86 protein-coding genes, 1 tRNA gene and 1 other annotated feature (1 of these 88 running past the window's edge) are annotated in these 95,743 nt (G+C 28.9%); of the genes, 14 read left to right on the plus strand and 73 right to left on the minus strand.

The genetic code is table 11. The annotated features are described in order from the left end of the window. Positions 1-382: the 5' portion of an acetate uptake transporter gene (locus G324_RS0102500; protein ID WP_035357159.1), read on the minus strand. Its footprint begins 167 nt before the window's first position; the window shows 382 of its 549 coding nt (coding positions 1-382); its start codon is at positions 380-382; its stop codon lies off the left edge, out of view. Between the two features lie 179 nt (positions 383-561). On the opposite strand from G324_RS0102500, the gene G324_RS0102505 reads away from it, so the two are divergent. After that, entirely contained in the window at positions 562-1,344 is a 783-nt protein-coding gene (locus G324_RS0102505) for a pseudouridine synthase (RefSeq protein ID WP_162146830.1), read from the plus strand. A 42-nt stretch (positions 1,345-1,386) separates the two neighbouring features. Here the strand turns inward: G324_RS0102505 and G324_RS0102510 are convergent, their stop codons facing one another. From G324_RS0102510 to G324_RS07155, 15 genes are all read right to left on the minus strand, one after another. Continuing rightward, positions 1,387-2,232, minus strand: coding sequence for an RluA family pseudouridine synthase (locus tag G324_RS0102510; RefSeq protein WP_025724829.1), 846 nt, complete (start codon positions 2,230-2,232; stop codon positions 1,387-1,389). Beyond that, the gene (locus tag G324_RS0102515; protein ID WP_025724830.1) at positions 2,210-3,196 is read right to left on the minus strand and encodes an alpha/beta hydrolase; all 987 of its coding nucleotides are present in this window, start codon (positions 3,194-3,196) and stop codon (positions 2,210-2,212) included. The genes G324_RS0102510 and G324_RS0102515 overlap by 23 nt, the downstream gene beginning before the upstream one ends. A gap of 74 nt (positions 3,197-3,270) precedes the next feature. After that, positions 3,271-5,607, minus strand: a complete 2,337-nt coding sequence (locus G324_RS0102520; RefSeq protein ID WP_025724831.1) for an ABC transporter permease — start codon at positions 5,605-5,607, stop codon at positions 3,271-3,273. Then, positions 5,607-6,302: an ABC transporter ATP-binding protein gene (locus tag G324_RS0102525; RefSeq protein ID WP_025724832.1), complete on the minus strand. Its 696-nt coding sequence runs from the start codon at positions 6,300-6,302 to the stop codon at positions 5,607-5,609. The genes G324_RS0102520 and G324_RS0102525 overlap by 1 nt, the downstream gene beginning before the upstream one ends. Before the next feature lies 1 nt (position 6,303). Next, on the minus strand, positions 6,304-6,726 hold the full coding sequence (locus G324_RS0102530; RefSeq protein ID WP_025724833.1) for a MarR family winged helix-turn-helix transcriptional regulator: 423 nt from the start codon (positions 6,724-6,726) through the stop codon (positions 6,304-6,306). Positions 6,727-6,855: 129 nt separating this feature from the next. Beyond that, positions 6,856-8,301, minus strand: coding sequence for a sodium/glutamate symporter family protein (locus G324_RS0102535; protein ID WP_025724834.1), 1,446 nt, complete (start codon positions 8,299-8,301; stop codon positions 6,856-6,858). Beyond that, positions 8,273-9,496, minus strand: coding sequence for a lysophospholipid acyltransferase family protein (locus G324_RS0102540; protein WP_025724835.1), 1,224 nt, complete (start codon positions 9,494-9,496; stop codon positions 8,273-8,275). The genes G324_RS0102535 and G324_RS0102540 overlap by 29 nt, the downstream gene beginning before the upstream one ends. 219 nt (positions 9,497-9,715) lie before the next feature. Then, complete coding sequence (rlmD, locus tag G324_RS0102545; protein WP_025724836.1) at positions 9,716-10,858, minus strand: 23S rRNA (uracil(1939)-C(5))-methyltransferase RlmD; 1,143 nt, start codon at positions 10,856-10,858, stop codon at positions 9,716-9,718. After that, positions 10,855-11,580, minus strand: coding sequence for a rhamnogalacturonan acetylesterase (locus tag G324_RS07145; protein ID WP_162146831.1), 726 nt, complete (start codon positions 11,578-11,580; stop codon positions 10,855-10,857). Before G324_RS07145 ends, rlmD (G324_RS0102545) begins: the two co-directional genes overlap by 4 nt. Continuing rightward, positions 11,577-11,987: a bis(5'-nucleosyl)-tetraphosphatase gene (locus tag G324_RS0102555; protein ID WP_162146832.1), complete on the minus strand. Its 411-nt coding sequence runs from the start codon at positions 11,985-11,987 to the stop codon at positions 11,577-11,579. The genes G324_RS07145 and G324_RS0102555 overlap by 4 nt, the downstream gene beginning before the upstream one ends. Continuing rightward, positions 11,988-12,434, minus strand: coding sequence for a hypothetical protein (locus G324_RS0102560; protein WP_025724839.1), 447 nt, complete (start codon positions 12,432-12,434; stop codon positions 11,988-11,990). A gap of 37 nt (positions 12,435-12,471) precedes the next feature. Continuing rightward, the gene (locus tag G324_RS07150) at positions 12,472-13,086 is read right to left on the minus strand and encodes an alpha/beta hydrolase (RefSeq protein WP_162146833.1); all 615 of its coding nucleotides are present in this window, start codon (positions 13,084-13,086) and stop codon (positions 12,472-12,474) included. Next, a complete protein-coding gene (locus G324_RS0102570; RefSeq protein ID WP_025724841.1) occupies positions 13,087-13,527 on the minus strand; it encodes a MarR family winged helix-turn-helix transcriptional regulator in 441 nt (146 codons plus the stop codon). Between the two features lie 11 nt (positions 13,528-13,538). Further along, positions 13,539-14,525 (minus strand): ring-cleaving dioxygenase, encoded by a 987-nt coding sequence (locus G324_RS0102575; protein WP_025724842.1) that lies wholly within the window; start codon positions 14,523-14,525, stop codon positions 13,539-13,541. Continuing rightward, the gene (locus G324_RS07155; protein ID WP_162146834.1) at positions 14,518-15,714 is read right to left on the minus strand and encodes a DUF896 domain-containing protein; all 1,197 of its coding nucleotides are present in this window, start codon (positions 15,712-15,714) and stop codon (positions 14,518-14,520) included. Before G324_RS07155 ends, G324_RS0102575 begins: the two co-directional genes overlap by 8 nt. A 241-nt stretch (positions 15,715-15,955) precedes the next feature. Between G324_RS07155 and G324_RS07650 the strand changes: the two genes are divergently transcribed. Further along, complete coding sequence (locus tag G324_RS07650) at positions 15,956-16,699, plus strand: carboxylesterase family protein (RefSeq protein ID WP_025724844.1); 744 nt, start codon at positions 15,956-15,958, stop codon at positions 16,697-16,699. Positions 16,700-16,712: 13 nt separating this feature from the next. Here the strand turns inward: G324_RS07650 and recD2 are convergent, their stop codons facing one another. From recD2 to nadD, 4 genes are read right to left on the minus strand one after another with little or no spacing between them, the layout of a single operon-like run. Further along, positions 16,713-18,962, minus strand: a complete 2,250-nt coding sequence (recD2, locus tag G324_RS0102590; RefSeq protein ID WP_025724845.1) for an SF1B family DNA helicase RecD2 — start codon at positions 18,960-18,962, stop codon at positions 16,713-16,715. Then, entirely contained in the window at positions 18,962-20,089 is a 1,128-nt protein-coding gene (mnmA, locus tag G324_RS0102595) for a tRNA 2-thiouridine(34) synthase MnmA (RefSeq protein WP_025724846.1), read from the minus strand. Before mnmA ends, recD2 begins: the two co-directional genes overlap by 1 nt. Before the next feature lie 8 nt (positions 20,090-20,097). Next, entirely contained in the window at positions 20,098-21,945 is a 1,848-nt protein-coding gene (locus G324_RS0102600) for an NAD(+) synthase (RefSeq protein ID WP_025724847.1), read from the minus strand. Continuing rightward, positions 21,946-22,509, minus strand: coding sequence for a nicotinate (nicotinamide) nucleotide adenylyltransferase (gene nadD, locus G324_RS0102605; protein ID WP_025724848.1), 564 nt, complete (start codon positions 22,507-22,509; stop codon positions 21,946-21,948). A gap of 151 nt (positions 22,510-22,660) precedes the next feature. Between nadD and G324_RS0102610 the strand changes: the two genes are divergently transcribed. Continuing rightward, positions 22,661-23,416, plus strand: coding sequence for a lysophospholipid acyltransferase family protein (locus G324_RS0102610; protein ID WP_025724849.1), 756 nt, complete (start codon positions 22,661-22,663; stop codon positions 23,414-23,416). A 7-nt stretch (positions 23,417-23,423) separates the two neighbouring features. Next, the gene (locus tag G324_RS0102615) at positions 23,424-23,843 is read left to right on the plus strand and encodes a transcriptional repressor (RefSeq protein ID WP_025724850.1); all 420 of its coding nucleotides are present in this window, start codon (positions 23,424-23,426) and stop codon (positions 23,841-23,843) included. On the opposite strand, the gene rsmH is transcribed toward G324_RS0102615, so the two are convergent. The 8 genes from rsmH to hrcA all read right to left on the minus strand — a co-directional run bounded on the left by rsmH (position 23,844) and on the right by hrcA (position 31,252). Beyond that, the gene (gene rsmH / locus G324_RS0102620) at positions 23,844-24,746 is read right to left on the minus strand and encodes a 16S rRNA (cytosine(1402)-N(4))-methyltransferase RsmH (RefSeq protein WP_025724851.1); all 903 of its coding nucleotides are present in this window, start codon (positions 24,744-24,746) and stop codon (positions 23,844-23,846) included. 60 nt (positions 24,747-24,806) lie between these two features. After that, positions 24,807-24,998 (minus strand): 50S ribosomal protein L32, encoded by a 192-nt coding sequence (rpmF, locus tag G324_RS0102625; protein WP_025724852.1) that lies wholly within the window; start codon positions 24,996-24,998, stop codon positions 24,807-24,809. Positions 24,999-25,014: 16 nt separating this feature from the next. Further along, a complete protein-coding gene (locus G324_RS07655) occupies positions 25,015-25,449 on the minus strand; it encodes a YceD family protein (RefSeq protein ID WP_025724853.1) in 435 nt (144 codons plus the stop codon). Between the two features lie 187 nt (positions 25,450-25,636). Continuing rightward, positions 25,637-26,629, minus strand: a complete 993-nt coding sequence (lplA, locus tag G324_RS0102635; protein ID WP_025724854.1) for a lipoate--protein ligase — start codon at positions 26,627-26,629, stop codon at positions 25,637-25,639. A gap of 48 nt (positions 26,630-26,677) precedes the next feature. Next, complete coding sequence (gene dnaJ, locus G324_RS0102640; protein ID WP_025724855.1) at positions 26,678-27,790, minus strand: molecular chaperone DnaJ; 1,113 nt, start codon at positions 27,788-27,790, stop codon at positions 26,678-26,680. Between the two features lie 71 nt (positions 27,791-27,861). Continuing rightward, complete coding sequence (gene dnaK / locus G324_RS0102645; protein ID WP_025724856.1) at positions 27,862-29,682, minus strand: molecular chaperone DnaK; 1,821 nt, start codon at positions 29,680-29,682, stop codon at positions 27,862-27,864. Then, positions 29,666-30,223, minus strand: coding sequence for a nucleotide exchange factor GrpE (gene grpE / locus G324_RS07170; RefSeq protein WP_035357164.1), 558 nt, complete (start codon positions 30,221-30,223; stop codon positions 29,666-29,668). Before grpE ends, dnaK begins: the two co-directional genes overlap by 17 nt. A gap of 6 nt (positions 30,224-30,229) precedes the next feature. After that, on the minus strand, positions 30,230-31,252 hold the full coding sequence (gene hrcA / locus G324_RS07175) for a heat-inducible transcriptional repressor HrcA (RefSeq protein WP_035357167.1): 1,023 nt from the start codon (positions 31,250-31,252) through the stop codon (positions 30,230-30,232). 154 nt (positions 31,253-31,406) lie between these two features. Here hrcA and plsY point away from each other — a divergent pair, with 154 nt between their 5' ends. The 4 genes from plsY to G324_RS0102675 all read left to right on the plus strand — a co-directional run bounded on the left by plsY (position 31,407) and on the right by G324_RS0102675 (position 34,978). Continuing rightward, a complete protein-coding gene (gene plsY / locus G324_RS0102660; RefSeq protein ID WP_025724857.1) occupies positions 31,407-32,093 on the plus strand; it encodes a glycerol-3-phosphate 1-O-acyltransferase PlsY in 687 nt (228 codons plus the stop codon). Between the two features lie 105 nt (positions 32,094-32,198). Continuing rightward, positions 32,199-32,534 (plus strand): PadR family transcriptional regulator, encoded by a 336-nt coding sequence (locus tag G324_RS0102665; protein ID WP_162146835.1) that lies wholly within the window; start codon positions 32,199-32,201, stop codon positions 32,532-32,534. Further along, positions 32,531-33,553 (plus strand): hypothetical protein, encoded by a 1,023-nt coding sequence (locus G324_RS0102670; protein ID WP_025724859.1) that lies wholly within the window; start codon positions 32,531-32,533, stop codon positions 33,551-33,553. Before G324_RS0102665 ends, G324_RS0102670 begins: the two co-directional genes overlap by 4 nt. A 180-nt stretch (positions 33,554-33,733) precedes the next feature. Then, positions 33,734-34,978: an MFS transporter gene (locus G324_RS0102675; RefSeq protein WP_084027052.1), complete on the plus strand. Its 1,245-nt coding sequence runs from the start codon at positions 33,734-33,736 to the stop codon at positions 34,976-34,978. 71 nt (positions 34,979-35,049) lie between these two features. Here the strand turns inward: G324_RS0102675 and G324_RS0102680 are convergent, their stop codons facing one another. The 13 genes from G324_RS0102680 to G324_RS07190 all read right to left on the minus strand — a co-directional run bounded on the left by G324_RS0102680 (position 35,050) and on the right by G324_RS07190 (position 51,178). Beyond that, on the minus strand, positions 35,050-35,832 hold the full coding sequence (locus tag G324_RS0102680) for an alpha/beta fold hydrolase (protein ID WP_025724861.1): 783 nt from the start codon (positions 35,830-35,832) through the stop codon (positions 35,050-35,052). 9 nt (positions 35,833-35,841) lie between these two features. After that, positions 35,842-37,077 (minus strand): bifunctional folylpolyglutamate synthase/dihydrofolate synthase, encoded by a 1,236-nt coding sequence (locus G324_RS0102685; protein ID WP_025724862.1) that lies wholly within the window; start codon positions 37,075-37,077, stop codon positions 35,842-35,844. Continuing rightward, the gene (locus tag G324_RS0102690; RefSeq protein ID WP_025724863.1) at positions 37,070-39,658 is read right to left on the minus strand and encodes a valine--tRNA ligase; all 2,589 of its coding nucleotides are present in this window, start codon (positions 39,656-39,658) and stop codon (positions 37,070-37,072) included. The genes G324_RS0102685 and G324_RS0102690 overlap by 8 nt, the downstream gene beginning before the upstream one ends. Continuing rightward, on the minus strand, positions 39,624-40,184 hold the full coding sequence (locus tag G324_RS0102695; RefSeq protein WP_025724864.1) for a GNAT family N-acetyltransferase: 561 nt from the start codon (positions 40,182-40,184) through the stop codon (positions 39,624-39,626). Before G324_RS0102695 ends, G324_RS0102690 begins: the two co-directional genes overlap by 35 nt. Positions 40,185-40,227: 43 nt before the next feature. Then, positions 40,228-40,447: a binding site (T-box leader), on the minus strand. Positions 40,448-40,461: 14 nt separating this feature from the next. Continuing rightward, positions 40,462-41,103 carry an NAD(P)-dependent oxidoreductase gene (locus G324_RS07660; RefSeq protein WP_025724865.1) on the minus strand — a complete coding sequence of 214 codons (642 nt, stop codon included), beginning with the start codon at positions 41,101-41,103 and terminating at the stop codon, positions 40,462-40,464. An 11-nt stretch (positions 41,104-41,114) separates the two neighbouring features. Beyond that, positions 41,115-41,963 carry a DegV family protein gene (locus G324_RS0102705; RefSeq protein ID WP_025724866.1) on the minus strand — a complete coding sequence of 283 codons (849 nt, stop codon included), beginning with the start codon at positions 41,961-41,963 and terminating at the stop codon, positions 41,115-41,117. Further along, a complete protein-coding gene (gene yihA, locus G324_RS07185; RefSeq protein ID WP_210994107.1) occupies positions 41,956-42,528 on the minus strand; it encodes a ribosome biogenesis GTP-binding protein YihA/YsxC in 573 nt (190 codons plus the stop codon). Before yihA ends, G324_RS0102705 begins: the two co-directional genes overlap by 8 nt. Positions 42,529-42,658: 130 nt before the next feature. After that, positions 42,659-44,971 (minus strand): endopeptidase La, encoded by a 2,313-nt coding sequence (lon, locus tag G324_RS0102715; RefSeq protein WP_025724867.1) that lies wholly within the window; start codon positions 44,969-44,971, stop codon positions 42,659-42,661. Between the two features lie 158 nt (positions 44,972-45,129). Continuing rightward, positions 45,130-46,413, minus strand: a complete 1,284-nt coding sequence (gene tig / locus G324_RS0102720) for a trigger factor (RefSeq protein WP_025724868.1) — start codon at positions 46,411-46,413, stop codon at positions 45,130-45,132. Between the two features lie 80 nt (positions 46,414-46,493). Next, entirely contained in the window at positions 46,494-47,291 is a 798-nt protein-coding gene (locus G324_RS0102725) for an aldo/keto reductase family protein (RefSeq protein ID WP_025724869.1), read from the minus strand. Positions 47,292-47,304: 13 nt separating this feature from the next. Next, positions 47,305-48,303 (minus strand): processive diacylglycerol alpha-glucosyltransferase, encoded by a 999-nt coding sequence (gene dgs / locus G324_RS0102730; RefSeq protein ID WP_025724870.1) that lies wholly within the window; start codon positions 48,301-48,303, stop codon positions 47,305-47,307. Between the two features lie 33 nt (positions 48,304-48,336). After that, a complete protein-coding gene (alsK, locus tag G324_RS0102735; protein WP_025724871.1) occupies positions 48,337-49,218 on the minus strand; it encodes an allose kinase in 882 nt (293 codons plus the stop codon). A gap of 4 nt (positions 49,219-49,222) precedes the next feature. Continuing rightward, positions 49,223-51,178 (minus strand): alpha-amylase family glycosyl hydrolase, encoded by a 1,956-nt coding sequence (locus tag G324_RS07190; RefSeq protein WP_162146836.1) that lies wholly within the window; start codon positions 51,176-51,178, stop codon positions 49,223-49,225. 75 nt (positions 51,179-51,253) lie between these two features. Here G324_RS07190 and G324_RS07955 point away from each other — a divergent pair, with 75 nt between their 5' ends. After that, positions 51,254-52,225 (plus strand): LacI family DNA-binding transcriptional regulator, encoded by a 972-nt coding sequence (locus G324_RS07955; RefSeq protein WP_025724873.1) that lies wholly within the window; start codon positions 51,254-51,256, stop codon positions 52,223-52,225. A 6-nt stretch (positions 52,226-52,231) separates the two neighbouring features. On the opposite strand, the gene glgB is transcribed toward G324_RS07955, so the two are convergent. The 8 genes from glgB to G324_RS0102785 form a co-directional block, all read right to left on the minus strand. After that, on the minus strand, positions 52,232-54,085 hold the full coding sequence (glgB, locus tag G324_RS0102750) for a 1,4-alpha-glucan branching protein GlgB (protein ID WP_245587886.1): 1,854 nt from the start codon (positions 54,083-54,085) through the stop codon (positions 52,232-52,234). A gap of 109 nt (positions 54,086-54,194) precedes the next feature. Next, complete coding sequence (locus G324_RS0102755; RefSeq protein ID WP_025724875.1) at positions 54,195-56,570, minus strand: glycogen/starch/alpha-glucan phosphorylase; 2,376 nt, start codon at positions 56,568-56,570, stop codon at positions 54,195-54,197. Positions 56,571-56,699: 129 nt separating this feature from the next. Beyond that, a complete protein-coding gene (locus G324_RS0102760) occupies positions 56,700-57,746 on the minus strand; it encodes an LLM class flavin-dependent oxidoreductase (RefSeq protein ID WP_025724876.1) in 1,047 nt (348 codons plus the stop codon). 1 nt (position 57,747) lies between these two features. Further along, on the minus strand, positions 57,748-58,509 hold the full coding sequence (locus G324_RS0102765) for a hypothetical protein (RefSeq protein WP_025724877.1): 762 nt from the start codon (positions 58,507-58,509) through the stop codon (positions 57,748-57,750). A 12-nt stretch (positions 58,510-58,521) separates the two neighbouring features. Beyond that, on the minus strand, positions 58,522-59,199 hold the full coding sequence (locus G324_RS0102770) for an SOS response-associated peptidase (protein WP_025724878.1): 678 nt from the start codon (positions 59,197-59,199) through the stop codon (positions 58,522-58,524). A 45-nt stretch (positions 59,200-59,244) separates the two neighbouring features. Continuing rightward, positions 59,245-59,838, minus strand: coding sequence for a DUF2188 domain-containing protein (locus G324_RS07665; RefSeq protein ID WP_025724879.1), 594 nt, complete (start codon positions 59,836-59,838; stop codon positions 59,245-59,247). A 121-nt stretch (positions 59,839-59,959) separates the two neighbouring features. Next, positions 59,960-60,241, minus strand: coding sequence for a DUF1294 domain-containing protein (locus G324_RS0102780; protein WP_025724880.1), 282 nt, complete (start codon positions 60,239-60,241; stop codon positions 59,960-59,962). After that, positions 60,238-63,960, minus strand: a complete 3,723-nt coding sequence (locus tag G324_RS0102785; RefSeq protein WP_162146837.1) for an AAA domain-containing protein — start codon at positions 63,958-63,960, stop codon at positions 60,238-60,240. The genes G324_RS0102780 and G324_RS0102785 overlap by 4 nt, the downstream gene beginning before the upstream one ends. A gap of 112 nt (positions 63,961-64,072) precedes the next feature. Between G324_RS0102785 and G324_RS0102790 the strand changes: the two genes are divergently transcribed. Continuing rightward, positions 64,073-64,576, plus strand: coding sequence for a hypothetical protein (locus tag G324_RS0102790; protein WP_025724882.1), 504 nt, complete (start codon positions 64,073-64,075; stop codon positions 64,574-64,576). A gap of 60 nt (positions 64,577-64,636) precedes the next feature. Here the strand turns inward: G324_RS0102790 and G324_RS0102795 are convergent, their stop codons facing one another. Continuing rightward, positions 64,637-65,863, minus strand: a complete 1,227-nt coding sequence (locus tag G324_RS0102795) for a glucose-1-phosphate adenylyltransferase (protein ID WP_025724883.1) — start codon at positions 65,861-65,863, stop codon at positions 64,637-64,639. Positions 65,864-65,865: 2 nt separating this feature from the next. Further along, positions 65,866-67,296: a glycogen synthase gene (locus G324_RS0102800; protein WP_025724884.1), complete on the minus strand. Its 1,431-nt coding sequence runs from the start codon at positions 67,294-67,296 to the stop codon at positions 65,866-65,868. Positions 67,297-67,508: 212 nt separating this feature from the next. On the opposite strand from G324_RS0102800, the gene G324_RS0102805 reads away from it, so the two are divergent. Continuing rightward, positions 67,509-68,678 (plus strand): MFS transporter, encoded by a 1,170-nt coding sequence (locus G324_RS0102805; RefSeq protein WP_162146838.1) that lies wholly within the window; start codon positions 67,509-67,511, stop codon positions 68,676-68,678. Between the two features lie 46 nt (positions 68,679-68,724). On the opposite strand, the gene G324_RS0102810 is transcribed toward G324_RS0102805, so the two are convergent. After that, on the minus strand, positions 68,725-70,089 hold the full coding sequence (locus G324_RS0102810; protein ID WP_025724886.1) for a DEAD/DEAH box helicase: 1,365 nt from the start codon (positions 70,087-70,089) through the stop codon (positions 68,725-68,727). Positions 70,090-70,356: 267 nt separating this feature from the next. On the opposite strand from G324_RS0102810, the gene G324_RS0102815 reads away from it, so the two are divergent. Together G324_RS0102815 and G324_RS0102820 are read left to right on the plus strand one after the other, a co-directional pair. Continuing rightward, a complete protein-coding gene (locus G324_RS0102815) occupies positions 70,357-71,766 on the plus strand; it encodes an MFS transporter (protein ID WP_025724887.1) in 1,410 nt (469 codons plus the stop codon). Position 71,767: 1 nt separating this feature from the next. After that, positions 71,768-72,937: a lysophospholipid acyltransferase family protein gene (locus G324_RS0102820; RefSeq protein WP_025724888.1), complete on the plus strand. Its 1,170-nt coding sequence runs from the start codon at positions 71,768-71,770 to the stop codon at positions 72,935-72,937. Between the two features lie 366 nt (positions 72,938-73,303). Here G324_RS0102820 and rlmD (G324_RS0102825) read toward each other — a convergent pair whose 3' ends face one another. From rlmD (G324_RS0102825) to G324_RS0102880, 12 genes are all read right to left on the minus strand, one after another. Beyond that, entirely contained in the window at positions 73,304-74,659 is a 1,356-nt protein-coding gene (gene rlmD / locus G324_RS0102825; protein ID WP_025724889.1) for a 23S rRNA (uracil(1939)-C(5))-methyltransferase RlmD, read from the minus strand. Between the two features lie 71 nt (positions 74,660-74,730). Next, positions 74,731-75,609: an intracellular short-chain-length polyhydroxyalkanoate depolymerase gene (gene phaZ, locus G324_RS0102830; RefSeq protein ID WP_025724890.1), complete on the minus strand. Its 879-nt coding sequence runs from the start codon at positions 75,607-75,609 to the stop codon at positions 74,731-74,733. A gap of 13 nt (positions 75,610-75,622) precedes the next feature. Then, positions 75,623-76,441: an alpha/beta fold hydrolase gene (locus tag G324_RS0102835; protein WP_025724891.1), complete on the minus strand. Its 819-nt coding sequence runs from the start codon at positions 76,439-76,441 to the stop codon at positions 75,623-75,625. Then, entirely contained in the window at positions 76,438-77,754 is a 1,317-nt protein-coding gene (locus tag G324_RS0102840) for an acetyl-CoA hydrolase/transferase family protein (RefSeq protein WP_162146839.1), read from the minus strand. Before G324_RS0102840 ends, G324_RS0102835 begins: the two co-directional genes overlap by 4 nt. Positions 77,755-77,774: 20 nt before the next feature. After that, positions 77,775-78,809, minus strand: coding sequence for a 3-oxoacyl-ACP synthase (locus tag G324_RS0102845; RefSeq protein ID WP_025724893.1), 1,035 nt, complete (start codon positions 78,807-78,809; stop codon positions 77,775-77,777). Between the two features lie 27 nt (positions 78,810-78,836). Further along, on the minus strand, positions 78,837-79,559 hold the full coding sequence (gene fabG / locus G324_RS0102850; protein ID WP_025724894.1) for a 3-oxoacyl-ACP reductase FabG: 723 nt from the start codon (positions 79,557-79,559) through the stop codon (positions 78,837-78,839). A gap of 12 nt (positions 79,560-79,571) precedes the next feature. Next, positions 79,572-80,780: an acetyl-CoA C-acetyltransferase gene (locus G324_RS0102855; RefSeq protein ID WP_025724895.1), complete on the minus strand. Its 1,209-nt coding sequence runs from the start codon at positions 80,778-80,780 to the stop codon at positions 79,572-79,574. A 189-nt stretch (positions 80,781-80,969) separates the two neighbouring features. Further along, entirely contained in the window at positions 80,970-82,337 is a 1,368-nt protein-coding gene (locus tag G324_RS0102860; protein ID WP_025724896.1) for an ABC transporter substrate-binding protein, read from the minus strand. 107 nt (positions 82,338-82,444) lie between these two features. After that, complete coding sequence (locus G324_RS0102865) at positions 82,445-83,200, minus strand: ABC transporter ATP-binding protein (protein WP_425393914.1); 756 nt, start codon at positions 83,198-83,200, stop codon at positions 82,445-82,447. Continuing rightward, on the minus strand, positions 83,190-84,698 hold the full coding sequence (locus G324_RS0102870) for an ABC transporter ATP-binding protein (protein ID WP_245587887.1): 1,509 nt from the start codon (positions 84,696-84,698) through the stop codon (positions 83,190-83,192). Before G324_RS0102870 ends, G324_RS0102865 begins: the two co-directional genes overlap by 11 nt. Further along, positions 84,682-85,719, minus strand: coding sequence for a branched-chain amino acid ABC transporter permease (locus tag G324_RS0102875; protein WP_025724899.1), 1,038 nt, complete (start codon positions 85,717-85,719; stop codon positions 84,682-84,684). The genes G324_RS0102870 and G324_RS0102875 overlap by 17 nt, the downstream gene beginning before the upstream one ends. A 1-nt stretch (position 85,720) precedes the next feature. Beyond that, positions 85,721-86,662, minus strand: a complete 942-nt coding sequence (locus G324_RS0102880) for a branched-chain amino acid ABC transporter permease (RefSeq protein WP_162146840.1) — start codon at positions 86,660-86,662, stop codon at positions 85,721-85,723. 242 nt (positions 86,663-86,904) lie between these two features. Between G324_RS0102880 and G324_RS0102885 the strand changes: the two genes are divergently transcribed. Then, the gene (locus tag G324_RS0102885; RefSeq protein ID WP_025724901.1) at positions 86,905-87,525 is read left to right on the plus strand and encodes a TetR/AcrR family transcriptional regulator; all 621 of its coding nucleotides are present in this window, start codon (positions 86,905-86,907) and stop codon (positions 87,523-87,525) included. Between the two features lie 35 nt (positions 87,526-87,560). Here the strand turns inward: G324_RS0102885 and G324_RS0102890 are convergent, their stop codons facing one another. From G324_RS0102890 to G324_RS0102925, 9 genes are all read right to left on the minus strand, one after another. Further along, entirely contained in the window at positions 87,561-88,745 is a 1,185-nt protein-coding gene (locus G324_RS0102890; RefSeq protein ID WP_025724902.1) for an acetate/propionate family kinase, read from the minus strand. A gap of 75 nt (positions 88,746-88,820) precedes the next feature. Continuing rightward, positions 88,821-89,495: a PAQR family membrane homeostasis protein TrhA gene (gene trhA, locus G324_RS0102895; RefSeq protein ID WP_025724903.1), complete on the minus strand. Its 675-nt coding sequence runs from the start codon at positions 89,493-89,495 to the stop codon at positions 88,821-88,823. 4 nt (positions 89,496-89,499) lie between these two features. Next, positions 89,500-90,021: a tRNA (cytidine(34)-2'-O)-methyltransferase gene (locus G324_RS0102900; RefSeq protein ID WP_025724904.1), complete on the minus strand. Its 522-nt coding sequence runs from the start codon at positions 90,019-90,021 to the stop codon at positions 89,500-89,502. Continuing rightward, complete coding sequence (locus tag G324_RS0102905; RefSeq protein ID WP_162146841.1) at positions 90,018-91,424, minus strand: MATE family efflux transporter; 1,407 nt, start codon at positions 91,422-91,424, stop codon at positions 90,018-90,020. Before G324_RS0102905 ends, G324_RS0102900 begins: the two co-directional genes overlap by 4 nt. 29 nt (positions 91,425-91,453) lie before the next feature. After that, entirely contained in the window at positions 91,454-92,890 is a 1,437-nt protein-coding gene (locus tag G324_RS0102910; RefSeq protein ID WP_025724906.1) for a nicotinate phosphoribosyltransferase, read from the minus strand. Positions 92,891-92,974: 84 nt separating this feature from the next. Continuing rightward, positions 92,975-94,147, minus strand: coding sequence for a PTS sugar transporter subunit IIC (locus tag G324_RS0102915; RefSeq protein ID WP_025724907.1), 1,173 nt, complete (start codon positions 94,145-94,147; stop codon positions 92,975-92,977). 559 nt (positions 94,148-94,706) lie between these two features. Continuing rightward, entirely contained in the window at positions 94,707-95,159 is a 453-nt protein-coding gene (locus G324_RS0102920; protein ID WP_035357174.1) for a hypothetical protein, read from the minus strand. Between the two features lie 122 nt (positions 95,160-95,281). Next, positions 95,282-95,428, minus strand: coding sequence for an IS3 family transposase (locus tag G324_RS08180; RefSeq protein ID WP_084027074.1), 147 nt, complete (start codon positions 95,426-95,428; stop codon positions 95,282-95,284). A gap of 161 nt (positions 95,429-95,589) precedes the next feature. After that, positions 95,590-95,673 (minus strand) — tRNA-Leu (locus G324_RS0102925). Positions 95,674-95,743: the final 70 nt, after the last annotated feature.

Raw genomic sequence — 95,743 nt, forward strand, 5'->3', positions numbered from 1 at the left:
ACCCAAATACTAATTTAGTAATAGTATTATGAGTGATTGTACCTACTGCCATGAAAGTTGTAAATATAGCCCATAATAATAAGTAAAAACCCATAGATGTTAGATCAGCAGTTAGTGCTGGATATTCAGACGGGTATAACCAAATAATTACTAGTGATAACCAAAAGAAACCATAAGCTGTAAATGCTGTTCCACCAAAGTTATTATTGTTTTTAAATTCTAAAATACCTGCAACAATTTGTGCTAACCCACCTAAAGCAATACCCATAGCAATAATTACTAATGTAAGCTCAGTAATACCTGCATTATGCAAGTTTAATAATATTGTTGTCATACCAAAACCTAGTAAACCTAATGGACCAGGATTCATCTTTTTTGTCATGTTAATCTCCTTTATTTTTTACATTTAGATATATTGTATCTTATTTCATTGGTAAATAAAAGACATAAAAAAACAATTGTTGAATATTTATTCATATATGTGAATAAAGACACCATAATTTAAATTTTTTATGTTTAATTTGGTACAATGGTATTATCTTATAATAAGTAGGTAATCATATGTTTGCAAAACAATATAAAAAATATCATAAGCCAAGTAACGATCTAATTGATCAAGAATTCAAAGAAACATTACGACTTAATCTTTATATTTCTAAAACGGGGGTATCATCTAGACGTGGAGCTGACACTTTAATAGAACATGGTCGTATTAAAGTTAATGGGAAAGTTGCAACCGTAGGTATGCAAATAAATAAAACAGACATTGTCACACTTGATAACAAAGAAATTCGTCCACTTAAAGAAAAAGTATATATTTTACTAAACAAACCAAAAGGTATAGTTTCTACTACAGATACTGCAATCTCAGGTAACATGATTACATACATGAACTACCCTGAAAAAATATTTCCTATTGGACGTTTAGACAAAGACTCTACAGGTTTAATTCTTCTTACAAATGATGGTAGTATTGTAAATAAAATATTACGTGTTGAAAATGGTCATGATAAAGAATATTTAGTTACATTAAATAAGCCTTACGATGAGTATTTCACCAAGGCTTTAGAGTCTGGTGTAACAATTTATAATCCAGTTTTACATAAAAATCAAAAAACATTACCTTCAAAATTAGAAGTTGTTGATGAATATAGTTTTAAATTAACGATTAAACAAGGTTTAAACCGTCAAATTAGAAGAATGGCTGATAGTCTAGGGTACAAAGTGATTGAACTTAAAAGAATTCGAATTATGCATATTTTACTAGATAATTTACCTGAAGGATATTGGCGTTATTTAACTGAAAATGAACTGTTAACTTTAAATGATAAAATATCAAATTAAGCAAAAAAGATACCAAATACTAAATGGTATCTTTTTTATTAATTAAAATGGGGCATTTGATTTAAATGTTTCGATTTTATTTGTTCTAAACATAGGAAATGTAATTTCACTAAAATGTAAAAGTAGTCTTGAACTTTTAACACCATAAATAACATCACCTACAACAGGATGATTGATACTTGCTAATTGTGATCTAATTTGATGTGTTCTTCCTGTTTCAATTTCTACTTCTAATCTTGTTTTAGTAGATTCATATTTAAGAACTTTGTACTTAGTAATTGCAAGTTTACCTTTACTACTTTCAATCATTTTACCTAATTGATTATCCTTAATTAGTTTTGTTTCAATTATACCTGTTTTATTTTTCACTTGATTTTCTACAACACATATATACTTTTTTACAACATTACGTGTCTCGAATAAATTAGATAAATAAGCTAACGAGATAAAGTGTTTTGCAAAGACAACAATACCTGATGTGTCCTTATCAATTCTATGTGCCGGCAATACTTGATGATGATAACCACTTTCTTCATAATATCGGTTAACACGATCGGTTAGTGTATCAGTAGTTTTTCCATCATCATGGATAATTAGGTTTACTGGTTTATTTACAATTAAAATATCTTCATCCTCATAAATGATATCTATTTTAGGTAAGAAATTATCAAAGTTCGCTTCTACCTCGTTTTTCATAAGTTCAATTGTTAATATATCATTTGCTTTAAATCGGTATTCACTGTTTACAGTAATGCCGTTTATACTAAGTAAATGACTTGACGAATATTTATAAATTGTAGCTTTGCCTACATGGTAATTTTGGAGAAAATAACGAATGCTTTCTCCAATATATTTTTTATCTATTTTAAATGTGATCATTTTTGACATGAATTTTGTTTTCCTTAAAATAATTTTTTGTTGCAAATTTGAAATTTTCAAGAAGAAATGTTAAAGCTGATGAACCGATTTTAGTCTTTTCGCCTAATATATCAAAAGCATGGAATCCACCATCAAATATCTTAAACGTAACAAGATTACCTTGAAGTTGTAATCTATTTACATATTCAACTGTTTCATCTCTAAAAGGTTCGATACTACCTACATAAGTAAGACATGGTGGTAGATTTTTTAAATTTAATGCTCTAGCAGGTGCTGCATAATATGGTACATCATCTCTGCCATAAAGTTCACCTAAATATAGCTCCCAAGCAAGTTTATTAGATTTTGAACTCCACACAGGATCATCATTGTTTTGAGATGAAGGTGTAATCATTCGATCATCAATCATTGGATATAAAGGCATTTGAAAACAGACGTTTACCTCATTTTTATCACGAGCCATTAAAGCAAGTGCTGCAGTTAATCCACCACCAGCTGACTCGCCACCAATCATCAGCTGATTTATATTAATCATATAATTCATATGGTGTTTTTTCATCCACATTAGTGCAAGATAACAATCATTGATAGCTTGTGGATAGGGTTTTTCAACTGATAAAGTATAATCAGGTGCAATTATGACACAATCTGTCTCATCTATTAACTTTTTATATAATCTTTCATCCATTTCAGGAATTCCAAGACCATAACCACCACCATGCATCCAAAGAAGTCCTGGTGCATTAAACTTTCTTTTTAAAGGTGCATAAATAGTAAGTCTTAATTGTGTGTTATCTTCTCTTTTTATATATACTTCTTCATAATATAAATTTTGAAAGGTTCTTCCTTTAATTGTACTCATTAGTTTTTTAGCCATCTTTAAAGTTCCTACCTTAAAATTAGGTGTAAAAAACCTTATAAACTTTCCAGTTAAACGTAATTCTTTATCTATTTGTTCATCAAATGACTTCAACTTATAATACCCCTAACCCTTATATAGTTATTATAACCAATAAATGTAATTATATCACCTTGAATGTACATAATTTATTCAAAAGATTTTAATGCTTCAAGCATATCAACCTTATTGATTTTAGGAATAGATAATAAATATACAATAAGTAAGTATAAATAAGACATAAAAGCAGTAATAATATAACTTATGTAGTGAATTTCATTTTTTAGCATCATACCATCCATTATGATTTGAGAAATAATAAAGTAGTGTAACAAACGTCCTAACAATAATCCTAAGATGATTGCAACACTTGAAATGATTATAGTTTCTCTAAATACATAACCGGCCACTTCTTTTTCATGATAACCTAATACTTTTAAGGTTGCCATTTCTTTTTGTCTAGTACCGATTGTAATTAATGTTAGATTATAATTAATTATAATCGCTAAAATACTTGCAAAAATTACTAATAAAATAATAACACTATTCATACTGGATGATGTCTGCTCAAATGTTGACATCATATTTTGCTTACTTTGAACAAGTGATATCGTATCTACGTTATCTAATGAGATTAATAATTCATCATAAATATTAGGATTAGAAATATTAGTTTTAACATAAATTTTATTATATATTAGTTGCGAGTGATTATTGATTAAATCTTTGGCAATATATATATAATCACCAAAATAAAATTCTATAATATCGGTGACTGTAACACTTATTTTTTCATCTAAAATCGTCAGTAAAATTAAATCACCTTTATGAATATTGTGTAGCCTTGCAAAGCTTTCTGTAATAAACACACTCTGATTATCAAAGGTTATTTTATCGTTATTTGTATCTTTAAAATTGATCATGGTATTTGTTAAGTTCTCATCACTAGGAATAATAACATTAATATAATCAAGTTCATTATAATTGGCAGTTAAATCTGCTACTTTTAACTGATTAAAATTATTAAGTAGTTCTATATCTAATGAGCTACTTGTGGTAATTTCTATATCATATTGATACATTTTATTAAATTGATAATCTCCTGAAAAGTCTACAGAATTTTTAATACCAAATCCGGCAAGTAATAACGCAGTTGATCCTGATATACCAATTAACATTAAAAACAGATTCCTTTTTTGTCTAAAAATATTTCTAAATGTTGATTTATATTTAAATTTAAGTTTATTCCATATAAATGGAATATATTCTAATAATATTTTCTTTCCTGGTTTTGGTGATTTTTGCTTTAAAAGTTCACTCGTTCTTTCTTTTAATACAATTTTAATACTAAAAAATGTTACAAGTAAAACAGATAAAATCATAGTAAGGGAAATTAAAGTAATATATAAAACATGATATTCGATTGCGAGTACAGGTAGATTGTAGGTAACAATATAGGCATTATAAACTATTAGTGGAATTGAATAAATCCCCAGTCCAATACCAAGTAATACGCCAATACCAGAGGCTAATAGGACATATAATAAATATTTTGATATTATTTTAAAATTGGAATAACCTAAAGATTTTAAAGTCCCTATTTGTATACGTTGATCATGTATAATTCTAGTCATTGATGACATGGATACTAATATAGTAATTAAAAAGAAAAATAATGGAAAAATAATAGCTATGACTTCAACTATCTTCACATCTGAACTAAATTTAACAAAACTTTGATTCATGTAACGATTTGTAAATATGAAATTTGGGTATTTAAACTTTAAGTTATCTAATTTATTATCAATTAGTTCCTCATACTCTCTAGAAAATGTATTATATTTATCTGCATCTTTGATTGTTACTGCTATTTGTGTATAAACCTCTGTTGGTAAAAATGTTTTGTCTACATAAATCATTGATTCAATAGGTTTTCCAGTTAAATATGATATTTCTTGTACATATGCAAAATACCATGGATGATTTACTATACCTACAACTTTAAAGATATCATCATTAATGAATACTTCATAACCTATAGGAATTTCATATAAAAACTGTTGAGATTCCTCAACCACTACCTCTATATAATTATCATTAACTTCTGGTAATCTACCTTCTACAACTCTTAATTGATTAATATTAATTCCTGATTCAAAATCTAATAACATAATTCTAGACATATGCATGCTACCATCATAAGTAATATTTTCATCAATCATAAAATAAGGCATGATTTCTTCAATATTATTATCGTTTTCAAGAATTTGTATTTCATCTTCACTAAAAGGTGTAGATTTTTGAATGATAATATCAGCCGTGTTTGATTCTTTGTAGAACTTATCTATTGTATAACGCATATTTGGAGCTGTGGTTAATAGCCCTACTAAGAATGCAACACCTAAAGTGACTATAAATACGATAGCTAATAATTTTGTTAATAAGCGTCTTAAATCTTTAATCACCAATTTAGGGTAAGCTTTCATTACCATGTAACCTCTTCTATCAGTTTTGGTTTATTATTTATTTTAACTGATGATACTTTACCATTTTTGACACTTATAACTCTATCTGCAATACTTGCTATTGCTTGATTGTGTGTCACAATAATGACTGTTTTGTTATGTATCTTACATGTATCATAAAGTAATTGTAGAATTTGTTTACCAGTTTCAATATCAAGTGCACCAGTAGGTTCATCGCATAACAATATTTTAGGGTTTTTAGCTATTGCTCTTGCTATTGATACTCTTTGTTGTTCACCGCCTGATAATTGAGATGGGAAATTATTCATTCTATTTTTTAGTCCCACTTGTTCAAGAACTAATTTTGCATCTAATGGATTCTTTCCGATTTCAGATGCAATTTCAACATTATCAAGTGCTGTTAGTTGTGGCATTAGGTTATAAAATTGAAAAACAAAACCTACATCATGACGACGATAGTTGGTAAGTTCTTTTAAATTAAATTTTGATACATTCATATCATCAATAATAACTTCACCACTACTAGGTTTATCCATACCACCTAATATGTTTAAAATAGTTGTTTTACCAGCTCCACTTGGACCTAAAATAACACAAAATTCACCTTGCTTAATTTCAAAGTTTATATCATCATTAGCTAGTATTTCTTGTTCGCCTATACTATATTTTTTACTTACATTCAGTAGTTTTACCATTTTATTTCACCTCAAATGTATGAACTTTTTGAAGAACTTTACTTAGTACTTCAACTAATTGTTTAGAATCATCATATCCAATGTGGTTAAATAATGCTTCAAAGTAATGATCTAAATCCATCAACTTATTGTGTATATAACTGTAACCATTTTCAGTTAGTAAACAATCAAAAGAACGTTTATCTGTTTGTTTTATCAATTTTTCAACATAATTTTTATTAATTAGACTATTTATAATGGCTGTAACACGTCCTTTAGTTATATTTAAATCTTCAGATAATTTTTTAGGATTTAGTTTTTCATTCAAATACAGTTTAAGTAAAAAAGCATCTTCTCCTTGAATAAACGAACTTAAGTTTTGAAGTAATTCCATTTTTGAAAATATAAGTAATATTTCAAAAAAATCATTTTTAATCTTCTGCATTAATGACCTCCATATAAATAGTTTATACTATATACTATAATTATATTACTTTTATCAATCAATTTACAATTAAATTAATTTTTACATAAAAAAACCTAAATCATCAACGATTTAGGTAATTAATAATGATTATTTCCTACTTGGTTTTAACATGAAATAATTAAATATTACAAAGAAAATTATTAATAGAAAGAATGAACCCCATAAATAATACCATCCTGGTAGATATATAATTCCTGTAATGAGTAAAATCGGTGCACCAAACATGACTGCAGATGATGATCCAGTTACTAGATTATCTGCAGCTGGTGTTTCAAAATTTGGATCAATTTCACGAAGCAAAGCAATTCCGTTTGGAGCAGTTCCAGTTAAATTACCATACATGGTTGCAAATGCTTCATGAGGATATTCTGGATAAATGATTTTTGTTGTATAAGAAAGGTAATAGTATGTTATAAATCCAGCAGCAGTTGTCATTAAGATAAGTGTAACTAAAAGACCTGTTTCTGCAAGTGCTTCAATATTAATTGACATTAATGAGGCAACAACCATAAAATCAAATAATACACCTGATATTCTATTTAACATATATTCATTGGTGTATTTTCTTTTCATCCAACCTTTTTTTCTAATAAACTTAATACCTAATTTAAATAAAATAGCAAATAACATAGCAAATATAAAGTTAAATCCCCATATTAAACTTACCATGCTTGTAGTAAAGTTTGATGATGTACCAATTAATGATGTAATAAATTTCATAAATAGATAAGCAACAGCATAAATAACAAAAATAAATATAATTTGAATACTCATCTTATCAATAGCTTCTGATACTGGTATTTCTTCTGATGTTTCTATTTCTACAGAGTTTATAACTTCCTTATTGTCCACATCAATTCGTTTTAATAGACCTTCTTTGGCACGTTTATTAATATAATATACACCAGCAACTGAAGCCCAAATAAATCCAATAGTTGAAATAGCCAGACCAAATGCTTGACCTCCAATAAAGCCATTATTTTCAAATATTGAACCAATATTATTTGCTTGACCAGGACCTTGTCCAAATCCCATTGGTAAGAGTAATCCACTATATGGTGCAACGCTTTTAAATATATAACCTAACCCAATTGTAAAAATCAGACCTAAAATGCCTTGCAATAAGTATGAGTTTACAATCAGTAACCCAGATTTAATTGGTTTACCTTTAAACTTATTAGTTTTAGAATCTTTAGCGGTTTTTAATCCCATCGCAATAAAACCTAAAGCTAGGGAGTGATATGTTATTTGTTGTAAGAATATATTAAAATCAATTACATTTAGCTTGATTGATGATATAAATGAGTTTGAGTATCCATTGAAGAAAAAGTCAATAATTTCCGGTAAATAATAGGCTAGATATTTAAAAGCCAAACCAAGGAACCCAGCGATAATTGCTGTTGGAAATAATAACTTTTTTAAAAAACCAACTTTTCTTCTAATAATATTACCAAATAGCATAGCTAGTGCTAATAATGCAAACCAAATAATTAATGACCACGTACTAAATGCCGAATTGTCTAAACTTGTCATCTGTTATATCCCCTTTTGTTTTAATATGTTGATAAAATTGATAAGTTAACACATATTTATATATACTTGAATATTTATCCAGTTTTATCAGATAAGTCTTATCTAATAAATAAATAATAATTTTGAATTTACCTTGCATAGCAATCGACTGTATACTATCAAATGAAAATATTATACGATCATCTTCTTTTTCTAACACTAAAGAATCTTTATTTAAATTGAGCAAATAATTCTCTTTTTTTGATCGTCTTGTTGGAAAAGATTCACTAAGTTTAACTTTTTCTTGATAAATTAGGTTAGTCTTTAAATCTAGATAGTATTTATAATATGATTTCTTCAATTCATCTTCAAGTTCAATCAAATTTTTAGTAACTCCAGTATCTGATACTAATAATCCATTTTTAGTATAAGTAAGTGAGAAATCACTTATCTTAGATAATAACTTATTATTTTTTGAGTATACCACAAAAGGTTGATTGACCTTCAAATCCATAAATATTAGTTTTTCAAGTCCATGAGCAAGTTTTTTTCCACGATATAAATTACCACTAGTTTCTTGATCATCATAGGCATTTACATATAATAATTCTTTAATCTTCTCATAAAGTTCATCATCCGTATCATTTAAATATTCATCAGGTAATATAATTTTACTAATATAAGATGAACTAGGTCCCCTTTTTTTATAGATGCTCCACCTTGGAAATGATAAATATAAACCTTTTAAATTAAGAATGATAACAGGAATTTTAAGCATTTTGATAAGTTTTACTGTTGATTTTTGAATGGTTGAGGTCTCTCCTGTGTAGGTTGTGTTTCCTTCAGGAAAAATACCGATAGAACCGCCTTCATTAACAATTCTACGTACCTTTCTAATTGTTTCAATATCAGATACAGATTTAGATTTTTTAATGGGATTAACTAAATATTTTAGTACTCTTGATAAAAAAACTAAGTTAAATATTTGCTCAGTTGCTATAAAATATACAGGAAAAGGAAAATGTAGACCCATAATAATTGGATCTAAATTAATTGTATGGTTTCCTAATATAAGAAATGGCCCCTTATTTTTAAGTGCTTTATAATGTTTAAATTTTAATTTATATTTTAATCGAATAAAAAAACTAAGCAAAGGTGATAATAATACCCTAACAGCTTTATGTCTAAATTTAGTTTCTTTTGTAGCTTTTTTCATCATATCTCCCTGGTTGCAATAAACTATTTATCTATATGATAGCAAATTATATTTGTTTTCGAAAGAAATAATGATTTTTTAAAGGAATTATTTATATTAGCTTAGTTAAATTTTATGTATATCACTCATAAATGGGAAAAATGAATCTAAGTCAATATTAAATTAAAAAAGCCATATCATTTTATGATATAGCTTTTAGTTTGATAATGTATTAGTAATCTATTTTAATTCTAACATAATAATGTTTTCTACATGTGGTGTGTAACTAAACATATCAACCGGTTGAATTTTCCTTAAAGTATAATGATTTCTAAGTTGTTTATAATCTCTTTCTTGTGTCATAGGATCACATGACACATAAACAATTTTTTTAGGTTTAATTTTAATTATAGATTGAATAAATGATAAGCTTGCACCGTCTCTTGTTGGATCCATAATAAGTACATCTACATCTTCTTTAAAGTCTGTGATTGATTTTTCAACATCACCTAAAATAAAGTTAACATTAGTAATCTTATTTAGATTTTTATTATCAATTGCATCTTTATGAGATGACGGATTAATTTCTAATCCGTACACTGTTTTTGCATAACTAGAAGCAATTAAACTCATTGTACCAATACCTGAATAACAATCCAGTACAATGTCTTCTTTTTTAATATCTGCAAATTCAAAAACTTTTTCATACAAATTAAACATTTGTACGGGGTTTATTTGATAAAATGCATTAGCAGAGATTTTGAATGTTAAATCACCTATTTTATCAAATATGAATCCATTTTTATATAGTATTCGTTCTTCATCTAGTAATACAAACTTCGTGTCTTTACGATGTATATTTTGAACAATGCTTTCAATTTCTGGATGTAATTCTAATAATTCTCTTATGAAGAGTTTATGATTTGGAAATGTTGAATTTTGAGTAACAATTACAACTTGAAAAGTATTAAAAGCAAATGATTTCCTAATCATTACATGTTTAATAATACCATTACGATAATTTCTTGCATATGCTTTAAACTTATACTTTATTAATAATTTTTCTATCGAAATAAAGATATTATCTATATCTTTATCATGTAAAAAGTGTCCTAATTTAGGTTTGATATGTTTTGTACCTTCTAAGAATAAACCTAATCTAATTTGTTGGTTATTGTTAACATTGATATTTGTTGCTGATAAAACTGCTTTATGTCTATAGCCTCTAGGACGATCGTTTTTAATAATCGGATCGGCTTTTTTCTTAAATAAAGTTTCTATAAAATCTTGTTTACTTTTTAGTTGTTGTTGATAAGGCATTTGATCATATTTAGTTGTTTCATGATTTTCAAATATATGTTGGTCGTTATAATCTCTACTCATTTAAGCATCCTTTTTATATCTATTTTTCTTAAGAATTTTTCCTTTAAGAAGATGTGTTTAATTTCTTTTGTTTGTTTACTCTTATATAAACTTAATGCAACAATTGAAGCAATAATTTTTGCACCATTTGCTTTTAGGTGGGTATTATCGACTAATCCATTAGGGTAATTTTCAAATTCATTCTTATTTAGGTGCATAAACATACGTTTTGATAAACTATCACCTAAATAATTATATAGATCAACAGTTTTTTTATAGATATCTATATGTTTAACTTTAAGATTTTTTGCTAAACTTAGTGCGGCCTTTGGATATTCATTTATTGTGTTTTTTTGCATCTTTTTTTCACTAATAAAAAATCTTCTAGAGATACTACTAAAAATAATGGGTGTTACTCCATGTAAATGGGCTTGAAAAACATAATAGTTAATGTATTCTTGGTATGTTTTGTATGGTAATGTATATTTTTCCGGATCAATTATTTTTGAATCATTATGACCAAATTGTATGATCAAATAATCACCTTTATTAAAGTGTTTGCTTGCATTTAAAAATAGTTGTCGGTCTTTAAATGATTTACTTGATTCACCATTTTTTGCATGATTTAATACTTTGACATCATCAGTAAGAAAATCTTTTAGAAATTCACCCCAACCATGTTCTGGTCTTTTTGTATCCAGTTTATTTGCAGCTGTAGAATCACCAATGATATGTATTGTCATTTAATATCTAACCTTTTAGTAAGTTTTATAAATGACATTTTGTCATTATCATATGTTAAGTATTTTAATACTTGATCATATGTGTACCACCCTGCATGTAAAATCTCAGATTCTTGAAATTTGATAATTTGATTACTTGCTTCTCCAATAAAATAATATACATCTTTATAGATGCCGTTTGGCATTAAATATGTAGTAACCTCTAGTTTATCTGATTTAAATTCAAAATGGATGCCTGTTTCTTCATATACTTCTCTTTTTGCTGTATCCATTATTGATTCATTTTTTTCAATGTGTCCTTTAGGAAATGAGAAATGTTTTCCATTTTTATTTTGGATTAATAAATAAAGAAATTTATCTTCCACTTTTGTATAGACGACTGCGCCAGCTGAAACTTCTTTAACCATTTATTTTATCCTTTCATTTAATATTTTTAAAATGTTATGTTTAGTTCTTTTAGTAAAATACTTTAAATTGATGACATCTTCATCATCACCAAACCATTGAATTCTTAATTGATTTTTGGTTTCATCATAATAGTATGATTTGATGTTAATAAATAGTATCGTGTTTTTTTCAAAATTCATAAAAACTATTTTTAACCACTCATTATTTAATTCTTTTAATCCATAAGAGATACTATCATTTGTGATAATTATATTATCTTTACGAATAATTCTACTTCCAATACTATAAACCAATATTAATGCTAACACAAAAAGTGTAAGAATATTTAATAAGAGTTCATTTTTTTCATTATATGCAATATATATTCCGATTCCTGATAGAACAAAAAATGGTATAAACCAAGATATGAATTTGTAGAGTTGTTTTGTTGGCATAAAAATTTTCATTGTTTTTTACCTCATATCCATTATAAAGCAAAAAGAGTCAAAAAGACTCTTTTTTAGTAAGTTTTGAAAGCCATGTTCTTAAATCATTAAGTACTGTTTCATTAATTTGATGTCCTAGGTGATGTTTATGAACATAAACGTTTGCATTTGCATTTTTAAGTTTTTCTATTAATATGTCATTTTCTTTGTTTTTAACATAAGGATCATTATCTGATGTTGCAATAAATATATTAACACCTTTTAAATCTTTAAAATCAACATTAGGTTGTAATAAGACAGGGCTTAAAAGTACTGCTGTTTTAATTAAGGGACCATCAAGTTGTAGGAGGGATTCTAATATATTAGCTCCATTTGAAAATCCAAGACCGATTATATTATCAATATTTAGCTTATATGATTCTTTTGACGTTACAATAAACTCTTTTAAGTTATTTGTTTCTTCTATAAGATTTGGTATATCGTAATTGCCCATACCATGTCTTTTAAAGAATCTATTTAGTCCATTTTCATTTACATTACCACGAGGTGATAAGATATTATAATTAGGATTTAAGTAGTTTACTAATGGTATGAGATCATTTTCATCTGCACCAGTACCGTGAAGTGTTAAAAAAGTATAATTAGCATTTTTATCTATATATATATGTTTCAATTATAAATCCTCCATATCTATTGCGTGATATCCTAACTTTTTAAGTAATGCATTAAGTGTTTGTTTTTCTTCGTTGGTTAAAATTTCAAATACATTTTCCATTACCTTATAGTGATTTGGAAAAATTTCATCAGCCTTTATATGCCCTTTTTCTGATAAATCTACATAAAATGTTCGTTTATCATCTGCATCTTGAATACGGTTAATGTAACCTTTTTCTTCTAGTTTATCTAGTACATAAGTCATTGAAGAATTTGGAATTAAAACGGCTTGACACATGCTTTGAACAGGCATTTTACCTTTGTGATATAAAACTTCAAGCGCAGCAAACTCATTAACTGTAAGTTGATAATTTCTAACATCTTTTTTGACTAAACTCTCAATAGCTTGATGTGTTCTAAAAAGAATTGTCATTGTTTTAAGATTAGGTTTTTGTTTCATATTATCACCTTCTACAAGTATTCTTTTTCGAATACTTTTGTACTTCTTACTGTATCAAAATGTTTAACAACACTTTCAACATAAGCACGTTGATTGATAAACCTTGGTGGTAATGCAAGTTTTTCACCTAATATTTCATAAGTTTCCTCATGATCAATAAATCCTGGTTCATCTGTTGCAAGTTCAAATAAAATTCCTGGATATAATCTAGTGTATACAGATTCAAAGTAGTAACGGTCAACATAACCTGAGTGTGGAGCACCTAATTTTGATAGGTGGTCTGCCCATTCATCTAAGGATTTTCTATTTTTCGCTCTAAATGCTAGATGGTGTACACCACCATATCCTTGAGTACCTTGAGGAAGTAGGGCACTTTCTTCAACAATTACGGATGCACCATTACCACCTTCACCGGTTTCAAATAAATGAAGTGATCCTTCTTTTTTTACAAATCTAAAATTAAATACTTGAGTTAAAATGTTTTTCATAGATTCATAGCGGTTAACAGTTAAGTAAACTGGTCCAAGCCCGTATATACCAAACTCATTTGGGACGGGTCCTTTAAGCCAAGGTGTACCTGGCTTTACACCTTTATCATGTTCATCTGAAAATAGTGCGTAAGGTTGTTCGTCAAAGTCATAAAAGTATATTACTTTTTTACCAAAGACTTCTCTAATACCTTGGTGTTTTACTTGATATTTATCAAATCTTTTAATCCAATAATTTAGTGCTTCATCACTAGGTACTCTAAATCCACTTCGAGATATTTCATTTGTACCATGTTTTGCTTGAGGTATTCCTTGAAAATCAAAGAAAGTAATATCAGTTCCTGGACTACCTAAATCATCGGCAAAGAATAGGTGATATGTATTAATATCATCTTGATTCACAGTCTTTTTAACTAAGCGTAACCCTAATATATTTGTATAAAAATCATATATTTTTGGTGCACTAGATGTAATTGCTGTAATATGGTGAATACCTAGTAAATCAGTCATTTTTTATACCCTCTTTTTTCTTTAGATTAACGTAATTTCCGTTTTCATCTTCTACAGATAAACTATTTAAATTATTTTCTAGTGTACCTCTTATATTCTTTAAATATTTTTTTCGTAGTATTTCTCTGTCACTTAATTCTTCTTTACTCAACTTTCTTACCTTAGATTCTCTTGCATAATAATTTATTTTTTCAAGTAACTCTTGGTGTGCCTTCCAAATTAAATATTCTTCTTTGTTTTGGTATGGATAGTCTCTTAGTTCTTTAATTGGACGAATAAATAATGGCATCAATTTAGTTTCCACTTCACTTCTTAGGTTTTCAAAATGTGGTGGCATAAATAGTTTTGGTTCTTCTAAATATGGGCTATCTTGTTCAAATCCTGGTGTATTTGTAGCAAGTTCGATAATTGTACCACCTGGTTCTCTAAAGTAGATAGATTTGAAGAATTTTCTATCTTTAACACCTGTTATATGATATCCTTTTTCTTCAAAGTATGTCTTCCATGATTCAATTTCTGTTTCATTTACACCAAAAGCAATATGATGAACAGATCCAGCACCCATTTTAGACTGTCCCATACTTTTTTTATATAAATCTACATATCTTCCAAGCTCTTGATCACTTTCAAAACGTATATATAAGTCATTTTCTTCAACTAATTTTAGTTTTAAATCATCTAATAGGAATGATTTTGTACCTAATACATTACTACTATATAATACAGCTCCAAAAAAACCTTTAATTGCTACATCTTTTGTAACACCATTAAATTCAAAGTTATTCATTGGTCCAAAATCAGTTTCAACTAATTCATTTTTTATTCCATGGGGATCAACAAACTGTAAAAACTTATCATTAAAGCGTGTAATTTCATTATATTTAATACCGAAATTATTAAATCTATCTTTCCAAAAATCCATGGATCCTACTGGAATCATATAACTTGTAACTCCTACCTGACCATCTCCAACCATACCTTCTTTATATGTGTTTGGCCATGGAAAAAAAGTAATTGCACTTCCTGTTTGTGCATCATCATTACCAAAGTATAGATGATAGACTTGATGATCATCAAAATTTAAAGTTTTTTTAATTAATTTTAGTCCAAGTACACCTGCATAAAAATCTATATTTTCTTGTGCATGCCATACGATAGTTGATATATGATGAATTCCTGTTACTTTCATATTATCTAATCTCCTTATTGATATGGTTACATTATATTTCGAATCCGAAATAATTTCCATGAATATGCTTTTTTTGGTAAATTGTGGTATAATAATAAAGAATTCAGTACTTTTTTAAATGTTTTTATCTTAATTAATAAATTGATATTTATAAATTTAGTTAAATTAATCAATTATTATCCTATAAATTTTTAGATTATAAGACTATTAAGTACGAATAAATTATTAAGGAGTGTATTAAATGGAAATCAATTTGACAAGTTATATGACTCTTGAAACTTATGAAAATAGTCTAATAAATGATGAGGTTTTAACATACCGTGTATTTATCCCTAAAGTTAAAAGACGTAAGTATAAAGCTTTTATCTTTTTACATGGTAGTGGACAAAGAGGGGATGACGGTATTAGTCATATACAAAGTAATGCTAAAATACTTAATTACATTATTGAACATCCTATCTACGGTAAAGAGACTATAATCATAGCACCTCAACTTCCTAGTGAACAGTCCTGGGTTGATTTAGATGCACTTAAAAATGGGACTTATGATTTTAAAAGCAATTATTCAAATCCTCAACAATTATTATTTAATGAGTTTTTAGATAAAGAATTAACCAAAAAATTTAAAATAGATCCTCAATTTATTTATATAGGCGGAATTTCAATGGGCGGTGCAGCAACTATAGACTTTATAAGTCGATTCCCATCTAAATTTGCTGCTGCTATATCAATTTGTGGAACACTTGACCTAAATCAAATTAAACTCCTTAGAAGAACGCCTCTTTGGTTATTCCACTCATCTGATGATCCTGTGGTCAACCATTTACCGTTTAAAAAAGGATATGAGTTACTCACCGAACTTGGTGCAGACATAAATTATACCGAGTTTAAAAATACAGGACATGCTGTGTGGGATAAAGCATATGAAGAGCCTGGTTTAATTGATTGGATATTTTCAAAGAAAAAAATAATGCCGAGATTTTAATCGGCATTTTTTTCTACATAAAGTCCCATGGACTAATATTATCTAAATCATCATTATCAACTTCACTATTGTCTTTATTAAGTAAATTACTATTAGATTTAGTTTCATTTAAACGTTGTTTTAGTTTTGTATGTCTTTTCTCAACTAATTGATTAGATGCATATTGTAAAAGTCTCATATCACCTAAAATTAATAGGTGTTGTTTTGCTCTTGTAATTGCCGTATAGATAAGTTCTTTTTTTAACATGTGCATATAACTTTTAATAATAGGTAAGAATACTACTTTGTATTCAGATCCTTGGGATTTATGAATAGATATTACATAAGCTAGATTTAAGTTTTCAAGTTCACTTTGTTCATATGTAACAAGTACACCGTCAAAACTAACTTCCATAATAGATTGATTTTTATCATTTTTGGTAATATTTTTAATGATACCAATATCACCATTCATAACACCTTTATCTTTATCATTTTGAAGCTGAATAACTTTATCATTTTGAAAATATTCTTTGTCTAAATACTTCATAGAGTGACTTTTCTTGTAAAATGGATTAAATCTTGACTGAATTTCTTTATTCATTATATCAATACCTAATTCACCTTTATATTGAGGAATTAATACTTGTATATCTTCAATTAAGTCATATCCTTTTTTTAGTGCTCCAGCAATTTGATTTAAGATAACCCTTTTGATATCTGCCCCATCACCCGAATAAAATGTAACATCATTGTAACTAATCAAATCATCATTTTGTAAATTTTGGTTATTTATACTTGATGCTAATTTTACAATATGAGAATCTTTAGCTTGTCTGTGAATTTCATTTAATCTAATAACGGGTAAGGTATTTGAAGCGATCAAATCTCCTAAAACATAGCCTGGACCAACACTAGGTAGTTGGTCTTCATCACCAACGATAACTATTTTAGTTCCCACTTCAATACTCATTAACAATCTTCTCATTAAAAATATGTCTATCATTGATGCCTCATCTATGATGATTAAATTTTGAACAAGTGGTTCATAATAGTTATCTTTATTACTTGATTCAAAATCAAATCCTAAATGAGAGTGAATTGTTCTTGCATTAAAGTTTAATAGTTCTTGCATTCTTTTTGAAGCTCGTCCTGTTGGAGCCATTAAAGCTATTTCAGCCTTAGCTTCTATCGATTTTAAGTTAATTTTATAGTAATTAGCATAAAGATTTAAAAGTCCATCAATTAAAGTGGTTTTACCTGTACCAGGTCCACCTGTAATGATGGTTATTGGATTTTGCATCGCAGTAATAATCGCATCAATTTGTTTTTCTGTATAGTCAATTGATTTTTGTATCGATATTTGAGATAACATTAATTTTAGTAAATCCGTATCGATTGATTCACTTGGATAATCTTTTAACTCTAAAATACGTTTGGCAATATCGATTTCATAATCATAAATTGGTTTCGTAAAGTAGTTACCATTTTCTTCAATAATTCTTCTTTCATCTATCAATTCTTTTAATGCATGATCAAAACTTACATCAACATCTAAAATTTTTCTTATTTTAAACATTAATTCATCGTAATTTAAATATAAGTCACCATCATTCATTGATGCAACTTGTAATGTATATAAAGCGGCAGCTTTTAATGATCTTATATCAGTTTTTTCAATATTAAATTTTTCTGCAATATCTCTTGATTTTATAAATCCAAAACCATCAATTTCATACATTAAACGGTAGGGGTCAGCCTCTAATTTATCAAGTGTTTGATCACCATAGGTTTTAAATAGTTTAGCGGCTATTTTAGAAGTTAGACCTAAATCTAATAATTTAATAAAAATGGTTTGCTCTGTTTGATGAGCAATCAATTCAGATTTTAATCTCATACGCTTGATTGGATTTAATATTGGTTTTAATACACTATCATCTTTTAGTATTTGATCTATTGCATCAAGTCCAAGTAAATCAACTATCTTTTCAGCAGTTTTAGGTCCTATACCTGAAAAAGTGTCACTGGATAAATAACGAATTAAACCTGTTTTAGTTGCATTTTCTAAGCGTTTGTAATTTATAACTTTTAATTGTTTACCATAACGTGGATGTGTGATAAATTCACCTTCAAAACCATACTCTATTTCTTCACTTAGCAAAGGAAAATAACCAACAATGGTCATATTTTGACCATCCTTGGTTTCAATTTTCGCTATTGTATAACCGTTATCTTCATTTTTATAGACATATGATTTTATAAATCCTGTTATATTTTCTGTCATTAACTATATAGCCTTTTTTCACCTTCATTATAAACAACTGATATAAAACCTGAGCCAACACATTCCTCACCTTGGTAAATAGCACAAACTTGACCAGGTGTTACAGCTCTAATTTTTTGTGGATATTTGACTATAAATGTTTCATCATCAATCCATTTGATTTCTACATCTTGATCTGGTTGACGGTATCTAAATTTTGCAGTGAACTTACCATCTTTTTTCTCACCTCTCCATTTAACTTCAGTAATTAATGCTTCATCTGAATATAAATAAGGGTGATGAAATCCCGGTTCAACTAATAATGTATTTGTAGATAAGTCTTTACCCACAACAAACCAAGCATCGGTAGTTTCTGTTGTACCACCAATACCTAAACCTTTTCTTTGACCTATTGTATAATTCATCAACCCGAAATGTTCTTTTATGTAAGTACCATCTAAGCGTGTCATACGACCTTCTTTAGCAGGCAAATAATTAGATAAAAACTCATTAAAATGACGTTCCCCAATAAAACAAATACCCGTTGAATCTTTTTTCTCTGCAGTTGCCAGTCCAGCTTCTTTTGCTAATCTTCTAACTTCTTTTTTAGGTAAATCGCCAATTGGAAATAAAACTTTTGATAACTGTTCTGTTTTTAATTGTGACAAGAAATAAGTTTGATCTTTATTCTCATCAAAAGCACGTAATAATCTAGGTTCCTTACCTGAATGATCAATTCTTGCATAATGCCCCATAGCAATATAGTCTGGTTTAAATTTAATGCTATAATCAACAAATGCTTTAAATTTTATTTCATTATTACATAAAACATCTGGATTTGGTGTTCTGTTTTTTTCATATTCTTCAATAAAATATGAGAAAACACGATCCCAATACTCATGTATAAAATCTACTCTATGTAACTTAATACCTAATTTATTTGCAACTTTTAGTGCATCTTGGTAATCTTTTTCTTGCTCACATGTTTCATCATAAAGCGTTGGATTACCTTTAAAATCCATGTTTGTGGCAGAATCCCAGTTACGCATAAAAACACCTTCTACATCATAACCCTGTTGTAATAGCAATAATGCTGCAACTGAGGAATCAACGCCTCCTGATAAACCTACTAATACTTTTTTCTTCAAATCAACAACTACTTTCTTTTAATATCGGATGGTATTCGTAAATCACCACGAGGTGATAGACTAATACTTAAAACTTTTGGTCCTTCAGGCATTACTTGGCGTTTAAATTGAGAATTATAAAACCTATTTAAGAATCTATTAGCATATAGATTTGCTTCTTCTTTTGATAAATCAAAGGTTTTTTCTACAAGAAAAGATAGTTTTTCTTCACTTGCGCCACACTCAAGTAAATGATAAATCATGAAATCATTAATTTCATATTTACCTACTGAATCTTCCGTTTTTTGATCTGCTTTTAATTCTGGACTAATTGGCCTATTTAATATACTTTCAAGTATATTTTTAATAAATTTATAATCATTTTTAGAATGATATAAGGTTAACTCTTGAACCCATGTCTTAGTTAAACCAGAATTTACATTATACATACTCATGTGATCACCGTTAAATGTCATCCAGCCCAATGCAATTTCGCTTAAATCACCTGTACCAAGAACAAAACCTTCATACTTGTTAGCAAGATCCATTAAAATTAATGTTCGAATTCTTGCTTGTGCATTTTCATATGTTATATCTGTTTTATCACTATGATTTATACTTTGTAAATGTAGATTTACTTGATCGGAAATAGGAATTTCAAAATATGTAATTCCAAGTTCTTGCATAAGCTTTAATGCATCAGATTTTGAATGATCTGATGTGACTTTCGAAGGCATAGTTACACCAATAATATCTAATGTATTTCTATTAAGTCTTTTTATTGCTTGATGTGCTACTAATAATGCTAATGTAGAATCTAATCCTCCGGAAATACCTATAATAATTTTAGATGTTTTTAGATGTTTTAATTTTTGTATTAAACCTTGAACTTGAATTTCATTTGCTATTTTAAATGCCTCTTTATCTTCCTTTTCTGGAAGTAATGGGGTTTTATTAAATTTATAATCAAATTCATAATCATCTGTTTTTGTAAAACTAACTTCAATTTCTTTTAAATCATCTACTAAAGATTGTTCTTCTCTAAATGTTGAGTCAATTCTTCTTTGGAATCTTATAGCCTCAATATCAATGTCAATTGTAACAAATTCAGTAGCTTGTAGTAAATTATCCTCATAAATGAGTTTACCAAGCGAAGCCACAATCTTATGGGGGGCAAAGACTAAATCAGTAGTTGATTCACTAAATGTCGATGATGTATATAAATACGTACTTAATTGGCGTCTTGATGCATCAATTACTGTTGTTTTTCGAGTATTTGATTTACCTATAATTTCAGGCGATGCTGAAAGATTTAAAATAACGTGTGCACCACTTAATGCTAAATTGTTACCAGGAGATTGTATAGCCCACATATCTTGACAGATTTCAACTCCAAAAGCTATATCTAAATTCTTATCTTTAAAAATCATATCACCAAACGGTACAATTTGATTTAAGATGCTAACATTGTCAAATGCACTTTGATAACCGGATTGAAACCATCTTTTTTCTTGAAATTCTTTTGAGTTTGGTAAATGATATTTGGGTACTACACCTAATATTTTTTGATTTTGGATAATTACAGCCACATTAAATAATGAATCTTTTATTTTTAATGGTAAACCCAAAACATAGATACCTTGATATTTAGTTTCATGAATTATTTTTTCAAGAGCCTCTAATGTTTGTTTTAAAAATATATCTTGAAAAAATAAATCCCCTGCTGTGTAACCAGTAAGTGTTAATTCAGGAAATAAAGTTAATCCAGATTGAGTTTTGTTTAATATATTTAAAATGGGTTCAACATTTAATAATGGATTACCTATTTTAATTTCTGGACTTGCTAAAGTTACTTTTAAGATGCCATGTTTAGTCATTTATTCACCAACTTTATATAATTTATTTTCTATTATGTAATTATAAACATTAGGGTTTAAATCATTTTTGTATAGATTAATATTTGTTCTAATCTTAGTACTGCTTATATTACTCTTAAATGTTAATGTTTCATATTTAATTTTTAATTTATCCAAAAACTCTAAATCTAGTGAGTAATTATTTCTTGTAATTATAATAAATTTAAATTCCTCAATTAGTTTTTGATAATTAATCCATTTATCTAGTGTTTTTATATGATCAGTTCCAACAACAAAATATAAATCATTATATGTTTGACTTAATTTTTTTAAAGTTTCAAAACTACCACTAAATTGGTTTGTATTTTCTATATCAGAAACTTCAACATAATTAAGGTTTCTAGTCATTATTTTAGTCATATTAAAACGGTGATTAAATTTTACTAAATTTGTTTTCCAATCATAAGGATCACCTACTGGAATGATTATGATTTTTTCTGGTTTAAATTTAGCATACAAATCATTGATAATTTTTTCATGTGCAATTGTTGGTGGGTTAAAACTTCCCCCATATACTAAAACCATATAAAACAAACCCCGTTTCTAATAATTATTATATCATGTTTTGAAGTCAAAAATTGGGTGGCGGGTACTGAAATAATTTTAATTAATTATATTATGTGATTTATTATATAAATAATGGTATAATTTTTTATAATTAAGAGGGATAGTAAATATGTCTGACAATAAAAACAAAGTAAAACATGAATACGACATTATTAAAAATGTTAAGAAGGTAGAATTAAAAGATGGATATACTTTTTTTAATCATAATCCGTTTTTTAAATTTGCTTCATTCATACTTATAATTTTAATTAAAATTTTAGCTTTTTATGTTTATGGCATAGTATTTAGGGGACTTCGCATTAAAGGAAAAAAGAACTTAAAACACTTAAAAAACAATCGTTTTATCTTAGTTTCAAACCATGTACATATATTAGATGCTATATGGATAGGTACCTTAATTTTTCCAAGAAAAATATATGTGACAATGTTAAAATCCAATTTAGGACTACCTTATGTTGGTAAAATTTTAAGGCTTGCAGGTGGTATCCCAATTCCTGAAACTAAAGAACATATGGTACACTTTTTAGATGAATTAAAGACTGAATTATCTAAAAAAACACCAGTACTTGTTATGCCTGAGGCTTCGATTAAACCATATCATGTTGGTATACGTAAATTTTTAAGTGGTGCATTTAGATTTGCTGCTGATTCTGATGCTAAAATATTACCTTTTGTATACGTATATAAAAAACCCAATTTTATTCAAAAATTATACATTAGAAAACCAAGAATACATTTGCATGTCTTAGAACCTATAGATGTCGTTTTAGGTCAAAATAAACATGAGACACTACAATTAACCAAAGATAAAGTACATCAAGTAATGAGTGATTATTTTAATGAACATTCTGATATTAAGGAGTAAATAAAAAGTGAAACCCCAAAAACTAATTGAAGATAACAAACGCTTTACGAAGGCACGTAGGGCACTTTTGGAAGTCTTAAAAAATAGACATTTAACTTTTAAAGAGATTTATGAAGAATTATCAAAAAAAGGGTATAAAAATATGTCAACCCTTTATAATAATTTACAGTTTTTCTTGAATAATAATCTAATTATTGAAATTAATTTAGATGGTACGAAATATTATGATTTAGGTACAGATAATCCTTTTCATGATCATGACTCACATCTTCATATTGTATTAAAGAATCATAATGAATCTAGTCCAGTTATTAAAGAAGTCGATTATCCAGAAATATATGATGCAATTAAATCCCATCCTGTTTTTAAACATTATGACATTGATTATATTAGAATATTAGTGTCAGCCACTAAAAATAAGAAGTAATTATTGTTTTTCTGCAATTCTTAATTGTGCGCTATGACTACGTTTGTTTTCATTTAATTCTTCTAAAGAAGGCTTAATAGCCTTTTTTTGTATAATTTTTAAAGGGGGTTGTTGAACAAATCTTACATCAACATGTTTAGGTAAATTAAGCTCACTATTTTGTTTAAAAAACTGTTTTACTATACGATCTTCTAATGATTGAAATGTAATAATTACTAGTCTTCCACCGGGTTTTAATATTCTTATACTTTGTTCTAGTGCACTTTTAAGTACTTCCAGTTCCCTATTGACTTCTATTCTTAGCGCTTGAAACACTCTTTTTGCAGAGTGTCCCTTTTGGTTTTTATTTATACTATCTGTAATAGAAACCAGTTCAAGTGTTGTATTTATTGGTCTTTTTTCTATAATTCGACCTGCCATTACCCATGCATTTTTTTCATCACCATAGTTTCTAAAGATGTCTGTAAGTGCTTGTCTATCATATGTGTTAATGATATCTTTAGCTGTTAATGGTTCTTCTTTGTTCATACGCATATCAAGTTCATTATCTTTTAAATATGAAAAACCACGACTTGCATCATCAATTTGAAATGACGATAATCCTAAATCAAATAATATACCATCAACCTGTGTAATATTTAGTTGATTAAGTTTAGCTTCCATTGATGAAAAGTTAGAATGAATAAGTGTTTTATTGTGATAATTTTTTAAGCGTTCAGATGCTTTTTCATGCGCAAATTTATCTTGATCAAATGCATATAAATGACCATTATTCAGTTTTTTAAGAATCTCTAGTGAATGACCTCCACCACCAAGAGTTGCATCAACATATATACCTTCAGGAACAATGTTTAATGCTTCAATAGATTCATTTAATAAGACACTAATATGTTTCATAATTATGACCTCTTTCATATTATATCAAAGAAAAAAGCACTTTTCGTGCTTTTTCTTTAATAAAGGTTATTTGTCTTCTTTTTGTTTCTTTTGTAAAACTAATTGACCTTTATAATAGCCACTATTTGGAGTGACTCTGTGTGGTAAGGTAAATTCTCCTGTTTGTGGATCAACTACAATTGTTGGAGTCTTTAACTTGTAATGTGAACGACGACGGCGTTTTCTTCCTTTACTCTGTCTTCTAAATGGAACTGCCATGTGTATTCACCTCCTTTTATTTTTTATATGTTTCTTTTAAATCCTTAAAAGCTGGGTGGGTACTAAAATCTTCTTCAAATGCTTCATGATTAGCTGTTTCATGGTAAACTACCACTTCTTTTTCAAGTAATATTTCAGAAAATATTACTTCAGTTAAATCTATAATCTCTGTAGGTACATAGTCATAGGTTTCCAAGTCATTTGAGAAAATTATTTGGGTGTCGAAGTCTAGTTTATAGACCACTGGTTTTAATGTAAGCGCACATTTTTGAACGATGTTTGCAGTAACATGTAAATCTAATGTCACTTCATCATAATGTTTATAGATTTTTCCATTTACATTGCAATCATCAATTGATATTAAATCAACTGCGTTTTCAATGATGTCATGAAAATCTAGTTTTACATTAAGTGAGGTTATGGGTTCTAGTAGTTTTGTTTCTAATTTCATATGATTCACCTCAACCTTGTTAATTATATTAAATAAGTACTTTTAAGTCAATCTATTTTTAGAATTTTTGACATTATTTTAATTAATTTTGTCATTTTTTTGATATATCTTATAGTTTTCAAATGATTGACTTATAAATAACTTATTTTAACTATAGTTTAAATATTATATCACATGTATTTGAGATTTAGTTATTAATAAATGCATTCTCAAATAAGACTAATAAATCCTCATTTTTAGAGTTTAGGATTATATCTTTTAAATCTATTTTTGAAAGTATATTTTTAATGGATTCATAACTCCATTCTTGATTAATAAAAAGTTTTTTTAATTCATCAAGATTTTCAGTTATTTCAAAAAAATCACCTGAAATACTAATATCTTTAATAATCCCTTGTTTAATGTTAAAACGCATATCTAAAACTCCCCAATCAAATCTTTTAGAAAGTTTTTGAGTATACTCAGGTTGGCTACGATATAACCATTCTTCACTACTATAAAGTTTAGCATCCTCCATTAATTGGTTAATTTCAGAATCACTTAAAATGTATATTTGGTTTGTTAGTTCATTTTCAAGATAATCAACTAAAGCGTCATGACTCATGCCATTTAGATAAGGTTTTAAATTGTTTACACGACTTCTAACAGAATCAATACCTTTAGAAATTAGTTTTTCATCAGGCGGATTTAAGGCTCTAACCATTGTTTCAATATCTAAATCATACATTAATGTACCATGCATTAACATGCCATACTTGTTTTGTAAGAATGCATTGCCTGATACTTTTTTACCATCTAATAATATGTCATTTCGACCACTAAATTCTAAATTGACACCTATTTTTTTGAATGCTTCCGTAATTTTTTCTAAGTACTTTTTAAATGAAAAATTTTGATTTCCACGTTTTGTAATAATTGTAAACATGGTGTTGTTTTCATCTGCATAAACAGAACCACCACCTGTTGGACGTCTAAAGAATTTTATTTTATTTTCTTTGACATATGGAAAATTGATTTCATTTTCAATTACTTGATTTTTTCCGGAAACAATTCCTTTAATTCTCCAAGTAAAAAAGTAGGTTTCATCATCTTTTAATAGGTGTTCTAGTACATATTTTTCTAATGCAAAGTAAAAGTATGGTTCTAAATTTCCTTCATTATTATGTTTTACTAATATCATATTATCAATTTCCTTTATTGGTATAGAGCAAAAAGAGGAATAATCCTCTTATGCTGAAAAAAACGATTTAAATTTATCCCAACCAGATTTCTTTCTCTTAGAATCTAGTTTTGATAATTGTTCGAATAATTTCTTCTCTTCAGATGATAGATTTTTTGGAGTTTCAACATTAATTATAACGTGTTGATCTCCAGTTTTACCTGTTCGAGCATCATTCGTACCTTTATTTTTCAATCTTAACTGTGTGCCAGTTTGAATTCCAGCTGGTATATTTAATTCGACATCTCCATGAATTGTTGGAATATCAATTTTATCACCTAATGCTGCTTGTGTAAATGTTATTGGAACATCAAGTATTATATCTGATCCACGACGTTTAAATATCTTATGTGGTTTGACTCTAAATGTAATATACAAGTCACCAGATTCGCCACCTTTTCTACCACCATGACCATAACCTGGTACTCTAAGTGTCATTTCATTATCGACACCTGCAGGTATTTTAACATCAACTGATTTTTTAGATTGAGTACGCCCATTGCCGCTACATACGTGACATTTATTATCGATTGTTTGACCATTACCTTGACAGGTTGGACATACTTGTTGGCTGCGCATTGTACCAAACATAGTACGCTGATCAACATTAACGTAACCTGTACCATGACATCTTGTACATGTGTGAACATCTTTAGAACTTTCTGCACCTGAACCATGGCAATGATGACAATCTTCAGTAATATCAACACTTACTTGTTTAGTAGTTCCTAATACAGCTTCCATAAAGTCAATTGTCATACGAATTTGAATATCTTCTCCAACATTTGATGTACGTTTTTGCTGGCGAGATCCACCACCAAAAAATTGGCTGATAATGTCATCAAAACCACCAAATCCTCCACCAAATCCACCGCCACCGAATCCACCAAAAGGATCACCTTGTGTACCAGCGTGTCCATATCTATCGTACTGAGCTTTTTTGTTTTGATCGTTTAATACATCATAGGCTTCTTGAACCTCTTTAAACTTTGCTTCAGCATCTTTTTCCTTAGAAACGTCTGGATGATATTTCTTAGCTAATGAACGGTAAGCTTTCTTTATTTCATCTGCTGATGCAGTCTTGGGTATGCCAAGTACATCATAATAATCTCTTTTTGCCATTGTATCAATTCCTTTTTGTTAGTCAAATAGGAAAGTTTTTTCACTTTCCTATTTGTTTATATGATTATATATTATTTTTCTGTAAATTCAGCATCTACCGCTTCATTTGAATCTTCAGATTGTGAATCATCTGATTTAGTGTTTGCTTTATTTGCTTTTTCGTATGCTTTAACTGCAATAGATTGTGAAGCTTTCATGAGTGCTTCATTTTTTGATTTAATTAATTCTAAATCATCGCCTTTTAATGCTTCTTCTAATTCTGCAACAGCTGTATTAACTGCTTGTTTTTCTTCATCAGTCGCTTCTTCACCTAAATCTTCTACTGCTTTTTTAGCTTGGAAGATCATGTTATCTGCTTCGTTTCTTGTATCAGCTTCTTCTTTACGTTTATTGTCAGCTTCAGCATTTTCTTCAGCTTGTTTAATCATTGCATCAATTTCTTCTTTAGACAATCCACCATTACCAGTGATTGTTATTTTTTGTTCTTTGTTTGTACCTAAGTCTTTTGCTTTAACAGATACAATACCATTTGCATCTATATCAAATGTTACTTCAATTTGTGGAATACCACGAGGAGCAGGTGGAATATCTGTTAATTGGAAGCGTCCTAAAGTCTTATTATCAGCAGCCATTGGTCTTTCACCTTGTAATACGTGGATATCAACCGCTGGTTGGTTATCTGCCGCTGTACTAAATACTTGAGATTTAGATGTTGGAATTGTTGTGTTTCTTTCAATTAATTTAGTTGAAACACCACCAAGAGTTTCAATACCAAGTGATAATGGTGTAACGTCTAGTAAGAGTACATCTTTTACATCACCGGCTAAAACTGCACCTTGGATTGCAGCTCCCATTGCAACAACCTCATCTGGGTTTACAGATTTGTTTGCTTCTTTATTAAATTCTTTTGTAATTAATTCTTGAACAGCAGGGATTCTTGTTGAACCACCAACTAATAGAATTTGATCGATATCTTTAGTTGTTAACTTAGCATCTGATAGTGCACGACGTACAGAAATTAATGTACGATCTACTAATTCTTTTGTAAGCTCATTGAATTTTGCACGTGTTAAATTATATTCAAAGTGTAATGGTCCTGCATTTCCCATTGTAATAAATGGTAATGAAATAGATGTTGTTGTTACACCTGATAATTCTTTTTTAGCTTTTTCAGCAGCATCACGTAATCTTTGTAGTGCCATTTTATCTTTTAATAAGTCAACACCATGTTCTTTTTTAAATTCGCTTGCTAAGAATTCATAAACTTTATGGTCAAAGTCATCTCCACCTAGTTTATTATCTCCTGCTGTAGATACAACTTCAAATGTTCCATCAGCTAAGTGTAGAATAGATACGTCAAATGTACCACCACCTAAGTCAAAGACTAAAATAGTTTGTTCTTTTTCTGTTTTATCAATTCCGTATGCTAGTGCTGATGCAGTTGGCTCATTGATAATACGTCTAACGTTTAATCCAGCAATTGTACCAGCGTCTTTAGTCGCTTGACGTTGTGCATCGTTAAAATATGCAGGTACTGTAATAACAGCCTCAGTTACAGTAGCACCTAAATAATCTTCTGCTGTTTTCTTTAAGTTTTGTAAGATAAATGCAGAAATTTGTTGAGGTGTATATTCCTTACCTGCAGCTTTTACTTTATATTGTAAATCACCCATGTGACGCTTAATACTATAAATTGTATCTGGATTTGTAATTAATTGGCGTTTTGCTACTTCACCAACTAAAATTTCATCACCTTTAAATGCAACAATACTTGGTGTTGTTCTACCACCTTCTGCATTTGGGATTACTTTTGCTTCATTACCATCCATAACTGATACTACTGAGTTTGTTGTTCCTAAGTCAATTCCTATAATTTTATTTGTCTTCGCCATTTTCTTCACTCCATTCATTAATTTTTACCATGGCAGGTCTTAATATTCTATCTTTAAAATAATAACCATCTTGTAATACTTCTAATATGATTCCATTATCTTTTGTTTTGTCACTATCTTTTTCTACAGCATGATGTACTTTTGCGTCAAATACTTCACCTAACGACTTAATTTTAACAACACCTTCTTTTTCAAGGGCATCTTTAAATTGATCTCTAATCATTTTAAACCCTATCAAAAAGTTATTTAACAATTCATTATCTGATGGAAACTCAACAATCTTTGAAAATTGTTCATACGGTGTTAAAAGTTCTAATGCAAAATTAGTTGCTGCATATTTACGATCATTTATACGTTCTTGAGTAATTCTTTTTTTATAGTTTTCAGTTTCAGCCAAAGTTCTTAAGTATTTGTCATTGAGTTCTTTAACTTCTTGTTCTAAACTTTCAATTTTTAATTGTTGTTTAGTTTTCTTTTCTTTTTTTGTTTCTTTAGTTTCAACTATTTCTTCTGTTATTTGATCTTTTAATTCTTCTGTCATTTATATCTACTCCTTATTGTCTTTATATAGTTTTGCTAAATTTGCTGCGATATACTCTAATAATGGAATTACTTTTTGATAACTCATCCTTGATGGTCCAACAAGTGCGATTGACCCTTTTTCTTCACTAGTTATTTGATAAGGTATCGAAATTACAGTCATCTGATTTAATGCGGTAAGTTCCATATCAGATCCAAAACGTATACTAATACCTTCATCCTTACCGATTAACTTAATAATTTCACGTCTTTCCATCATATCGATAAATTTTTTCATGTGGTTAACGTTTGTAAATTCTGGTTGATCAAATACATTTGTTATACCAGATAGATAAAACGAGTCTGCTGCAAATTTACTAAAAGCTTCAATAAATGAATCTATTATTTGACTTTGATAGCTCATAAATTGATTTAGTTCGGATACTGCATATTCTTCTTTCAATATTTTAATTGCAGTTTCTAAGGTTTTATTTTTTAATAAATCATCGAGTGTATGAATTACCTCTTTAATATCGTTCATATTCATATCTTCAGATATATGTATATGTTGATGTTGAACATGACCTCTATTAGTCACAATTAACATTACAGCATCTTTTAAACCAAGTGGAATCATTTCAATTCTTTTAATTTCAGACTGTAATATATCTGGACCAACTGCAACTGCAGTATAATTTGTAAGATCGGTCAATAACTTTAATGCTTCTTTAATTGTATGCTCTCTACCTAAGTTTTTTTTATTGAAAACCTCATCTATTAGTGGAAATACTTTAGTAATATTCGAATCTCTAGTAACTAAATGTTCTACATAATAACGATAACCCATTTCAGAAGGTATACGTCCTGATGATGTATGCATTTTTTCTAAATAACCAAGTTCTTCAAGTATTGCCATATCATAACGCAAGGTTGCAGATGAATAGTTTAAATAAGGTAATGCCATAAGTGCTTTAGAACCTACCGGTTCAGCTGTTTCTGAATATACATCTATAATAGCCTTTAAGATAAGTTTTTGTCTTGAAGATAACATGTAACCACCCTTTTAGCACTCTAATTGTCATAGTGCCAGTATCATTGTATAATAAAAAAATAGCACTGTCAAGGTTTGTATGCCACTTTTACATTTTTTATAAGTCTAGACATTTTATTTCTTTATGATATAATTTTATCCGAGGTATATAATCATGCAAATTTTATGGATATCAATCGCTTTAATAATTTCATATTTAATAGGTTCAATTCCTTTTGGATATATCATTCCAAAAATATTTAAAAATATAGATATTAGAGAGCACGGCAGTAAAAACGTTGGTTCTACAAACGTTACAAGAGTATTAGGTGCTAAATATGGTGTACCAACCTTTTTATTAGATAGTTTTAAAGGTGCTTTACCAATTATCATTATTCGTTATGTTTTAGGAACGCCAGAACTTAACTTAATAAATGGTATCTATGATATTTCTATATTATATGGTGCTGCAGCAGCAATTGGACATATAAAATCTATTTATATCGGATTTAAAGGTGGTAAAGCAGTCGCTACTGGTGTAGGAGCTGTAATAGCTATCAACCCAGTTATAGGTATTTTAGGTATTATAATATTCTTTATTGTAGCATTTTCAACCAAATATGTTTCAATCGGCTCTGTTATAGCAACATTTTTAGTAGGCGTTATGATGTGGGTAGGTATATTAATTCCCCAAATATGGATACCTACAAACAATTTAACATTAACATATGAATCTCAAATTGTTAATTTAATAGGTATATCTTTAGTAGTTCTGTTAATCATATATATGCATAAAAAGAATTTTACCAGACTATTTAATGGCACAGAAAACAAAATAGGTCAAAAGAAAATTAATAAATAGATCGTTTAATAGCACTTCAATTGAAGTGCTTTTTTTATTTTCTATATTATATAATTGACAATAGTGTATGTCATACAGTATAATAAATTTAGAAAGGGGCCTATCATGGAAACAATATTAAATAATTTAATCATTGAACTCAAACGTGGAACTCAAATTCTATTTGTTCTAAGTGCCTTAAAATCTAGTCAATATGGATACTCACTACTAGAAAAATTACAAAATATCGGTGTTGAAATTGAAGCAGGTACGCTTTATCCATTACTAAGAAGGTTAGACGAACAAGGTTTAATTAATTCTACTTGGGATACAACAGAATCTCGCCCACGAAAGTATTATAAAATTAATGAAAATGGATTACTCATTTTAGAAAAACTAATTAACGAATGGTCAGTTATCGAAAAACGTATGAAACTAATAACAAAGGGAGAAAGTATATGAACAAAATGATTGAAAAGTATATATATTCTGTTACTCGAAGATGTAAACCTGAAGCAAGAGATGAAATAAAGAAAGAATTAGAGTCAAATATTTTAGATATGCTTCAAGATAAACCCAATTATACAGATAAAGATATTGATGATGTACTACATCAATTAGGAAATCCTATTGATGTTGCATATAGTTATCAAGATGAGCCCGTTTACTTGATAAACCCAAAATTTTATCAAGATTACATCACAATCATTAAATTTGGCATAATAACATCAACAATTATTGCAGTAATCACTGGTATTATTGAAAGTGTAATAACATTAAATGCTAATGAGCCATATGAAATAATTGGATTACTACTAAGTAGTATCATTTCAAACATTGCTTCATATTCAATCTTTATTTTTGCATTTATTACACTCATTTTTGCATCTTATAATATACCTAAAATTAAAACCAAAGTAGATGAAAGACTAAAAAATTGGAAAATAAGTGATTTAAGTAATGTACCTAAGGAAATTCCTAACATTGAGTTTAAATCAAGAATTCCAACATTATTCGGTATGATAATTTCAACGATTGTTATGATTACACTAGGTATAGTTTTCTTAGTATATTATGATTCGATTTTTATACTTGTGCTTAACGGTGTTAAAACTCAAGTACTTAATCCAATATATAAACCTGTATTTACTATTTATATTATAGGTATAATTGTATTAAATTTAATTAGTTACATTTATAAATTTTATGTTGGAAAAGAAAACTTTACTAGTCTAATTTTACAAACAATCTCTGAGTTTTTCGGATCAATTTTTATGGCTATAATACTGCTACTCCCAAATTTAGTCTTATTTGAAAATTATGAATCTATTGCATCTTTTTTATCAGTTGATATTGAAACTGTATTAAATATCTCAAATATAATAACATACAGTTTTGTTTCAATTATATTAATAGCAAGTTTTATATCCTATTTTGCTAAATGGTTTAAATACTTAAAAAACACTTTAAGAAGTAAGTAACTAATAGTTTTATAGATTTATAACCTGTTTTAATGATTAAAAGAGCTTGTTTTATATAGTTATATATATGTTCAGTCAAATAATCACGCGTGCGAAACAATAATCCAATTTTGGGATTAAAGCCATACATTATAATCTAAATGCTACCTATGCTATAATTGTTTTTGTGAGTGTGAAATTATGAGAAAAAAACTATTTATATTAATATTTATTTTCCTTATACAAGGAATATCAACAAATATGCATCACCCTTTAATGCCATCTTATGTTAAGCATATCGGTGTACCAAATTACATGTTTGGATTCTTCTTTGCTTTTATGAACTTAGGTACAATGATCGGTGGTCCTTTCTGGGGTAATCTTGGTGATGCAGGTAAAAAGAAGATGGTAGTCATTTTAGGCTTTATCATATATGGTGTAAACCAAGCATTATTTGGTATGGGACATATTTTTGATCAATGGATTCTAAGTATATTTCGTTTAGTCAGTGGTTTTGGGATTGCAGCTGCAATCACAGTAATTTCTGGAGAAATCATAGTTGTATCTGACCAAGGAAAACGTGCAAGAAATATAGCCTACGGTGCAGCTGCACTTGCTTTAGGTGGTTCATTTGGACAATTTTTCGGTGGATTTATCCATACAAATTCATTTTTTATACAATTATTTAGAACAGATTTATTCTTTAACGCATTATTATTCCAATGTTTATTAAATATAGCATTAGCTATATTCGTATTTTTCTTCTTTAAACCAGAACCTGTCAAAAATAGCAGTAATAAAAAACGTGCTCAATTTTGGGAAGGATTTAAGGAAATTAAAAATATAGGACCAGAATTATTATTCTTTTTATTATCACTAACATTTATTACAGTTGCAGCCACAAATGTTGATAAATATTTAGATATTTACTTTGTTGAATTAGGTTATGAGGCTGATCAGTTAGGTAATTTTAAGATGATTGTTGGATTGGTTTCACTATTTGCAGCAATTCTACTTGTACCATTATTTATGAAGATTAAAAAGAAACTATCACTGATTGCAATATTTCAAATACTTAGTTCAATTTTAATATTCATTGTATTCAGATCAAAAGAAACACAGTTTATTATCTATATCTATTCCATATTTATGATTTATATTGGTATTAAAGCAATCTATGCTCCATTAGAACAAGAGCATGTAGCAAGTTTCTCTAATGAAAATAATATCGCTACTACAATGGGGATTAGACAGTCATTTTACTCTATAGGAACTATAGTTGGTCCAATATTCGGTGCTTTCGTTTATGATTATAATCCATTGACATTGTTTGATACTTCAATCATATTCTTCTTACTTTCAGTAGTATTATTGTTAGTTAGTGGCTTATTTAGAAAAAAAAGTTATATCTCAAATCAGTTTAAAACAACAGAATCTTATAAATAAAGTTCACGAAAGTGAACTTTTTTATACAAAAAAAGGCAGTCACTAAAGTGATGCCTTTATAATGTTCTTTATTAACTTACTTGTTCATTTAACCATAAAATAATTTGATTTAATGCCTCTTCAGTAACAGTATCATCATTTAAATTATGATACCCTCCTGAAATCTCAATAAATTTTTTAGAGTTCGTCTTTAAGCTTTCTATAAAATCAATAGATTCTTTAATATTCACTATTTGATCATCGCTTCCGTGAATTGCCAAGACAGGTTTTTTATAATTTGAAATCTGTTTTTGAATATTTTTAATGCCTCTTTTTAGTGTTTGAATAATTAGTCTATATGTAAATGATTTTAATGCATAAGGATCAACATTATCAGTTGGTGGAAAATGTGAGAGTCGTGTATCACTAAAATCCGTTTTTATTCTGAGACCACCAAATATAAATGCAGGAAGCATACCAAATATACCTAATTTTGGTGTTTGATGTGGGCTTGAAACAATTATAGAACCATCAAAATTATCATACAAGGTTGCATATAGTTTAGTAATAATGCCACCCATAGAGTGCCCCAATAAATATATTGGTAAGTTATTGTGTTTTTTTGTTTGCTCAACTAACTCATATAAATCAGAAGTAAATTGAAATACATTTTTAATGTCACCGCGTTTACCTTGTGACTTACCATGACCTCTTACATCATATAAAACAACAGAATAATCTGCTTGATTTAGTAGTTCTGCAATTCTTCTATAATATAGTGAATGTAATGCTATACCATGTGTAACAATTACTATCCCTTTTGGATTCTTTACAAAATGATTTTCTGAATATATTAAAACTTGATTAATTAACATAATATCACCCTATTTAAAGTACGGAATTACTTCCTTTTTTACGTACCCAATAAAGTGCAAACTACCCGTTATTAAAATAACGTCATTTTCTCTTCTGTTTTGTATTAAATTTTCTAATGCTATTTTAGGATTATTTTCAAATTTAAATGGAAGATTTTCTAAAGTTTTATAACGAGGATCCGGAAAAGCAGTCAGAGTAATTGATTTAACAAATGGTTGAATTAAATTCAACATTTTTTCTGGCTCTTTATCAGATAATGCACTAAAAAGTACATTTATATTATACACTTTATTTATTGATTGTAAAGAATAAATGACTCTCTTAATTGCATGAACATTGTGAGCACCATCAATAAACACCCCATCTAAGACCATTTCTAAGCGTCCTGAATGTTTAGTATCAATTAATCCTTGTTTAATTTTGCTAACTTCAATATCCTTATATAAGTGTTTTACTATCTCTATAGCTAGACAAGCATTTAAATTTTGAAAATCTCCTAACAGTGATAGTTTATATGTTTCATATTTATATTCAATAATATGAGGAAATTCAGAGATTACTTTTATATTATTTTTATCAATAAAATTTACTATTGCATTTTTATTAGTTGCATAATCAGTAAATAACTTTTCAAATTTGCTGTCTACAGTTGTATATAATACACCATTTTTCTTTAAGATACCTAATTTATTTAGTGCAATCTGCTCTTCTGTATCACCTAATTGTTTCATATGGTCCATACCAATATTTGTGATGACAGAAACATCATAATTAAGTATGTTTGTGGAGTCTAACAACCCACCTATACCAACTTCCATTATCATCACATCGACTTTTTTATCATGAAAAAACTTAATTGCCATCAATGTCATCAATTCAAAAAACGATAAAGTTTGACCACTTATTTGAGAATAATTTTTATTTAATTGATATATTTCATTAATAATTTTAAGTAAATCTTCATTAGAAATATCTTGTCCATTATATTTAATTCTTTCATTAAAGTTTTCTAAATAAGGCGAAATGAAAGTACCAACATTTTTTCCCGATTTAACTAATATAGATGTTGTCATCATACATACAGAACCCTTACCGTTTGTTCCTGTAACATGAATTTTTTTAATTTTTGATAAGTCTAAATGAAGGATGCTTAATGCATCCTTCATATGATCAAGACTTGTTTTTGGTCTAAATTTAATTTGTTTTTCTATCCATGATATTGCATCATCTAGTTGATTAAACATATTTTTTCAGCATCTCGATGACATCATTATATTGCTTGAGATAATCATCATACTTTCTTTGTTCATTATTCTTTTTTTCTTCTGGTGCTTTAGACATGAATTTCTCATTAGTAAGTAAGCCTTTTGATCGTTCTAGTTCTTTTTCTAGCGTATCTTTTTGCTTTAATAATGAGGCTTTTTCTTGTTCTAAATCTATTAAATCAGATTTTTCTATATAAATGTTTATATTAGCACCAGCTATAAAAATCATATCTGTTGGTATCACTTCTTCTTGATAAGCTAATTGACTAGTGTTTAAAAACTTAACTAAATAACCATCATATAACTTAAGTGAATCTAGAATAAACGTATCCTTAATTTCTAATTTTATATTTATTGGTTTAGAAGGTTTTACATTATAATCATTTCTTAATGTTCTAACTTTTATAATGATTTCTTGTATTTCTTTAACTAAATCTATTTCATTAGTATAATCAAATTTAGCTACTGGCCAATCACTTATCATGATTGATTCTTCATCAAAAATATCAATAAATAATTTTTCTGTAACAAATGGTAGGAATGGATGAAGTAATTTTAATATATCTTTAAGTACATAAACTAATACTGCTTGAGTGTTTTTATTTGCATTTTCATCATTTAAAGATACCTTAGAAAGTTCTAAATACCAGTTTGCAAACTCTTCCCAAATAAAATGAGTTAAAACTTTTGATGCTTCATTAAATTCATACTTTTCATAAAAAGTATCAGCAAGATTAATTGTTTCAGATAAACGACTAAGTATCCATTTATCGAATAAATTTAGTTCATTTTCATTAATAGTAAGCTTTGAATCTGTAATATTAAGTGTAACAAATCTAGTTATATTCCATAGTTTATTAATGAAATTCCAACTTGACTCTATTTTAGTCACATCATAACGTGTATCTTGACCAGGTGCTGAATTTGATACAATAAAAAATCTAAGAGCATCAACACCATATGTATCTATAACATCCATCGGATCAACACCATTACCTAAAGATTTTGACATCTTTTGACCATTTTCATCTCTAATTAAACCATGTAATAATACTGTTTTGAATGGATCTTTACCTGTAAATTCTAAACCTTGGAACATCATTCTAGCTACCCAAAAGAATATAATATCATAACCTGTTACTAAAACATTAGTTGGATAATAACGCTTATAATCATCGCTTTCTATATCTGGCCAACCAAGAGTTGAAAACGGCCATAAAGCACTTGAAAACCATGTATCCAGGACGTCCTCATCTTGCTTCCAATCATCACCAGGAGAGTCTATTTGAACCTTAACTTCATCCCCTTTAAACCAGGCAGGTATTCTATGTCCCCACCAAAGTTGACGTGAAATTGTCCAATCTTGAATATTATTTAACCAATTTTCAAATGTGTTTTTAAATCTTTCTGGTACAAATTGAACCTTATTGTTTTTTAAAGTTTGTTCAGTCAATCCCTTCATATCAACAAACCATTGAAGTGATAGTCTAGGTTCAACCATAACACCTGTTCTTTCTGAGTAACCAACCTGGTGTGTATAATTTTCTATCTTAGGACAAAGCCCTAGTAATTCTAAGTCTTTTGTAACTAATTTACGACATTCAAATCTATCTAGACCTTCATATTTAAGTGCCATTTCATTCATTTTTCCATCTTCATTCATACATAGCGGCATGGATAAGCCATGACGTTTTGCTACTTCATAGTCATTTGGGTCATGTGCAGGTGTTACTTTAACAACACCTGTTCCAAATGTCATGTCAACATAGTCATCAGCAATCACTGGAATTTTAGTGGATGTTCCTGGAATATATACAAATTTTCCAATATGCTTTTGATATCTTTCATCTTTAGGATGAACCATAAGTGCTTGATCAGCAAACATTGTTTCAGGTCTTGTTGTAGCAATTGTTAAATAGCCTTCTTCACCTACAAAAGGATAGTTAAAATGATATAAATGACCTTGAGTTTCCTCATATTCTACTTCAATATTAGATAGTGCAGTTTTTGCTTCACAATCCCAGTTAATAATTCTATAACCTCGATATATCCATCCTTTTTTATATAAAGAAATAAATACATGATTTACAGCATCGTTTAATTTATCATCTAGTGTAAAGCGTTCTTTTGTGTAATCTAAAGAAAGTCCTAAAGCTTTCCATTGTTCTTTAATATGTCCTGCGTATTCTTCTTTCCATTCCCATGCTTTTTCTAAATATTTTTCTCTGCCTAAATCATATCTAGAAATTCCTTGATTTTTTAGTCTTTCATCAATTTTTGCTTGTGTTGCAATTCCTGCATGGTCCATACCAGGAAGGTATAAAGCATCATAGCCTTGCATACGTTTACGACGAATAATAATATCTTGGATTGCTGTATCCCATGCATGGCCCAAATGAAGTTTTCCTGTAACGTTTGGAGGTGGAATAACTATTGTAAATGGTTCTTTTTTAAAATCTTTACCAGATTCAAAAAAACCTTTAGATAACCAATAATCATATCTTCCTTCTTCAACACTTTTAAAATTATATTTCGTCTCTAAATTTATTTTCATGTGCATAAAACTCCTTTTTCGTAATTTCATAATATAAAACATAATGTATCTTAGGATTTTCAATATATTTTTTATGTTTTTTAAACATAAATTTAAACCCTGATTTTTCAATCACCTTTTGACTTGCAATATTAAAATCCGCATGTGCTGCTCGAACATAATCAAATTTTAATGTACTAAAAACATAGTTTAAAACTAAACTTACAGCTTTGGTTACAATTCCTTGATTCCAATAATTATTATCTAGTACAAACCCTATTTCAGCTCCAAGTCCAAAAAATTTATCACTTACTTTATTATGTAAACTGATTGTACCAATCATCAAATCATCATTTTCTAAAGTAATCGCCCAAACATTATTTTCTATAATATGTAGTGCTAAGATTGCTTTTGTTTCATCTAGATTTCGATGAGGAAACCAACCCGCATTTGGACCAATTTCACTTTTCGATGCAAAATAGAAAAATGATACTAAGTCACTATCTTTAGGCATCCTCAATATAATATTATCCATTTTAAGTGTAGGTAGCATATTTATCCCCCTAATAAATAAAAATCCTTAGACCAATAAACGGTCTAAGGACGAAATAATCGCGGTACCACCTTAGTTTACATGTAAAAAACATGTACACTTGATTTCTTCGTAACGTGAAGATAATTTTTACGAGTTTAACTACTTTATTGTTCATTAAACCAGCTCCATGATGACATTCGTTATTTATAATCAAGTTTTGCACCAACCAACTTGTCTCTTTAAACTATAAGATAACTACTCTTTCACTTCATAGCTTTATAATATTATATACTAATTATTTTTGATATGCAATTGTAAAACGAGAATTAATATACTTTGGATTTTCTGCCTCTAGTACAATTGCATAAGCTAAATCTTGCACAGATATTCTAGAACGCTCCAATTTATCATACAATAAATGATCTTTTCCATAGCTAAATTCTTTTGTTAGATCACCATCAAAGACTTCAGCTGCAGGAGATATAAAGGATATTTTAATGGAATGCTCATTTTTATATTTATCATAAACCATGTCAGTACCTGCTAAGGCAGCTATCCAAGGTTTTGGATATACTAATCCGTTTTTAACTAACTCACCATCATATTGAATAAGTGTAGTTGATCCTATTACAGCTATAATATGTTTATTTAATTTTTTTGCTATTTTAAACATTACATCATATCCATCAACGAATCTTTGTGCTTGTGCAACATGATAATAGCCAGGATTATAAGCAGATATTATAACATCTGCATCTTTAATTGTATTTTCGAATATTTCCTCATCAAAAATTGTTAGTTTGTGAAGTTTAAGGTTATTTTGATCTTTAATTTTGTTTCTTCTAAAAATCCCTATAACTTCATGACCTCTACTTAATGCAACATTTACAATATTTTCACCTACAAAACCCGATGCACCAATTACTGCTATTTTCATAATCTATTTACCTACCTTTGAATGTATAATATACCAATTGTACCTTTTCCGCAGTGACTTGAAATGACGCAACCTGCATGTCCTTCTAATATATTTTCTACATTAATTTTACCTTCAAGTTGACTTTTAATGTATTCAAATGAATCATCAGCAAGCGAATGTGTGATAAATACATAACTATTATCTATATTATCTTTAAGTGCTAATAAATCTTCTATCATTACATCAAGTGCTTTGCTCATTTTTCCAACAGTTTTTTTATAGACATCTAACTTTCCATTGGTGACTTTAATTATCGGTTTAATTCTTAACATTGAACCAATTAAAGCAGCTAAACCACTTGCACGGCCACCTTTATGAAGATAATCTAATGTTTTTATTGCAAATTGACTTGATACTTTAGGTACCAATTCTATTATTTTTTCATGAATTGACTTAGCATCCATACCAGATATTGCATAGTCACTCGCTTTTAAAACCAGTAATCCAATACCTGATGATAAATTAAGTGAATCAATTAAATGTACTTTATTTGTTTCTAATAGTTCAATAGCAATTGTTGCAGCTTGATGTGTTGCAGAAATTTTTGAACCAATTGAGACATGTACAATTTCATAACCTTCATCTAAATATTTTTTAAAAAAGGCTTCAAAGTCCCCCGGTGATACAGCTTGAGTTTGAGGAAGAAATCCTAATTCTTCTACTTTATCATATAGTTCAGATGTTGTGATATTTACACCATCTTGATAAGAATCATCGCCAAATCTTACATATAAAGGAATACTTTTAATATTTCTTGCATCAAGTATTTCTTTACTCAAATCTGATGTTGAATCCGTTGTAATTAATACTTTATTCATTCATAAATACCTCATTAATAAGTTTTTCAATTCCATATTTAGTTGCACTGGATGTTATATACATTTTTTGACCATCAAAAAATTTTGATTCGATTATTTTTTGCTGTTTCATACGATACGATGATTTGACTTTATCATACTTTGTTGCAACTATAATAAGTTCAATATCTATTTTTTGAAGTTCTATATATAAGTTTAAATCATCTATTGTAGGGCCAACATTAAAGTCTATAAGAAGAATTATCTTTTTTAAATGACCATTATATTTAATATACTCTTTAATCATTTTTAAAAAAGATAAACTTTGTGTTTTTGATCTTTTTGCATAACCGTATCCGGGTGCGTCAACAAGATAAAGTGATTCATTTAATAAATATAAGTTTAAAGTAATAGTTTTACCAGGTGTTTGTGACACCCTTGCTAAACCTTTTCTGTTAGTAACTGCGTTAATCAATGACGATTTTCCTACATTTGATCTTCCTAAGAGTAAGAAATGGTCAAAATTATCATTAGGTAAATCGGCAACTGAAACGACCGATGTAACAAATTCTGCTTGTTTAATCATAATAATACCTCTTAACTTATTGTATCATATTTTATGACTTGAATTTCTTATAAAGTTTATTTAACTATTTATTTATATTAATTCACTAAAAAAATAAGAGTGCTTAGTTACAAGCACTCTATTATGTGTATTATTTTACAATTGCTTGAGTAAATACATCAGCTACTGTTTCAACTGGAATAATTGTTAATTTCTCTCTAACTTCTTGAGGGATATCATCAATGTCTTTTGTGTTTTGTTTTGGAATTAAAATTGTAGTTAATCCACTTCGTAGTGCAGCAATAGCTTTTTCTTTTAAACCACCAATAGGTAGTACATAGCCTCTTAATGTAATTTCACCTGTCATACCAAGATCTTTTCTTATGTATTGTTGGGTAGCAGCAGACATTATTGCAGTAGCCATAGTTATACCTGCAGATGGACCATCTTTAGGCACAGCTCCTTCAGGTACGTGTACGTGGAAGTCATTTTGCTCAAATATTAACGGATCAATTTTAAATTCAGCAGCATGTGATTTAACGTATGAAAGAGCAGTTATTGCAGATTCTTTCATAACATCACCAAGTTTACCTGTTAATACGAGTTGACCTTTACCTTTGTAATATGTAACTTCTACTGGTAATGTGTCACCACCAAAAGCAGTATAAGCAAGACCAGTAACAACTCCTATTTGTTCTTTTTCATCCATTAGATTATGAACAAATTTAGGTTTACCAATATAACTTTCAACATTATTATTAGTTATATGGACATTTGTTTTTTTATTCATTAAAATTTCTTTTATTGCTTTACGTACTAAAGAACCAATATATCTATTTAATTCACGAACGCCTGCTTCTCTTGTATAGTGTCTTACAATAAAGTAAATTGTTTCTTCATCTATTTGGAATTTATCTTCTTCTAAGCCATGAGCTTTTAATTGCTTTTGAATTAAGTGTTTTTGAGCAATTTGGATTTTTTCATATTCTGTATAACTAAATAATTCAACAATTTCCATTCTATCACGCAATGGTGCTGGAACATTTTCTAAATAGTTTGCAGTTGTAATGAATAAAACTTGACTTAAATCATACGATTCTTCTAAATAATGATCGCTAAATTTTTCATTTTGTTCAGGATCTAGTACTTCTAGCATAGCTGAAGCTGGATCTCCCCTATAATCTGAGGCCATTTTATCGATTTCATCAAGTAGGAACACTGGATTAACTGTCCCTGCATCTTTCATACCTTTTAAGATACGACCAGGCATAGCACCAACATAGGTTCTTCTGTGTCCTCTAATTTCTGATTCATCTTTTACTCCACCTAAAGACTGTTTTACAAATTTGCGTCCTAAAGCTTCAGCAATTGATGTTGCTAATGATGTTTTACCAACCCCTGGAGGTCCTGCCAAACAAAGAATTGTCTGTGGATTTCTACCAGTCATAATTTTAACAGCTAAATATTCAATTATACGTTCTTTTACATTTTCAAGACCATAATGATTTTTATCTAAACTATCTTGTACTTTTGCTAAATCATTTAAATCTTTACTAGATTCATTCCAAGGAAGTGCAACTAGAAAATCTAAGTAAGTTTTGATAATTTGTGATTCTGCCATTGCAGAAGGGGTTGATTGATATCTCGATAGTTCTTGTAATGCTTTTTCTTCGATATGAAGTGGCATTTTTGCCTTTTTAATATCTTCTCTAAGCTTATCAATCTCATCTTCTTTTTTTGCTTTATCGCCCAATTCATTTTGAATTGCGCGCATTTTTTCTCTTAAATAATATTCTTTTTGATTTTCATCGATCGCTTTTTTAACGTCTTCATTAATGCGTTGTTCTAAGTCTGCAATCATTTTTAGACGATTTAAATCTTCTAAAATTAGTTTTAATCTATTATTAATGTTGAGTTCTGCTAAATATTTATACTTATCGGTATCATTAATACGCAAGTTAGAAGCTAAAATATCAGATATCTTATCAGCAGGTAGGCCAGATTGTAATTGATCAGACATTTGTTGACCATTATTAAATAATTGATTGCCACCAGCAATTGCCTCACTTAATATTAATTTAAGTAAAGTGGTTTCTTCTTCAAGGCTGCCATTAACCTGTTCAACCTCTTCATAATCAGCAACAAAATATGGATCTGTTAAAAAATACTCTTTAACTTTTATTCTATTAATAATATTAAACTTAACCTTAAAATTATTATTAGGTAATTGGATTTTCATCGCTACTTTTGCAATTACACCATATTCATGTAAATCTGCAGTTGTTGGATTTTCAATTAATGGATTTTTTTGAACTAAGATTAAAACGTGTGATGAGAATCCCTTTTCTGACTCTTCAATGGCTTTAATAGAGGCTTTTCTGCCTACTTCAATTCTAAAATCATTATGTGGGATAGGTACGATACCACGTACGACTACCGCCGGTAAACTTGTTTGTAATTCCATAAAGTTTAAGCCCCTTTCTCGAGGTATATTTATATTATATATTATAATACAAAATTGTCAATTAGCAATCAATAAGCATGAGTGCCAATTATTTTTCACATGTTTTTTCACAATTGATATAATAAAGCCTCTGATATTTACAGAGGCTTTAATTTGATTTATTTTTGGATTGCGTTTTCTACTAAGAAGTTTACAGCCTTTTCAAATGAAATATCATTAACTACTAATTCATCATTAATATATTTTTTGATTTCAGCTACATCCATCTTATAATGATTCGCTAGTTCTTCATAACGTGCATTTAATTCCTCAGGAGTTGTTTCAAAGTTTTCTTTTTTAGCGATAGCTTCAATAACTAATGATTGGAGTACACGTTTTTCTGATTGCTCTTTAGCTTGAATATTAAATGCTTCTTTTGTTAAACCTGAAAGTTGAATAAATGTATCTAGATCTAATTGATATTGTTTTGCTTGAGCCTCTACATTTTTAGTAAAGTTTTCAATTTCAGTATCAAACATTACCTGAGGTACATCTACCTTAGCATTTTTTACAACTTCAGCAATAACTAAGTCTGTTAATTGTCTTTTTGCTTGTTGTTCTTTATTTAAAGTTAAATCAGCTTTAATTGATTCTTTTAACTCAGCAACAGTAGAAACACCTTCACGATTTAAAGACTGAACCCATTCATCATTAAGTTCTGCTAATTTTTTTGATTTTATTTCATGTAATAGAACTTTAAATACTGCAGGTTTACCAGCTAGATTTTCAGCTTGATATTGTTCTGGGAATGTCACATTAACATCTCTTGACTCACCAGCTTTTAGGCCTAACATACCTTCTTCAAACCCTGGAATGAATTGACCACTACCAATTTCTAATGTAAAGTTTTCAGCTTTTCCACCTTCAAAGGCAACTCCATCTTGGAAACCTTCAAAGTCAAATATAGCAGTGTCTCCATTTTCTAGAGCACCTTCTTTAGGTTCTAAAACTGCATTTTGAGCAAGTAATCCTTCGATATTTTGATCTACTTCTGCATCAGTTACTTCACTATCAACTTTAGCAACTTCTACCCCTTTATATAAACCTAATTCTACTTCAGGTTTAATAGCAACTTCAAAACTGATCTCAAAGTCTTCTGTTCTTGAAATTTTATCAAAATCTAAATCGATGTTCATTGGATCTGATACAATTGTAAAATCCTTAACTAGTAAAGCATCATTATATTTATGACCGATTGCATGGTTTAATGCTTCAGGATATAAAGCAGTTTCTCCAAATTTTTGTTCGTATACTTTTTGAGTTACTTTACCTTTTCTAAAACCTTTAATTTCAACATCATCTTTAATATGTGCAAATGCATGTTCTAAAGCATGTTCAAATTCATGTGGTGTAACTGTAAAAGTAAATTTTACTTGATTCTTATTTATATGTTCAAATTTCATAATTTCCTCCATAATTGTTTCAACTTTTATATTATAACATTTTAAATATATTTTAAAAGAAAATAGACATAAAATATAGATTAAGATTCAATTTCTTTAATATCATCGTCAGATAATGTGAAATCAAAGATATTTATGTTCTCAAATTGTCTAATTTTATTGTGTGATTTGGGTATCACTAAAACCCCTCTACTTATTTGATATTTAAGCAATACTTGTGCCCATGTTTTTTGATACTTATAACCAATTTTTTCAAATACTTCCTTATTTGGTACAGGATCAAGTGGTCCCCAAGCTGTAACTAAAATATTGTTATTTTGACAAAATTTAATTAACTCATTTTGCCAGTTACCAGGATTTGATTCGATTTGATTTATCATTGGTTTAATTTCGGCATGATTCATAAGATATGTTAATTGCTCTTCATTAAAATTAGATACACCAATTGCTTTAATATGATCGTTTTTATAATAATTTTCTAGTTGACGCCATATTTTTAAGTTTAGCTCATTGCTTTGAGTTGGATGATGAATTAAATATATATCAATATATGAGCCTATATTTCTAATAGATTCATTAATGATTCTAATTATCTCCTCATCACTAATATCTGCTAAATTTTTGGATGGAAACTTAGAGGTAATTATAACTTCTTGTCTAATTAAATTTGCATCTATAATTGATTTACCAATAACTGCCTCATTTCTATAAGCGACTGCAGTATCAACAAGCTGATAACCATTTTCATATGCAGTTAAAAGTTCTTTGGTATCCATTGTAATTTCACCTGAATACTCGTTATTAAGTTTTCCAAACGTATTGGTTCCTATTCCTATTTTAGGAATCATTAATCCATTACTTAAAGTGAAATATTCCATATGAATCTCTCCTTTATTTTTTTAGTCTAATAACTTCTTCATAAACTTTTTTTAATTCAATACCAATTTTATCTATAGATCTTGCTTCAACAATTTTATATCCATTTTCAATCATTTTAAATTGATTTTCACTCATAGTTTGTTCAATTAACTGCTGAAATTCAAAATTGTTGTGTCCTTTTAAAACATGTGTTTTATGTTGTAACCAGTCATAGTAAACAGGTATATCTCTAATAACTATCGGTGTTTTACTTGCTAATGCCTCTAAAACAACAATACCTTCTGTTTCTTCATAACTTGGGAAGAATACACAATTTGCACCACTAAATGCTCCTTTAATGACACTTCCATCTACATATCCAGCCATATATACGTTTTTAGGTTTATTTTTAATTGCTTTTTTAATAAAGTGTGTTGTCATTATCCTAGATAGATGTCCAAACCATATAAATTTGACATCTGGCATTGATTTTGCAACTTCAATAAAATCGTGAAGCCCTTTTCTTTCAAATAATAGTCCTACACCAATAACAACTCTATCTAATTTATCTAAATTAAAATATTTTCTAAAAGCATCTACATTATCTTGTTTATATAAATACTGTTCTAAATCAATTCCATTGGATATAGCTCTTACTGGAGCTTTTACCACATGCATTGACTCTATTAGAAATTTAGAATATCTAGTTGGCGTGATAATTAAGTCTGCATGACCGTATATATTTTGTAAATGTTTATAGAAAAATGGTGCAATAAATCTCCAGTATGCAAAACTTCTTCTAAAATCTTGAACAGTTGAATGACCATGAACAATAACCGGGTGTTTTTTCCTAAATTTTTTAATTTTACCAACTTGCGCGATATTGACATGTACTAAATCATAGTTGTCATTAGGATCTGTTGTATATTGAACACCAGCTGATTCAAGTGCACGCTTTTGATGATAAAATGCACGTCCTATCCCTGATTTTTTTAACATTCCTTGTTTTTGTGAGTATAAAAGTACTTTCATTTTGAAAAAACCCCGTTTCATTTCTTTTTATTATTAAATATTTAAATAGTTTCTACCATTAATTACTGCACCTAGTACACCTGAATTAATACTTTTTTGAGCATAATATACTTTGAAGTTTGCTTTTGTATTATCAGCATATAGGTTGTCTTGTATTAATTTTTCCAAATAACTTTTTGGAAATTGATCACTCATGATAACACCTCCACCTAAAATGATGGTGGATATATCTAAAAAAGTGATCATCGTTGTAATATAGATTGCTAAAAGGTGAAGATAATCTTGTATTGGTTCACTTTCTAAGTGGTGTATGAATATTTCTTCAAACGGTGTATCACTAAAGTATTCATTATGGATGTTTTTTAAATTGAATCCTGAAACTACTGATTCTAAATCCTTTTGTTTATGATTATATAAAATACTTCTTAAATATATCGGTACATGCCCTATTTCCCCTGCAGCACCAAAGTCTCCTTGATACATCATGTTATTAATTCTAATTGCACTACCAAAACCAGTTCCTAAATAAAAGCCTAATATCGATTTATTTTCATTTATTCCAAATAATTTTGCATCATACAACATTAAAACATTCACATCATTTCCAATAACAATAGGTATATTTAACTTTTCTTGTAACTCATTTAAATAGGTACCTTCAAATGATTTTTGATTTGGGATATTTAATACATTTAATGTGTTTTGGTCTACCAGACCTGGAAACCCAATTGAAATTAATTTAATTTTGTATTGATTTTTATATTTATTAACAAAGTTTTCTATTAATTTGTCTAAGTTACGGCCAACTTCATCGGATTTATATTTTGATTCAAATAGTATATTTAAATTTTGATCAACTAATCCAATACGAATATTTGTGCCACCACAGTCAATACCAACATAATAGTCATTCATGTTATCATACTTTCCTTTTAATTATATATACACCTGGTTTACTTAAAATATATTGATCTGATTTTTTTGATACCAGTTGTGAACTAAATATCATTTTACCATTATTTGGTATAGAAATTTCTTTAAAATCATTTTTTAGATAATGAGTTAATTCATACGTTTTTGATTTTAACACATATGTGATGTATTCATGTCCTAAAAAAACATCAATATTTTCATTATTGTAAAAATCATATCTATAAACTTTATATGACTTACGTAGTTTCAAGATTTGGTTGAATTTTTCTACACTTTTAGGAATGTCCCATTTTATCTGATTAATATCATCAGGGCTTTTATAGGAGTTTTCAACACCTTTTTTACTTCTATATAATTCTTGACCTGCATGATAAAATGGCACACCTTGTGAGATTGCTATTACATGATTTGCAAAATCTTGATAAATTTGTTTAACTTTTATATCATCATAGTTGAATGCTAATGTATCAAATAATGTTAAGTTATCATGACATTCAACATAGTTTAATGATTTATTAGGTGTATCAAAGATGTGTGGAGAGCCCAGCAAGGCTTGTAATACATCTTTTAAATGTTTTTTACTTCCTGTTGCAAAACCTAGATTTTTAGTATGAAGTTCACCTTTAAAAAGATTTCTATAAAAATCATTAAAATGACCAATGTTTTTCATTAGAGCTTGATTACTCATATTACTTCTTTTTATTTTTGGTAATGCATTATCCATATTCCAGCCTTCACCATAAAGCATAATATTTGGATTAATTTTTCTTAATACCCTTTCAATTTCATTCATCGTATCAACATCCATTAATCCCATTAAATCAAATCTAAAGCCATCGATTTTATAATTTTTGACAAAGTGGATGAGTGAATCGATTATTAATCGTCTTACCATGTAATTTGTAGTTTCAATATCGTTTTCTAAAAAAGCTGAATGTGTTTGTTTATAATGTTTATCGTGTCTATAGAAATATCCTGGAACAAACAGGTCATATGGAAACAATGAACGTTCATAAACGTGATTATAAACCACATCCATATTCACTCCAAGTCCAAGATCATGTGCAGTGTCAACTAAATATCTAAATTCGTTTATACGAGTATAAGGGTTATTTGGATCTTTAGATAACCATCCTTCTAAAGCAAAGTATTGCATTGGATTGTATCCCCAATTATAATACAAATCTTTATTTATATCATCAACACCATAAAAATCATAAACAGGTAAAACTTGAAAGTGTGTCATGCCTAAGTTTTTAATATATGATAAAACACTTTGACCTAACTTGTTAGAATGTTGTGTCACACCTAAAAATGTTCCTTTATCTTCAACATCTAAATCAATTGTTAAATCTCTAATCATACCTTCATAAATTACAGCATCGGTATACTTATTTAATTTTATATGTTCTGTTTTTTGTTTATACAATTTTTCTGGATTAATAATCACAGAATTGTTTAAATCACTTGCAAGGGTATAAGGGTCTTTAGCAAGTACGAATTGATCGACTAAACGAACATTATAAATGTATGTTTTATCCTCTAAATTACCTAAAACTTCCCTAAACCAGGTACCACCTTCTAAATATGTCATAGGATATGCTTTATCATCTACAAGTACAAATACTTCTTTAGCAACAGGACTATACACATAAAACTTTGTTGATTCTTTGGTATAGACCGCTCCTAATGGTCCATCATATCTATATTTTTTTTCAAATGAATTTTTTAGAGTCACAAGACCTATATTTAATGGATACGCGTGATGATTAATATATATAGTATCTGCTATATGCAAATCTATTTCTTTATTCGATTTAAAATACTGATTTTGTTCTTGATTTTTATACCATGATATTTCATATCCATTAATACGAATATCATATATATATTCTATAGATTCAATTCTTATGAGTTGTAAATCATCAATAAATGCTTTCATATATATTTGATTGCCTGCACTTTCGTTTATTTTCTTTTTATGTGTTAAAATATTATTAATATAAGGGGTGTTAAAATGAAACCAACCATTAAAGATGTTGCCAAAAAAGCAAATGTTAGTATTTCGACTGTATCTAGAGTAATCAATAAAAAAGGTTATGTCCATGAAGATACTAAAATACTTATTGAAAAATCAATTGCTGAACTAGGATTTGTTCCAAATCAATTAGCTAGAAGTTTAACTAATAGATCCAGTAAGATTATTGCAGTAATTGTGCCACATATCGGGCCATACTTTTACGGTGAACTTTTAGAATCTATTGAATCTCAAGCTCAAGCCAATGGCTATAAAATAATGTTCTTTAACGTTCAAGATGACCCTGATAGAGAGTTAGAATACATCAAATTCTTTGAACAATACAATATTGAAGGCATTATTGTTGCATCTAATTTCCAAAACACATCGAAGCTTGATGAGATTAAAGTACCAATTATTTCAATTGATCATATTATGGATGAAACAATTCCATCTATAACAGCAGACTCTGTTAAGGCTGGTGAATTAGCAGCCAAAAGACTTATTTCAGGTGGTTCTAAAAACTTAGCTGTATTTAGAGGTCCAAGTTTTTTAATGACAACAATTGAACGTACATTAGGTTTTAATAAAGTACTTAAAAAGCATAAAATGCACGCTGATGTATTTGACTTTGACCTAGTCAATCCAGATGCAAAATTAATCGAACAAGTTTTAAGAGCTAATCCTCATATCGATGGCATTTTCGCCTATTCTGATACAATGGCTCTTGTTATTTCCTCTCTCTTACAAAAACTTGGTAAAAGGATACCAGAGGATGTCCAAATTATTGGTTATGACAATACACCTTTTGTTGAATGGATTAGACCTTCACTTACAACAATTGCTCAGCCAATTAATCTCTTAGGTAAACAAGCATTTATCAATTTAACACGATTAATTCGTGGAATCGATCTTCCTACTCTTCACGAGGTGATGGATGTAGAATTAATTGAAAGAGAATCTACAAGATAAGAATCCTTAGGGGTTCTTTTTTTCATATTTTAATATAATACTTGTTAGTCCAGCAAGTTGAAGTTTAATATGGTATGGTTGATTATTTCTACCATCATTAAATGCATCAAGTAATGCCCCGTTATAGAGATTTGACCCATGATATATATCTTTGTTTGAATTTAGTATTTCATGATAACTGCCATCAAAAGGTACACCTATTTCATATGCATGGTAAAAATTAGGCGTCAAATTATGAACAATTACTAAAACCTCATTTTCTGATTCTCTGGTATAAGCAAAAACTGAGTTATCTTTATGGTCTACAATTAACCACTTAAAGCCACTTGGATCATGATCTTTTTCATACATTGCACTATGATGTCTATAAACTTGAGCTAAATCTTTAAAATATCTGTTCAGGCTATCATGTATTGGAAATTCAAACAAATTCCAATCAAGTGATTTTTTGAAATTCCATTCACTGATTTGTCCAAACTCTTGACCCATAAATAATAGTTTTTTTCCTGGTTGGGTCATAAAATACGTTAATAAAGTCTTATAATGTGAAAACTTTTCATAGTAACTTCCTGGCATTTTTGAAAGTAATGAACCTTTTAGATGGACAACTTCATCGTGACTAAAAGGTAATATAAATTGCTCATTATAAGCATACATTAAACCAAATGTTAACTTATCATGATGAAATTTTCTGTATATTGGATCTTGTTTAAAATAATATAAAGTATCATTCATAAACCCCATATTCCACTTATAATTAAACCCAATACCACCCATATTGGTTGGTTTTGTTACTAAAGGATATGCTGTTGAATCTTCTGCTGAAAATATGAAACGGTCATCTTTACTGAAAACATGTTTAGATATTTCTTTAAGAAAATCAATAGCTTCTTTATTTTCACCTAGATTAGAATCTCCTAAGTAATAAATCAAGTTTGAAACTGCATCTATTCTAAAGCCATCAACATGAAAATAATCAATCCAAAAGTTTAATGCTGACATCATAAAACTTCTAGTAATTCCTTTATTAAAATCAAGATTTGCTGTTCCCCAGTTAATATTTTCTCTTCTTTTTTCATCTTCATATTCATAGAGGTTTGTACCATCAAACTTAAATAATCCAAAATCATCTTTATTTATGTGTCCCAAGACCCAATCTAGTATAATTCCTATACCATTTTGATGACATTTATCAATAAAATACATTAAATCTTTTGGTGTACCATACCTTGATGTGGCTGCAAAAAAACCAGTCCCTTGATACCCCCAAGAATCATCAAGTGGGTGCTCATAAACAGGCATCAGTTCAATATGTGTAAATCCATTTGATTTAACATGTTTTATTAAATCATCAACCACTTCATTATACTTTCTAAATTGTCCGTGATCACGTTTCCAAGAACCTAGATGTACTTCATAGATTAACATTGGTTCCTTATAGACATGTTTTTTATTTTTAAACCATTTTTCATCATTCCACTTATAGCCATCAATATCATAAACCTTTGAACCATTTGCAGGTCTAAGTTCTGCATAATATGCAAATGGGTCAGCCTTGTATAGAATTTGGCCATTAAAAAGATGAATTTCATATTTATAAGTAGACCATTCATAATTTTTAGGTATTGTTATTGACCAAAATCCTTGTGGATGTATTTTAGTTAATACGTGTTTCCAACCCTCATAATTATTAAAATCAGCAATCAATCGTACTTCTTTGGCATTTGGAGCATAAACACTAAATGTGGTAGAAACAATCTCGTTATTTTTATTTTTATTTAATGTAGATCCCAAAAAATCATAAGATAGATAGTTTTTCCCAAGTAAATATAAATCAGCATGTTCATTAGTAAATGGCAATTTAATTTCCTCCCCCATAATTTGATAATTGTAAGTTAATTATATTTTACACTCATTTGATAGAAAAACGGCCTTATTTATTAAATAAGGCTCATTTTTAAAGATTTAATTATATTTTAATTGTATCTAGTTTCCATATATCTTGATTATACTCACTTATTGTTCTATCTGAAGTAAAGAAACCTGCATTCGCAATATTCATAATGACCATTTTCCACCATAAATCTTGATTTTTATATAAATAATTCGCTTTTTCTTGAGCACTTACATAACTATCAAAATCTTTTAATACTAAGAAATAATCTGATGTTAATAGATTTTGTAGTATGAAATCAAAATGTGTTGGATTTGGTGTCAGTTTTCTAATGAATTCAAATACTCGTTGTAATCTCTGATCTTGATCATATATTTTTCTTGGGACATATCCATTATTCTTATAAATATTATTAACTTCTTCGGCAGATAAACCAAAGATAATATTATTTTCTTTACCAGCTTCTTGTACAATTTCAACGTTTGCACCATCCATTGTACCAATAGTAATCGCTCCATTTAGCATAAATTTCATATTACCAGTTCCACTAGCTTCTTTAGATGCAGTTGAAATTTGCTCTGATAAATCAGCAGCTGGAAATAGGAATTCTGCATATGTTACATTATAATTTTCTACAAAAACAACCTTTAATAAGTCATTAGTTTCTACGTCATTATTTATAACGTGTGAAACTTTATTAATTAACTCAATAATACCTTTTGCCATAACATATGATGGCGCTGCTTTAGCTCCAAAAATAAAGTTTTGTGGGTAGAAATTTTTCTTAAATTCATTATCTGATTTTAATCTTAAATACGTATGAATCACATTTAAAATATTCAGTAGTTGTCTTTTATATTCATGAAGACGTTTAATTTGAATATCAAAAATAGCATTTTCGTTTAAAGTAACACCTGTATCTGCTTTTATTTTTTTAATAAGTGCGCGTTTTTTTGCTAATTTCATCTCTTTAATTTGGTTTTGAACTTTTTTATCATCTTTATATTTTTCTAAACCTTTAATTTGTGGTAAATCTGTTTGCCATTTTGTACCCAATAAATTATTTAGAATATCTGTTAGTTCATGGTTGATATGAAGTAACCAACGACGATGTGTTATACCATTAGTTTTATTATTAAATTTTTCGGGATATAAATTATAAAAGTCATTTAATTCTATATTTTTTAATATATCGGTGTGAAGTGCTGCCACACCATTTACAGAAAATGATCCATATATACATATATTAGCCATACGAACATTGTTAGCTCCAATTAGTTGCATCGTATATACTTTTTCTGCTGGCACTTTAGCTTCTTCAAGAACAATTTTAAAACGACGATTCATTTCTTGAATGATTTCAAATGTTCTAGGTAATAGATTTCTAAATATTTTAATATTCCACTTTTCTAAAGCTTCTGATAAAATTGTATGATTTGTATAAGCAACTGTTTTGGTTACTATATCCCAAGATTCATCATAACCTAAATTTTCCTCATCCATTAATATACGCATTAACTCAGGAATTATTAAAGTTGGGTGTGTATCATTGACTTGAAACACATAGTATTTTGGTAAGTCTCTTACATCTCTACCAAGTTTCTTATGATTTAAAATTACATTTTTAATTCCAGCTGCCGAAAATAAGTATTGTTGTTGTAATCTTAATGTTTTACCGGCTTCTGTTGAATCATCTGGATATAATGATTCTGTAATTTTATCTACCATTTTTAGATATTCATCATCGTGATATTTATGCCACTGACTTTTTTCGGCTGACCACAATCTAAGTGTTGTAACTATACCATTGTTTGCACCTACGACTTTAACATCATAAGGAACAGCTTTTATCCATACAGGATCAATTAATTTAGTGTCTTTTACATAGCCAAAATATGGAATTTGAATTGCTTCATCTTCTTTTCTTTCTTCCCAATAAAATGGTTTTTCTAACCAAGGATCCGGATATTCTTTTTGCTGATCATTTTCAAATCGTTGCACAAAGAATCCTTTTTTATATCTAAGTGAATTACCATACAAAGGTAATGAAAGTGATGCAGCAGAATCAAGAAAACAGGCAGCAAGTCGACCAAGCCCACCATTACCTAAACCTGCATCAGTTTCAGCTTGCTCTACTTCATTTAGGTCAATTCCCCAATCATCAAACGCTTCTTTTACAACATCAATATAACCAGAATTCATTAAATTAGAAGTAATTAAACGCCCCATTAAAAATTCCATTGAAAAGTAAATTGTTTTCTTTAGATTGTTTTCTTCTACATATTTTGTTGTTTTTTCATAGTTATCATCCAGTTGCTTATTCAAAAGTGAAGCTAAAGCTGCATATTTTTCATAAGTTGTAGCAGATTCTACCTTCTTATTAAAAAGGTTTTTTAACATTAAAATATATGCACCCTTAAAAATATCCTTGTTTAAAAATACGTTGTCCATGTTATATCCTTTCTTGTAACAGATTTTACACTTTTATTTTAACATAGTTGGTAAAGATAAAAGATGTGCAACCGTTTACATTGATAAATCACACAAGGTTTCACATCTTTTTTAAATATAAATATTAAATTAAGAAGATTTAAGTTTTTCTTTTATACTCGGCACTATTACTTTACCAAATAATTCAATCGTTTTTATCACATCTTCATGAGGCATTAAAGAGCCTGGTGTATGTAATAAAAATCTATTGATTCCCAAACCTTTAATGATTTCATAAATTCTTTTTTCAATATTATCTACATGTCCTACCAATAATGGTCCGTTTTTAATTTTCTCTAAATAATCTTTTTTATAGGTTGTTTGCCAACCACGTTCTTCACCTATTTTCTTATAGCTAGAATGATGAGGTAGATAATATCTTTCTATTAAATCTTTATCGTCTTTATCTGTAATTAAACCATGCATATGGATACCAATTTCCATATCTTCTTCTTTGTTACCTGCTGCAAAATAATAATACTTATATAAATCAATAAGTGGTTTAAATCTTAGTGGATTACCTCCAATAATAGCAAGCATAAGTGGTAATCCTAGCTTCGCAGCTCTTACAATACTTGATTGTGTACCACCTACGGCAATACTTATCTTTAACTTATCTTGTACACTTCTAGGATAAATTCCTAAATTATTTAATTTTGGTGTATGTTTAGTGCCTTGCCAATTTGCTTTTTCATGACTTCTAATATGCAATAGCATTTCTAATTTTTCAGTAAATAATTCATCATAATCTTCTAAGTTATAACCAAAAAGTGGAAAAGACTCGATAAAAGATCCACGTCCTGCCATGATTTCAGCACGACCACCACTTAATATATCTAAAGTTGCAAATTCTTCATATATTCTTACAGGATCAGCACTTGATAAAACAGTTACGGCACTTCCTAAATGAATATTTTTTGTAAGTTTTGCAGCAGCAGAAAGTATCATCTGTGGAGATGATGCTGCATAATCATAACGGTGATGTTCCCCAATGCCATAATAATCCAGTCCAACTTCATCTGCTAAAATAATTTCTTCAATTGCCTGGTTTATTCTGATATCATGGCTTATCATGCCACTTTCTTTATCAACACCAGTTTCTAAAAAGGTAGTAAGCCCAAATGTATATGGTTTCATATTATTTTTCCCTCATTAGAAATTTTATTTTAGGATGCTTGATGACTTTATTGGCCATAGTTTGAGGCAAGATAAGGTGTGGTTCAAAAATATTTTCTTCAATCTGTCTTAAATACTTTAATTCATCATCATTAAAATTTAGAATATCTTTTAGATACGTGTTTGTATAAATACGTTCTAAATTAGATTTTGAAGTACTCATACCCAAATAAAACATTGTTATTTTTTTTAAAAATGGATATTGTTGAGGTAATATTTTTTTATTAATCATTAAGTAATTTAAAATTGTTTCATCACTCATACCTTCATTATATTCTACAAAATAACGTGCATAGTTTTCTAAAGTTGACAGACTATAAATATGAAGGTCTTCAAAATCTTTATCTTTACGTGCGAAATATTCCGGTTTTAAAATATGCACTCTGTTTAAATAATCAAACTTTATATAAAAATGTTCTTTAGTATGATTATCTATAAAAGCATAAGTATCTAAATATCCTTTTAACTCTGTTTTTTTAGTATCAAGTGTAAAGTTTTTTTTCTGTAGTAATAAAGGTAGTTCTTTATTTACTGAGCGTCTATATTCATTAATTGCTTCTATTGGTGCATCACTATCTAAATCAAAATACAATGTGTTTGTTATAAAACCTATGTCAAAAATTAAAAACTGTAATGCCGATGTTCCTGATAATTTATAGTGACTGAATAACTCATTTGTATCAAATGTGTATAAAATATCACCTAGTCTATGTAATTTATTCATATTAAATATCCTTTATTCACTAATTTTTTCTATTAAACTTCTATCATCATTTATTGTAGCATTAACACGGTTAGAAACCTTATGATAATGCATTTTATCCGGTTCATAAGGTATAAGTATTTTTTCTAATATTTTTCTGTCTTTGATGTTTGTATTTAACCATATTTTTTCAGTTTCTTTATTTAAGATAACCGGCATTCTATCATGTATATTTTCCATTAAATTATTACTATGAGTAGTAATAATAGCAACTGTATGTAGCTTTTTTCCGTCTTCTAATTTATATGTACTCCAGATTGCTGCCATTGGAAAAAGTAATTGATCCGTTAAGATTCTATACGGTTGTTTTTGATTGTTTTGTTTTTGCCATTCATAAAAACTATCTGCCAAAACCACGCATCTTTGATTAATCACACTCACTTTAAAGGCGTTATTATCAAAAATAGTTTCGGCTTTTGCATTAATAATTTCTATCTTTTTATGATTTTTTGAATATGGTGGTATAAATCCCCATTTAAGTTCACCAACTCGGTAATTTATGCCATCACTAATAACTGAAATAACGTTATTGGATGGTGCAACATTAAATCTAGGTATATTAAATGATTTTGAGTTTAAAATATCATATCTCTGACTTAAAAATTGATTCAATTGATCATTATTAAGTGTTATTGTAAATCGTCCACACATATAAAATCACCTCATAAATATTTTAACAAATAAACAAAAAATCCTCTATTTAGAGGACTTGTTGCTGTAATCTTGTTTTCTAATTGAACCATCTTTTTTATGTATGACAACAGATGTATTATTTGAATCTGCTAAATCTTGAGCATACTTTATTGCTTCAACTTGTGTTTTAAAGTACTTAATCGTTTTTTTAGAACCTTCTTTTCTGACTCGCCATTGACCACTGAATTCAGAATTTTCATCTTTGTTTAAAGATACATGATATTTTAGTACTTTAGCTGGTTTAGGTTTATCTATTTTAGAATCTTCTTTTGTACTTAGATTATCATCAATATTTTTAGTATTATCTTTATTAGTAACTGTATTTGAATTTTTTTCTACTGTTACTTCAGGGTCTTTTACTTGTTCAATAACTGTTGCTTCTTCATTACTTTGAACAACAGGTTTCGATGTTGGCTTTGTATCATCTTCATCAATTGACTTCTTATCAACTTTAACCTCTTTATAACTAACATTTTGTTTCTTTTTCTTTGGAACCAGTATCAAAATAAGTATAAAGATTAACAACAAGATGATTATAGCAGTTACATATTCTAATAAGCCCCAACTGTTTATGTCAAATCCGTCTTTAAATGGCATAAATCCATCCCCCTTTGTTATTTGTTTATTAACTATATTGTACTACTTATTACATTTTTTATCAATAATATGTATAAATTGATAGTTTTTATCCATATTATTGATTATTTTTTTATATAATCTATATTTGAGTATAGAAAAAATATAATAATAAAAGATGTCCAATAAAGGTAATCCAATTTACCAAGACAAAATACCAATGTTTTGTTTTATGTCTAGCTATATAAAGTCCCATTAATCCACCTATTGAACCTAAAAAAACAGACAATAAAAGTAAATCTTTTTCTTTAATACGCCATTTATTCTTTTTTGCAGCATCCTTATCATATAAATATATTACATATGTAATTAAGGAAATAAAAATCCAAACAATTACATAGATATATAGGTATAACGGGTTCATAATATACTCTTTTCTAATTTATTTTTTAATAATTCTTTTATATTTTTCAGCTCTTTATTTGGATCAGTATACCAATTAGATTCTAAAAGTCTATAGGTATTCCAATTTCTTGATTGAAGATATTTTTCATAATGAAGTAAATCTCTTCTAGCATATAAATGTTCTTTACTAAACTCACATAGTATTCCAAGAAGATAATCATCAGTATTTTTATTCTTGATAGCAAGATTAATTTTATCATTACCAATACCTATATTTAAGTCTACAAGATAACCTAATTTTTCAATTCTTTTTTGCAAATCTAAAATCATTTCGTTATTTGACTTGACTTGTAGATTATCGTCATTTTGATGAAGGTTAGATAATACTGCTTTAGTTAGTACATCATTATTTGTAGAAACATAGTAACAATATCTCATAAAATCTTTTAATAGTTTAGGCCCTTTTGACTGTAAGTCCTCTACCTTAAATTCCTCTGGGTATAAACTTGATACGAAGTAAATCTTCTTTTTTGCACGTGTAATCGCAACATTTAAGCGGTTTTGTCCACCTTCTTGGTTTAGCCATCCAAATCGGCGCATGACCTGTCCTTGTTCGTTTTTAGCATATCCCATAGAAAATATTATAATATCTCTTTCATCACCTTGTACGTTTTCAATATTTTTTATAAATAATGATTTATCTTCACCATCATCTTTTCTAAACATTTCTTTTTCAAAATGCTTTTGATAAATACCTTTTTTAAATAATACCTGATCGACTTGATTTTCAATCATATCTCGATGTGCACTATTAAATGTAATTACACCTATTGATTCATTATTTTCTCTAGTTTTAAATATTTTCTTTAGTAATTCAACAACTGCTTTAGCTTCTTCTTTATTTGATCTATTTTCAAAGGATGCATTTTTTACATATACATATTCAATTGGTGGCGTAACCGACTTTTCTTGGTTTGGAGATATAATTAGTTTTCCATCATAAAATGCATGATTTGAAAAAGCAATCAACTCTTCATATTTTGATCTATAGTGATAGTTTAATAGTGTCTCTTTATATCGATATCTAGCTAAATCAAGTAAACTCTTAGCATCCAAAGATACATCCTTTAATATTTCATCTTCATAAAACTCATTTGAATCATCAAGTCTACCACTACCTAAGCTAGAAGGTCTTAATTGTTTAGGATCTCCTGCAATAACTACCTTTTTAGCTCTATAAATAGAAGGAATTCCTTTTTCAACATACATTTGACTTGCCTCATCAAATATAACCAAGTCAAACATGCCTGATTCTAAAGGTAATATGGTTGATACTACCTCAGGTGTCATCATCCATAACCTAATATGTTTACTCATTTCAACATTAAATGTTTCAATAAATGACTTAATACTTGGCTTACTATCTTGTTCAAATATACGTTTAATATCCATAATACGTTTTGTATTATTCAAATTTAGTGCATGTTTATATAATGCCATTTCAAAAGATTCAATTGTAATGTTCATTTTAATATTCATTAAATCTTTAATAGATTCTAATTTAGTTTGATAATTATCAAATATATACAAATATTTTTGATGACTTGCTTTAAATTCTTCTAAGTATCCTGAATAGAAACCATCAAATATGTATTTTCTGTATTTATATATATCAGTAATATCTTTTAGTTGATTATTAGTATTTAACATTTTCAAAAATGTTTTATGAGCTGGTCTTAAATTTTGATATATTGTTTTATATTTATTTAATGAAGTGATGTTGTCATAAATATAATGATGTAAATCTTTATTTTTAAACATTAGGTTTAAATAATTTTTACGTATTTTTTTCTTTTGACTTAAGAAACTCATACTATCTATATATTCATTAACAAATTTATTTCTTATTTTTCTTTGTTTGAAATATGTTTTCTTTTCATAGATGTCTATTATATTTAAATAGTCATTATGTAATTGTTCAAATATTATTTTTTGACTTCTTGTGATTTTAGTTTCTAGCATATGCATTATTTTATAATTTCTAAAGTAGTAATCAAAATCTAACATACGCTTTAAGTGTAAATCAGTATCAAATGTCTTTTCTAGTGCATCTACAATTTGAAAATTAATTTTTTTATAATTTTCATTAAATATTTTATGTATATCAGATGGTGTAAGATGATTTAATATGTCTTTATCTTTTATATATCTTTTATATAACTGAAAAACCGGAATACCTTCAATAGTTTCATCATATAGCAATTTTAATGATTGATCCATGTCATTTAATAATCGCTTAATTTCTAGTTCATTAGAATAAATGTCATTATTCATTGTTCTAACTGGAGCAACAGGATCTAAAAATTTATTTAATTTATCATAAAAATCTTGTTTATTTTCAGCATCATCAATAAACATAGCATATCTATTTGCGGTTTTAAGTCTAGAATATATGACATCAAGTGCAACCTTTTTTTCCGAAACAACTAATACATTTTCGCCTTTTAAAATTGAGGTTGATATAAGTGATGTAATAGTTTGACTTTTTCCTGTTCCAGGAGGTCCCCAAATAACTATTTTCTTTTCCGTATTGAGTAGATCTATAACTTTTTCTTGGGAATAGTTTAGATCGTTAATATATGAGATATTTTCTTCATCAATCGGTGATTTTGTAACTTCTATTAATTCAGTTTTAGCAGATTTAAAAAGGTTTGTTTCATCAATGAGTCCTTCTAAAAGTTCATTATATGTTTTTGATTGTAGGATTTTTTCCATATCCTTTTGAATACTTGAAGAAAATACTTGAAATCTAGATAATGTAATATAAGGCTTTATAATAAATCCTAAGTGTTTACGTTTAAGAAAATCATCTTTTAATTCGTTTAAAAATGGAATAAATTTATTTTCAAATTGCTTATTTATGTTTAGTCCATGTTTTTCATAAAAAGGAATAATTACTTCTGTTAAAACATTCAAACTAAATTCAGTAATTTGAGGCATAGTTGCATCAATTGATGATTTTTCCATTTTTGATGTAAGCAATAATAGATCACGGTTGAGTATGATATCTTTATCTTGATCTTTTTTTATTGTAAATGTTCTAAGTGTTCTTTCTAATTTTACTGGAAAATATAAAAGTGGTGCTTTGATTGGAAATTTGTCTTTGGAAAACACACCTTCAATAAATGGATAGGCAATATATAAGTTATATGATCCAGTGTCTTTGAAGGTTTTATTTACCTCTCTGTAGAGTTTAGTTATATGACTTTCAAAACTTTGTTCATTATATACTAATCTAAGGTTTTTAACTCGGTTATTTGTTAAATAATCTACAAGTTCATTTTGATTCGTTAAATGGGTTAAATCAAAACTGTGATTTTGATTAATCTTACCTAAATATAAATTAACATTTGATTTTGACATATCAGTTAATCTATCTTTATAATGATGTAAGACTTTTGTAGCAGATTTTGATACTTTTACTTGTTTAGAATTTAAATTTGTGTAATTCACAATAACATTTAAAAAACGCTGTGCATGCATCCTTAAAAACTCAGGTCCTAAACCTGAATATGCATTAAAATCTTCTACTTTGTTTGGTTTAGAATTCGACATTTCAACAAGTGCTTTATCAGTACATACATCTATTTTTTCACCTGTTTGAAAAAAATGATCTTCCCGAATAATATTTCTTAAATTGTAAAGTAACTCTAATAGTTCATTTTTAGCAGACATCATATATACCCTTCCTATACTTATTGTAACATATATAATTGTGTATATAATGAGATAGTCTTTTACTTTAATCAAATTTTATTTTATTGTATAATAACTTTAGGAGGAAGTAATAATGACGAAAAAATTAGAAAATCTTTTACCTTTAGTTATTTTATTGTTTGGACTTTTAATTTCAGTTACAATGTTTTTGGATGTCTTAAAAACAAATGATGATCAGGCTATTATGAATGGATTAACTGCTATTTTTGGTGGTAATACTTATAGATTTGGCACATTTATTGATCATAATGTTAATTTTAGTATTTTAAATTTACTAGCATTTATCTTGCCTGGTTTTATGAGTATACTTTTAGTTATTGGTGTCATCAACCATAAAAAAACATCATATATTAAGTTAATTATGGGACTTATAACTACTACAGTATTTGTAATATCAATTATATTGTTGTTCCAACTACCAAGTAACACTACTTTTACAAGAACTATTATTAATGTCGAATATAATGGAACTTATAAAGCATATAATTTGGCAATTGGAGCTGTATTCGGTTATGTATCTGCTATATTAGGAGCTGTATCATCTGTTATTTATAGTGTTTTACAATTTGAAAAATAGATAATTGTTTATGCAAAAATAAAAATAGAGCTACTTTTAATTAAAAGTAGCTCTATTTTTTTATCGAATCGTTGATCCTGATGGTACATCTTTTTCGTTAATTGTTCCTGATCTATATATTCTACAATTTTTACCAATTCTTATATGACCTGGAATAACACTTTGTTTTTCAACTAAAGTAATACCACTATAAAGATTTTTGGGTTTTTCTTTATTTGGTGTTAAGTCATTACCATAACCAATTTGTGTATAACTTCCAATTGTTACTTCTTTATCAATGATTGACTTTGTAATTTCAGTGTAATTACCTATTATTGTATCATTTAGTATAACACTATCTTTAACAACAGTTCCTTTACCAACTCTAACTCCTGGACTTAGGACTGAATTAATTACAGTACCTTCAATAATACACCCATTAGAAACTAAACTATCTACAATTTTAGCATCGTTTCCTACTTTAACAGGAGGTAGGTCTTCACTTTTTGTAAATACTTTCCAGGTTGGATCATATAAATCTAATTTTGTATAGTTTTTAGTCATTGCTAAGTTAGTTTCTAAATAAGAATCTAATGTACCAACATCCATCCAGTAATCATTAAATTCATAAGAAAATACAGCTTTTGAAGTTGTATTGATTAGATGTGGGATGATGTGTTTACCAAAATCTAAATTTTCTTGTTCAAGTTCCGTTAGGACTTTCTTTAAAAGTTTAAAATCAAATAAGTAAATTCCCATACTTGCTAAGTTGGAATCTGAATGTTCTGGTTTTTCTTGGAATTCTATGATCTCATTATTTGAATTAACTGACATAATACCAAATCTAGAAATATCCTCAGGTCTAACTCTTTGAGTTGCTATTGTTAATAATGCATTATTTTCTTTGTGGAATGAAATCATTTTGCGATAATCCATTTTATAAATATGATCACCTGACAAAATTAAAACATATTTTGGATTTTTGCGGTTTAAGTATTCAAGATTTTTATAGACAGCATCTGCAGTACCTAAATACCAATTTGTATGTGGTTGTAGTAAAGTTACTGATGAATCCCTTCTATCTAAATCCCAGGGTTTGCCACTACCAATATGTTTATTCAATGAAAGCGGCAGGTATTGAGTAAGTATGCCAATATCATATATTCCAGACTGTGCACAATTTGATAAAGTAAAGTCTATAATTCTAAATTTACCAGCAAAAGGCATGGCTGGTTTACTACGCTTTTCAGATAATAAATCTAGTCTTGTACCTTTACCACCTGCTAAAATTATTGCTAATGTCTCCATAACTATTTTTCCCCTAACATTTCTTTGTATATTTTTTCATATGATATCGCCATTTTATTAAGTCCATAATCAGTTTTCATCGCTTGATTAACCAATTTTTTCCAAACACTTGCTTGATTGTTATATACATGAATGCTTTCAAATAATTTTTCTTTTAAATCATATGAATCATAATTTGCAAAAGTAAATCCTGTACCTTCATTTGTATATTTATTGTATGGAATAACTGTATCTTTTAGACCGCCTGTTTCTCTTACAATGGGTAAAGATCCATAACGCATTGCAATCATTTGACCAAGGCCACATGGTTCAAATCTACTTGGCATCATAAACATATCACTTCCAGCATAAATTAAATGTGCAATTTTTTCGTTAAAACCTATATAATTGGCTACTCTATTCGGATATTTTCCAGTTAAGTATCTAAAAAAGTTTTCATAATTTTGATCACCTGAGCCCATTAGTATAAATTTGGCATTAGAATATTCTAGTACCTCTTCTATACAAAACTCCATTAATGAAATACCTTTTTGATCAGCAAGTCTTCCAACGTAGGCAATAAGTGGTTCTTTAGTTGATAAATCAAGACCAAAATGTTCAAGTATAAATGCTTTATTTTCTGCTTTACCAAATAATGCATCTTTTAATCCATAATTTTTTTCAATCATTTTATCAGTTTTAGGATTAAATACTACATCGTCAATACCATTTAAAATACCACTAAAATCATTTTGTCTATTCTTTAAGGCACCATCTAGAGAAAATCCAAATTCATTAGTCATTACCTCTTTACTGTAGGTTGGTGAAACTGTATTAATTTTGGTTGCTCTTTCTATGCCTGCCTTTAAAAAGTTTACACGATCAAAATGTATGTAAGAATAATCAAAATCTGTATTAAATAGTTGAGCTACAGACTTATCAAAATTACCTTGATATTGTAAATTATGTATGGTTAATAAAATATGAATTTTAAAATAATTATAACTTTGATGTCTATAATGTTTATCCAGTAAATATGGTAAGATTGCAGTTTGCCAGTCATTAAGGTGTATGATATCCGGGTAAAAATTAATTAGTTCTAACCCTTCTAAAATTGCATAATTAAAACAGGTAAATCTTTCAGCATCATCATGATATCCATATAATGAATCTCTTTCAAAATAATGCATATTTTGAACAAATATATATGTGGTGTTTTCATAAATCATCTCATAGTAATTTACAATCGTCTCAAAATGGGACATATATATTGTTTTACTACCTAAAAATCTCATTTTATCGTGGTATCTTTTTATTTGCTCATAATACGGTGTAATAATTTTAATTTCATGTCCGAGTTTATTAATTGATTTTGGCAAAAAATATGCCATATCTGCTAAACCACCCGTTTTACTAAAAGGAAAACACTCTGAACTACAAAATAAAATTTTCATACTTAGACCCCTCTTATATGCAATTTATTATAGTTAAATTATACAATATGGTAACGTTTTTTACAACTAATCTCAAATACATAACAATTATAAAGACTATCTAGGTATTTATTTAATAAGTCTTATTAGTTGATTTTATTATTGTATTTTTGTTATTCTAACAATATCGTTTTTTTATATGGATCAATATAACTAAGATGTAGGTGAAATAAATGCAAGAAATGACAAAAAAACATCAAATAATCACACTAATTAGTGGTATCCTTATTGAATTAATATTAGGCACAGTATATGCATACAGTATTGTAAGATTATATTTAGAAAATGAATTTAATCTAAACCACACCCAAAGTTCGTTTCCATATCTAACATCTTTAGCATTTTTTTCATTGTTTGTTATGATTAGTGGTAGATATATAAACAAAGATAATTTTATAAAATGGCTCATTTATGGTGTGCTACTTGTTGGTTTTGGTTATATAATTTCTGGATTAGCATCTAATTATCTTATTTTCACTGTGGGTTATGGGGTTTTAGTTGGTATAGGTGTTGGTATACTATACGGTATTCCTATAACAATCATTCAAAAAGTTTTTCAGAAAAGGCAAGGAATTGCGGTTGGATTTACAATTGCAGGATTTGGTTTATCGACAGTAATTACAGCTCCAATATTACAAATATTATTTGATTTTTTAGGATTTAAATCTACATTCTTGCTATTTGGTTTAGTCTCAGTTTTACTTCTTTCTTTATTTAGTCATTTACTAATTAAAAGAGTAGACATAAGTTTACTATATTCCATTAAATCTGAAGAAACACCTTATGCAACAAAATCAGTTTTTGTATATTTTTTTATTATATTTATGTTCGGAATTATGTTTGGTTTAGCGATGATCGGTTTAACTGTGTTTATAGGCATGGAGTATTATGGGCTAAATACAAATACTATTAGTCTTTTAATGATTGTATTTGCCCTATCAAATGGTCTTGCAAGACCAATATTTGGATATATTTATGATAAATATAGATTAAAATTTTCAGTAATACTTTTATCATTATTAACCATTATTGTGTCAACCATATATATTTTCTTTGATAGTAAACACAGCTTTTTATTCATAACCACATTTATTCTTAGCTGGGCAACTGTCGGTGGATGGTTAGCTTTAATGCCTTTGATTACCAAAGAAATCTTTGGATTAAATAGTTTTAGCAAAACATATGGAAAAATGTATCTAAGTTATGGTCTAGCAGCAATTATAGGTAATTTGTATACAGGTGTCATGATTGATAAAATGCTTGACTTAAGTATTATTTTGATACCAATATTAATAATATCTGTTTTAACAATTTTTTCAATCTTATTTATAAAATTCAAGTGACTCATATGACTAAACCCAGAAATTAATTTAATTTCTGGGTTTATTTTTATTTATTGGATTTACTTTTTTTAACTTGATAGTGTGGATTCGTCTTTTTTTGATACTCTACAAAAGACTTACTTTTTTTCTTTATAGAGGTTTTAGAATTTTTATTTTCTTTAGATTTTGGTTTGTGACCTTTAAATTTTAAGTAATCCGGTAATTTATTTTGATCTTGTCTTCTATTTATTTCATGTTTTGGACTTTTAGTTATTGGTTTTATAGATTCTTTGATAGGTTTTAACACCTGAAATTGATGTTCAATAACATTGATTGATTTACCGATATGTTTTTCAATTTGATTAAGTAATTTAGGTTCAGCTGGGTCAGAAAAAGATATAGCAATACCACTTAATCCTGCTCTACCCGTTCTACCGATACGGTGTATATATGTTTCTGGTACTTCTGGTAAATCATAGTTAACTACAAAATCTAGAGCCTCAATATCAATGCCTCTTGCTGCTATATCTGTTGCTACTAGTATTTTTGTTTTTCCCGACTTAAAGTTATTTAGTGATCGCTCACGCGATGCTTGAGATTTGTTACCATGAATGGGTTCTGATTCAATATTTACCATCATTAGATTTTTAACTAATCTATTTGCACCATTTTTTGTTCGCGTAAATACTAATACAGATTTCATATTCATTTTTTTAATTAAATCAACAAGTAAAGCTGTTTTATATGATTTTGAGACTAAATAAACAGATTGATTGATTAAGTCAAGGGTTTGTGTGACTGGAGCAACAGCAATTCTTACTGGATTTATGAGTATTTGTTTTGATAATTGCTCAATTTGTTTTGGCATGGTTGCAGAAAATAGCATTGTTTGTCTATCTTTTGGTATTTGATTAACTATTTTTAGTACATCTTTAATAAATCCCATATCTAACATCTGATCAGCTTCATCTAACACCAAGTATTTTATATCATTTAAGTGTAATATTTTTTGATTTAGTAGATCGAGTAATCTTCCTGGTGTTGCAATAACTACATCTACACCACGTTTAATAGATTCTTCTTGGCGTTTTTGAGAGACCCCACCATATATTGTAGTATTTTTTATGTTCAAGTATTTTGAGTAATTTGTAAAATTTTCAGCTACTTGTAGTGCAAGTTCTCGCGTTGGGGTTAATACTAATGCTTCAATTTTTCTATCTGCCTTATGATTTTTACTTTCATATATTTTTTGTAAAATTGGTATAGCAAATGCTGCTGTTTTACCGGTACCTGTTTGTGCACTTGCTAGTAAATCTTTACCATCAAGTAGTGCAGGTATTGCATTTACTTGTATAGGTGTAGGCTCACTATATCCTGATAAAGATAAAGATTTTGTAATACGTTCAATTATATTTAAATCATTAAATGTCATATTTTTTTCCTTTATATATTGTGATTTTAAAAAGGTGTTTGATTGTAACCAAACACCTTCTTTATATATAAAATGTTTATAAATCAATAACCTATAAAAGTATACCATAATTAAAACTATTATTTCTATTATATGTTTTATTATGTAGAGAAAATAACTGATGATATATATCAAATACTTTAATAATTTCATGGAATCGTTTAACTTAATTTTTATGCATGATATAATAAACATAATATACAATATAGATAAAAGGATATCATAATTATGAAAGAAAAAACATTTGGAAAGAAAATAGCATTTGCTGCTGCCGATATTTTAGGTGGTGGCTCTTTTAATATTATTAATTTTTTATATACTGGATTTCTAGTATTAGCAGTTGGTTTAAGCCCATATTATGCAGGTTTGATTATTTTATTAGCAAGAATTTGGGATGCAGTAATTGATCCAATAATGGGCTATATCAGTGATAAAACAAAATCAAGATGGGGAAAACGACGAGTTTATCTAATATTCGTATCTCCTCTTTTAGTTATTTCACTTTATTTACTTTTTTATCCTTATAATTTTGAACAAGAAATACTTAAGGTTATAGCATGCTTAGCAAGTTATTTACTCTTTACAACCGTACAATCAGCAATCATGGTGCCCTACTATTCACTTGGTTCTGAAATAAGCAGTGATTATCACGAACGTGCCTCATATAATAGTGTTCGTTTAGGTTTTTCAATCTTTGCATCTATTATTTGTGTTGCTGTTCCCGGTTTGATAATTTCAAGTTTTGAAGACCAGTCAATAGGTTACCAAGTTATGAGTTTAACTTTCGGTGTTATATTTGCTGTATCTACGATGATTACTGGTATTTTTGCAAAAGAAGAAATTATAACTGAACCAACTAAAGCTAAATTCAACTTTAAAGACTTATTAAAACCATTAAAACTAAAAAGTTATCGACAATACTTATATTTATTTTTAGTTGTTCAAATGTGTATGGCAATTATGAGTGGTTTATTTTTCTTTTATATTGATTTTTATATTACTAAAACAGCAACATTTAATGGTTCTACCACATCAGTTGGTTTAATCTCAGCTGCACTGATGTTTGGTATGCAAATTGTTGCATTACCTTTCTACTTAAAGACAATAGAAAAATTTGGAAAAACGTTTACCTACCGCTTAGGGGCATTTATTTGGATAATTGTTGCACTAATATTACTCTTAGTTCCTCAAGATTTGAATCAAGTATGGATTATCTACTTACTTGCTGCACTTATGGGTTTTGGTATTTCAGGACCCGGACTCATTCCACATACTATGTTTGGTGATGTTGTTGATGCAGGTCAATTAGTATTTGAAGAGAGATTAGATGGTCAGATGGGTGGTTTTACAAACTTTGTTAATCAAATATCTCAAGCTATCGGACTAGCCTTATCGATGTTTATCTTAGGTCTTGCTGGTTTTGTTGAAAGCGATCTAACAAATCCACCACTTAATCCTTCACAACCAGAAAATGCATTATTAGCGATTAAACTAATTATGTCACTGGCACCACTTCTACTAATGACAATTGGCATAATTGTTTCTCATCGCTATAAAATAGATGCTCAAATGCAAAAAGAAATTAGACTTGCAATTAAGGATAGCACAAATATCGATGAATTAGTTAAGGCTCTTTAATATGTTAATGAAAAAAACTAATAAATTTGTTTACTTAATGGTTGGTTTTTTACTTAAACTTGTGGCAATTTTTAAGGGACAAAAAATCTTAAAGAAAGTTAAGATTACTGGGCCAGCAATCACTTTAAGCAATCACACATCATGGTATGATTTTGCATATACATTTGCAGCAATTTATCCAAAAGGGACTACATTTTTAGCAGCAGAAAAAATGTTTTATGATCGACGAATGGGGTTTTGGTTAAAGTTAGCAAAGGCTATACCAAAAAAACTATTTAGAGCAGATCCAAAAGCCGTCCATTCTACATTTAAACTATTAAAACAAAATGAAATTGTATCAATATTTCCTGAAGGTCAAATATCTACGACTGGTCGCCCTATACCAATTAGTTTTGCTATTGCAAAACTAGTTAAAAGAGCAAGAGTTGATGTCTACGCAATTACTCACGAAAATGCATCCTTGGTCAATCCAGCATGGTCTAAAAAAAGCTTTAAAGGCAAAATATATACTTCTATATTGCCAATATTATCTAAAAACGAAATTGAATTCCTGTCTGAAAATGAAATCTACAATCGTATTGTAGATAAGTTAGCTGTTGATTCATCAGTTATTAACTTATCTAAAAAACTTAAGTTTAAAGGTAAAAATATTAAAGGTTTAGAAAACGTTATTTATCAATGTGATAAATGCAAACATGTTGGTTTAAATACACATAAAAATGAAATAATTTGTCCAAGTTGTAATTCTAGAAGAATTTATGATTTATTTGGTCTACTTGATAATAAAACAATTTATGAAGTGTATGAAAAACAAAAATTATATTTTATCGATTCACTTAAAGAAAACTCTAACTTTAAAATTGAAAGTTCAACAATACTTGAAAGTTATGATAACGATTTAATTAAACCTTTAGGTAAAGGAATCATCACACTTTCAAAACATGGTTATAATTATCAAGGTAGTTTTAGAAATCAGGATGTAAACATTCAAATACCTATTGAAGATGTAGCTGCTCTACCTGGTGATTTAGGTAGAAACATTCAAATATATTATAACGATGAATTTTATCAATTTAAATTACCGGTTCATTACCTTCCTTCTTTGTTTATATTATTTAGCGAAGTATTATATGAAAAGGTAACTGGCAATAAATCAAGTGGTATCTTCTAACCAAAAGGTGCGTTTACTTTTGTAAACACACCTTTTTATTTATAATTATTAATTATTATTCAATTACTTTACTCCAAATAAAATCAAATAATTCTTCAAAATCATCTGTTGGATACTTTTGTCAAGTACCAGGTAACCATTCCTGTAAATTATTTTCAACTGTTAGTTTAATGCCTGTAATACATGAAATAATAACTCCTGTTTGAAGCACTATATGGTGGAAATAATGATATCAGCACCATTCAAAATAGGATTTTAAGTTTTATTGTTACTTGAACTTCACCATATAAAGTAAGTCTTCATCATACCTGATTTTAGCATGTCTAGTTAATATTAACTTGGCTATAAGATATCCTAATTTTTTCATTATTTTAGTATAAGTAAAGAAACACTTTCAACTAATGATGTATAAGGAAACATATCAATTGGGATAATTTCTTTTACAATATAAGATTTACTTAATTGACTTAAATCTTTAGCTAAAGTTGATGGGTTACAAGATCCATAAACTAAACGTTTAGGTTTAAACTTAAGTATTGTATCTATAGTTGATTCACCTAAACCTGATCTTGGTGGATCAAATAACATGATATCGATTGTTTGGTTTTTTAGTTTATTTAAGGCTTCTTCAAAATCTGATTGTATGACCTCAACATTTCTAATATTATTATTATTTAAAGAAATTTTTGCAGAGGTTGCTGCATCTTTATTAATTTCTATAGCATATACTTTTTTGGCTTTATCAGCAATATAGTGAGATATTGGTGCACTACCAGCATAAGCATCAATCACAATATCATTTTCAGAAACTTCAGATAATTCAACCATTTTTTTGTAAAACTTATCTGCTTGAGTTGTATTAAGTTGGAAAAAAGCATCAGGTTTTAAACTAAACTTAAATCCAGATAGTGATTCATCTACTGTCTCTTTACCATATATTAGTTTAGTTTTATTGGTAAAAAAACTTTGTTTAACTTCTGAATTAATCACATCATAAACTGAAAGTATTTCAGGATGATGTACAACCAGTTCATTGACAAATTCAATCATTTTATTAACTTTTTTAGGTATGATAAATGAAACTTGAACTTCCTCTAAGTTTTCTGTAATTCGTACAACTGCGTGTGATATATCACCTTTTTTTGTTTTAGGATCGTAAGCATCAATTCCTAGTTTATCCATTAGTAATGTAATTGTTGTAAAAATTTCATTAATCTTTTTATGTTGAATACCACAGTCTTCAATTGGAATAAACTGATTAGAATTTCTAGCGTACATACCAAAACGATTCTTACCATTAATTTTTCTTAAAGGCAAAGAAGCTTTATTACGATAATGCATCGGGTTATCCATACCTATTGTTTCTTTAATTAAAGACTTATCGTATTTTTTCATGTACCTGTCAAGTGCTTTACTTAAAATATCCTTTTTTTGTCCCAGCATTGCCACATAATTAAAATGCTGAACTTGACAGCCACCGCATAAATCATAAACAGGACAAAAAGGTATAATTCTTTGTTTTGATTTTTTTAATGTCTCAACAACTTTTGCTGTTGCTCTATTTGGAAATACTTCTTTAATTTGTACCTTTACAGTTTCACCTGGTAATGCTTGATCAATAAAAATAGCTAGTCTTTCATGATAGCCAATGCCTTCACCATTGATACCCATTCTTTTGATATCTACTTCGATAATATCATCTAATTTTACATTTTGCTGCATAATTTCACCTTCTAAAATAATTATAACATAATACTTATAAAGCCATTAAAAAACCAGTTTAATAACTGGTTTTAAATGAAGTGGAGTATATCAATAGCAAGACGTTCTGGATCATCTACAACGATTGAATGACCACAGTTTTCATATATAATTACCTCAGCCTCGGGGAATAATGAAACTGTTTCATCAAACATAATTTTTGGTACAGTTAAATCTTTATTGCCCCAGATAATTAGTGTTTTAGCTTTTAATTTGCTTATTTTATTATTACCCATACTATATAAACTGTTTTGGTTAGTAATATTAAAGTTAGCTAAAGCCCAATCCACATCAACTAAGTTTCTTTGTTTGATTGCCTCTTGCATCCATAATAAGTTTTTATCCTTATTAGGTTTCTTACCCGTATAAATAGTTACATCATAAATGTATGCAAGCATTTGAGCATTTTTTTCTTTGTATATATTTAGTAATGGTAGTACCTGAACAGGATCTAATGCCATTTCACTTTTTGATTTGTATATATTTGGAAAGTCAGGTTGTCCTTTTTCATTTTTTACAAATACAGGATAACCTTTGGGTGAACCTGATGAAAGTAACACTAAGCTGTTGACCATATTTGGATAATTGCTTGAAAATTCCATCGCAATATTTCCACCTAAAGACCAACCAACTATATGTACATGATTTATTCCTAGTACATCCAAAAACATTTTTAAGTCATCAGAAAAATCTGTTAATGTTTCAATGTTATTATTGTATGTTGAATTGCCAAATCCTCTTAAGTCTGGTGCAATAACACGAAGGCCATTTGGTAATTTTTCAAATAGTGGTTCGAAAAATATTGCCGACGAGGTATTACCATGAATTAGTAATAATGTGTCTTTTGAATCGCCTTGCTCAAAGTAATGAATTGTTTCATTATTTGGAAGTAACACTTCTTTATTCTTCATATAAACATCCCCTTTAAATTTTAAATTCTAATTCTGTCTTTAAAAATCCTATAAGTATTGTTGTAAAAATTTCTGGTACTTCATACATGGATGCATGTCCAACATTTGGCAATATAACAAGTCTAGAATTTGGTAGATTATTATTTAAGATGCGTTGATGAACAAGTGGTGTTAAATAATCATCTTCTGCACCGACTATCATTACAGGTGTTGTGATATCTTTAATATTGTTTCTTATATCATAGTTTTCTGCAGAATTAGTTAGTCTGATCATACGATCTAAAAAGTTCGTATCTTTGAAGGCACCATTTGTTAATATTTGTTTTCTATTAGCCATCCATTCAGCTTTTTTATTATTAAACTCTTTAGAATAAATAACTGGAATTGTAGCCTCATAGTAGTTAAGAGTATCTCTTGATTCTGCGTACTCATTCCATTTGTGTCCAGTAAGAGCTAGTGTTTTAGTAGTATATGCAACAGAGTTATAAATAATTAGACGATCAAGTTTATTAGGATATTTTAAAGCAAATTGCAGTGCAACTTCACCACCATAACTAATGCCGACTAAATGCACTTTATCAATATTAAGGTGATCTAGTAATGCTTTGACTAAGTCAACTTGAACAGTTTGAGTATAATCTGTTTCATAAGAGTCACTTTGCCCTTGGTCTAAAAAATCTAAGCGAATAAGCATGAAGTTATTACTAATGGTATGCACAAATGGTTCCCAACTTTTTGTAGACATCATTATGCCATTTAAAATTAGTACTGGATTACCTTCACCTTTGATATCATAGTACACATTTTTATCTAAATATTTAAAGTAACTCATGAATCTTGCCCTATATACATTAATTCTTTTGCTTCTTTTGTTAATTGGTCTCTAAATTTAGGATGTGCAATAGAAATAAGTAGTTTGGCTCTTTCAGCAATTGTTGTACCTCTTAAAGAAACAATACCATATTCAGTAACAACATAATCGACATCATTTCTAGATAATGATATACCTGCACCAGGTTTTAAAGTTGATACAATTTTTGATACTTCTTCACGTTCTCCAGTTTCTGGATTTTTTACCATTGCAGTTGAATATAGTGTTATAAATGATTTACCACCTTTTGAATTCTGAGCTCCAATTGCAGTATCTGCTTGTCCACCAGTTCCTGAAAATTGAACATGTCCAATTGATTCTGATGCACATTGACCTGTTAAATCTACTTCTATTGTCGTATTAATACTTATTTGATTATCGTTTTTACCGATAATTGCAGGATCATTACCTTCAACGCCACGCATAAAATAAATACTTGGATTATTATCTAAAAAATCATATAATTCCTTTGAACCATAGGCAAAGGCTGTAACATGACGACCTTTAAAAAAGTTTTTCTTATTGCCAGTAACGTTGCCTGATTTAATTAAATCCATCATTCCGTTTGTGAACATTTCAGTATGGATTCCTAAATCTTTTTTATCTTTTAACGATGCAGCTACAGCATTAGGAATACCACCTATACCAAGTTGAAGTGTTGCACCATCAGGAATTTGTTCTGCAACCAGTCTACCAATAATTAGGTCCTTTTCATTTGGTTCAGCATTTTGAATCGATGGTACAGGATAATTTGATTCAATAATATAATTTGCTCTTGAAATATGAACTTGATTATCTCCAAATGTTCTTGGAAAATTTGGATTAACTTCAAAAATTACAATATCAGCAATCTCAATAGCATCCATTTCATAAACATTTTGCACAGATAAAGATACAAATCCATGTTTATCTGGCATAGATGTAGACATTGCAAATACGTTTGGTTTTTTATGTTGAAATCTTTTTTTACCAGCTAAATGTAAATGATTTGGAATATATGAAATATTACCGTTTTTATGAATTTTTCTTAGCGTATTCGTATAAAACCATCCACCAACGTTGAAAGATTCTTTGTATTTGGGATTCATGAAAAATTCTGCTTCTAATATTGGTAAACATGAAGAAACAGTGACGTTTTTAACATCATTAGCAACTTCATGTAAAGCATTCATAAAAGCTTGTGGTTCTGCTGCTGTCATACCAACAACAACATGATCATTTGATTTTACTAATTTAACAGCTTCATGTGCTGTAATTAATTTATCTTTATACATTCTTTTTAACACTCCTTAATTTAGGATTTCATTGGTCCCCATTTTATAATGTTTGCTGCCCATACATAACCGATACCTGCAGCTAACATAGCCATTACTGTACCATCTTTAACTTTACCTTGTTCTAAAGCTAAATGAAGTGACAAGATTTGGTCAATTTGACCAATATGACCATAGTCTTCTAAATAAATTGTTTGGTCTTCCTTTAATCCTAAATCACTTAACATTGACATATGTCCACTGCGTTTAATATGTAAAATATTTAAAAAGTCTATGTCTTTTCTCTCTAAATTAGATTTTCTTAGAGATTCATCTATACATTTGTACCAATTAGGCATAGATACCTCATTGAGACGATTTTTCATTTTAACCGGATCCATTAATCTAAGTGAATGTTTAGCCTCGCTTAGATTTTCTTTTGTTATTGGATTTATTATACCACCTATTTCGACTCCAGCAGTACGTGATAATGAACCATCAGCAATCATATGGCTACCTAAAAGTAGGTTTTTACCATAATTTTTCTTTAAAATAATTGCGCCACCACCAGCACCTAAGTTATACATCATTGACATATTCTTGTCTGTATAGTCTACAAAATCACCATTTCTATAACCTCCAACAACCATTACAACATTAACCTCTGGGTCAGCGATTAACATATCCTTAGCCATTTTTAGAGCCGATACGGTTGTACAACATCTATTTTGCACGTCAATACCCCATGCATTTGTAGCACCAATTCTATCTTGTACATAAAGTGCAGATGTTGTTAGTGGATATTCTTTCCATTCTTCAGATACACTTAAAATAATATCTATATCTAATGGATTCATACCTGTATTTTTTAATGCATCAAGTGCAGCTAAGGCACCCATTTCCTGAGTGCCATCACTTTCACTTGATGAAGGAATAACTTTTGATTTAATACCTAATTTATCTATGACAGCCTCTTCTGACCAAATACCTTTAGTAGCTTCAGCAATTTCTTTAGCAGTCATACGGCCTTTTGGTAAATAAATACCTGTGCCGACAATACCTACATGTTCTTTCATGTCATTCTCCTCATCTTAAATTTTTAATTATAATCTCATGCCGCCATTAACATTAATTGTTTGGCCAGTAATATATGAAGAGTCATCACTTGCTAAGAATAGTGCAACTTTTGCGATTTCTTCTGGTTGACCTAAACGATTTAACATTGTAAGTGCTGCAAATTTATCGAGTAAATCTTGTGGAACTGTTTTTAAAATATCAGTCATAATATATCCTGGAGCAATTGCATTCACACGTACATTTGCACCTTTAAGAGCAAATTCTTTTGCCCAAGTCATAGTTAACCCAATTACACCAGCTTTAGTTGCTGCATAGTTTGCTTGTCCAATATTACCAAAAACACCAACTACTGATGAAATATTAATAATTGATCCTGAACCTTTAGTTTGCATTTGAGGTCCAACTAGACGTGTTAAGTTCCATACACCTTTTAAGTTGACATCAATAACAGCATCCCATTGTTGCTCAGTCATTTTTCTTGTCATAGCATCTTTAGTAATACCAGCGTTATTTACTAAAATATCAATTTGACCATATTTGTCAATTACAGCTTGGTAAAATTTTTCAACACCTGTTACATCTGTAACGTTTAAGTACATACCTTCAACATTTGGATGTGAATATGAAAGTTCACCTAAATCTCCAGCAATAACTTTTGCACCCGCTTCAGCATATGCTAAAGCAATTGCTTGTCCTAAACCTTTTGCACCACCTGTAATAACCGCTACTTTACCTTCTAATTTTTTCATTTTAGACTCCTCTTAGATTTTTTTTAAGATGACAGATGTACCCATACCGCCACCAATACATAGACTAGCTAGACCAACTTTATGATCTTTATTTCTTAATAAGTTATGAATTAATGTAACCATAATTCTATTTCCTGATGCTCCAACTGGATGACCCAATGCAATTGCACCACCATTTGGATTAGTCTTGTCTAATATCATGCTTTCTTTAATGTTTAATTCTTGTGACAATTCACGAACAACACCTAAAGCCTGTGCTGCGAACGCTTCATTTAATTCAAAAGTATCAATATCTGTTATTTTTAAATTAGCAATTTTAAGTGAATTAATAATAGCTTGGACAGGTCCTAAGCCCATTACACTTGGTTCTACACCAGCTTGTCCAACTCCAATAATCTCAACTAGTGGTTTAAGATTGTGTTTTTTTACCATTTCTTCGCTTGCTAATACCATAAAACTTGCACCATCATTAATTCCTGATGAACTTGCTGCTGTAACAGTACCATCTTTTTTAAATGCTGGACGTAATGCAGCAATCTTTTCTCTTGTAGTTGTATAGTTAATGTATTCATCTTTATCAAATACAATATCAGCTTTTCTAGTTTTAATTGTAACTGGAATAATTTCTTCAACAAAAAGACCTGCTTCTTGAGCTGCTTTTGCTTTAACTTGTGAGTGATATGCAAAATCATCTTGCATTTCTCTAGTAAACCCATGTTTATCAACAATGTTTTCAGCAGTAATACCCATATGATAACCTTCAAAAGCATCTGTTAGACCTTCAGTTACCATGTAGTCAATTAGTGATAGGTCCCCCATTTTAACACCATTACGTACCGTACCAGGTACCAAATAAGGAGCCTGAGACATTGATTCAACACCACCAGCTACAACCATATTTGCTAATCCTGCTTTAATCGAAGCAAAACCTGTAATTACAGATTTCATTCCAGATCCACAAATCATGTTTACACCATAAGCTGGTACGTCTGGTGCAATTCCTGCTTTAATAGAAATTTGTCTAGGTAACCCTTGTTTTTGTCCTGCAGGAAGAACATTACCGATAATAACTTCATCAATCCATTCTGATTTGATGTTATTTACTTCTAGAGTTTGTTTTAAAACTTGTGAACCAAAATCAGCTGGAGAAATTTGAGCCAGAGTTCCTAAGTAAGAACCAATCGCACTTCTTTTCGCTGCAACTACATATACTTTACTCATAGTTTTACCTCTTTTTCTTTTAATGAATTATATAATATGAATATTTGTTCATATTTATTTTATCATCATTTCAGATCATTGTCAATATAAAATGAAAACGCTTTACAAGTTTTATTATACTTTTATATTTTTTGATTAAAAAAGCGTTGATTTTTAACTCTAATCAACGCTTTTTATCACCGTGTTATATTATTTTTTTAATACGTCGCTGATTGATTCAACTTCACGTACTTTTGCAAAAGTTACTTGTGGTGAATAAACAAATTTAGTAAATGCTAATGAGTCTAATCCAAAGCGGTTTCCATCAGCCCAGTTAACTGTACCAGCTAAAGGTAATTTGATTGGAGCAGATTCTGCAAGTTCAATGAATGATTCCCATGTTAATGTATCAAAATCTTCTACTCTTTCAAGTAATGCAACAAAAGTTTTAGCTGCAACATAACCAGCCATTGCATATGGGTTAGCCCATAATGATTTAGCTTTTGTAGTACCACTTTCACGTGTAGAATCGTTTAATAATTTAACAAATTCCCAATATTCAGCTGTAAATCCTGGTAGATATGATAATGGTAATGCAAATCCATCAAGAGTACCGTCTCCACCAACTTGTGCTTCTGTTGGAGCTGGAGCTGTTACATCAACGATGTCAACCCAAGCATTAGCATATACATTATATGGAAGTGGTTGAGCAACATCATCTACTTTAGCTTGTGCTGGAGTAAATACTGTAGCAGCATTTACATAAGAAGTAATAACTGGTACTGTAGAGTTTTGTTCTCTTAAAGCTGTTGCAGCTGCAGTTGCAGGCGCTTGGTTAGATGATAAGATGATTACATCTGGATTTTGTGCTAAACCAGTAGTAACTGTTGCAGCAGCATTTAAAGCAGCAAAAGGTAATTTAACTACTCTATTTGCAGCAACACCTTGTGCAGCAAGTTCTTCATCGATACCTACTTTAATAGACTGTCCTGCATCATCATCAGAATATAAAACTAAAATTTTACTATCTGCACCAAGTTTTTGATCTCCATTTGGTCCAAATAAACTTTCATGTAATGCACGAGCAACTAACATTCTACCTTCAGTTCTATAAATAGGTTGAACTGATAAGATGTTTGATCCAACACCACTTGAACCGTTATAATAAAGTGAGTTAACACCTGTAACACCATAAACCATTGGAATTCCAGATTCTAATAAATAGTCCATAGTTGCATTAACTGTATTTGTACCAAAGTGTCCCACTAATGCAAATACTTTATCTTCTTCAACAAGTGTTTTAGTATGAGCAAGTCCTTGTTCACCATCAAAATTGTCATTATAGTGAATAAATTCAATATCTCTACCATCGTTTGATGCATTATATTCATCAAACACAACTTGCATAGCTAAGTTAAATGGTACACCTACCCCTGCGAATGCACCTTCTGTAGCCGCAGTATTACCGATTATAATTTTATCAGCTGTAATACCTTGAGCTGTATTTTTGGTTGTATCACAACCAAGTAATACGACTGCACTTAGTGCAACCATCATTACTAATAATAGTTTTTTCATTTTTTCTCCTTTTTTTACGCAAAATATTGCGTTTTTCTTTCTTTATTTATATTATAACATGAAAACGCTTACTGTGAACCTTTATTCATATTTTTCTTGAAAGAAAATTAATTGTTACTTCCAAGATAAGTACTAATAAGTGATTCATCATTTAAAATGTCTTTTGCCTTACCATGAGATTTAACTTTTCCAACCTCTAATAAATAAACATAGTCAGCAATTTTAAGTGTTTGCTTAGCATTTTGTTCAACGATGAGTATTGTTCTACCATCTTCTTTAATCTTTTTAATTATATTAAATATATCTTTAATAATAAGTGGTGCAAGCCCTAGTGATGGTTCATCAAGTAATAAGAACTCTGGAGAACCCATAAGTGCACGTCCAATGGCTAACATTTGTTGCTCTCCACCTGAAAGTGTAGATGCTTGTTGTTTGCGACGTTCTTTTAGGATTGGAAAGTATGAGTATACTTCTTCTAAATTATTTTGTAGAAGAAACTTTCTTTTCTTCTTAATACCATCTTCTTTAACAGATTTAATTGAGTAAGCTCCAACCATCAAATTTTCTTCAACTGTTAGACCATTTAAAATCATACGACCTTCAGGTGATTGCATAATACCTTTTTTTACTATCTCATATGATGGTAAGTTTTGTATTTCTACCCCGTTGTAAATAATTTTTCCTGATTTAACCTTTGTTAATCCAGAAATAGACCTAATTGTAGATGTTTTACCAGCACCATTTGCTCCTAGTAGTGCAACAATTGAACCTTTAGGTACAACCATACTTACACCTTTAACAGCTTTAACAATGCCATAATCAATTTCTAAATCCTTGATTTCTAGTAGTATATTATTCATCATCTTCTTCTCCTAAATAAGCTACTCTCACATCATGGTTCAATTGTATTTCACGTGGCACATCAAGTGCAAGTTTTTTACCAAATGAGATCGCACATACACGTTCGCAAATACTCATAACTAATCCCATATCATGCTCTACAAGGAAAATTGTAACTTTATATTTTTCATTAATTTCTTTAATGACATTGGCCAGATCGATTGTTTCATGATCATTAAGCCCAGCTGCAGGCTCATCAAGAATAATTAAACTTGGATCAGTCATTAAAGTTCTTGCAAGTTCCACTTTTTTTAGTACACCATATGGTAGACCATAAGGTGATCTAAACGCGTATTCTTCAATTTTTAAGTCCTTTAGTATTTTATAACCCTTAGTTCTTAGTACCATTTCTTCACGTTTTGTTCGATTAGAGTTGACCATATGTTCTAAGTAATCAGTTAATAACAATGAGTGACCGGCAACTAATAAGTTATCTAATACAGTTAATTCCCAAATAAGTTCAACGTTTTGAAATGATCTTGCAATACCTTCATGAATAATATCATGTGTTTGAAGTTTATTTAAATCAACAATATCATTTTCCTTATTTCTAAAATAAATACTTCCGCCAGTAGATTTATAAAACTGAGTTATACAGTTAAATACAGTTGTTTTACCTGCACCATTTGGTCCAATCAAACCAAATATTTCACCTTTTCTAACTTCAAAACTCAAATCATTTACAGCCTTGATACCACCAAAATACATTTTAAGACCACGCACTGATAATTGAATGTTCCCATCACTATAAATTGCTATTTTATTTTCTAAAGATTCTTTTTTATGTGTTAATTCTATTTTTTGTTTTTCACTTAAGTTTTTTTGAACTAATTGATTATCTATTTCAACAAGCAACTGTTTTTCTTCTTTTAGGGTAGTTAAATTTCTTTCATTAATTTTATCGTTTAATTCTTTTATTAATAATTCGAACTTTTCTTGTTTTTTATTTATTTTATCGATCAAATTAATTGTCTTAATATTTAACTTTTCAAATTTTACATTCATTTTTTCAATACGAGCTTTTCTTAAGTTCGTTTGTTTTTCTATAATTTTACTGAATTTTGATTTTTCATCTTCAGTATATGTTAGATTTGAATATTTTATTCCTAATAATCTTGAATACTCATTTCTATCTTCTAATGCTTTACCATCATAAACACTTAATAAAGAATCTAGATTTTCCATAGATTTGTTTTTGTTTTTAAATCTTCGGCGTTTCCAATATGCTTTTTTGTCATATTGTTCTAATTTCTTAGTAATTATTTCACTGTTATGATGAATACCTTCTAATCTCTTATTGGCAACATTTGTATCCTCAGTAAAATATCTATCAATTTCTATTAGTTTTTTACTCTTATATTCTTCTAGTTTTTTCTTGTATTCATACTCAAGACCAATTAAATAATTTAATTTTAGTTGAGTGCGGCGTCTTTTAACAGTATCCTTATTCATCATTGCCATAATATGACACCTTCACTTTCTTAATTAACTTTTTAATACCTTTTTTGATATCACTAAATAGTTGTACCAACCCACCAGGATAAAACATTACTACAACAATAATTAAGACACCATTTAAAATAATGGAATAGGTTCCCAGATTAAATCTTTGGAATACCGCTAGATCTAATCCAAATATAACAAACGTTCCTAAAATAATACCCCAAATTGATTTTGTACCCCCAATAATTACCGCTGCAAGTATATTTAAAGCAAATGTTAATCCAACAGAGTTAACGTTTGCATTTCTTAAATAAAGCATACTTAATACACCTGCTAGTGTTCCATATATACCTGAAATAACAAATGAAAATAAACGATATTTTAATAATTTAATACCCATAGTTTGTGCGGCTGTATCACTATTTTTAATAGATAATAGCGCACGACCAGTTGGAGATTTAATTAAGTTATAAATGACTATCATACCAATCACTAAGAAAATAGCAGTAAATATGATTGCATCGTTTGCCAATAAACGATATCCAAAAATTTCTAAAGGCTTTGGATTTTCACCACTTAAAAAGCCACCTGTTGTTCCTGATGCATAATTAGGAATATTGCGAATAACTTCTACTACAATTTGTGATAAACCCATTGTAACAATTGCTAGATACATTCCTGAAATTCTTAAACTGACAAATCCAAAGAGTATGGACACAAAAATAGAAATAATTATTACAACAACAATTGCAATTAGCAATGGTTGATCTAAATATCTATAAACATAGTGTAAACCAAATGAACCTATCCCAACAAAAGCTCCTGTTCCTAAAGATGCCAACCCACCATATCCTAGTAAAAGTGCAAATCCTAAACCAGCAAGTGCATAATATGAAGTCATTACTATTGCAGAATGTAGGCTTGGTGTAAATAGGCTAGATGCTAAACTAAATATCACCAAAACAATTCCCACCATAACAAAAGCAAATTGAGGTTTTTTAATAATTGGCATTATTTTCTCATTAAGTAATCTTTTCATGTCAAACCTTCTTCATAGTTTTTTTACCAAATATACCATTTGGTTTAAGTAATACAATTAGCATGATTGCTAGATAGATAATTACATTACCCCACTGTGCCAATCCATATTTGACTAAGATCATCGGGATTCCAACTTGGCCAAAGTTTAATAAGAATGCTCCAATTAACGGACCATAGAATGTTGAAAAACCTCCTAAGATTGAAGCATAAAATGCATCAATTTGCATAGGTGTCATTGCTGCTATTGTAAGTGAGGATATCGCAGCTGTATAAGTTATCGCTGATAATGCACCTAATGCACCAGCAATACCCCAACTTAAAGCATTAATTCTATTTGTATTTACACCCATTAATCCGGCAACACGCTCATTAGATGCAACACTTCTAACAGCGAGTCCCCACTTAGTATATTTAAGCGTTAAGAATAACCCAATAATAATAACAGATGAAATCGCTAAAGTAATTAAACGGTGAGCGGGTATAAATATTCCTGAATTGAAAAGTTCAACTGTACTTTCAGTAAACTTAAAACTTGCTCTTGTTGTTGTAGGTCCAAAAACAAGTGGAATTACTCCCGTTAAGACTATTACTAGTCCCATAGTAATGATTTGTTTTGTAGCAGCATTAGTATATTTAGCATTTCTAAATATAACAACATCAATTAAGTACCCTGCAATAAAAGATACGAGCATACCTCCTAAAATAGGTAGTATTAGAGTTAATGGATTATTAATTGAAACACTAGGTAGTCCAGTTAAATCACTTACACCTTGTTGATCAATTAAATAACTTGTTGTATAAGCACCTAAAATACCCAACATACCTTGAGCAAAATTTGTTGTTGTACTTGTCTTAAAAATTAAAACAATCCCAAAAGTCGCTAAAGACAAGAATGAGAAAGTTATAAGCGCATTTGTAATCATATTCAAAATCGGTATCATTTCTATCCTTTCACATGTTAACCTTATATTTGCATCTACTACTTGCGATGTTAACATTAACGTTAAAAAAACTATTGTAACATGAATATTTATTCAGTTACATCTTAACATGTTTTAATTTATAAAGTCAATACTTTAATCAAAAAATATGTAATCGTTTACATTACAAATTATAACTGTGCACTTTATTACTTGTAATTTAAAGTATATTCATATAAAATGGTTATCAGGAGAATACAATCATGAAAATTAACTCAATTCGCTTACCAAAAACAGCTACTGGATATAAATCATTCCATAGAATAATTGATGTATCAAGAAAACTTTTTGCAGAAAAAGGATTTTTGGCAACATCTACTAATCAAATTATTTCTGAGGCAAAAGTTGCTATCGGTACTTTTTATATTTACTTTGATGATAAACGTGCAGTTTATGACTATTTATTAAACGATTACTCTAAAAGAATTCGTAAAGAAATTCAAACAAAGGTTAAAGATCTTCCAACACGCTATGAAAAGGAACGTGAAGGTTTACGCGCTTTTATTAATTTCTCGCTTCAAGACCGATTAAGTTATAGAATTATTTGGGAATCAATGTTTGTAGATAGAACACTTTTTATAGAATATTATTCTAACTTTGCTGAAGTCTACTCAAAACAACTTCAAATTGCAGTCGAATCTGGTGAAGTGGATAAAAATATCGATTTAGAAACTTTATCTTTCGCACTTATGGGTATATCAAATTTTGTTGGGCTACAAGTTGTTTTTAAAGAAAAAATCACAGATGAAGAAATTGATCTAATTATTAATAATGTGATGTATTTCTTACAAAACGGTATGTTCAATATGCCTCTTAAAAAATAAAAACTGAAAGTTCATACTTTCAGTTTTATTTTGTCTTAATTACTATTTTGAAGACGTAAGACATCACGTGCAATCATTACTTCTTCGTTTGTAGGTATAACCCAGATTTTAACTTTAGAATCTTTATGTTGTATTTCTTTATCGCCTCTTGAGTTATTCTTTTCATCATCAATAATGATTCCTAAAACCTCAAGACGTTTACATACTAAGCTACGTACTTCTTTAGCATTTTCACCAATACCTGCGGTGAATACTAAAGCATCAAGTCCACCTAATAATACATAATATGATGCAATATAGTCAACAATACGTTTCGCTTGAATATCAAGTGCTAATTTAGCTCTATGATTTCCTTCGTTTGCTGCCGATACTATATCTCTAGAGTCATGTGATACACCAGAAATACCTAAATAACCACTCTTTTTATTGAGTTCATTTAATGTTTTTTCTAAAGAATATCCTTCTTTTTGTTGCATTAATTGGAAAATTGATGGATCAACATTACCGCTTCTAGTTCCCATTGGGAAACCTTCAAGTGGTGTAAGTCCCATAGATGTATCAATACTCTTTCCATTTAATACTGCTGTAACAGATGCTCCATTACCAATATGTGCAACAATAATTTTTGATTCTTCTTTACCTAATCGTTTTTGTGCTTCCTCAGATACATATTGGTGTGATGTACCATGGAATCCATATTTTCTAACACCATGTTTTTCATACCATTCATAAGGTGTACCATATAAAAAGTTAACTTCTGGCATTGTTTGGTGGAAAGTTGTATCAAATACAGCAACATGTAGTACATTTGGTATTGCTTTTCTAAATGCGTTAATACCAATGATATTTGCCGGATTATGTAATGGTGCTAAGTCATTTAAAGCTGCAATCTTTAAAACAACATCATCGTCAATTACAACAGACTCTTTAAATGTTTCACCACCTTGAACTACTCGGTGTCCAACCCCTTGAATTTCATCTAGTGATGAAATAATCTTATGTTCTAATAAACCTTTAATAACTAAATCAACTGCAACAGAGTGATCTAAAACAACTAAATCAGATTGTTTGCTTGAACTACCATTAAAATTTATTTTGAACTCTGCATTTTTATTTCCAATTCTTTCAACTAATCCTGAAGCTATTTCGAATTCTTCAGGCATTTGTAATAATTGGAATTTTAAACTGGAACTACCTGCATTTACTGATAAAATTTTCATAATCATTACCTTCCTATCTATAAAGATTTTAACTTAACATGAATGATTATTCAAGTGTTAAATTAATTTTGTATTTTAAACGATAAAATAATTGTATATTGCAAGAAATTGCAAAATTGTACCCATTCCTACGAAAATATGCCAAATAAAGTGAAAATATTCTTTATTTGATTTTTTATAGAATATAACACCTAATGAATAACTTAAACCACCAAGTAAGATTAACCACATTGAAGCCATACTAAAATGGTATAAATCATACATAAAATATAATCCACTCCATCCGATAAGTAAGAATATAATTACGTGCATAGTTTGAAACTTATAAACCCAAATAGATTTCAATATGATACCCAATAAAATTAATAACCATTGACCAATAAATAAAGACAATCCTATACTAATAAAATTTTCTATTCCAAATAGTGGTTCTTGAAAACTCGGAAGTAACAAAAATATTGGTGCAAACGTTCCACCTATTAACATATAAATTGATATATGATCAAATCTTTTAAATAAACCCTTAGCTTTAGTAAAACTAAGTGCATGATACAATGTGGAACTTATATATAGTAAAAACATTGATAATCCAAAAACAATTGATGCTGCCAGTTGCCACCCATTTTGTGACTTTATAATCATCATTATAAGTGCAAATATTGCAAATAAAGCCATCACACCATGAGAGATACTATTTGCTATTTCCTCGCCAATTGTCTGTGCTCTTTTTATTTTTTTTTCTTTACTCACTATTTTACTCCTTAAAGTTTTTTAAGTAATCTTTACCTTTGAGTGTATCGGGTTCAAACTCATATAAATCCGGATAGCCTAATTGTCTTAATACTTCAAAAACTGTAATAGCTACTGCATTTGATAAATTAAGACTTCTAATTTTATCATTTGTAGGTATTCTAAATGTATTAGACTCATTCTCACTCAAAAGTTTTCTATCTATACCATATGATTCAGATCCAAATACTAAATATATATCATGATTGATCTCATTGTACTTAGGGTCTGAATGACTTTTTTTACCATATCTTGAAAGGTAAAAATATGTTCCATGGTGATTTTTTTTGAAACTATCAAAATTAGGATGTATTTCAAAATTAAGGAAATCATAGTAATCTACTGCGCTACGTCTTAATTTTTTATCATCTATTTTAAAACCTAAAGGTTCAATTAAATGAAGTTTAACCCCAGTACCAACACAAGTACGCATTATATTACCAGTATTTTGTGGAATTTCTGGTTGACATAAAACTACATGAATCATGTTAATTGCTCACTTATCTCATCTTCTAAATTTACTCTAATATCAAGAGTTATATTTTTCCTTAAATAGAATACATAGAATACTGCTAATACGTTTGAAATATTCATTGCTGTCCATACTACAGAGTAACTCATTTGAGGGAAAATCCACCACAAGATAAAAAGAATTGGTATTCTTAATAACCATAACCTTATGGATTGTGCTTTCAATCCAATTTTTGATTGCCCACTTCCATTAAATATTGCCATATGATTTTGGAATATTGACATAAATGGTTGTGTCAATAAAAGCCAGAATGTGTATTGAATGGATATTTCAATTAATTTAGGATTAGAGTTTCCTACCAACATAATAACAAAATCTCTTCTAAATAAGATTGCAATAGATATAGCAACAACTGTAATAGTAAATGTTAGGAGTCCTGACTCTTTATAGGCTTGTAGGGCTCTTTCGGGTTGTTTATTTCCAATGTTTGTACCAATAAATACTGCACTAATTGTAGTGATAGCATATATTGGGTTCATAAGTAGGTTTGATAACTTATTACCTGTTGAAAAACTTGCAGAAACTACATCTCCAAACTGTGTTAATACGAATCCATTAATGATTAAAAAACCAAAAAATGTTACTGAATGAGATACAGTTGCAGGATATGCAAATGGCCATATTTCTTTTAGTGTGTCTAGTTTCGGTATTAAAGATTTTGGATTAATTTTGATATATTTTTTACTAGTTAATAGATCTATAATCATTAATGGTACAAAAACAAGGTTACCTATAACAGTAGACCATGCTGCACCTTCTACTCCTAAATTAAGTATTGATACAAAATACCAAGTCAGTATAATATTTAGGATAATACCCGATATATTTAATAAGGTTGGTATAATTGTGGAACCTTGAGCTTGTCTGATTGCTTGATAAACTAAGAAAAATATGACACCTACAAGTTCAAAACTTCTAATATTAAAATATACTAAGGCATTGTCAAATGTTTGCTCTTTAGCACCAAGAAGATCTATAAACAACCAAGAAAAACTAACTATTATCAGAGTTAATAATATACCAACAATAATAGCTATCATTAGTAATTGTCCGGAATATGATCTTGCTTTGTTTTCTTTCTTTGCACCTAGAAACTGGGATACTATTGCCATTGCTGCAATAGATAAACCTACTCCAATTGCTAAAATTAAATTATTAAACGACTCATGTATATTTAGTGCTGCAATTGCTGAATCGATTTGAGCTGTCGTAGCATTATCCATTCTTGCAATAAAGTATATATCAACCATACTATTAAAAGATTTAATAAGGTTGTTAATTAAAATCGGTAATGATAGAAGTAACATATAAAGCCAAATGCGTTTACCAGTTAACATTCTATATGTATTTTTTGACATGCCCTTTTCCATTTTTTGTATGCTATCCTTTAATGTTTATGTTGTGTGACTAATTCTTGTTTAATATCCCATAGTTTTTGAGATAAGTCAACATAGTATTCATGTGGGAACTTAAGTCTAATAACTTCTTTCCATAATTTTTCAAACATGACTTCTTTATGTTTTCTAATTTCATTGATTGTTGGTTTATTATAAACTAATTCACCTTCAATAAATATAGGAATTAATAATTTTTCAACTCTATAATTTTCAACTATCTTTTGCTTCCATGGATGTAGTGGATCAAATAAAGTATATGGTTTTGATGCATCAATTTCTTCATCAAATAAAGTAATTACATCAGCTATTGACATATCGTTTTCATCATAAAAACGGTATACTTGTTTAAATCCCGGTATTGTAGTTTTTGCAACATTATCAGAAATCTTAATTTTAGGTACAAGTTTACCATTATCTTCTATTGCTACAAGTTTAAAAACACCGCCAAATACTGCCTCACTTCGAGCTGTAATTAATCTTTCACCTACACCAAATGCATCAATTTGAGCATCTTGATGCACAATTAGATCTCTAATTAAAAACTCATCTAATGCATTTGATACTGTAATTTTAGTATCTGTTAATCCAGCCTCATCAAGCATAACTCTAACCTTTTTAGATAAATATGCTAGGTCCCCTGAATCAATTCTTACACCTTTTAAATATTTACCCATTGGTTTTAATACTTCGTTATGCACTCTAATTGCATTTGGAATGCCTTCATTTAAAGTATCATATGTATCAACTAAGAGTAAACAATTATCAGGATAATTTAGTGCATAGCTCTTAAATGCATCATACTCTGATTTAAAACTTTGTACATAAGAGTGTGCCATTGTTCCTGATGATGGAATACCAAACATAAAATCTGCTAAAGTATTTGATGTTCCTGTAACACCACCAATATAAGCACTTCTTGCACCAAGATTTGCAGCATCATAAGAATGCGCACGTCGCGCACCAAATTCAAAAACAGGTCTACCTTTAGCTTCTCTTACTATTCTTGAGGTTTTTGTTGCAATTAACGATTGATGATTTATAGAAAGTAGTATCATTGTTTCAATTAATTGACATTCAATTATTGGTCCTTTAATTGTAAGTAGTGGCTCATTAGGAAAAATCGGTGTACCTTCCTTCATCGCATAGACATCTGATGTAAACTTAAAATTTTCTAAATAATTTAAAAAACCTTCATTAAATATCTTTTTTTCTTTTAAAAATTTGATTGTTTCCTTATCAAACTTTAAATTTTCAATATAATCGATAATTGATTCTAGTCCTGCGAAGATTGCATATCCACCTTCATCAGGTATACTTCTAAAGAAAACATCAAACACTGCGATTTGATTATGGCGATTATCATTAAAATATGCATTGGACATTGTTAGTTCATAAAAGTCTGTTAATAACGCTAAATTTCTATTCATAAAAATCACTCCTTAAGTTATTTTAACACTTATTTTTTATAATTCTATAACTATTAAAAATGAATCCCAATTAAGGGATTATTTTTATATTGATGCGTCTAAAATTAGATCGTTTTCAGTATACCAATTCATCTTTATAAACAACATATCTAACCAAAAAACTAAAACTAATGGAAATATAACCATATATGCAATATATAACCATCCATTTAAAGAAAAGTTAGCTATGGTAAGTGGCTGTAATAACCCTACTAAGCCTGAGGTCCCCATACCTGCCCAAACAGCACTGAATTGATGACCAACAGGTATTAAATTAATAAACCATTGATAACCGTCAAATATAAAATACCCTAGAGGTGCAAGTACAAAACTTGCAATTAGTGATGGTATCCATGTTTGAGGTTTTTTCATAATGTTTTTAAATTGAAACATCGAACTTGCAAGTCCAACTGTAAATATTGTGCCAACATTATTCTTACGAATTGATTGAACAGAAAAACCAACCATTTGAGCACTACTTCCAATTGCAGCCGCACACATCGCAGCAATTGCAACAGAATCAGGAATAGCCATTGTATTACCAACGCCAAATGGAATTGAAAATACTGCAATTGCTACACCAGCACTACTTATAAATGGTAATGTAAGTAAAACTCCAAATATAAGTCCAATAAATGCAGATGTTGTAAATGGCTCTAGATTCATAAAGAATCTTATCGTTGCATAAATTGCTTCCATTAATCGATCAATTGGCCAAGATACTAAATATATTACTAAAACAGCTGATAAAATTGTCATGATTGGTATAAAAAATAAATCATATGAAGTCTTTTTCTTAAAGATAGACTTCATGATGAAATATACTCCAATTACAACCAAGTAAGCTGTTATCGGGTTATTAGAAACTGCCGTTGGATCAAACCATCCATGCATTGAAAAATCAACTTTTACGAGTGTTGCTATACCACCTGCAACAGCGAGCATAATTAACTTAAGACCATCTAATTTTAATGATAAACCAATACTTAAACCTATTCCCATACCTAATAAGGAAGTTAGAACAGGTGCTACTCTCATATTTAATACATCTATACCGGTGATAATACCAATAGTTTGTATAATGGCTCCTACAACAATTGTGCCAAATATACCAAATGTCATCGCATTTAATGTTGTTGTTAAAAATGCTTTGACTTTACTCCAGAATTGCGGTGTAGATGATGCCGAATCCACACCCATGTTACTAACTTTACTCATGTGTTTTCTCTTCTTTCTTTCTGAAATTTGTTTGACTATACTAATATAGCATTTTTACAAGAATAATGCATGAAAAACACTAAAAAAGGACTTCTAAAAAACATAAAACCATATTTGTTTCAAAAGTTGGTAAAATGTTTATTTTATAGTACTAGTAACTTTTAAAAAACATTACTTTTTTTCACCTTGTGCTTCAAATCTTTTTTCTTTATGTTAATATTTATTGGATAAATTTAACTAATACTAAACTTTTCCTATGCAAAAAAATAAAACTCATCATAAAAATAAAAAAGTCTCCTTATCTTTGGATTAAAGATCGTAATTATACATCTTTATTTTAAGATTCGGAAACTATTTTAAATTTATTTTGTGTTAGGCTACCTATTTTAATACAAATTAGCACCCCATCATTTTTTTTAGCACCCTTAACTGATTTTTAGCACCCCTAAAATGTGGCTCAACTAAGGCATTTTATTTTATATTGTTTTAATGGAAGCACTATATTCCAAAAGAGATTATTTTACTATCATTTTATCTTAGTTTATTGAGTTTCAGCAAGCTAATTATAAACTACTATATGATCATTATCTGCTACACTAGGCAAAAAACGATATTGTTCGATCATTTCTTCAAAGTTGCTTTTGCTATTTGATATAAGAATGTCAATTTGAAAATCATTACTTAAAAAAAGTCTAATATCTTTTAAATCATTCATTAATACTTGAGTAACTTGATTGCCTTCGATTTTATTTGAGATTTTTTTTATATTCTTCCAGAGATCATTGTTTGTTCCATCTTCATCTCCATTATCGTAGTCAAAAGTATGATAATCTTGTGATGTGACAAGTACCTGGTTATTTTTATGAATTCGATAGAAACACTGAATATGAAGTGAACTTGTAAAATCTTCTTTAGCAAAGTTCAAACACAACATATTAGCAACAAGTTTTATTCTTGTGAGTATTGAGTTATTAACGTCTTCAATTTTTAACATATCATTATTAATCATCATTTCTTCTCCACTTCTTGAAGCAAGGCTTCTAGTTTAAAATTATCTAAGGCATAGGGGTTTTGTACAATTTTAGCACCCTTGAATTGATACCATTTTCTTGTACTTTATGTTCTTTGTAGTTATTATATCATTTGTTGATTCATTAACCCATATTGAATAGGTGAATAACCACCTAGAGTTAATTTTATTCTTTCGTGATTATACCAATAGATATACTCATCAATTGTTCTTATTATATCAGATAATGATTTAACCTTTTGTGTTTTTATTGACCTTTCGTGTTTTTATTGACTATGAAAATTAAAAAGTTCTGAACTAACATACATAAAGTGATTCAAAAACTAGTGTTATTGAAAGAAAAAAGGGATTATCTCCCTATTTTCATATTCTTCATAGTTGATACTATTGTATCAATACTGTTGTGCAAATATGGTCCCCGTGACCGGACTCGAACCAGCACAGTGTGAACTACTTGATTTTGAGTCAAGCGCGTCTACCATTTCGCCACACGGGGATATTAAAGCAAGCCTTTATTACTTACTTTAACTTTTTATTTATAATTTTTAATTGATTTTCTAATATTA

It is taken from the genome of Acholeplasma granularum ATCC 19168 (assembly GCF_000526235.1).
GTDB lineage: Bacteria > Bacillota_I > Bacilli_A > Acholeplasmatales > Acholeplasmataceae > Acholeplasma > Acholeplasma granularum.

Bases quoted from the DNA above. Each gene is read 5' to 3' on its own strand.
- G324_RS0102505 (WP_162146830.1), top strand. From the start codon at position 562: ATGTTTGCAAAACAATATAAAAAATATCATAAGCCAAGTAACGATCTA.
- G324_RS0102510 (WP_025724829.1), bottom strand. From the start codon at position 2,232: ATGTCAAAAATGATCACATTTAAAATAGATAAAAAATATATTGGAGAA.
- G324_RS0102520 (WP_025724831.1), bottom strand. From the start codon at position 5,607: ATGAAAGCTTACCCTAAATTGGTGATTAAAGATTTAAGACGCTTATTA.
- G324_RS0102525 (WP_025724832.1), bottom strand. From the start codon at position 6,302: ATGGTAAAACTACTGAATGTAAGTAAAAAATATAGTATAGGCGAACAA.
- G324_RS0102530 (WP_025724833.1), bottom strand. From the start codon at position 6,726: ATGCAGAAGATTAAAAATGATTTTTTTGAAATATTACTTATATTTTCA.
- G324_RS0102535 (WP_025724834.1), bottom strand. From the start codon at position 8,301: ATGACAAGTTTAGACAATTCGGCATTTAGTACGTGGTCATTAATTATT.
- G324_RS0102540 (WP_025724835.1), bottom strand. From the start codon at position 9,496: ATGAAAAAAGCTACAAAAGAAACTAAATTTAGACATAAAGCTGTTAGG.
- rlmD (WP_025724836.1), bottom strand. From the start codon at position 10,858: ATGAGTAGAGATTATAACGACCAACATATATTTGAAAATCATGAAACA.
- G324_RS07145 (WP_162146831.1), bottom strand. From the start codon at position 11,580: ATGACAATACATATCATTGGTGATTCTACAGCTGCAAATAAACTGGAT.
- G324_RS0102555 (WP_162146832.1), bottom strand. From the start codon at position 11,987: ATGGTTAAAGAAGTTTCAGCTGGCGCAGTCGTCTATACAAAAGTGGAA.
- G324_RS0102560 (WP_025724839.1), bottom strand. From the start codon at position 12,434: ATGAAAATTTTTATGCCAACAAAACAACTCTACAAATTCATATCTTGG.
- G324_RS0102570 (WP_025724841.1), bottom strand. From the start codon at position 13,527: ATGAAACAAAAACCTAATCTTAAAACAATGACAATTCTTTTTAGAACA.
- G324_RS0102575 (WP_025724842.1), bottom strand. From the start codon at position 14,525: ATGACTGATTTACTAGGTATTCACCATATTACAGCAATTACATCTAGT.
- G324_RS07155 (WP_162146834.1), bottom strand. From the start codon at position 15,714: ATGAAAGTAACAGGAATTCATCATATATCAACTATCGTATGGCATGCA.
- G324_RS07650 (WP_025724844.1), top strand. From the start codon at position 15,956: ATGGAAATCAATTTGACAAGTTATATGACTCTTGAAACTTATGAAAAT.
- recD2 (WP_025724845.1), bottom strand. From the start codon at position 18,962: ATGACAGAAAATATAACAGGATTTATAAAATCATATGTCTATAAAAAT.
- G324_RS0102600 (WP_025724847.1), bottom strand. From the start codon at position 21,945: ATGACTAAACATGGCATCTTAAAAGTAACTTTAGCAAGTCCAGAAATT.
- nadD (WP_025724848.1), bottom strand. From the start codon at position 22,509: ATGGTTTTAGTATATGGGGGAAGTTTTAACCCACCAACAATTGCACAT.
- G324_RS0102610 (WP_025724849.1), top strand. From the start codon at position 22,661: ATGTCTGACAATAAAAACAAAGTAAAACATGAATACGACATTATTAAA.
- rpmF (WP_025724852.1), bottom strand. From the start codon at position 24,998: ATGGCAGTTCCATTTAGAAGACAGAGTAAAGGAAGAAAACGCCGTCGT.
- G324_RS07655 (WP_025724853.1), bottom strand. From the start codon at position 25,449: ATGAAATTAGAAACAAAACTACTAGAACCCATAACCTCACTTAATGTA.
- lplA (WP_025724854.1), bottom strand. From the start codon at position 26,629: ATGATATTAGTAAAACATAATAATGAAGGAAATTTAGAACCATACTTT.
- dnaJ (WP_025724855.1), bottom strand. From the start codon at position 27,790: ATGGCAAAAAGAGATTATTATGATGTACTTGGCATACCCAAGACTGCA.
- dnaK (WP_025724856.1), bottom strand. From the start codon at position 29,682: ATGGCGAAGACAAATAAAATTATAGGAATTGACTTAGGAACAACAAAC.
- grpE (WP_035357164.1), bottom strand. From the start codon at position 30,223: ATGACAGAAGAATTAAAAGATCAAATAACAGAAGAAATAGTTGAAACT.
- hrcA (WP_035357167.1), bottom strand. From the start codon at position 31,252: ATGTTATCTTCAAGACAAAAACTTATCTTAAAGGCTATTATAGATGTA.
- plsY (WP_025724857.1), top strand. From the start codon at position 31,407: ATGCAAATTTTATGGATATCAATCGCTTTAATAATTTCATATTTAATA.
- G324_RS0102665 (WP_162146835.1), top strand. From the start codon at position 32,199: ATGGAAACAATATTAAATAATTTAATCATTGAACTCAAACGTGGAACT.
- G324_RS0102670 (WP_025724859.1), top strand. From the start codon at position 32,531: ATGAACAAAATGATTGAAAAGTATATATATTCTGTTACTCGAAGATGT.
- G324_RS0102675 (WP_084027052.1), top strand. From the start codon at position 33,734: ATGAGAAAAAAACTATTTATATTAATATTTATTTTCCTTATACAAGGA.
- G324_RS0102680 (WP_025724861.1), bottom strand. From the start codon at position 35,832: ATGTTAATTAATCAAGTTTTAATATATTCAGAAAATCATTTTGTAAAG.
- G324_RS0102685 (WP_025724862.1), bottom strand. From the start codon at position 37,077: ATGTTTAATCAACTAGATGATGCAATATCATGGATAGAAAAACAAATT.
- G324_RS0102690 (WP_025724863.1), bottom strand. From the start codon at position 39,658: ATGCACATGAAAATAAATTTAGAGACGAAATATAATTTTAAAAGTGTT.
- G324_RS0102695 (WP_025724864.1), bottom strand. From the start codon at position 40,184: ATGCTACCTACACTTAAAATGGATAATATTATATTGAGGATGCCTAAA.
- G324_RS07660 (WP_025724865.1), bottom strand. From the start codon at position 41,103: ATGAAAATAGCAGTAATTGGTGCATCGGGTTTTGTAGGTGAAAATATT.
- G324_RS0102705 (WP_025724866.1), bottom strand. From the start codon at position 41,963: ATGAATAAAGTATTAATTACAACGGATTCAACATCAGATTTGAGTAAA.
- yihA (WP_210994107.1), bottom strand. From the start codon at position 42,528: ATGATTAAACAAGCAGAATTTGTTACATCGGTCGTTTCAGTTGCCGAT.
- lon (WP_025724867.1), bottom strand. From the start codon at position 44,971: ATGGAATTACAAACAAGTTTACCGGCGGTAGTCGTACGTGGTATCGTA.
- tig (WP_025724868.1), bottom strand. From the start codon at position 46,413: ATGAAATTTGAACATATAAATAAGAATCAAGTAAAATTTACTTTTACA.
- G324_RS0102725 (WP_025724869.1), bottom strand. From the start codon at position 47,291: ATGGAATATTTCACTTTAAGTAATGGATTAATGATTCCTAAAATAGGA.
- dgs (WP_025724870.1), bottom strand. From the start codon at position 48,303: ATGAAAGTACTTTTATACTCACAAAAACAAGGAATGTTAAAAAAATCA.
- alsK (WP_025724871.1), bottom strand. From the start codon at position 49,218: ATGAATGACTATTATGTTGGTATTGACTGTGGTGGCACAAATATTCGT.
- G324_RS07190 (WP_162146836.1), bottom strand. From the start codon at position 51,178: ATGAAAGCATTTATTGATGATTTACAACTCATAAGAATTGAATCTATA.
- G324_RS07955 (WP_025724873.1), top strand. From the start codon at position 51,254: ATGAAACCAACCATTAAAGATGTTGCCAAAAAAGCAAATGTTAGTATT.
- G324_RS0102755 (WP_025724875.1), bottom strand. From the start codon at position 56,570: ATGGACAACGTATTTTTAAACAAGGATATTTTTAAGGGTGCATATATT.
- G324_RS0102760 (WP_025724876.1), bottom strand. From the start codon at position 57,746: ATGAAACCATATACATTTGGGCTTACTACCTTTTTAGAAACTGGTGTT.
- G324_RS0102765 (WP_025724877.1), bottom strand. From the start codon at position 58,509: ATGAATAAATTACATAGACTAGGTGATATTTTATACACATTTGATACA.
- G324_RS0102770 (WP_025724878.1), bottom strand. From the start codon at position 59,199: ATGTGTGGACGATTTACAATAACACTTAATAATGATCAATTGAATCAA.
- G324_RS07665 (WP_025724879.1), bottom strand. From the start codon at position 59,838: ATGCCATTTAAAGACGGATTTGACATAAACAGTTGGGGCTTATTAGAA.
- G324_RS0102780 (WP_025724880.1), bottom strand. From the start codon at position 60,241: ATGAACCCGTTATACCTATATATCTATGTAATTGTTTGGATTTTTATT.
- G324_RS0102785 (WP_162146837.1), bottom strand. From the start codon at position 63,960: ATGATGTCTGCTAAAAATGAACTATTAGAGTTACTTTACAATTTAAGA.
- G324_RS0102790 (WP_025724882.1), top strand. From the start codon at position 64,073: ATGACGAAAAAATTAGAAAATCTTTTACCTTTAGTTATTTTATTGTTT.
- G324_RS0102795 (WP_025724883.1), bottom strand. From the start codon at position 65,863: ATGGAGACATTAGCAATAATTTTAGCAGGTGGTAAAGGTACAAGACTA.
- G324_RS0102800 (WP_025724884.1), bottom strand. From the start codon at position 67,296: ATGAAAATTTTATTTTGTAGTTCAGAGTGTTTTCCTTTTAGTAAAACG.
- G324_RS0102805 (WP_162146838.1), top strand. From the start codon at position 67,509: ATGCAAGAAATGACAAAAAAACATCAAATAATCACACTAATTAGTGGT.
- G324_RS0102810 (WP_025724886.1), bottom strand. From the start codon at position 70,089: ATGACATTTAATGATTTAAATATAATTGAACGTATTACAAAATCTTTA.
- G324_RS0102815 (WP_025724887.1), top strand. From the start codon at position 70,357: ATGAAAGAAAAAACATTTGGAAAGAAAATAGCATTTGCTGCTGCCGAT.
- G324_RS0102820 (WP_025724888.1), top strand. From the start codon at position 71,768: ATGTTAATGAAAAAAACTAATAAATTTGTTTACTTAATGGTTGGTTTT.
- rlmD (WP_025724889.1), bottom strand. From the start codon at position 74,659: ATGCAGCAAAATGTAAAATTAGATGATATTATCGAAGTAGATATCAAA.
- phaZ (WP_025724890.1), bottom strand. From the start codon at position 75,609: ATGAAGAATAAAGAAGTGTTACTTCCAAATAATGAAACAATTCATTAC.
- G324_RS0102835 (WP_025724891.1), bottom strand. From the start codon at position 76,441: ATGAGTTACTTTAAATATTTAGATAAAAATGTGTACTATGATATCAAA.
- G324_RS0102840 (WP_162146839.1), bottom strand. From the start codon at position 77,754: ATGTATAAAGATAAATTAATTACAGCACATGAAGCTGTTAAATTAGTA.
- G324_RS0102845 (WP_025724893.1), bottom strand. From the start codon at position 78,809: ATGAAAGAACATGTAGGTATTGTCGGCACAGGTATTTATTTACCAAAA.
- fabG (WP_025724894.1), bottom strand. From the start codon at position 79,559: ATGAAAAAATTAGAAGGTAAAGTAGCGGTTATTACAGGTGGTGCAAAA.
- G324_RS0102855 (WP_025724895.1), bottom strand. From the start codon at position 80,780: ATGAGTAAAGTATATGTAGTTGCAGCGAAAAGAAGTGCGATTGGTTCT.
- G324_RS0102860 (WP_025724896.1), bottom strand. From the start codon at position 82,337: ATGAAAAAACTATTATTAGTAATGATGGTTGCACTAAGTGCAGTCGTA.
- G324_RS0102865 (WP_425393914.1), bottom strand. From the start codon at position 83,200: ATGATGAATAATATACTACTAGAAATCAAGGATTTAGAAATTGATTAT.
- G324_RS0102870 (WP_245587887.1), bottom strand. From the start codon at position 84,698: ATGGCAATGATGAATAAGGATACTGTTAAAAGACGCCGCACTCAACTA.
- G324_RS0102875 (WP_025724899.1), bottom strand. From the start codon at position 85,719: ATGAAAAGATTACTTAATGAGAAAATAATGCCAATTATTAAAAAACCT.
- G324_RS0102880 (WP_162146840.1), bottom strand. From the start codon at position 86,662: ATGATACCGATTTTGAATATGATTACAAATGCGCTTATAACTTTCTCA.
- G324_RS0102885 (WP_025724901.1), top strand. From the start codon at position 86,905: ATGAAAATTAACTCAATTCGCTTACCAAAAACAGCTACTGGATATAAA.
- G324_RS0102890 (WP_025724902.1), bottom strand. From the start codon at position 88,745: ATGAAAATTTTATCAGTAAATGCAGGTAGTTCCAGTTTAAAATTCCAA.
- G324_RS0102900 (WP_025724904.1), bottom strand. From the start codon at position 90,021: ATGATTCATGTAGTTTTATGTCAACCAGAAATTCCACAAAATACTGGT.
- G324_RS0102905 (WP_162146841.1), bottom strand. From the start codon at position 91,424: ATGTCAAAAAATACATATAGAATGTTAACTGGTAAACGCATTTGGCTT.
- G324_RS0102910 (WP_025724906.1), bottom strand. From the start codon at position 92,890: ATGAATAGAAATTTAGCGTTATTAACAGACTTTTATGAACTAACAATG.
- G324_RS0102915 (WP_025724907.1), bottom strand. From the start codon at position 94,147: ATGAGTAAAGTTAGTAACATGGGTGTGGATTCGGCATCATCTACACCG.
- G324_RS0102920 (WP_035357174.1), bottom strand. From the start codon at position 95,159: ATGATGATTAATAATGATATGTTAAAAATTGAAGACGTTAATAACTCA.